A 99,444-nucleotide genomic window follows, 5' to 3' on the forward strand; every position below is an offset into this window, starting at 1 on the left:
AACCGCACTCAGGGAGCCGCATCATGAAAAACTATCTGCCTGAAACGGCCTCACAAACTGCCGGCCCTTACGTGCACATTGGCCTGGCACCGCATGCCGCGGGCTTTGATATCTTTGAACATAATTTCAGCGAGGTGCTCACGCAGCCGGAAACGCGCGGTGAGCGCATTACCGTTGAAGGCTGTGTTTACGATGGTTCTGGCACGCCGGTGCGCGATGTGCTGATTGAAGTGTGGCAGGCCAATGCCGCCGGGCGCTACCAGCATCCCGCTGACCAGCAGCACGACAAGCCGCTGGATCCGGCGTTTCGCGGCTGGGGGCGCACCTGCTCCGATTTTGACAGCGGCATCTGGCGTTTTGAAACCATCAAGCCCGGCAGCGTGACCGGCCGCGACGGACGTCCCATGGCGCCTCACCTCAACTTATGGATTGTGGCACGAGGTATCAATATCGGCCTGAACACCCGCCTCTATTTTGCCGATGAACAGGCGGCAAATGCCCGGGATCCGGTGCTGAATCTGATTGAGTGGGAGAAGCGGCGCAACACCCTGCTGGCACACCGTGAACAACGCGGCAGCGAAACGGTTTACCGTTTCGATATCGTTCTGCAGGGCGAAAACGAAACCGTATTTTTTGATGTCTGACGCTTAACAAAGTCGCTACATTGTCCTTGCCGCTGCGGCGGCAAATTCTTACCATGAGCCATGGATAGTGTTTCCCGGTTCAGTCAGCGCGTGCGCGTGCGTCATCTTCACGCTTTTGTTGCCACCGCGCAGCAAGGGACGCTGGGCCGTGCCGCCCGCCAACTGGGTATTACTCAGCCCGCCTTATCGAAAACCCTCAGCGAACTGGAATACCTGACCGGTGAACAACTGCTGGTGCGCAGCCGCCAGGGAACAGCGCTGACCGCCAGCGGGACGCGCTTTCTGCATGACGCCATTCGCATCCTGGATGCACTTACGCTGGTCGATCAGGTCATGCGTCCGGACAGCGCGCCACATCTCGCGCCTCTGCATATCGGTGCCTTGCCGACCGCCATCGGCAGCGTGGTTGCGCCGGTGCTGGCCAGCCTGCAGCAGCACTATCCGGGCTGGCGTATACAGGTCACTACGCTTTCGAACGACGCGCTGCTGATGGCGATAAAGTCGGGGCAAATGACGCTGGGAATCGGACGGATGGCGGAACCGGTTCTGATGGACGGTCTGAACTTTGAACTGTTGTATCTGGAAACACTGCGCCTGGTCGTGGCCCCGCACCATCCCTTGCTGCATGCGGGCGTGACCCTGGCAGAAGCGCTCAGTTGGCCGTTGATCCTTTCGCCACGCGGTACCGTACCGCGTCAGAATGCGGAATCGCTGATGACCAGCCATGGGCTGACCCTGCCTGAAGGCGCGGTAGAAACCCTGTCAACGACGCTGGCGCGGCGGCTGACGCAAAACCACGGTTACGTCTGGCTGGTGCCTTACGGCGCGGTGCGCGACGACTTAACGAGTAATCAGCTTCGGGCTCTGCCGCTGCCGAACCAGGGCATGGCCGAAGCGGTGGGCATCCTGACCCGTCAGCAGCATACACCGCCCCCTGAACAACAACATCTGGTGGCGGCATTGCGTCAGCGGGTGCTGGATGTCCCGGTCTGACGCCGCGATTTAACGGGCACTATCCCGCTCGTCGAAAATGCTTTGTGCCAGGTGGAACGCCGCGTTCGCCGCAGGCAGGCCACAATACAGCGCGGCATGCATCAGTACCTCTTTGATCTCATCCCGACTGACCCCGTTGTTGAATGCGGCCCGCAGATGCATTTTCAGTTCGGCTTCACGGTTAAGCGCAATCAGCATACCGATGGTGATCAGGCTGCGCGTGTGGCGCGACAATCCGGGCCGGGTCCAGATCTCTCCCCAGGCGTAACGACTGATGAAGTGTTGAAATTCGTCGTTCAGAGGGGACAGATTCTCCAAAGTGCGGTCCACATGCGCGTCACCGAGTACCGCGCGGCGCACCGTCATTCCCTGCTGATAACGCTGCTGCTGCGTCAGTTGCGCGTCAATAAACGGCTGCAGGGCACGATTAAACGCCAGCCACACCTCCACACTGGAGAGATGCGACGCAGGCAACACCACCAGCTGCGCGCCGTGGATGTGCGCCACCATGGCTTCTGCGTCGGCCACCGTCGTCACGGCATCGTCCCGCCCCGCAATGACCAGCACAGGAAGATGAATGGCCGCCAGTTCGTGACGTAAATCTGCGGCAGCCAGCGCATCGCAGCAGTCCGCATAACTTTCTGCATCACAGGCACGCAGTTGCGTGAGCAACGCCTGCACGGTGGCGGGGGCCCGTTCGCAGAACGCCGGCGTAAACCAGCGTGCGGCGGCCCCGTCAGCAATCGCCGCCATACCGTACTGACGCACCTGCGCTGCGCGCTGCTGCCAGGCCGCAGACTCACCGATCTTCGCGGCGCTGTTGGCGACCGTGAGCGTGATCAGGCGATGAGGATGGAAACGGGCCAGCCAGAGTCCGGTCAGCCCGCCCATCGAAATGCCGCAAAAATGCACCCTGTCGATAGCCAGCTTATCCAGCAGCGACAGCACCGCCCTCCCCAGCTGTTCCAGCGAACGGGTTTGTCCGTTCGGTGCCGAGGCACCGTGCCCCGGGACATCGTAACGCAGAATGCGATAATGACCGATCAGCGCATCGCGCTGGGGCTGCCACATGTCTGCCGCCGTTCCTAAGGAGTTGCTGAATAACACCACCGGAGCATCGTCTGGCCCCTCAAGGATGTAATGAAGTGTCATGATTCCCTCGCCGCCGCTAAAACCTGTTGAATAAAGCGCGCCGCACTGCCCGTGGCATTGGCCGGGTCGAGCAGCGCCTCCAGCGTTGAATGACTCAGGCGCGTTCTGACCGTTTCATCCGCGCTCAGTACGGACAACAAACTCTGCTGTGTGTCCAGCGCCCGGCGGCAGCACTGCTCAATATGATGGTGCGCCTGCTGGCGTCCCATCTCGTTCGCCAGCGCCAGCGTGACCGCTTCCGCCATAATTAATCCCTGCGTCAGGCCAAGGTTACGTTGCATGGCATCTTCATGCACCTCCAGCCCGTCGATCAGTTCCGTGCTGTGGGCCAGCGCCGCGCCGCTCAGTACGATCAGCTGCGGCAGGCTCTGCCACTCGGCCTGCCAGCCACCCAGCGCACGCTCGTGTTCCTGCACCATCCCGGCATACAGACCGGACATCAGCGCCGGTACCCGATTGGCCGCGCTGAGAATGGCGGCGCACAGTACCGGATTACGTTTATGCGGCATGGTTGAGGAGCCGCCGCGCCCTGCCGCCTGAGGTTCGCTGATCTCCCCTACCTCGCTCTGCATCAGCAGCGACATATCCCGCGCCAGCTTGCCCAGCGTCCCGGTCAGGCCGGCATACCAGCCTGCCAGCTCGGTAAGCCTGTCGCGCTGCGCATGCCAGGGCGTGGCGCTACGCGGCAAATTCAGCGCCTCGGACAGTGCCTGCTCGACCTGCTCGCCTTTATCGCCCAGCGAGGCCAGCGTGCCTGCCGCCCCGCCAAACTGCAGCGCCAGTACCCGCGGCTGCATCGCCCTGAGGCGTTGTCGATCGCGTACCAGGGCGTCCAGCGTGCCTGCCAGCTTCAGCCCAAGGGTAACGGGCAAGGCATGTTGCAACCACGTGCGTCCGACCATCAGCGTTTTGCTGTGCCGTTCGCACTGCGCGCTCAGCACGGCAATCAGCCGATCCAGCAGCGTAGCCGTACCGCTGAGCGCCGCGCGCAGTTGCAGCATCAGTCCGCTGTCGATTGCGTCCTGGCTGGTTGCGCCCCAGTGGACATAGCGCGCCGCCTCGGGCGATCGGGCAGCCACCAAAGCGGTCAATTGTTTGACGAGGGGAATCGCCAGGTTGCCGGCCAGCCCTGCGGCCTGGGTCAGCGCAGCGGCATCGATCGCGTCGGCACGGCAGCAGTCCTGAATGATCTGCGCAGATTCGCGGTCCATCAGCCCCGCACTGGCAAGCGCCTGTGCCAGGCCAGCTTCAAAATCCAGCATCCCCTGCAGCAGCGCCGTATCGCTGAAGCCCTCACTGAGAGGAGAAGCCATAAACATGGCGCGGTAAAGAGACATTGATTATACCCGTTCCAGAATAAGTGCGATTCCCTGCCCGACACCAACGCACATGGTGCAGAGTGCGTAACGTCCTCCGGTGCGCCGCAGGTGATAGGCCGCGGTCATGGCCAGCCTGCCACCGGATGCGCCGAGCGGATGGCCCAGCGCTATTGCGCCGCCGTTAGGGTTCACCTGCGCGGCATCGTCGGCCAGCCCTAGCGCCCGCGTCACAGCCAGAGCCTGGGCAGCAAACGCTTCATTTAATTCGATTACCTCCATTTGTGCCAGCGTCAGGCCACTCTGGGCCAGCACTTTGCGTACCGCAGGTACGGGACCATAACCCATGATACGCGGTTCAACGCCGCAGGCAGCCATCGCGACCACACGCACCAGCGGCGTGAGGCCGTGGGCGGCAACCGCGTTTTCACTGGCGAGTAATAAGGCGCAGGCCCCGTCATTGATGCCCGAGGCGTTGCCTGCCGTCACGCTGCCGTCCGGCGTCACGACGCCTTTTAATCCCGCCAGCGCCGCCAGGGAGGTACTGCGCGGATGCTCATCGCAGGCAACAGTGATGGCTTCCCCTTTGCGCTGTGGGAGAGTGACGGTCATCAGCTCGTCACTGAACAGGCCCATCTCCTGCGCACGCGCGGTACGAAGCTGGCTGCGTAGCGCAAAGGCATCCTGATCGGCGCGGCTGATGGCAAAATCGCGTGCCACGTTTTCCGCCGTTTCCGGCATGGTTTCAACGCCAAAGCGGGCGCGCATCTGCGGGTTGATGAAACGCCATCCCATGGTGGTGTCTTCCATTTTCAGGCTGCGACTAAACGCGCTTTCTGCTTTTCCGGTCACGAAGGGCGCGCGCGACATACTCTCTACGCCGCCTGCGATCATGACCTCGGCTTCGCCGCATTTTATTGCCCTGGCCGCCATGCCGATGGCATCCAGCCCCGAACCGCAAAGACGATTGATCGTCGTGCCAGGCACGCTGGACGGCAGCCCGGCCAGTAACAGGGCCATACGCGCCACGTTACGATTGTCTTCGCCTGCCTGATTGGCGCAGCCATAGATCACATCATCGATCGCCTGCGCGACAGAAGCAGGCTGACGGGCAAGCAGCGCCGCCAGCGGTAAGGCCGCCAAATCGTCTGCCCGAATTCCCGCGAGCGCGCCGCCATAACGGCCAAATGGCGTGCGGAGCGCATCACAAATAAAAGCCTGTTGCATTCGCGGTTCCTCAGGCGGTGGTCGCCAGTTCAGGTTGCAGTAAACGCACCGGCGTGACCGCCTGGAGCGCCTCGAAACTCAGCCCGGGGCAGCACTCGACCACCAGCGGACCGTCCGGCGTAATATCAATCACGGCCATATCCGTATAGATCCGGCTGACGCACCCCAGCCCGGTGAGCGGATAGCTGCACTGCTTCACCAGCTTGCATTCCCCTTTTTTCGTCAGGTAGTCCATCATCACGTAAACCTTGCGCGCGCCAATGGCGAGATCCATGGCGCCGCCGACAGCAGGAATTGCATCCTGCGCACCGGTACTCCAGTTCGCCAGATCGCCGCTGACGGATACCTGGTACGCGCCCATGACGCAGATATCCAGATGCCCGCCACGCATCATGGCAAAGGAGTCGCCATGATGGAAAAAGCAGCCGCCCGGCAGCAGGGTTACCAGCTCTTTTCCGGCATTGATCAGCTCCGGATCGGCGTCTTCCGGCGCAGGCGCTGGCCCCATGCCGAGCAGTCCGTTTTCGCTGTGCAAAAAGATTTCTTTGTCCGCAGGCAGATAGTTCGCAATGCGGGTCGGCAGGCCAATCCCCAGGTTAACGTAAGCCCCTTCCGGAATATCGCGCGCCACGCGCTGTGCCAGTTGGTCACGGGTGAGTTTTTGCATTGCCGACTCCTCAGGCTGAAACGGTCAGGGTAACGGGATGGGGAACGCACACCAGGCGCTGGACAAAAATGCCCGGCGTGACGACGTTTTCAGGATCGAGCTGGCCCAGCGGCACCAGCTCTGCTACCTGGGCAATGGTCGTGGTGGCGGCCATTGCCATCACGGGGCCAAAATTCCGCGCCGCTTTGCGGTACACCAGGTTGCCCCAGCGGTCGCCCTGATGGGCTTTGATAAGCGCGAAATCGGCTTTGAGCGGTTTTTCGAACACGTAATGGCGGCCATCGATTTCCCGCGTTTCCTTGCCTTCCGCCAGCGGCGTGCCAAAGGCGGTGGGGGTGAAAATGCCGCCTAAACCGCTGCCTGCGGCCTGCATCCTGGCGGCAAGGTTGCCCTGCGGCACCAGCTCCAGTTCAATCTCTCCACGACGATAGCGCTCATCGAACACCCAGGAGTCAACCTGGCGCGGAAATGAACAAATCATTTTGTCAACGCGGCCTGCCTTAAGCAGCGCGGCCAGGCCGCTGTCACCGTTGCCAGCGTTATTGCTGATCACCGTCAGCCCGCGAGCGCCGCTTTCAATCAACGCATCGATCAGTTCCAGCGGCTGACCGGCAGGTCCAAATCCGCCAATCATGATGCTGGCCCCGTCCGGGATGACCGCCACGGCCTCTGCCAGTGTTGCCACACTTTTATTGATCATTAGCTGTTCCTTTAGCCCGGCATCAGCCGGTTAGTAGTGAATAGCCAAAAAGTAGATCGCTCTGTGAGTGCAAACAATACCGATTATCGAAATAGTGTGCGATTATCGGTCACTGGCAAAACCAAATGGCACAATGTGATCGTTCGCACAGTTGCAGGACGATCCTGTTAATTTCGGGAGAAAAGCATGACGGATGACGATCAGATGCTGCGCGGCAGCAGCGATCCCTGGAAAGGGGATCCGAACTTTATGGCTTCACTGGCGCGTGGGCTGGAGGTCTTGCAGGCATTCACCCCACAGAGACGTGTGATGTCCGTGTCGCAAATCAGTCAGCGCACCGGTATTCCGCGCGCAGCCGTGCGGCGCTGTCTGTACACCCTGAGTAAGCTGGGTTTTGTCTATGCCGAAGATGGTAAAAACTTTGAACTGCGTCCGCGCGTGCTCACTCTGGGTCATAACTGGCTGGGCGCCACGCCGCTCGCCAGCGCCTCACAGCCGGTTTTACGCCAGCTGAGCCAGACGCTGAACGAGTCCTGCTCAATGGCGGTACTGGACGGGGATGACATTCTCTATATCGCCCGCGCGTCCGCGTCGCGCATCATGACGATCGACCTGCATATCGGCAGTCGTCTGCCCGCCAGTACCACCTCCATGGGCAGAGTGCTGCTGAGTGGGCTTGCCGCTGAGCCATTGAACGACTATCTGGCGCGGCTGACCCAGTTGCGTTATACCAGCCACACGCTGGTCAGCAGCAGCGCACTGCGTGAAGAACTGGCCCGCGTCCGGCAGCAGGGTTACGCCATTAACGATCAGGAACTGGAAATCGGTCTGCGTTCGCTTGCCGTGCCGCTTTGTGGCGCGGACGGACGCATCGTGGCCGCTCTGAACGTCGGCGTCCATGCCGGACAGGTTTCTGCGGATACGCTGCGTCAACACCATTTGCCGCTACTGCAGGAGGCCGCACGGGAAATCTCCCTGTTGCTGCGCGAATAATCTGTGTTGCCCCTCAACGTCATCGCCGAATTCGTGCTAACGTGAAGGCTCAGGTGCAAGCGGCAAGGCAGGGAGTTCATGACCACAAAAAAAATTGATACCACACTCGTCAGCGCAGGACGCGATAAACGTTATACCCAGGGTTCGGTGAATGCGGTCATTCAGCGAGCCTCGTCGCTGGTTTTCGATACCGTTGCGGAGAAAAAACGCGCGACCGCAGGGCGGGCAAAGGGCGAACTGTTTTATGGTCGTCGTGGCACGCTGACCCACTTTGCCTTGCAGGACGCCATGACAGAGCTGGAAGGCGGCGCGGGCTGTGTGCTGTATCCTTGCGGCGCCGCAGCGGTCTCTAACGCTATTCTGGCGTTTGTTGAAGCAGGCGATCATGTGCTGATGAGCGGCGCGGTGTATGAACCAACCCAGGATTTCTGCACCAAAATCCTTGCTAAACTTCAGGTCTCCACCACCTGGTTTGATCACGGCATCGGCGATGCGATCGCCACCCTGATTCAGCCCAACACGCGCGTGGTGTTCCTGGAGTCGCCCGCCTCCATCACGATGGAAGTGCAGGACGTCCCCGCCATTGTGGCGGCGGTGCGCGCAAAAGCACCAGACGCGATTATTATGATCGACAACACCTGGGCGGCGGGCGTGCTGTTTCGTCCTCTAGCGCTGGGCGTGGATATTTCGATTCAGGCTGGCACCAAATATCTGATTGGTCACAGCGATGCCATGATTGGGACCGCCGTCGCTAATGCCCGCTGCTGGGATCAACTGCGCGAGAACAGCTACCTGATGGGGCAGATGGTGGATGCCGATACCGCCTACATGGCCAGCCGGGGGTTACGTACGCTGGGCGTACGTCTGCGGCAGCATGAAGAAAGTGCACTTCAGGTCGCGGAATGGCTGGCCGCCCGCCCGGAGGTCGCCAGAGTGAATCATCCGGCGCTGCCCTCATGCCCCGGTCACGCCTTCTGGCAACGCGACTTCAGCGGCAGCAGCGGATTATTTTCGTTTGTGCTGAAGGAAAAACTGAGCCGCGAGCAGTTAGCGATGTATCTTGATCATTTTCAGCACTTTAGCATGGCGTACTCATGGGGCGGTTATGAGTCGCTGATTTTAGCCAGTCAACCCGAAGAGCTGGCGGCTATTCGCCCGGCGGGCGGCATTGATTTCAGCGGTACGCTGGTACGGCTGCACATCGGTCTGGAACATGTGGATGATTTACTGGTTGATCTTGACGCGGGTTTTGCACGCCTGACGCGCTAAAAGAGTAAACCTGATATAAACCAGATACAGACCCGTGTGATATATCGACAGGCCACAGCCAGATAGATGTTAAAATTCTCTTAATATAAAAGTGTTCAGCGAGCAGAAGAACCCCCGCAGGTTAAGGTTGTCGCCCACTCTGGGGCAGGCGACAACCAAGAGGTCAGGCCGATCTGAACACTATAATTCAGCATGATTGTGACGTAATGGGATAGCTAATGGGTGTTTTACATGAGATTGTGCACGCGCTTTGGCATCAAGACTTCGCCGCGCTGGCCAATCCGGAAGTGGTATGGATCGTCTACAGCGTGATGTTTATGACGCTATTCCTGGAAAATGGTTTACTGCCCGCCTCTTTTCTGCCCGGCGACAGTCTGCTGCTGCTGGCTGGCGCGATGGTAGCCAAAGGCGTGATGGATTTTTTCCCCACGCTTTTGATCCTGACCACCGCCGCCAGTCTGGGCTGCTGGCTCAGTTACCTGCAAGGCCGCTGGCTGGGTAATACCCGACTGGTTAAGAGCTGGCTGATGCAGCTTCCGGCACAATATCACCAACGCGCATGGAATATGTTTAATCGTCATGGCCTGATGGCGCTGCTGGTGGGACGTTTTCTGGCCTTTATTCGTACCATTTTGCCAACAATGGCGGGCATTTCCGGCCTGAAGAACAGCCGTTTTCAGCTGTTTAACTGGCTGAGCGGTCTGCTGTGGGTGGGCATTGTGGTGACGCTGGGTTACGGCATCAGCCAGGTGCCGTTTATCAAACGGCACGAAGATCAGGTGATGGCTGTCCTGATGGTATTACCGATGGTGCTGCTGGTCGTCGGGCTGGTTGGTAGCATCGTGGTTATCTGGAAAAAACGTCGTCAAAGAGCCTGATCACGCGTGCGTCAGGCGGGCGGTTCGGCCACCGTCTGACGCACCCGATTCACTTCCTCACCCGGCGTCACGCCAAAGTAGCGCTTAAACTCCCGCGAAAACTGCGACGGACTCTCATAACCGACGCGCACCGCCGCGACGCTGGCTTTCAGGCCATCCTGCAGCATCAGTAAACGCGCCTGATGCAGGCGATAACGCTTGAGATACTGCAGCGGCGACGTCTGCGTCACCGCTTTGAAATTATGATGAAACGCTGAGACACTCATGTTCACCTCTGCCGCCAGCGTGTCCACGCTGAGGTTGTCGGCATAGTGATTCTCTATACGGCGCAGTGCCCGGGCAATCTGGCTGAACTGCGTCTGACGACTCACCAGTGACAGCAGTGCCCCCCCAATCGGGCCGGTCAGCACATAGTAAAGAATTTCCCGCACAATCTGTGGCCCCAGCACCCTTGCATCACGAGGCTGGGTCATCACATCCAGCAGGCGTTCTGCCGCACACAGCATCGGCTCCGTGAGAAAGGCAGAGTGAATGCCCGAGGTCAACGGCTGAGGCTGAAACCCTTCGTCATCACCGATGTCCATCAGCAAATCCTGCAGGCTGGCCGTATCCACGCGCAGGCACATCCCGGCCAGAGGCTGCTCGGGTGACGCCCAGGTTTCACATTCGACCGGGAGCGGCACGGTGAGCATCAGGTATTTTGTGGCGTCGTACTGAAAAACCGTACTGCCCAGATAACCGGTTTTGCTGCCCTGAAACAAAATGACAATGCCGGGCTGATACATGATGGGCTCACGCGGTCGGTGCTGCCCCGCATAAATCAGTGAGACATTTTCCACCGGACACAGCTGTTCGCGTCCGTTCGTCATCAGCGTGACCACCTGTTGAGCCAGCCGCTGACACAGTAAGTCGTGGGGCATCATCACTCCTGAAAATAAAAAGCGCAGTTTGCCGCGCGCCTGGTTAAATCGCCAGCAAAATGGAGAATCAGGCAAGAAGTTTACAGGATCAGGCAGGGTTATCCTCGCCTGTTCGCAGGCAGCCTGAAAATTGTTAGCTAGACTTAAGCACAGCGAAGATTCCCTGGTTTACTGCAAATGTAAGGAGCAGGATATGGCAGACCAACCTATTATCAAACTGCACGACGGTAACATGATGCCACAGCTCGGACTTGGCGTGTGGCAAGCCAGCATGGAAGATGCGCGCAACGCCGTGCTGAAAGCGCTGGACGTTGGCTATCGTTCAATTGATACCGCCGCCGCGTACAAAAATGAAGAAGCGATTGGTCAGGCGTTACAGGAAACCGATGTCGCGCGTGAGGATATTTTTATCACCACTAAACTGTGGAATGCTGACCAGCAAAATGTCCAGCAGGCACTGGAAACCAGTCTGCAAAAACTCAAGCTGGAGCAGGTAGATCTGTATCTGATGCACTGGCCGTGCCCGGAGAAAGATCAGTATGTTGACGCCTGGAAGAACATGATTGCGATGCAGCAACAGGGCCTGGTCAAAAGCATCGGCGTCTGTAACTTCAACCAGCCGCACCTGAAACGTCTGCTGGAAGAAATCGGTGTAACCCCGGTGATCAACCAGATCGAGCTGCATCCGATGCTGCAACAGCGCACGCTGCATGCCTGGAACGCCATGCACCAGATTCAGACCGAGTCCTGGAGTCCCCTGGCTCAGGGCGGCGAAGGCGTATTCGATCAGGAAATCATCAAGTCTCTGGCCAAAAAATACGGTAAGACGCCGGCGCAAATCGTTATCCGCTGGCATCTGGACAGCGGGCTGGTGGTTATCCCGAAATCCGTCACGCCGGCACGCATCGAAGAAAACTTCAATGTGTTCGATTTCCGCCTGGATAAGGCAGAAATGAGTGAGATTGCCCAGCTTGATACCGGTAAGCGTTTAGGTCCTGACCCGGATACGTTTAACGGCTAATACGGGCGCATCGGACCCGATGCACGCCTCTCCTCAGGGAGGGGCTTTTTTACGGTTAGCGCCCACGCAAAATGTTAAACGTCCTTAAAATGTATGACAAAACGCATAATAATTACGCAACGCCTTTCTGGGCTGTGCGCGGCACTGGGCAAAAAAACCCTTCCCTGACCGAAATCCCCCTGTCTTTCCGCTCTGTTAAATCAAATTTTTTGCGCTGAACGCTGACACCTTAATCCGGCCTTGTATTTTGTCTTTTAAATCAAAAATTTAAAATACGAATCGCCTCACCTTACCTTGTTATAACAGGTAAAATTTTGCAACACACCGAAGCCGCTCCGCTTTTGTGAAAACGTCGTTGTGCAGGTAATACTGTTTTCTGTCACACCTGTCGCGTGATCCCGGCTACCACCATTGAACGTCATTTCACGGTTTTCAGAACGTTAAGCGACTTAACCAGGGAGCGTATCATGTCGGTTATCAATACCAATATCGTGTCGTTGATCGTTCAAAACGATCTGTATAACTCTCAAAATGCTTTATCGACCGCCATTGAGCGCCTGTCTTCAGGTTTGCGCATTAACAGTGCGAAAGATGATGCGGCGGGAATGGCGATTGCTAATCGTTTGACCTCAAACATCGACGGCATGACGGTAGCGGGCAGGAATGCCAATGATGCGATTTCGCTATCACAAACCGCTGAAGGGGCGCTCTCCACGATTAACGACAACCTGCAACGCATACGTGACCTGACGGTGCAGGCGCAAAATGGCAGCAACTCCGCTGCGGATATCGACTCTATTCAGACAGAAGTGAATCAGCGAATGGAGGAGATTAACCGTATTACCGCACAAACGAATTTTAACGGCATTAGTATGCTGAATACCGGATCGGGCTCGGCTGCGTATCGCTTTCAGGTCGGTGCGGAAGACGGCGAAACGATCACGATCGATCTGGATGCCAGCGACAGCTATAACCTTCTGAAAGCGGGTACCACCGGCTCAACACTTAATATCCGGCAAATGACCTCAGGAGATACCGTAAATGGCGTGGCCCGTACGGTTGCGGCAGAAGGCTTTGACGTTTTAAAAGGGGATGTTACCGGCGGAGCAAGTGGAACCGCGACAGACGGTACGCCTTTGGCCGATCTCGATCGGGCGATTAAATCCGTTGATAGTCAGCGTAGTATGCTGGGTGCCTATGAGAACCGCTTTCAGTCGGTTATCGCCAACCTGAACAATATGGTCACAAACCTTACCTCTGCCCGTAGCAGGATAGAGGACGTAGACTACGCTGCGGAGGTATCGGCGATGTCACAGGCGCAGATTTTACAGCAGGCCGGTACCGCCATGCTGGCCCAGGCAAATCAGATGCCCCAACTGATGTTGCAGCTTCTGCGCTAGCCAAACGCAAAAGCTGAAAGCCCTGCCCGGCACAGTCTGCTCCGTTATGCCGTGGCAGGCTGCACCAGCAGCTGACCTGCCGTTCCCCGATCCGCCAGCTCCAGCGTCTGACTGTAATAGACAAACGGGAAATGGTCTGAAGAGCTTTGGGTAAAGTTGACCAGCAGTTCGACCTCGCCGTCCACCCAGACGGTGTCTTTCCAGCCCCGGTCTTCCCCCATCGACTGCGCACCGTTCACGCTCTTAATCAGGAACATTACACCCTGAATATGCAACGATTGCGGACGATCGGCACGGATAATCCAGCGCTCAAATGTGCCCTGCTGCGCGGTGGTATCAATGCGGTTCATATCCCACACGGCACCGTTGATGCCGGGCATACTGTCGCCAATACGAAACTCCCGGGTACGCACCGAAGCGCCGTCCAGAATCTGATCGGCCAGTAAACGCATTGGCAGGTTATCCGTCACCAGCGGCAGCAGGCCAGTGGGGCGAAGCGTGAGCACCAGCGTTGAGGTCAAAATCGTCGAAGGCTCGAAGAAACCGCGCAGGCGATCCATGATGCCAGCCGCAGTGCCCGCTGTAATGGAGACCTCATCCCCTTGCGACATATCCACCAGAACTTCGCGCCGCTCACCGGGAGCCAGCGTTAGCCGCTGTACCGCTACCGGCGACGGTAAAAAACCCTGATCGCTGGCGATGACCGTAAACGGCCGGTTATCACTGATGCTGAGTTCGTAACGTCGGGCATTGGAGGCATTGAGCAACCGCAGGCGCACCCAGCCTCGTGATACCTCAATGAACGGATTGCGTACGCCATTAACCAGCAGCGTATCGCCCAGGAAACCGCCGTCAGCGGGTGGGTCATAAACCGGTGTCGCAAAGTTATCCAGCCGCTTGTCCTGAATGATCAGCGGAAAGTCATCCACGCCATAGTGTTTTGGCAACGGAAGCTGCTTACTGAGGTCGTCCTCGATCAGCCACATGCCCGCCAGGCCGTTATAGACGTGCGGTGCCATGCGGTTTGGCGTGTTGGCGTGATACCAGCAGGTGGCGGCGTTCTGACGAATCGGTAACACCGGTGCCCAGTCGACGCCCGCTGACATCATCCGCGGCGCGCCGCCCATCAGTGCCCCTGGCACCTGCAGGCCGCTGACGGTCATCGAAACCGGTTCATTGAGGCGGTTGCTGTAGATCAGTTTGACATCATCGCCGCTGTAAACACGGACAGTTGGCCCAAGGTACATGCCATTGATGCCCCAGACCGGCACCTTGTTATTGTCACCGTTAAACGACCAGTGGCTGCGCTGTAAGGTCAGAAACAGCGGCTGACCCCGGCGGGATTCGATCAACGGCGGAACGGGAAGCGGCGTGTCACCACGCAAGGAAGCGGCACGTGCCGCATGCGGCATTACCGTGGCACTGAGCGCCACACCGGCAGAAAGCTGGATAAACTGACGTCTGCTGAAAGACATGAAATTTCAGACCTTTTACGCGTGGCGCTGAAACGCCAACCCTGTTTTTATTGCTGTCATTGCTGTGCTGCTTTCACGGCGAGCGACGCAGGACGTCACTCGCCGTGGGGCATCCATGCAGAATAGTCCGACAACGGATTTGTCGGTTAGATTTTACCGTTTTTTTCGCGTTCTTCGACTTCGGCGTTAAGCTCTTCCAGCTTCGCCGCCATCAGTTCACGACAGTGGGTAGCCAGTTTGCGCACAGACGACGACTCAAATTGTTTGACGTCTACCGGCGGCAGCATTTCCACAATCACTAGGCCGTTTTTCAGGCGGTTGAGGTTAATTTTATTGTGCGTATTGGACACCACAATCGGGATGATCGGGACGCCGGCAGCCACCGCAGCGTGAAACGCACCGGTTTTAAACGGTAATAATCCCCGCCCGCGACTGCGCGTACCTTCAGGAAACATCCAGAACGAAATCCGTTTTTTATTGAACTGCTCGACCAGCTCGCCAATGGTGCCGTGAGCTTTGGCCCGGTTGTCACGGTCAATCAGCAGATTACCGGTCAGCCAGTAAAGCTGGCCAAAGAACGGTATCCACAGCAGGCTTTTTTTCCCCACGGTCACGGTGGTGGGCTGCACAATTTTAGCGGCCGTCACCATATCGTAGTTGTTCTGGTGATTAGCGATATAAATCGCATTACCGTAATTATCCGCGCCCTCTGGGCGACGAAGTTCAACCTTCAGACCGAACAGCGTCGATAATTTGCCAAACAGATGACCAAAGGTGGCGACGTGACGCGGATTGCGCGGCGAGAACAGACACCAGATGCAGCCAAATACACAGACCAGAATCGAATAAATTACCACAATAATCGTGCGTAATATCAGTAACATAGCTTCCTCAATGTAACACGGCTGGCGATGAACCAGCCGGATGAATTACGCGTCGCTGTCAGCGCTGTCAGGACGTGCCGGGGCATCCAGTTCGACCCGATCAATTTTTTGCAGACCGCGCGGTAACAGCGTGCCACGGCGACCCCGATCGGCACGGAATTTCTGCAACTCTTCACTGCGCAGCAACAGCTTGCGTTTACCGACGTGCAGCGTAATCGCGCTGCCTGGTGGCAGAATCATGAGCCAGGCCAGTTTATCCGTGCCCGCCACGGCATCTGCCGACGGAATCGAGATAATCTTGTTGCCCTTGCCTTTCGACATTTGCGGCAACTCGCCGACCGGGAACATCAACATCCTGCCCGCCTGGGTGATCGCTAACAGCATGTCGTCTTCATGATGCACAGCCATCGGCGTCATGACGCGCGCATTCTCCGGCAGGGTCAGCAGCGCTTTGCCCGCACGGTTGCGCGAAATCAGATCGTTGAAGGTGCAGATAAAGCCATATCCGGCATCCGAAGCCATTAGCAGGCGCTGCTCTTCCGGCTCCATCAATACCTGTTCAACAACCGCACCCGGTGGTGGCGTCAGTTTACCGGTCAGTGGCTCGCCCTGCCCGCGTGCCGACGGCAGCGAGGTGGGGTCCAGCGTATAGCTGCGACCCGTGGAATCGATAAAGGCCACAGGCTGATTACTCTTGCCGCGTGCCGCCGCCAGGAAGCTGTCACCGGCTTTATAGCTCAGGCCCGCCGGGTCGATATCATGTCCTTTGGCGCTGCGCACCCAGCCCATCTGCGACAGAACAATCGTAACCGGCTCAGACGGAACCAGCTCGGTTTCGCTGAGCGCTTTGGCTTCTTCACGTTCAAGCAGAGGCGAACGGCGATCATCACCAAAACTGTTGCTGTCTGCCTGCAGCTCTTTTTTCAGCAGCGTATTCATTTTGCGTTCAGAGGCCAGCGTCGCCTGCAGCTGATCGCGCTCTTTTTCCAGTTCGCTTTGCTCACCGCGAATCTTCATCTCTTCCAGCTTCGCCAAATGGCGCAGCTTGAGTTCAAGAATCGCTTCGGCCTGGGTTTCACTGATCTCAAAGCGCGACATCAGCACTGGCTTTGGTTCGTCCTCGGTACGGATGATGTGAATGACTTCATCAATATTAAGGAAGGCCACCAGCAAACCGTCCAGGATATGCAGACGGCGCAGCACGCGTTCTAAACGATGATTCAGACGGCGACGAACAGTATCGCGACGGAACACCAGCCATTCAGACAGGATTTCCAGCAGGTTTTTCACGGCCGGACGGTTATCCAGTCCGATCATATTCAGGTTGATACGGTAGCTTTTTTCCAGATCGGTCGTGGCGAACAGGTGGTTCATAACCTGATCCAGATCGACACGGTTTGACCGGGGCACAATCACCAGGCGAGTCGGGTTTTCGTGATCGGACTCATCACGTAAATCCTCGACCATTGGCAGCTTTTTATTGCGCATCTGGCTGGCAATCTGCTCCAGTACCCGGGCACCGGACACCTGGTGCGGCAGCGCGGTGATCACCACCTCGCCGTCCTCTTTTTTCCACACCGCACGCTGGCGAATCGAGCCGCGCCCGTTCTGATAGATTTTACGAATCTCGTCGCGTGGCGTAATGATTTCGGCTTCGGTCGGGAAATCCGGCCCTTGCACAATCTCCAGCAGCGCATCCAGGCTGGTTTTCGGATCGTCAATCAGGGCGATAGCGGCCTGCGCCACTTCGCGCAGGTTATGCGGCGGAATATCGGTTGCCATGCCCACCGCGATCCCGGTGGTGCCGTTCAGCAGAATGTTTGGCAGGCGCGCCGGCAACATCTTCGGCTCCTGCATCGTGCCGTCAAAGTTTGGCACCCAGTCTGCCGTGCCCTGCCCCAGCTCACCCAGCAGCACTTCGGCATACTTCGACAGGCGAGACTCGGTATAACGCATGGCGGCGAAAGATTTAGGATCGTCAGGTGCTCCCCAGTTTCCCTGGCCATCGACCAGCGGATAACGGTAGGAGAACGGCTGTGCCATCAACACCATGGCTTCGTAACAGGCGCTGTCACCATGAGGATGGTATTTACCCAGCACGTCACCCACGGTACGGGCCGATTTTTTAAATTTGGCGGTGGCGTTAAGCCCCAGCTCCGACATGGCATATACAATGCGGCGCTGGACGGGTTTCAGGCCGTCGCCAATGTAAGGCAACGCACGGTCCATGATGACGTACATGGAGTAGTTTAAGTACGCATTCTCAGTAAACGTATGCAGGGCAAGACGCTCTGCACCATCCTGCGTCAATTCGCTCATTAAGTCCTCATCCTCACATCGTGACCCGCAACGGCGGATCACCCGGCGGTTGTTTGGCGAGGATAGTACCTTATTCGTGGGTATTAGTCACAGTCCTGGAGCGGGCTGGTCACTCTTTTTTCCCTGTTTTCCGGTCGCCGAAAAAACCGCACCGGTAAAAATCCCCGTGCGCTTATTTTTAATAGTTTGTGACCTTCCTCGCAATTAATTATCAGCTTATTTATAGCGTATTAATCCTGTCCCGTTCCCGGGACAACATTTAGTATTGTTGCTTTTTCTTTCACCACCTAAATTCAATTTCAGCGACATATACCGGTTTTATTTTATGCCCTGGTTGGATTTAACGAATTGCCACTTAAGCACCGCTAACGAAATAATAGACAGGTGACTGAATGCAAAATCTGACTTCACGACAACACCGATTACTGAAATTACTGTTACAGGCGGGCACGCCGCTGGCGTTAGCGCAATTAGCCCAACAGTTAACCGTTTCTGAAAAAAGTATTTATCGCGATTTACAAAGTCTGGAACCCTGGCTGCATGGCTGGCAGGCGCAACTGGTGAAGCTGCCTGGCCGCTGTGTGGCGCTGGAAACACACGATCATGAACAGCGGCTGCGCTTGCAGCAGCATGTTGCCAGCGACGATAACTGGTCTGCGGGCTTAAGCAACAATGCGCGGCGGGTAAAAATCCTGTCCCAGTTGCTACGAGACGCGCCACGTGAAACCTCGATCAGTAAGTTATCTGAACGTTATTTCATCAGTCACGCTTCGATTGTTAATGACCTCAAGGTGATTGAAGAGTGGTTGCAGCCGCTGGAGCTGGAGCTGGTCCGTAGCCAGAGCGGCACGCATGTGGCAGGCAGCGAACAGGCACTGCGCCAGGCCATGGTTTTGCTGATTAACGACGTTATGCAGCATAACACGGGCTGCAATATGGCTCTGCCGCGGCTCGACCCCGGCAGTTATCAGGCGCTGATCCACTATTTTGGCGAAGAGGACGTGGCCTTTGTGCAGCGCTTACTGCAGCAAATGGAGCAGCAGCTTGGCTACCCTTTGAGCGATGCGTATTACCTCAATCTGTCCACCCATATTCTGATCATGATTCACCGTATGGCGCAGGGCAAAGCCTTGTCCCTGCCGCTGGCTCTGAGCGCGTCAGAAATGGACAACCGCATTCTGAAGATTGCCCGCCAGATGGTAGTACAGATTGAACAGCGGCTGGGGCAATCCGCGCCCGCGGATGAAGTGGGATTTATTTATCAATATATTATTTCATCGGGCATTGTAGTCGAAGAACGCGGCAGCCACATGCTATCGCACTCTCCTTTTTCAAATGCAGCATCGCGCAATATTACGCTCGAATTAATTCATTGCTTTTCCGCATTCATCCAAAAGGATCTGTCGACCGATTCTTTATTATTTGAAGGTTTGCTATTCCATATTAAGCCGCTACTTAACCGGCTTAAATATCATATTACGATTCGCAATCCCTTACTCGATGACATAAAAGCGGAATTACAGGATATTTTCACGCTGACCCAACGCGCCATGCAGGTAACGGCCGAGCGGTTTCATTATGGGCCAATCGCTGACGATGAGATCGGTTATCTGTGCGTGCATTTTCAGGCCGCGCTTGAACGGCAAATCGCCCATAAACGTATTTTGCTGGTGTGTTCCAGCGGCGTCGGCACGTCGCATTTGCTGAAAAGTCGCATCCTGCGCGCCTTTCCGGACTGGATTATCGTGGGCGTTATTTCGGCCAGCACGCTGGACGACTTTTGTCAGCAGGAGCCGGTGGATCTGGTCATCTCCACCATTCATCTCGATATCAGCACCTTGCCCACCGTGTATGTTACTGCGTTTTTTAACGACGACGATATTCGCCAGGTGACGGACGCCATGATTGGTCGCCAACTGCCACAGGCCGCAACGCGCGCACTGGCAGAACATTAACTGAATGAGGTCTGATTAATGGATATTTCTCGCATTCTCACGCCACGCCGCGTCAATCTCAATCTGCAGGCCAGCAGCAAAGAAGCGGCCATTATCGAACTGACGGAGTTGCTGTTCAGTGACGGTGCCATTAGCGATAAAGAGGCCTTTATCCGTGATGTCTGGCTACGCGAGGCGGAGGGATCGACCGGATTTGAGAATCATATCGCCATTCCTCACGGTAAGTCCTCCGCCGTTAAGCAAACCACGCTGGCCATCGGGCGCAGCCAGCAGGATATCCCCTGGGAGACGCTGGATGGCAGCAAGGTGCGCTGCATCATCCTGTTTGCCGTGCGGCTGGAAGATCAAAACACGACCCATATTCGCCTGCTGTCACAGGTGGCCAGTGCGCTGGCCGATGATGAGGTGATTGCGCAACTGCTGGTGGAAAACGATCCCAGCGAAATCATTCGGCTGTTTAGTCAGTACGCCGAAACCGACCTCTGTTAACCCTGGAATCCGAGGTAATCATGAACATTGTCTGTGTTGCCGCCTGTACGGCGGGCATCGCGCATACCTACATTGCGCGTGAAAAAATGATCAAAGGCGCTCACGCCCTTGGCCACACCATCCATGTGGAAACGCAGGGCACCATCGGGACAGAAAACGCCCTGGATGCCGAAACGATAGCGGCAGCCGACGTGGTGATCCTGGCGGTGGACGTGAAGATCACCGGCGAGGAACGTTTTCGTGGCAAACCGATCGTGCGGGTGAAAACCGAAGTGGTGATCAAGTCGCCCATCAAGTTTCTGGAAAAAGTGGCGGATTCACTGGCGCGTGCCTGAGGAGATCCACAATGAACGCTAACAAAAGCCAGTACGGGCAAGCGATCAAAGGCCATCTGTTAACCGGGATCTCCTGGATGATCCCGCTGATTGTCGCCGCCGGGATCTGCATTGCGCTGGGTCAGGTGATTGGCGGGCCCGATGTGGGTAAACATCCCGGTACGATCGCCTGGATGCTGAACCAGATCGGTGGCTGGGGCATGGGCTTAATCGTCCCGTTGATCAGTGCGGCTATTGCTTACTCGATTGCCGACAGGCCGGGCTTCGCGCCGGGTTTGATCGTCGGGTTTATCTGCGGACAGATTGGCACCGGCTTTATCGGCGGCATCCTGGGTGGCTTCCTGGTGGGTTACACGGTGATTCTGCTGCGGCGCAGTATCCGGTTGCCACAGTCGATGCAGGGGCTGATGCCGATCATGGTCTTGCCCGTACTGAGCACCATCATTGCCGGGCTGCTCATGATGACATTTATCGGTCAGCCCATTGTCTGGCTGCAAAAGGCGCTGATCGCCCTGCTGGAATCAATGCAGGGTGGCTCTAAGTTCATCATGGGGGCGATTCTGGGGGCGATGGCGACCTTTGACTTCGGCGGGCCGGTCAATAAAACCATGTCGCTGTTTGCGGATGGCATGCTGGTGGACGGCATTTACGGGCCGGAAGCGGTCAAATTTGCCGGTTCGATGATCCCGCCCTTTGGCATCACGCTCTCCTGGCTGCTCACGCGCCATAAGTACACCCGCGCGGAAAAAGAAGCCCTGAAAGCGGCCTTCCCGATGGGGATCTGCATGATCACCGAAGGTGTGATCCCCATTGCCGCACGCGATCTGTTCCGGGTCGTCGGGAGTTGTGTGGTTGCCTCAGCCGTTGCTGGTGGCCTGATCATGGTCTGGGGCGTGGAAGCGCCGGTGCCTCACGGCGGCATGTTTGTCGTACCGCTGTTCACCAAACCCGGGTTGTTCTGCCTGGCGCTCGGTATCGGCACCACGATCTGTGGCGTCATGCTTTCGCTGCTGAAAAAGCCCGTCACTGAAGCCGACGAAGAGTTTGACGACGTGGAAGATCACACCGTTCGCGACGACGACATTAAATTCACACTGGAATAAGGAGTGAGTATGTACGCGGCAATGAACGACCTGATAAGCCAGGCTGCGCAGAAAAAATATGCCGTTCTGGCCATCAACTGCTTCAACCTGGAAAGTGCCCGGGCGGCGGTTAAGGCGGCGGAGCAGCAGCGTGCGCCCCTGATACTGAATGTGTATCAAGGCCATAGCCGTCATTTTCCGCCAGCCATCGCGGTGCCGCTGGTGCAGGCGCTGGCGGCGGAGGCCAGCGTACCAATCGCGCTGGCGCTCGATCATGGCAAGGCCTTTCCGCTGATTGGCCAGGCCTTTCGCGCAGGCTTTACCGGGCTGATGATCGATGCTTCGGCGGAGCCGCTGGCCGAAAACATTCGTCAGACGGCCCGCGTGGTCGACATGGCCCACACCGCCGGGGTTTGCGTCGAAGGCGAACTGGGCCATATCGCCGATGCGCCCACCTACGCGCTGGCCGACGCGGCGGTCAAAATGACCCAGGTGGCGGATGTCCTGCCGTTTCTTGAGCAGACCCATGTCGATCTGCTCGCGGTTTCGGTTGGCACCGCGCATGGGCTTTATCCCGCTGGGGTGCAGCCGACAATCGATTTCCAGCGTCTGGCAGACCTGCACGCGGCCTCATCGCGCCCGCTGGCGCTTCACGGCGGCAGTGGCACGCCAGCGGACGATATTCGGCGCGTCAGTCAGCACGGCGTCGCCAAGATTAACGTTGGCGCGGCGGTATTTGAAGCCGGTAAACAGGCGCTGCACCAGGCGCTTAAACACCCTCCCACCACCGAACTGCCGGACTTACTCGCCCTGATGGAGTCCGCCTGTTGTGAAGTCGTCAGTGACTATCTGAGCTGGTCTGGCTCCGCCCGTCAGGCCTGATGGCTTTCTGCTGTAACCCGGTGCGCGTCTCTGGACGTCAGCGCAGGGCAACCCTTTGTCATAAAACAAGCTGAGGAAGATTTAACATGTTGATTTCTATGAAAGAGATGTTAAGACCCACCCGTCAACATCGCTTTGCGATTGGCGCCTTTAATGTCGCTGACAGCTGTTTTATCCGCGCGGTCGTGGAAGAAGCCGAAGCCACTCAAACCCCGGCCATTATCTCGATTCATCCCAGTGAACTGGAATTCGTCACCGATGCATTTTTTGGCTATGTGCGGGAGCGCACACTGAAAAGCAGCGTGCCGTTTACGCTGCACCTGGATCACGGTGCATCGGTGGCCCATGTGCTGCGCGCTATTCAGTGCGGTTTCACGTCGGTGATGATTGACGGTTCCCTGCTGCCTTATGAAGAAAACGTGGCGCTGACGAAAGAGGTGGTGAAGCTGGCCCATGCGGTGGGCGTGTCGGTTGAGGGCGAACTGGGGACGATTGGCGATACCGGGACGACCGTGGAAGGCGGCGTGAGCAAAGTGATCTACACCGACCCGGCTCAGGCCGAAGACTTTGTGCAGCGAACCGGCGTGGATACCTTAGCGGTCGCCATCGGCACCGCGCATGGTATCTATCCCAAAGATATGAAACCGGAATTACAAATGCATATCCTGCGCGACATTTCACAGCGCGTTTCCATTCCACTGGTGCTGCATGGCGGCTCGGCGAATCCCGATGCCGAAGTGGCCGAGGCGGTGACGCTGGGCGTGGGTAAAATCAACATCTCCAGCGACATGAAATATGCCTATTTCCAGAAAGTGCGTGAAGTGTTAACCCGTGAAACCTGGTGGGATCCGAACGTAATTTATCCCGAAGCGATTGAGGCGGCAAAAGCGGTCATTCGCTACAAGATGAATTTGTTTGGTGGGCTGGGTAAAGCGTCGTTGTATTGAGCATCTTCGCTTTTTTGATTCAGATAACCGCACCGTGGCATTTCAAAGCCATCTGACAGAAAGTCGGAGCAGGCAATCCGCAGCGCTGAACAGAACGATAAAGCCAGGATTTGCCCGCAGGACGCGGGCAAAAGACGGAGCCGGTACAGGCTGTATCGTCTCCGTCGGTCCATCAGGCTGAAGCGCGACGTGAAGGCAACCGCGACAGCGGCGTGAGGACGCCCGCTCAGAAACCCTGTCGAATGGCGTGTGCACCGCTGCAAAAAATTGAGCGCACAAAACATGATTACTTCATCACGCCCATCCACTGCTGCGCAATCTTCGCATATTCTCCCGTAGCCGTGCTCAGGTGTAGCCACTGATCGACATACTGTTTCCAGCTCATATCATCACGCGGAAGCATATAGGCCTTCTCGCCATACTGAAGCGGTTTATCCGGATTGAGTGCGCACAGGGAAGGGAAGCGTTTTTGCTGATACAGCGCCTCTGAGGCATCGGTAATCATCACATCGGCTTTGTTATCCACCAACTGCTGGAAAATGGTGACGTTATCGTGAAACAGCGTTAACGCCGCCTGAGGAAGATAACTGTGCACAAAGGCTTCGTTCGTCCCGCCCGCGGGTTCGATTAACCGGACGCCGGGTTTATTTAACTGGTCAACCGTCTGATACTTCGTTTTATCCGCGCAGCGCACCAGCGGAATTTTGCCGTCCACGCCAGGCGGCTGAGCAAACCAGGCGGTTTGCTGGCGCTTCAGCGTAACCGATACGCCACCCAGTGCGATATCACACTGTTTCGCTAAAAAGTCCTGCATCAGGGTTTTCCAGGTGGTAGGTACCCATTGCACTTTCGCTCCCAGTGACGCCGCCAGCGACTCCGCCATGCTGATATCCAGCCCTTCATAATGGCCATCGGGTTTCAGAAAGCTGTAGGGATTGTAGTCCCCGGTCGTACAGACTTTCAGGGTTTTGGTGTTGAGCACGCTGTCCAGACGCGACTGGGCCTGAGCACCGCCAGCCACCAGCAGTAAAGTCATTATGAGTGTTTTCTTCATCATTCTTTTTTTCGGAGGTGAGTTTGCGCCGTTATGGTGACATAACCTTACGGGTTATTGCGCTAATCGCAAAAGTGTTGTGATCATTCTCGCATTTTTCTCCCGCGCGTCGCGGCCTAAGCTACTCCCCATAAACGCATACGGGAGACACGCTTAATGAGCAACATTTTAATTATCGATGGTGGTAAAACCTTCGCCCATTCTAAAGGTGAACTGAATCATACGCTGACCGACGTGGCCGCCAGCCAGTTGCGCGATCTGGGCCATGAGGTGACCGTTACCGTCGCCGACAGTGACTATGTTGTGGCAGATGAGATCCAAAAATATCTCGACAGCGATGTCGTGATTTATCAGATGCCAGGCTGGTGGATGGGCGAACCCTGGACCGTGAAACGTTATATTGACGAAGTCTTTACGGAAGGACACGGCAAGCTGTATGCCAGCGATGGTCGCACACGTTCAGACAGCGAGAAAAAATACGGTTCTGGCGGCCTGCTTCAGGGCAAAAAATATATGCTTTCCCTGACCTGGAACGCTCCGCTGGAAGCCTTTACCGATCCTGAGCAATTCTTCGAAGGCGTCGGCGTGGATGGCCTGTACCTGCATTTTCACAAGGCTAATCAGTTCCTTGGAATGGAAGCCTTACCGACGTTCATCTGTAACGACGTGATCAAGCAGCCTGATGTGCCGCGGGATATTGCTCGTTATCGGGCGCATCTCAGCGAAATTTTTGCTTAAATAGACTTTCCCCCCGAAAGAGGAAACGTGAATGTTAACCGTCGTTGCTGAAATTTGTGTGAAGCCAGGCTACCGTCAGAAAGTACTGGAGGCGTTTCATCAGGTGATCCCGACCGTGCTGGAAGAAGAAGGCTGCCATCAGTACAGCGCGCTGGTCGATCATCAGGCGCAGGTGCCGTGGAAACACAACTCACCCGATTCGATTTTCATGCTGGAGCAGTGGGAAACCCTGCGTCATCTCGACCAGCATCAGCAAATGCCGCATATGGAAGCCCATCGCGCTGCCATTAAAGAATACGTGACAGACGTAAAAATTCTGGTGCTGGAACCCGGCCAGTAATTTCTGCAACGCTGACACGAAAAAGCCCCGGTACAGGCCGGGGCTTTTTGCAGCGGGTAACCGACTCAGACTTCGATATCGGCCTTGTCGCCTTTTTCCTGTAACCAGTTGCGGCGATCTTCAGAACGCTTCTTCGCCAGCAGCATGTCCATCGTCCGCAGCGTCTGCTCAATATCGTCGTCACTGACGGTAAGCTGAACCAGACGGCGGGTATTCGGATCGAGCGTGGTTTCACGTAACTGAAGCGGGTTCATTTCACCCAGCCCTTTAAAGCGCTGAACGTTCGGTTTGCCCTTCTTACGCTTTAACTGCTCCAGTACGCCCTCTTTCTCGTCTTCATCCAGCGCGTAATAGACTTCTTTGCCCAGATCGATACGATAAAGCGGCGGCATCGCTACATAAACGTGGCCGTTTTTCACCAGCGTACGGAAGTGCTTCACGAACAGCGCGCAGAGCAGCGTGGCAATGTGCAGCCCATCTGAGTCGGCATCGGCGAGAATACAGATCTTACCGTAGCGCAGTTGCGTCAGATCTTCGCTGTCGGGATCGATACCGATCGCCACAGAGATATCGTGCACCTCCTGTGAAGCCAGCACTTCATCCGACGAGACTTCCCAGGTGTTCAGGATCTTGCCTTTAAGCGGCATGATCGCCTGGTATTCGCGATCACGTGCCTGCTTGGCTGAACCGCCCGCCGAATCCCCTTCCACCAGGAACAGTTCGGTTTTATTCAGATCCTGTGCTGTACAGTCTGCCAGTTTTCCGGGCAACGCCGGGCCGCTGGTCAGCTTTTTACGCACGACCTTCTTCGCCGCGCGCATCCGGCGCTGGGCGCTGGAAATCGCCAGCTCTGCCAGCTGTTCTGCCGCCTGCACGTTCTGATTCAGCCACAGGCTGAAGGCATCTTTGACCACGGCTGACACGAAGGCGGCGCACTGGCGTGAAGATAAGCGCTCTTTGGTTTGACCGGCAAACTGCGGATCCTGCATTTTGACCGACAGCACATAGGCACAGCGATCCCAGATATCCTCGGCGGACAGCTTCACGCCACGCGGCAGGATATTGCGGTATTCGCAAAACTCGCGCATGGCGTCCAGCAGGCCCTGGCGCAGACCATTAACGTGTGTCCCACCCTGCATGGTCGGGATCAGGTTCACATAGCTTTCGGTCAACAGCTCACCGCCTTCCGGCAGCCACAGTAACGCCCAGTCCACCGCTTCGATATCGCCTGCAAAGGCACCCACAAACGGTTTTTCCGGCAGCGTCGGCAGGCCGTTTACGGCTTCACACAGATAATCTGTCAGGCCATCTTCGTAACACCAGCGCTGCTCGGTATTGTTGAGCTTGTCTTTAAAGACGATTTCGACACCCGGACACAACACGGCTTTCGCTTTCAGCAGGTGAGATAAGCGGGAAACCGAGAAACGCGGGCTGTCAAAGAAGTGTTCGTCCGGCCAGAAATGGACGCTGGTGCCGGTGTTGCGTTTGGCAACCGTGCCGGTGACGGTCAGATCCTGCACCTTTTCACCATTTTCAAAGGCGATAGTGTAGATCTCGCCGTTACGGCGCACATTCACTTCAACGCGTTTGGACAGGGCATTAACCACCGAAATCCCGACGCCGTGCAGGCCACCGGAAAACTGGTAGTTTTTATTGGAAAATTTACCGCCCGCGTGCAGCCGGCACAAAATGAGTTCAACAGCCGGAACGCCTTCTTCCGGGTGGATGTCCACCGGCATGCCGCGCCCGTCGTCGATGACTTCCAGCGACTGATCGGCATGCAAAATCACCTCTACCCGTTTGGCATGGCCCGCCAGTGCCTCATCGACGCTGTTATCAATGACTTCCTGACCCAGGTGGTTAGGGCGCGTCGTATCGGTATACATTCCCGGGCGACGGCGAACCGGCTCAAGGCCAGTCAGGACCTCAATGTCACCCGCATTATAGCTTGATTGACTCATGGTAACTGTCTGATTAGATGAAGAAAATGGTTGCTATTTCCACGTTACTCAAGCGTGATTCAGGCCCAGAAAGTCCAGAATTTGCGGGAAATGGCGCTCGAATCCAGTAAATGCATGATTTCCGCCCTCTTCAACCGTATGACGGCACGCGCTGTAATAGTCGAGTGCCTGGCGGTAGTCGAGCACTTCATCGCCGGTTTGTTGCAGCAACCACAATAAATCAGGCGCTTCCAGCGGATCAACTTGCATCACTTTCAGATCGTAAATGTGGCGAGACTCTAACACATATTGCTGACCGGTGTAGGGATTCTGATTTTCACCCAAAAAATCCACCAGCAACTCAAACGGGCGAACGGCGGGATTGACCACCACCGCCGGCAGCATAAAACATTGTGACAGCCAGGTGGCGTAGTAGCCGCCCAGCGAAGAACCGACGAGGCCCAGCTGTCGTCCGCTGTGGCTGAGCACAATATCTTCCAGCATAGCTGCCGCATCCGCAGGAAACGTGGGCAACTGCGGCACAATCATCTCGATATCGGGATGATGCTGGCTCAGCCACTGTTTAAACAACGTCGCTTTTGCTGAACGCGGTGAGCTGTTAAAGCCGTGCAGATAAAGCAGCGCCTTCATCCGTTAATATCCTTCAGCATCCAGATCGGGGCGAAAAGCCTGTGTGGTGAGTCGGTTGACTTCGGTCTCAAGCTGACCGTCATTGTGCAGCGTAAACCAGCGCCAGCCGGGCGCAACGGTATCGATGGTAAAGCTGGTACAGTGCGGTTTGAACTGCACGCAGGTCGACGGCGTTGCCAGCACACGGCGGCCCTGCCACGGTACATCCATTTCCTGATGAATATGGCCGCAGACCAGCGTTTTTGCCAGCGGATAGTGCTGCAACACGGCGTCTAACTGATGCGGATTGCGCAGGCTGTGTTGATCAAGCCAGGTGCAGCCCGACGCTAAAGGATGATGGTGCAACAGCACCAGCGTATGGCGCTGCGGATAACGGGCAAGCGTGGTATTCAGCCACTCAAGCTGGTAGTCACTTAACATGCCATGGGGCACGCCGAAGACCTGGCTGTCCAGCAGAACAACCTGCCAGTGATCGCCTAACAGCACATGCTTATGCGCGTTAATGCCGGCCTCTGCCAGCGTATCGACCATCGCAGGTTGAAAATCATGATTCCCCGGCAGCCAGACGCAAGGTTTAGGCAGGCGCGAAATGCCCTCAACAAAATGCTGATAGGCTTCGACTGAGTGATCCTGAGAGAGATCGCCGGTGGCAACGATAAGATCATAATCACGCTGCTGCGCGATGATCGCATCCAGTACCGCGTCATAACTGGCCCAGGTATTCACCCCCAGCAGGGATTCGTGTTTTCCTGCGAACAAATGCGTGTCCGTTACTTGCAGAATCCGAACCTCAGATTCTGTTGTCGCAGGAAGAGTTAGCAGGCTATCCAAAGCGTTTCCTTCGTCTCTACGCCATTCAGTGCATTATACGCATCAGCAAACCGGTACTGCCATCGCGCCGTGCGTCAGGCAATAACGTAACCAGTCAGCAAGAAACTGATTGATTTGATGCTTCTCATCACGCTGATTCATTTTTTTATTCGGATAATCATAACGTGCTTTGAACCGATAGATCTGCTGTGTCGAACACACTTCAGCCACCATCGCGTCATGATACAGCCTGACAGACATTGACGGCAGGCTCCAGTAACTTACGGCTGGGGCCGTCTGACGGATATCGACCAGGGTAGTATAACGCGTTGATTCTTCAACGGTTACCTGGTAGCGGGCGCCACTCACCTGATAGATCACCGATGCGCCTGCTGCGTCATCACGTGGTAGCAGACGACGTAACTGAGCGAAATTGGTTTCGCACAGCCTCATCATCTCGGGGAAATCAGGGATATAGCGCTGTTTCATTTTTGCGTCCACTCTTCTCGAAGTTTTTTATGGTGCAGTGCCAGCCATTGCAAGGCGATGACAGATGCCGCGTTATCAATAATCCCCTGTTCCACCCAGTGGTAAGCCTGTTCACGACTGACCACATGGACAAGAATATCCTCATTCTCTTCCTCCAGACCATGGCATCCTTTTGCCTGGCTGGCATCCACTTCTCCGACCATTACCGATAACCGTTCGCTGGTGCCGCCGGGGCTGGCCAGGTAGTTCAGCACCGGTTTGACCCGGCCAACCGTCAGATCCGCTTCTTCGACGGCTTCACGGCGCACCACCTGCTCCGGGGTTTCACCCGGTTCAATAATGCCTGCCACCATTTCCAGCAGCCAGGGCGTGGGACTGCAATCGAAAGCCGGGATGCGGATCTGTTCAATCAGCACCACTTCATCACGGACGGGATCATAAGGTAGCAGCACAGCGGCATGACCGCGCTCAAAAACTTCACGCGTCACTTCCCGGCTCATTTGGCCATTAAACAACCGATGACGAAAGCGATAACGCACAATGGAAAAAAAACCCTCGTACGCGGTTTCTCGTGCAATAATTTCTACATCATTTTTTGTGAAAGTCACAGGTGATGTTTTATTGTCCTTCATCATTAAGTTCCTTATGCAGATTGGGATAACACAGATAAAACACAAGCCCAGATGCCATCCAAAGGGTCATTACTGAGTTATTTACCTGAAACACACAAATATGGCACGTTCAGCCACCTTATCTCACAGTTGCCCTCTGCTAGAATCTGCGATAATTTTTGGCTTACAGGCGGCACAGTCACTGCGATTTGCTGCAACAAAAGGAATGCAAATGAAAAAACTGCTCCCATTTTTTATTGGGCTGAGCCTGGGCGGTTTCAGCTTCGCCAGCCAGGCGGAAAACCTGCTTCAGGTTTACCAGCAAGCGCGTTTAAGCAACCCTGATCTGCGTAGCTCTGCGGCGACGCGTGATTCGGCGTTCGAGAAAATTAACGAAGCGCGCAGTCCTTTATTACCCCAACTGGGTTTGGGTGCAGACTATACCTACGCAAACGGCTACCGTGATAGTAGCGGTATTCACTCCAATACCACCAGTGGCTCGCTGCAATTGACGCAAACCATTTTCGATATGTCAAAATGGCGTGCGCTGACGCTGCAGGAAAAAGCAGCCGGTATTCAGGATGTGACCTACCAGGTCGCCCAGCAGGATCTGATTCTGAACACCGCGACGGCCTACTTTAATGTGCTGAAAGCCATTGATACGCTTTCTTACGTCGAAGCGCAGAAGATGTCGATTTATCGCGAACTGGATCAAACGACCCAGCGCTTCAACGTGGGCCTGGTCGCCATTACCGACGTGCAGAACGCCCGCGCGCAGTACGACAGTGTCCTGGCGAATGAAGTGACCGCGCGTAATGACCTGGACAACGCCGTGGAGTCTCTGCGTCAGATTACCGGTATGGATTACCTGGCGCTGGCGTCGCTGGATATTGATCGCTTCAAAACCACTAAACCTGAAGCGGTTAACTCGCTGCTTAAGCAGGCTGAAAGCCGCAACCTGAACCTGCTTTCTGCCCGTCTGAACCAGGACTTAGCCCGTGAGCAAATCCGTTCAGCGGAGGCGGGCCATTTACCGACGCTGGATCTGACCGCCTCGACGGGCCTGTCCAACAGCAAATACGGTGGAAGCCGTGCTGAGCAAAATGCCAGCTCGACAGATTCCATCACCGGCAACAACAAAGTGGGCCTCAGCTTTACCCTGCCGCTTTACAGCGGTGGCAGCGTGACCTCGCAGGTGAAACAGGCGCAATACAACTTTGTCAGCGCCAGTGAACAGCTGGAAGCCGCGCACCGTTCAGCCGTGCAGACCGTGCGCTCGTCTTACAACAACGTCAATGCGTCAGCAAGTAGCATTGCCGCTTACAAACAAGCCGTGGTGTCCGCGCAAAGTTCATTAGACGCGATGGAAGCCGGTTACCAGGTGGGAACCCGTACCATCGTTGACGTGCTGAATGCGACATCAACGCTTTATAACGCTAAGCAGCAGTTGTCGGATGCGCGTTACAGCTATCTGATTAACCAGCTGAATATCAGCTATGCCCTGGGCACGCTGAACGAGCAGAGTTTGGGTGTGCTTAACAGTCAGTTAGGTAAAGAAATCTCAACCTCGCCGGAAACGGTTCAGCCACAAAATGTACAGCAGGTGCTGGGTGAAGATCACATCTCCACTTCCGAAACGGCACCAGCATCGGCCCCAGTACATAAGGCCGCACACAAGAGCAGCCGTAATCCGTTCAGTCACTAAGCCTGTTGCGGGCTGCTTTGCGGCCCGCCTCTCTGCAAAACGTATAACTACGTAAAGATCCCCGTCCTGCCTGGCCGTTAGCTTCATTTCTCACCACTCATCCCCTATTCTATGCACTACCTTTGGGCACAGGATATTTATAATGAAACGGACTAAAACGATCCGCTATGCCGCCTTTCGTAAGAGCTGGCAAGCAAGACACTTAACGCCTGTTGCTATCGCTGTTTCAGCGGTATTTATGCTGGCAGGTTGTGAGCAAAACGACGAAACCGTCACCCTTTATCAAAACGCGGACGACTGTTCAAAAGCCAATCCGGGACAAAGTGCGCAGTGCACCACCGCGTTTAACAACGCTAAAAAGGAAGCTGAACGCACCGCGCCAAAATACGCGACACGTGAAGATTGTGTCGCCGAATTTGGTGAAAACCAGTGTCAGCAGGCACCGGCACAGGCGGGCACAGGCAGTACGAATGCCGAAGCGCAGCAAAGTGGCAGCTTCTGGATGCCGTTAATGGCAGGCTACATGATGGGGCGCATGATGGGCGGTGGCGCGGGCTTTGCCCAGCAACCGTTGTTCTCACCGAAAACCCCCAACAGCCCGGCAAACGGTCAGTTCGTGGATGCCTCTGGCCGTAACTACGGTAATGCCACCCCAGGTAAGACCATGAACGTGCCCAAAACTGCCCTGGCGCCGAAACCGACCACCACCTCCACCATCACACGTGGTGGTTTTGGCGAAACGGTCGCGAAACAAAACGCGATGCAGCGCAGCAGTGCTTCCGGCACCTCCAGCCGTTCGCTGGGAGGCTAATACCGTTTATGCAACGTATCGCGATTTCTGAGCGTCCGGGCTGGCGGGAAAAAGCCACAGAGTTTGGTTTTCGTTTTCACACCATGCACGGTGAGCCCTACTGGTGCGAAGATGCTTACTATCAGTTTACCCTGGCGCAAATCGACTATCTGGAGGAGGTGACCGCCGAACTTCATCAGATGTGTCTGCAGGTGGTGGAAAAAGTGGTAAACAGTGAAGCTCTGCTTACCCGCTTCCGTATTCCAAAGCACACCTGGGACTTCGTGCGCGACTCGTGGAATCAGCGTCAGCCTTCACTCTATTCCCGTCTCGATCTGGCGTGGGATGGCCGAGGCGATGCCAAACTGCTGGAAAACAACGCCGATACACCGACCTCGCTGTATGAAGCGGCGTTTTTCCAGTGGCTGTGGCTGGAAGATCAGCTAAATGCGGGCCAGTTGCCGCCTGGCAGCGACCAGTTTAACAGCCTGCAGGAAAAGCTTATCGATCGCTTCACGGTGCTGCATCAGCAGCACGGCTTTAACTGGCTGCACTTTGCCTGCTGCCGGGATACCGAGGAAGATCGCGGCACGGTGCAATACCTGCAGGACTGCGCCACGGAAGCCGGCTTACCCAGCGAATTTCTCTATATTGATGAGATAGGGCTGGGTGAGAAAGGCCAGTTTACTGACCCGCACGATCAGGTGATCAGTAATCTGTTTAAGCTTTACCCGTGGGAATTTATGCTGCGCGAAATGTTTTCGACCAAGCTGGCGGATGCGGGCGTGCGGTGGCTTGAACCCGCCTGGAAAAGCATTCTGTCAAACAAAGCGTTATTGCCAATGCTGTGGCAGATGTTTCCCAATCATCCCAACCTGCTGCCTGCCTGGTTTGCTGAAGACGACGTGCCGCCTATGGACAAGTATGTGGTCAAACCGCTGTTCTCCCGCGAAGGCGCTAACATTCGTATCGTGGAAAACGGCAAAGAGATCGCCCGGGTGGATGGTCCATACGGCGAAGAAGGCATGATTGTGCAGCAGTTCAATCCGCTGCCAAAATTTGGTGACAGTTATACGCTGATTGGCAGTTGGCTCATCGACGATCAACCGGCCGGGATTGGCCTGCGGGAAGATCGGGAGTTGATCACGCAGGATCTGTCGCGTTTCTATCCGCACGCCTTTATTGAATAGCCTTTTATCTCCAGGCCAGTTCGCTGGCCTGTCTTGCGCGTTAACCGACCTGTACCGACAACATACTGATTGCGCCCATCTCCATACCTTCCACCGGAACGGTCACTGGCTCATCTGCGTGACGGGAACCCAGCACATACAGCAATGGCAGGAAGTGTTCCGGCGTCGGGTTGGATAAGGCCGCATCCGGATGCTGCATAAAACTCACCAACGGATGTGCATCCGCCTCGGCCTGCACCGCCAGATTGTCCCGCACGAAGTTATTGAACCCCGTCGCCCAACTGTAAGCTTCGCCACCGCCCCAGAGAACTTTACGCAGGTTGTGCACCACGTTACCGCTGGCGACGATCATCACGCCGCGATCGCGCAGCGCAGACAGCTTTCTTCCCATCCCGAAATGCCAGGCGGCGGGCTTGCCGCTGTCAATACTGAGCTGGACGACCGGGATATCTGCGTCGGGATACATCTTAATCAGCACGCCCCACGAGCCATGATCCAATCCCCATGCGTGATCCAGATGAACCGGCACCGGGGATAACCGTTCTGCAATCTCTTCCGCCAGTGCGGGTGAGCCCGGCGCGGAATAACGGGTATCAAAAAGCGCCTGAGGAAAGCCGCCAAAATCGTGAATAGTGCGTGGATTGTCCATCGCCGTTACGGCAGTTCCCTGTGTGTACCAGTGAGCCGAAACCGCCAGAATCGCACGTGGCCGTGGCAGGGTTTCACCGGCTTTACGCCAGGCAGCGGTATAGCGGTTTTCTTCTAAGGCATTCATTGGGCTGCCGTGTCCCAAAAACAGCGCCGGCATGCGAACCTGACTCATAGTGATCCTTGATGTGTTCATTCTGTGAACACCACGATACGCTTTTTACCGGCGTGATCACGCGGATAAGCATGATGTTCTCTGTCAGAAATTTTGAATAAAAATGGCAGGGACTGAGGAAGCGCACAGACAGGACAAGGCGAGACGATCAGGCCAGAGAACTGGCCTGATTAAGACGAAAACTAGCTGGCCTGACGCGTTTCGTGTTCGCGACGGTAGGCTACCAAATCTTCGATGGTGACGACGGGCATGGCGTGTTGTTTCGCGAACGCGATCACTTCCGGCGCATGCGCCATGGAACCGTCGTCGTTGGTCAGTTCACACAGAACGCCTGCGGGCTTGAAGCCTGCCAGCGTCACCAGATCGATAGTGGCTTCGGTGTGGCCACCGCGCGTCAGAACGCCGCCATCATGGGCACGCAGCGGGAAGACGTGACCCGGACGGTTTAAATCTTCAGGTTTTGCATCATCGGCAATCGCGGCACGGATAGTGGTAATACGATCCTGAGCAGATACGCCGGTGGTTACGCCTTTTGCCGCTTCAATCGTCACGGTGAAACCGGTGCCGTAGGCGCTGGTGTTATTTTCCACCATCATCGGCAGCGCCAGCTGCTGGCGACGCTCTTCAGTCAGGCACAGACAAACGATACCGCTGCCGTGACGAATGGTTAACGCCATCTGCTCCACGGTCATGGTTTCCGCAGCGAAAATCATGTCACCTTCGTTTTCGCGATTCTCATCGTCGAGAACCATAACACCACGGCCTTCGCGTAAGGCTGCAATAGCACGTTCTACACGCTGTTTCGGCGTGCCAAATTCAGAAAGTAGAGTCTGATTCATGGTAATAAAACCTTATAAATGTGTTGGGTTACCAGAATCAGGGCAAGCTTAGGAGTGACGTCGTAAAGACGTAGCAATGACGCAAAACAGACATAATGCCTGACAGATGTCGTTACCCTCTCCCATCCGGACTTTAACCGTCGGCCCCGGAATTACACCGGATCTGCTGACCTTCACCATTACGGCGAAGCGCTCGCGGGCTTTCAGCCTGGGCTGATTTACCGCCGGTGGGGAATTTCGCCCCGCCCTGAGAATAAGCGTTTTAACTATAACGTTTCCCCGTCAGGGCAGCAATCCACAAAGCCATTATTGCTTTAGCTTTTTTTGCGCTATGGATTTCAGGTTTAACCTTTTCAATTCAGGCATTACACTTAAGTGACTCTAGCGTTGGTAAAATGCTGCCACAGCAACCCGTAACCAGGAAATCATCATGATCGACACGAAAAAAATTGAACAAATTGCCCGTCAGGTTCATGACGCGCTGCCGAAGGGAGTTCGTGAATTTGGCGATGATGTTGAAAAGAAAATACGGCAGACTCTGCAGGCCCAGCTGACCCGCATGGATCTGGTCAACCGTGAAGAGTTTGATGTACAGACTCAGGTTTTACTGCGTACGCGGGAAAAACTGGCGGCGCTGGAACAACGTCTGGCCCAGCTGGAAAGCAAAGGAACCGGGACCGCATCGTCTGCACCAGCGGTGCCCACCACGCCAGGCCCGGCACCGGCGATTGTCCCGGCGGCGAACCCTGCGGATAAATCCGGCGAGTGATGCTGGCTGGCGGGAGCGCAGGCTCCCGCCATCACGACTCAGTTGCCGCGAATGGTTTTAATGATATTGGTGGTTGAAATGCCATCTTCAAAGTTCAGCACCCGCACGTCACCGCCATTCGCCCAGACTTCCTTACTGCCTGCAATGTCTTCCGGCTTGTAATCCCCGCCTTTCACCAGTAAATCCGGTAATATGCTGGCGATCAAACGCTGCGGCGTATCTTCTTCAAACAGCACGACCCAGTCTACGGCTTCCAGTGCACCCAGCACGATCATCCGGTTTTCCTGCGGATTCACCGGACGGCTGTCGCCTTTAAGACGTTTCGTCGACGCATCGCTGTTTACCGCCACAATCAGGCGATCGCCCAGTTTACGGGCGTTTGCGAGGTAGGAAACATGACCGGCATGCAGGATGTCGAAGACGCCATTGGTCATGACCACTTTTTCGCCGCGCTGACGGGCCATAGCGACGGCCTCTTTCAGTTCCGCTTCGGTCATGATGCCAAAACCGCGCTCCGGACGGGCATGAATGGCGTTTTCCAGTTCCACTATGCTGACGGTTGAGGTTCCCAGTTTACCCACCACCACACCGGCTGCCGCGTTGGCCAGGAAACAGGCTTCTTCCAGCGAATCCCCCGCCGCCAGAGCAGCAGCAAGCACACCAATCACCGTATCCCCGGCGCCGGTAACGTCAAACACTTCCTGTGCCTGCGTGGGCAAGTGCAGCGGCGCTTTCCCCGGCTGTAGCAGCGACATGCCATTCTCAGAACGCGTGACCAGCAGCGCGGAAAGGTCGCAATCGGCAATCAGTTTCATGCCGCGTTCAACAATTTCCTGCTCCGTCCTGCATTTACCGACAACAGCTTCAAATTCCGACAGGTTGGGCGTCAGCAGCGTCGCGCCGCGATAGCGGGCAAAATCGGTGCCTTTCGGATCGATCAGGACGGGCACACTGGCTTCACGCGCCAGAGTGATCATCTGCTGAACGCTGTCGAGCGCCCCTTTGCCGTAATCCGACAACACCACCGCGCCACTGCTGGCCAGCGACTGGCGCATTTTTTCGTGCATCGGTGCGGCATCAACCTGCTCAAAACCTTCTTCAAAATCCAGGCGGATAAGCTGCTGGTTGCGGGACAGCACACGCAGTTTGGTGATCGTCGGATGGCTTTTTAACGTGACAAAATCGCAGTCAACACGAACGTCCTTCAGCGTTTTACTCAGGACCTGAGCCGCATCGTCCTCACCGGTCAGCCCGATCAACCGTGAACCGGCACCCAGCGCAGCAATATTCATCGCCACGTTAGCGGCGCCGCCAGGGCGTTCTTCAACGGTCTCCACTTTCACCACCGGCACCGGGGCTTCAGGGGAAATACGGCTGGTAGGGCCATACCAGTAACGATCCAACATGACATCGCCAACGACCAGTACCGAAGCCTGGCCGAACGCGGGCAGAGTAACTTTCATTCCAGACACTCCAGACTGCATTCAAAATAGTGCGCGGATGATAGCACAGTTGCTATCAGCATCACGCCGTGAGAGATTCTGCTGACTGCAACCACCGCTGCCAGCTGGCGTTGACCGACGCTCTTTCCTGCGCAAAGGCATCCGGTTCGACGTGTCCCGGCAGCGCCTGCAGCGCCAGATGGTGCAAGGCATCGCGCAGCGTGACATAGGCATGGGTTAACGCCGCCGCTTCGTCGTCTGCCATTTTTTGATGGTTTGCCATCAGTTCAAAGATCCGCACATTGTCCGACCAGCGCGTTAAGGCAGGCTCTGCTGCGGCATAGCGCAGTACGAGATATTGGGCAATAAACTCGATATCGGTAATGCCGCCTTCGTCGGTTTTGATCTCCCAGCGCCCTTTATGCTTATTGCTCAGATGCGCGCGCATTTTATCACGCATCTCCCTGACCTCGGTTTGCAACGCTACCGGTTCACGGGGCAGGCAGAGAATCGCCCGGCGAATGGCGTTGAAACGTTCGCTCAGGGCGGGCTCACCGAAGACAACCCGGGCACGCACCAGCGCCTGATGTTCCCATGTCCAGGCTTCGTTACGTTGATAGTCATCAAAAGCGTCAAACGTGCTGACCAGCATGCCCGCCGCACCGGAAGGACGCAGGCGCGCATCCACTTCGTACAAAATCCCGGACGAGGTGCGGGTGCTAAACAGGTGCATGATGCGCTGGGCCAGCCGCAGATAAAACTGTCGGCCGTCAATGCTGCGTTCGCCCTGGGTCACCGCGTCCAGCGGGCAGTCGTGCAGAAAAACCAGATCAAGATCGGAGCTGTAACCCAGCTCCCATCCACCCAGCTTGCCATAGCCCAGCACGGTAAAGCCCCGCTCGTGCTCCTGCACCAGATGCGAAGGCCGACCGTAACGCTGCACCATCATATTCCAGGCCTGTTGCACCACCGATTCAATGATGGCTTCGGCCAGCCAGGTTAAGTGATCGCTCACTTTCATCACCGGCAACGTCCCTGCAATGTCGGCTGCCGCGATGCGTAACATCTGCGCCTGTTTAAACTGGCGTAACGCTTCAAGCTGTTGCTCTTCATCATCGGCGGGAATGCGCATCAGGTACTGGCGCAGTTCATCACGATAGGCATCCGTCGCGGTGGGCTGATACAGCGTGGCGGGATCGAGAAGCTCATCCAGCAGCAGCGGATAATGCGCCAGCTGGCTTGCCACCATCGGCGAGGCTGCACACAGACGGATCAGGTGCCGCAGGGCTCCGTGATATTCCGTCAGCAGCTCCAGATAGGTACTGCGCGTCAGCACGCTGAGCAGCAGCGGTGCCAGCCGGCTAAAGGTGACGGCCGCATCGCTGCGCAGACAGACTTCGCTCAGCAGGCGCGGCATCAGCTGATCCAGTGCCTGACGGCCGCGCGGACCAATGGAACGGCGGCTGATATCCTGACGAAACGCTTCCAGTGACTGATTGAGCGCCTGACAGTGTTCCGCGTCCAGTTGAGGAACCAGCGGGGCCAGCTCGCTGTCTTCCAGACTGTCCTGCCAGAGCATATTAAAATCGGCCAGCTCCGGTTGATCGCCAACATCCGGCGAATCTTCACCAATCAGCTCGTCAAAGATTGCCCGCACGGCGGCCATGTGCGTATCCAGTTTTGCGCTAAGTTCTGACCAGTCCTGACACTGCATCGCCCAGGCCAGTCGGGCGCGGTGCAGGGCATCTTCCGGCAGCGTTTGCGTTTGTTCATCGGCCAGGCTTTGCAGCAGGTTTTCCAGCCGCCGCAAAAACAGGTAGGCCTCGCGCAGTGCAGCAACCTGCTCCGGTGGCAGTAAGCCCAGGGATTCAATGGCGGAAAGCGTGGGCAGCAAGGCTCTGAGCTGAAGCGAGCGCTCACGTCCACCGCGAATCAGTTGAAAGACCTGGACGATAAACTCCGTTTCGCGGATGCCGCCCGCCCCCAGCTTAATGTTATTTTTCAGGCCACGGCGGCGCACTTCACGTGAGATCATCGCCTTCATGTTACGTAACGACTGAATCACGCTGAAATCAATATAGCGGCGATAGACAAACGGCCGCAGCATCTGCTGCAACTCCTGGCTCCAGCGATCCTGATCATCGCCCATCAGTCGGGCTTTCACCATGGCATAGCGTTCCCAGTCGCGCCCCTGCTCCTGGTAATAATCTTCCAGCGCGGCAAAGCTCATCACCAGCGGCCCACTGTCGCCAAAGGGCCGTAAACGCATATCCACCCGGTAAACAAACCCGTCCGCGGTGGGCTGATTGAGCACCTTGATCAGGCGCTGCCCCATACGGGTAAAAAATTGCGCATTGTCGAGTTCACGTCGACCGCCACGGGTACTGCCGTTCTCGGGCCAGACAAAAATTAAATCGATATCAGAGGAGAAATTCAGCTCGCCGCCGCCCAGTTTTCCCATGCCCAGGATCAGCAGCGGCTGAGGCTCACCCGCGGCATTACACGGCGTGCCAAACTCACGACAGCAGTCCTGATAAACCCAGTCACGCGCCGCACTGATCAGGACCTCCGCCAGTACACTCAGCTGTTGCAACGTCTGTTCTGTGCTGGCGTGATGCAGGCACTGCATCCAGGCAATGCGCACCAGCATCCGACGCCGAAACAGGCGCAGCACGCGCATCAGACTGGCTTCGCTGTCTGCCGCCGCCATGTCACCACTCAGCCACTGCGCGTAGTGCCGCCACTCTTCAGGCTGAGGCGAGCGGTCAGCGATCGCCTGCCACCAGTCCGGGTTCTGCTGCAGGTTGTCGAGCACGAAATCGCTGAAGGCCAGACCGGCAAGCTGCTCTTCCGTAAGAGCAGAACCGGTAAGACCTGACTGTTCGACCGCCCGCTCGGCCTGAGTACGCAATACGGTAGGTAAGGCTGGCAACATGTTCTCTCCCTGATAGCGTGCTGTTAGATTCAGCGCGGCGAGCCGCTGGTTAACCAGAACGGCGGTTGTTTCATTGCCTGCGCGGTTAAGCCGTCTAAGCTGACGTGCTGCTTTTCGTGTATGGCGCGCTGTAGCTGCTGCCACGGGGCCAGCCAGCGCTCTACCGCGTCCGGCGAGTAAGCGCCTGCCAGCAAATGAACGGCCAGTAATTGTCGATCGAGACGCGTGGCTTTGTCCTGATATTCATTCGCCTGATGAATGGTGGCAAAGGTTTCTTTCAGATCGGCATTAATGCGGCCCAGCATGATATCGCCGAAGCGCTTGAAGGAACCTTGCAGCTTGGCTTGCCCCTTCTGATCAATCCACGGCGTCCATTGTGCCTCAGCCAGCCAGTGAGTAAGTGCTAACTGAGTTTCTACGGAGCGTGTAGAGAAGCAGAAGCTGTCTGCATCCACGTCTTCATTCAGCAGCGTTTCTTCCAGCGTCGTCAGCTTCTGACGCAGATCGCTACTGGCCTTACGCGGCACTAACGCACCAAAGAGCGCAAAGGCCTGGCGCAGCACGTCCAGCGCTTCACGTACTGATTCCCGTGCGCGCTTACTGCCCCGTAACCACACTTCTTCATGATATTGCCAGTGCTCCAGGCCAGCGGCCATTGCCGCCACCATGCCAGCTTCCACCGTCGCCTTCGGTCCGGCTTTCAAAAGCGGAAAAGCACGTAATTCACGTGGAAGGTTACCTTTCGCCAGCTGATAGCCGCGTGCCGCTTTGCTCAGGCTGCCCATACGCAGGTCGCCCACGGCAATCAGCTGCTGCGCAAACGCCAGCATATCGCTGCGCTCACCGCTTTTTAACTCCAGTTCGACTTCTGACAGCGCTTCCTGATGCTCACCGGCCGCGACCTCGCCTTTATCGAACGCGATTTCCACTTCGCTCTTACCTGCCGTCACCAGCCAGATTTCACGGTCAAAATGCGTGCTGAACAGCGGGTTCAGGCGCTGCTGTAAGGCCGCGATATCCGTTCCCTCTGGCCAGATGTCGGCGGGCAGACGGCTGATATCCAGCGTAGGTTCCGTCAGGTCAACGTTGTATTCGCCGCGCTGATGTAAACCGCCCAGCGTACTGCCGGCCGTTTTCAGCGTCATTTCGTAACGCTGGTCCACGCCGCGAATACGTAAGCCCATGTTCCACCGTCGTAACTGGTTATCGTCGGTTTCAAAATAGATATTGGTCAGCTGGCGCGCTGCCTGATGCTGATGCGGAAAAGCCGCCAGCCTCTCTGCCAGTTTCCCGGCAGCGTTGGATTTTGCAATGAACTTAAGCTCAATCTCGATGGTCATATTTTTTTATTCACTACGTCGCTGGCACTTGAGGATATATTCCCTGCCCGTTTAAGGTTATCTTCTGCTGCATCCACTGAGCCGAAGATGCGGGTTTTCAGGCGAAGAGTAATGCACAGAAGCCTTGCTGTCTCTGGTTTCTTTCTGCTTTCGCTCGCCTTTTCGCACTGTTATGAGACCAGGATAGTTCTCATTCAGATTTATGCGAAGCCTCTACAGACTGTGCCGGTAAATTATCTTTATTTTTAAACAAAACGAAATCGAATGAAAAAAATCACACTTGCTGGAATCACTTTGCTGGCCCTCAGCGCCCTTACACCTGCTCATGCCGATCAAAAACGCTATGTTTCTGACGAATTATCCACCTGGGTTCGCAGCGGCCCCGGCGACCAGTTTCGCCTGCTCGGTAAGCTGAACGCGGGTGAACAGGTCGAACTGCTACAAACCAATGACGCCACCAAATATGGCCAGGTGCGCGATGCGGAAGGCCGCACCGTCTGGATTCCCCTGTCGCAGTTGAGTGAAAATCCCAGCCTGCGCACCCGGGTGCCTCAGTTAGAACAACAGGTTAAAGACCTGACGGCTAAGTTAGCGAACATTGACAACAGCTGGAACCAGCGCACGGCCGAGATGCAGAATAAAGTGGCCAGCAGCGACAGCGTCATCAATGGGCTGAAAGAGCAAAATCAGAAGCTGAAGAACGAACTGATCGTGGCCCAGAAGAAGGTCAGTGCCGCTAACGTTCAACTGGATGACAAACAGCGCACGATTATCATGCAGTGGTTTATGTACGGTGGCGGCGTGCTCGGCGTGGGCCTGCTGCTGGGTCTGTTGCTGCCGCATATGGTGCCGCGTCGCAAGAAAAACGATCGCTGGATGAACTAACCTTTTCCACCGTTCGCTGCAAAAGGGGATCGTAAGATGCCCTTTTTGGCCTGTCTGCAATATGTCGAATTTGTGTAACAATAAGGGTTGTGCCCGTCTGAATTCAGGTGCAGGACGCACGCAGACGCGCAGGTCGCTTATTTATCTCTGGAGTGGTGCGTGAAGACGTTTCTTGTTGGCGGTGCGGTACGTGATGCGTTGTTGAAATTGCCGGTTAAAGACAAAGACTGGGTGGTCGTGGGCGCAACGCCAGAAAGCATGCTGGAACAGGGCTATCATCAGGTGGGCCGCGATTTTCCGGTGTTTCTGCATCCTGACAGCCGCGAAGAATATGCACTGGCGCGCACCGAACGCAAAAACGGCAAAGGCTATACCGGTTTTACCACCTGGTCGGCCCCGGACGTCACGCTGGAGCAGGATTTACAACGCCGCGATCTGACGATCAACGCCATCGCCCGCGATGAAAACGGCACGCTCTATGATCCCTACCAAGGGCAACAGGATATTGCTGACCGACTGCTGCGCCACGTTTCAGAAGCCTTTAGTGAAGATCCGCTGCGCGTGCTGCGCGTGGCGCGGTTTGCTGCGCGCTTTGCCCACCTTAACTTTCGCATTGCCGATGAAACCCAGGCGCTGATGCGGCAAATAGTAGAGAGCGGCGAGCTGGCCGATCTTACCGCTGAGCGCGTGTGGAAAGAGACCGAAAAAGCGCTGTCCTCGCATAATCCTCAGGTCTATTTTCAGGTGCTGCGTGACTGCGGTGCCCTGAAGGTGCTGTTCCCGGAAATCGATAACCTTTATGGTATCCCCGCCCCCGCCAGATGGCATCCTGAAATTGACACGGGCGTGCATACGCTGATGGCATTGACGCTGTCCGCTGCCTTAAGTGAGGCCATTGATGTACGTTTTGCCACGCTGTTTCACGATGTAGGCAAAGCGTTAACCCCCGTTGAAAAGTGGCCCAGCCATCGCGGTCATGGCCCCGCCGGCGTGCCGCTGGTTGCCGCACTCTGTGAGCGTTTGCGCGTGCCGAATGCCATTCGCGATTTAGCCCTGCTGGTAACCGAATTCCACGACACGATGCACACCATTGAGCAGTTGCCTTCTGAGGCGATTGTGGCGTTATTTGACCGTCTCGACGCCTGGCGTAAGCCTGAACGCGTGCATCAACTGGCGCTGTGTAGCGAAGCCGATGCCCGTGGGCGCGGTGGGCTCGCCAGCATGCCGTATCCACAGGGTGACTATCTGCGACGCGCATTTGCGCGGGCGCAGGCCGTGTCATCGAAAGCGGTGGTTGAGGCGGGCTTTAAAGGGAGTGCGGTGCGGGAAGAGCTGACGCGGCGCCGCATCGACGCCGTTGCCGAAGGCAGAGGTTAACGCGGCCAGTGACCTGGCCGCGTTGGGTTTACGTGAACAGCATGTAAACCGCAGCCGCTACGATAAAGCGGTAGACCGCAAACGATACGAAAGAGATACGTTTGATCAGCTCCAGGAACACTTTGATCGCAATCATCGCGACGACAAAGGCAGTGATAAAACCCACTGCAAACATCGGGAAGTCGGCCATGCTCAGGAAGCCCAGGCTCTTGTACAGATCCAGTCCGGTCGCCCCCATCATCATCGGTACGGCGAGGATAAAGGAGAACTCGGACGCCGCATAGCGACTCACGCCCATCAGCATCCCGCCTGAAATCGTGGCACCTGAACGCGAGAAGCCCGGCCACAGCGCCAGACACTGGAAGCAGCCGATCATAAACGCCTGACGATAGGTAATGTCATCCACGCCAACGGATTTTGGCTGTTTTGGCTTCAGGAATTCCGCCGCTAACAGCAGCAAACCGCCGACCACCAGCGCATACATAACATTTATCGGATTAAACAGCGTTTTAATTTGATCGTGTAAGACCAGCCCTATCACGACAGCAGGAATCATGCCCAGCAGGATATGAATCAGCGTTAAGCGACCGGTTCCTGTCCCTTCGTGTTTGACTTCGCCAAAGTGGATGCCGATCAGGCCAAACAAACGCCGCCAAAACATCACGACTACCGCCAGAATGGAGCCTAGCTGAATCACGACTTCAAAGGTTTCGGCTTTGTCACCCTCAAAGCCAAGCAAATGCCCCACTATAATCATGTGCCCGGTGGAAGAGACCGGTAAAAACTCGGTCAGCCCTTCTACCACGCCCAGGATTGCAGCTACCCACAGCTGATGAATATCTGCCATCAATGTATTTCCTCTGTCCGTTTTAAAACCATGAAAAAGGCGCTAGCAGTCGCGCTATCGCCTTGAATCTTATCTGTCCAGCCTGAATATAACATTAAGCTCGCTTGCCATTGAGTTTGTTATAACGAAACGGCACCTGCTGAGACAGACCATAATTTGGTTTGGTTTCATTGTGATGGCAATCACATCATCATTATTTAGGAATAGTCCCGCGCTCAATTCGCACGCCAACCTGCGCGGCCTGCGCTACAGCGCCCGGTTTTGCTACCTTTATACGCACACCGGGCGAATTGAAACGGTTCATCAACAGATCCGCAATTTCTTCGGCAACGCGTTCGACCAGTGCAAAACGTCCGCCCGTCAGATGTGTCAGAATCGCCTCAGAGACGTCAGCGTAGCTCAGACAATCCTTAACATCGTCACTGGCGGCCGCCTGGCGGTTATCCCAGGCCATTTCGATATCGATCACCAGCTTCTGCTGAATCCCCTGCTCCCAGTCGTAAACGCCAATTGTAGTGAAGACGGTGAGTTGTTCTATAAAGACGATATCCATGACGGTGCTCTCTGTTTTTGGCCAGGCCGGATACCACTTCCGGCAGATTGTGCGTATTATCCATAGTTGACGTGATCAAAACGACCCCAAAGGAAACGGGACGGTGTTATGAGTGCTTTCGCGCTTGGTATGATTATTTTCGCGTATCTGTGTGGGTCCATCTCCAGTGCGATTCTGGTATGCAAACTCGCCGGGCTACCCGATCCCCGCACCCACGGTTCAGGCAACCCGGGTGCCACCAATGTGCTGCGCCTTGGCGGCAAAGCGGCGGCAGCAACGGTGCTGGTATTCGATATTCTGAAAGGTATGGTGCCTGTCTGGCTGGCGTACCTGCTTCATGTGCCCCCGCTCTACCTGGGCTTAACCGCTATTGCCGCCTGTCTGGGCCATATTTATCCGGTGTTTTTCCGCTTCAGGGGTGGGAAAGGCGTGGCGACCGCGTTTGGTGCTATCGCGCCTATCGGCTGGGATTTGACCGGACTAATGACCGGCACCTGGCTGTTGACCGTGCTGCTCAGCGGCTACTCATCGCTTGGGGCGATTGTCAGCGCCCTGATTGCGCCGTTCTATGTCTGGTGGTTTAAACCGCAGTTTACGTTCCCGGTTTCCATGCTCTCCTGCCTGATTTTGCTGCGGCATCATGACAACATCCAACGTCTGTGGCGTCGTCAGGAAAGTAAAATCTGGAAGCGCAAAAAGAAACAGTAAGCGTAAAAAAAGCCGGTTGACCGGCTTTTTTCTGTCAGATGGCAGGCAGTTCGGCCAGCGGCCAGCGCGGCCTGACGCTTACGCCCAGCTCTCCCCGCGTACCGCCTTTCAGACGCACCATGCCCGCGTAGGCAATCATGGCACCGTTATCGGTGCAAAATTCAGGACGGGCATAAAACACCTCACCACCGCGCTTCTGCATCATGACCGCCATTTGCTCGCGCAGCGTACGGTTGGCACTCACGCCGCCCGCAATCACCAGCCGCTTAAAGCCGGTTTCATCCAGGGCGCGTTTGCATTTGATGGCCAGCGTATCCACCACCGCATCTTCAAACGCACGGGCGATGTCGGCACGGGTTTGCGCGTCATCGTCATGGCCACGAATGGTATTCGCCGCAAAGGTCTTCAGGCCCGAGAAACTGAAATCCAGCCCCGGACGATCGGTCATCGGACGCGGGAACGTGAAGCGTCCAGCCGTGCCCTGCTGCGCCATTTTCGACAGCATGGGACCGCCGGGATAATCCAGCCCCAGCAATTTGGCGGTTTTATCGAAGGCTTCGCCTGCGGCATCGTCAATTGACTCGCCCAGCAGTACATATTCACCAATGCCGGTAACGCTGATCAGCTGCGTGTGGCCGCCAGAAACCAGCAAGGCCACAAACGGGAAGGCGGGTGGATTGTCTTCCAGCATCGGCGCCAGCAAATGGCCTTCCATATGATGCACGGGCACCGCAGGCACCTTCCACGCAAAGGCCAGCGCGCGCCCAATCGTCGCGCCCACCAGCAACGCGCCGACCAGGCCCGGCCCCGCCGTATAGGCCACCGCATCAATCTGCTGCGGCGCTAAATCCGCCTGTTTCAGCGCCGCCTGAATCAGGGGCACCGTTTTACGTACGTGATCGCGCGAAGCCAGTTCCGGTACCACGCCGCCGTAATCGGCATGCAGTTTTACCTGGCTGTAGAGCTGGTTCGCGACTAAGCCAGCCTCGTCATCATAGATTGCGATGCCGGTTTCATCGCACGATGTTTCAATACCCAGAATTCGCATTGCTTCACCTCATTCTTGCGGCGCGCAGTTTAGCATAGCCACTGTGCAAAAAGAGGACTCAATCCACGCAAAAAGTCATTTTCTGCTGCCTAAAGAGTGCGCTATACTCCCGCCCCTGGAAAAAACCGGCAGCCGCACAGGCACACGCTCCTGTTGGTTCTTAATTATCCATGGTGCTTTACAAGCCGACGCGAGTTGGAGTAAAATGCTGCACCATTTTGAAATGTGCTGGCGCCGCAGTCAGCAGAAAAACCGAATTTTATTGAGGTGAGAGTTACATGCCGGTAATTAAAGTACGTGAAAACGAGCCGTTCGACGTAGCACTGCGTCGCTTTAAGCGTTCTTGCGAGAAAGCAGGCGTTCTGGCTGAAGTTCGTCGTCGTGAGTTTTATGAAAAACCAACGACCGAGCGTAAGCGCGCTAAAGCATCTGCAGTTAAGCGTCATGCCAAAAAACTGGCTCGCGAAAACGCACGCCGCACTCGTCTGTACTAATATCCCGGAGGTTCGCCTCCAAAGCGTGATAAACGCAGACCGAGTCAAGTAAAAGGCCGTGCTTTCCGAAAGGAAGCGCGGCTTGTTGTCGTTTATGAGCTGAAAAAACGGGGCTTATGGCAGGACGAATTCCACGCGTATTTATCAATGACTTACTTGCCCGCACGGACATCGTGGAGTTGATCGATGCTCGCGTAAAGCTGAAAAAGCAGGGAAAGAATTATCATGCGTGCTGTCCTTTTCATAATGAGAAAACCCCCTCTTTTACCGTAAATGGCGAAAAACAGTTTTATCACTGTTTTGGTTGTGGTGCGCACGGTAATGCCATCGACTTTCTGATGAACTACGATCGTCTGGAGTTTGTTGAAAGTATCGAAGAGTTAGCCACTTCTCACGGGTTAGATGTCCCTTACGAAGCGGGTAACGGGCCCAGCCCGATGGAACGCCATCAGCGCCAGAGCCTGTACCAACTGATGGACAACCTTAACGGTTTTTATCAGCAGAGTTTGCAGCAATCCAGTGCCCAGTCAGCGCGCGATTATCTTCAACATCGCGGCCTGAGCGCCGATATCATTAATCATTTCGCGATAGGTTATGCCCCCGCCGGTTGGGACAATGTTCTCAAACGCTTTGGTAAGCAGCCGGAAGATCGCGAGTCATTAATGGAAGCGGGCATGCTGGTCAGTAATGACAAAGGCCGGGTTTACGATCGCTTTCGCGAGCGCGTGATGTTTCCCATCCGCGATAAGCGAGGCCGCGTTATCGGCTTTGGCGGCCGCGTGCTGGGTAATGATACGCCGAAGTATCTTAACTCGCCCGAAACGCCTGTTTTTCATAAAGGTCGTCAGCTGTATGGCCTGTATGAAGCCTTAAAAAATCATCCTGAACCGAAACGCCTGTTAGTGGTGGAAGGCTATATGGATGTCGTTGCCCTGGCGCAATACGGCGTGGACTACGCGGTTGCCTCACTGGGTACATCGACCACGGCTGAACATATTCAGTTGCTGTTTCGCAGTACGGATAACGTGATTTGCTGTTACGACGGCGATCGCGCCGGACGTGAAGCCGCCTGGCGAGCGCTTGAAACCGCATTGCCTTACATGAATGACGGTCGTCAACTACGCTTTATGTTTTTACCTGACGGCGAAGACCCGGACACGTTGGTTCGCAAAGAAGGTAAAGTCGCATTCGAAGCGAGGATGGAGCAGGCTATGCCGCTCTCTTCGTTTTTGTTCGACAGCCTGTTGCCGCAGGTCGATTTAAGCTCTCGTGACGGCAAAGCGCGTTTAAGTACACTGGCATTGCCACTGATCACGCAGATTCCCGGTGAAACGTTACGCATTTATCTGCGTCAGGAACTGGGCAACAAACTCGGTATTCTGGATGATGCGCAGCTTGAAAAGCTGATGCCTAAACAGGCACAGGGCGCAAGCGCACCGGTTGCTCCGCCGCTGAAACGCACCACAATGCGCGTACTGGTGGCGTTGCTGATTCAGAATCCACAACTGGCAAGTCTGGTCCCTGCACTGGATGGGCTGGCCGAGTCAAAAATAGCCGGTTTACCGCTATTTATTGAATTAGTGAAGCGCTGTAACGAGAATCCTGGATTGACCACCGGTCAGCTACTAGAGTTATATCGCGGAACAAATTTTAGCCAAACGCTTGAAACACTGGCCGTGTGGAACCACATGATAGTGGATGAAGAGAGCGAAGCGGTGTTCCAGGATTCCCTGGCCAGTATTTATGACGCGGCTCTGGAAGAACGACTGGAGTTCCTGATTGCGCGAGAACGCACCCATGGACTCAGCACCGATGAACGCCGCGAGCTCTGGACACTGAGCCAGGCCTTCGCGAAAAAGTAACAGGTTACCCTACCTGCTGCTGTCCGTAACCGGAGCGGCAGGTTTAGTTATTCAGGGCGAAGCAGGTTTTGTCGCGGTAAGCGAACCGTTACCTCCGCTATGTGAGGATGGCGAGTACCGCCAGTGGCAAAAATGTTGTGAAAGCCAGCTTCCGTCCTCGGGCTATTGGCGTTGAAGCAGGTTTTGCCGCTGAAAGCGCGCAGTCACCGGAGCGTACTGATGTACGTGAGGATGACGAGCACTGTCAGAGGCAAAAATGGCGAGTAAGCCAGCTTCCGCCCTCGGGCCGTCGGCGTCGAAGCAAATTTTGTCGCTGAAAGCGCGCAGTCACCGGAGCGTACTGATGTACATGAGGATGACGAGCACTGTCAGAGGCAAAAATGGCGAGTAAGCCAGCTTCCGCCCTCGGGCCGTCGGCGTCGAAGCAAGTTTTGTCGCTGAAAGCGCGCAGTCACCGGAGCGTACTGATGTACGTGAGGATGACGAGCACTGTCAGAGGCAAAAATGGCGAGTAAGCCAGGCCCGACATAAAATTTGCGGCTTAAGTGCCGATTACTAATGGGCAAAGCCCAGGCCGCGACGAAGGCAGCGGCGAGAACGAAATGCCTTCAATGTTATTGTTGGCTCGCTGCCGACCGACACCAATCTAATTAACAGAAGTGTGGATACCGTCTTATGGAGCAAAACCCGCAGTCACAGCTCAAGCTTCTTGTCACCCGTGGTAAGGAGCAAGGCTATCTGACCTATGCTGAGGTCAATGACCATCTGCCGGAAGATATCGTCGACTCCGATCAGATTGAAGACATCATCCAGATGATTAACGACATGGGCATCCAGGTGGTTGAAGAAGCCCCGGACGCCGACGATCTGATGCTGAATGAAAACAGCTCCGATACTGACGAAGATGCCGCGGAAGCTGCCGCTCAGGTATTATCCAGCGTTGAATCTGAAATTGGCCGCACCACCGACCCGGTTCGCATGTACATGCGTGAAATGGGTACCGTTGAACTGCTGACCCGCGAAGGCGAAATCGACATCGCGAAGCGTATTGAAGACGGTATCAACCAGGTTCAGTGCTCCGTTGCTGAATATCCGGAAGCCATTACCTACCTGCTGGATCAGTACGATCGTGTTGAAGCCGGTGAGTCGCGTCTGTCAGACCTTATTACTGGCTTTGTCGATCCTAACGCAGAAGAAGACCTGGCACCGACCGCCACCCACGTCGGTTCTGAGTTGTCCGAAGAAGATCGTAATGACGACGACGATGACGACGAAGAGAGCGACGACGACAGCTCTGACGACGATAACTCTATCGACCCGGAACTGGCGCGCGAGAAGTTCTCTGACCTGCGTACGCAATACGAAACGACGCGCGATGTGATCAAGAGCAAAGGACGCAGCCATGCGGCCTCTGTCGCTGAGATCCAGAACCTGTCTGACGTCTTCAAACAGTTCCGCCTGGTACCGAAGCAGTTCGACTACCTGGTGAACAACATGCGCGAAATGATGGAACGTGTCCGTACCCAGGAGCGTTTGATCATGAAGCTGTGTATTGAAGTGTGCAAAATGCCGAAGAAAAACTTCATTACGCTGTTCACCGGTAACGAGACCAACGAGAGCTGGTTCAAAGCCGCACTGGCGATGAACAAGCCATGGTCTGAAAAACTGCTGGACGTGCAGGATGACGTGATGCGTTCGCTGCAGAAGCTGGCACAGATTGAAGAAGAAACCGGCCTGACCATCGAGCAGGTGAAAGACATTAACCGTCGTATGTCGATCGGTGAAGCGAAAGCCCGCCGCGCGAAGAAAGAGATGGTTGAAGCTAACCTGCGTCTGGTGATTTCCATCGCCAAGAAATACACCAACCGTGGTCTGCAGTTCCTGGATCTGATTCAGGAAGGGAACATCGGTCTGATGAAAGCGGTTGATAAGTTTGAATACCGTCGCGGCTACAAGTTCTCGACCTACGCCACATGGTGGATTCGTCAGGCGATTACCCGTTCTATCGCTGACCAGGCGCGTACCATCCGTATTCCGGTGCATATGATTGAGACCATCAACAAACTCAACCGTATTTCGCGCCAGATGCTGCAGGAGATGGGCCGTGAGCCGACGCCAGAAGAACTGGCTGAGCGCATGCTGATGCCAGAAGATAAGATTCGCAAGGTGCTGAAGATTGCCAAAGAGCCTATCTCTATGGAGACGCCGATTGGTGATGATGAAGATTCACATCTGGGTGATTTTATCGAAGACACCACGCTGGAGCTGCCGCTGGACTCTGCGACCTCTGAGAGCCTGCGTTCTGCGACCCACGACGTGCTGGCTGGCCTGACCGCGCGTGAAGCCAAAGTGCTGCGCATGCGTTTCGGTATCGATATGAACACCGACCACACGTTAGAAGAAGTGGGCAAACAGTTTGACGTTACCCGTGAGCGTATTCGTCAGATTGAAGCGAAAGCCCTGCGTAAACTGCGCCACCCGAGCCGCTCGGAAGTGCTGCGTAGCTTCCTCGACGACTAAGTCCGTTAAAACCCCGGTTCGCCGGGGTTTTTTATGTCTGCTGCCCTGCCCTTTTCCCGCAAACCGCCACCATTAACGCCGCAGCTGTAACGCCTCGTACATCTGGCGATATAGCGCCACCATCTCTTCCAGTGAGGCCCGGTTTAATCCGCTGGGATTCGGCAACACCCACACCTGGGTTTTCCCCATGTAGATCGGCTGCTCGCCCCATTCCACTTTGCTCTGACGAAACGCGCGTTTAAAGGCATCTTTGCCCAGGATAGCCAGCGCGGCAGGCTGATAGCATAGAACCTTGTCCATCAGCCGCTGACCGCCATCACGTAGCTCATCACTGGCCAGTTCATTTGCCTGGATGGTCGGGCGCTCGACCAGCATTGTAATACCACAGCCGGTCTCCAGTAAGCGCTGCTCCTCTTCCGGCTTCAGTTGCTGCACCGTAAACCCTGCCAGGTGAATCACCTTCCAGAAGCGATTGCCGGGATGGGCAAAATGATAGCCGGTGTGCGCGGTCGACTGACCGGGATTAATGCCGCAGAAGAGGACGTTCAGGTCCGGTGCAATGATATCGGTGATGTTGTGTTCGCTCATGAGGCCTCCTGGCTTTGCGCTGCGTCCTGGGCCGCTCACGCAAAGAATCCGTATTCGTCATAATCTTGCCAGTGGTTAACGCTTATTTGCGGAGCAATGTCGTGATCGCGGCTGTCTTTCCTACTGTTAAGCCCAATAAGACAATCGCGCTTCATCGCGCATGTGATGACGCTGCGTATCAGCGTAGCGTTTTTGGCGGTTTTATCATAGTTATCAGCAAGTAAAACATTGCTGCTTATTTCAGCAACCAGCTGAACAACGCTGGATTGCCCCGAACAGATACTTTATAATCCCCGCTCCATTGGCCCCTTAGCTCAGTGGTTAGAGCAGGCGACTCATAATCGCTTGGTCGCTGGTTCAAACCCAGCAGGGGCCACCAGATTTAGTCATGAAAATCATGCAGTTAAGCCACCTGTCAAGGGTGGCTTTTTTGTTGGCTGTAGTCTCGATGGCAGCAAAATGGCAGCAGACTTTTTTTGCATATTTCAATGTCCATCAACTTTTCTCTTGCGAGGGGCAAAAAAAACCCGCTAAGCGGGCATTTTTTACATCCATAAGACTTGCTGAGAACCTCGATCAGGGTGGGGCGGGACGCTAGCCACTTTTCCTGGTGTCATGATTATGTCAGTCACAGTTTCATGTGATTTAAAGGTACAACTGCAGTTAATGTTCTGGCACTGGTTATACCGCTCTTTAGTATTCTTAGATACCTGAAAGCTACTTCTCGTGTGTGCGGCATTACCACACATAGGACAATTCATCATCGCTTAAGCCCCATCGCATTTTTAATCAATTATACACAAACATTTGTTTTGAGATACATCTCACTCCATTTGCAATGAATCAATTTTCACTTCCAGCTCTATGCTGGTCGTGTAGCCGCTGTCGGCGCTCAGGCTGTGCGTCAGCGTGGTAATGATCCATTCGCCGTCATCAATCTGCTTTTTAAACCCCGTCACCTTTACCGGCATTTCGGTGTAAAGCTCAGCACGCCCGCGTGCCAGCTGGATCGAGAAGGTTGCTACGCCACGCTGCAGCCGTTCCCACTGCATTTTTGCTGCCCGCTCTGCGTTTGAACGGTTGGCATAGGTGCGGCTCAGCACCAGTACGTTTTCGTCGGTGCCGACGAGATAATCACCCTGTTTCGCTTCCGGCTCTTTTTTCTTCGCCGTGGTTTTGCGGCGTCGCTTTACCTTTGTTTCCGGCTTTTTCGCGGGCTCACGCGTGTGCAGCCAGCTGGCTATCACGCCGGTGTAAGCGTCACGGTCAGCCAGGGTAAAGCGGTGATTGTCGCCATCGCGGCGCTGAATGGTGATGACCGGCAGCGCCTTGCCGCTGGCATTTTTGCCTTGTCCCTGCCGGATAAACAGCAGCTTGCCATCTTTGACGCAGGCCAGCGCACCGCACTGGCGGGCCACGCGCATCAGAAAACTGGCGTCGGATTCGTTGGTCTGGTCGATATGGTCGATTGCCATTTTCTCAACGTCTGCGCCCAGCGCTAAATCCAGCTTGTGCTTTTCCGCAATCGCTTTGGTAATTTCGCCAACCGTGGTTTTGTGCCACGACTTTTCGCGTTTGGTATTCAGCGTCTGGCGGAAATCGGCGCTGCGGGCGCGAAGCGTCAGCCGGTCGGGCGTTCCGCTGTGCTCAATCTCATCAACCGTATAACTGCCCTTGATGATAAGCGGCTCCCCCTCCCAGCCCAGAGCCAGCTTTAACACGACGCCCCGGCGCGGCAGCTGCAGCAGGCCGTCCGCGTCGTCCAGCTCAATATCAAGCTGGTCAGCCTCAAAGCCCCGGTTATCGGTCAGCGTCAGGCTGATGAGCCGCTTTTGTATGGTCTGCGTGACGTCCTCCCCCTCCATCGTCAGCCGAAACGCCGGGGCGCTGGCCGCCCCTTTTACCCAGCTTTCTGCCTGCATCATCAGAAAAGCCCTCCCGCTGCTGCAGTAACTTTACCGGCCACGCCTGCCGCCGCGCTTTTCATGGCGTCAAGCTGGCCGCTCAGGCTGCCGAACATTTCGCCCAGCGATTCATCAGCACGCTTAAGCGTGAGCGTGAACTCAATACGCCTGCACGCGCCGTTACTGAAAAACTCGGCTTTGGTCTGGCTCAGGCTCTCAATCACAAACATGCCGTAAATAGTGCCGCTGCCCTCAATCAGCGGCCACGCGCGCCCCAGCTCCGCGATTTGCTCCAGGGCATAAAGCGATAATCTGCCGCCGGTCAGCTCCGGCAGCAGCACGCCGGAAAGCGTCAGCGTGTCGGTGTCCGGCCCGGCAAACTGCAGCGCCGGGCGAAAGCCCATGCGGCTGTTGGACGGAAACCGCCAGCTGCGCTGCAGCTGCAACTCCTGATAAGGCACCGTTTCCAGCATGAAAACGAACAGCCCCAGCGTCATCATCATTCGTCAAATCCCCCCTGATCACGGTAAGAACTCCGCGCGTGGGCTTTTGCCCGGCGCTCTCTTGCATCCAGCTGCCGCATCACCTCTGCCACCACGTCCTGCGCGCTCTGGCCCGGTTGCTGATGAATGGTAATGGGCGCGTGAATGGTGACAGGCGCGGCAGTTATGGCGCTTTGCTTTGTGACCTTTTCCTGCACATAGCTGCCAGCGGGCAGGCTCATGGGATGAAGCGGGCGCGCAGCGGCAGGTGCAGCAGCCATACCCATCGCCAGCGCCGCCGAGGCGGCCAGTGCGGCAGTACGGCGGCGGCTGGTAATGCGCGCCGGGCCGTTGACCAGCTCCGGCCCGTTCTCGCCCGCGATGCCGTACTGACCGGCGGGAATGTAGCCGCCGTTATCAAACAGCCCGGCAAAGCCGGTCGCCGTTTTGGCACGCCCGGCGACAGCGGCGGGCCGGTCTGACGCTCCGGCGTCTGGCCTCATGAAATCAGGCAGAAGGCTGAAAACACGCGGCGGACGCGGCGGGACCACAGGGTCGTCGGGATGTATACCGCCACTGGTCGCGGCAGGGATCACGGGCTTGTCGGCGGACGGCTTCATGAAGTCCGGCAGCAGGTCTGTCATGGATGACAGCCTAGCCTTGAGCGCCTCCCATTTGGCCGTGATGCCGTCGAGCATGGCGCTGATCATGTTGCTGCCCGCTTCTTTGAACCGCTCCGGCAGCGTGCTGGCCGAGTTAACCAGTTCATCCCACTTCTGCGACACGACTACCTTGATGCTTTGCCATGCCCCGGCGATGCCGTCGCGTATCGCATCCCAGCCTTTGCCGATGATTACCTGCAGCGCGCCATCCGCGAACAGGGATTTAACCCACTCCCACGCACCGGCTATTTTGCCTTTGATGGCCTCCCATGCTGCCGACGTGTTATCTGTCACCTGCTGCCACAGTGCCGCAAACTTCGGCCCGAGGGTGTCCCAGTTACGCCAGATATAAATTGCTGCCATTGCGATAAGGCCCAATACAGCCAGAATCGGGTTGGCAAACATCAGGCGGCCCAGCCAGATAACACCGCTGCCGACGACACGCAATGCCTTACCGATCATCCCGAATGCGCCCACGCCCTTAAAGCGCAGCTGAGCCATGCTCAGCCTGATAACCGCCATCGGCCCGACAATGGCCGCAAAGCCGATGGCTAACGTTCCCAGCCCGATGACGATGGCAGACACCGCCGCGCCGACTTTCACCAGCGTGCCAGCCAGCGCTTTGTTTTTCTCGATCCACTGCGCCGCCATGCCGGTGACCTTTTTAATCGCCCCCATGATGTCCATCAGCGGCTGGCGCAGCGTGTCGCCGAGGCCGCTCATGGTGTTGGCTACGCCGGTTCTGGTCAGCATCCACTGTGTGGAAAGGGAATCTTTATTGATGTCAGACTCTTTCTGCATCGAGCCTCTGGCCGCATCGCCCTGCGTCAGCGCCAGCTGTCGGCGCAGCTCCGGCAGGTTGTTGGCAAGCTTCGCCGCATCCTTGCCGAACTCCTTGCCGAATATCATCGTCAGCGCAGACAGGCGTTTGTTTTCGGGCAGCTTTTTGACCTTCTCCAGCACGCTGATGATGGTTCCCATCGCGTCCGTGGTCATCTGCTTTTCAATCTTTTTCGGGTCCAGCTTGAGCAGCGTCATCCCTTCCTGAAAGCGCTTACCCTGCATGGTGGCAATCGACAGCTCGCGCACCATCGCGTTGGCCGAACTCGCCGCAATCTCAGAGGTGGCACCGAGTGAAAGGAAGGTTGAACCCAGCGCCGCCGCCTTGCGAAAGTCCAGCCGGTCGGCGTTGCCGCCCATGCGCTGCAGCACGTCGATAATGTCCGCGCCTTTCGACATGGCGTTATCGTCTAAATAATTGAGCGCATCGCCCAGTTGCTCAATGTTGCGGGTCGGTATCTTGTACAGCTGGCTGATTTTACCCAGCCCCTCGGCCAGCTGGTCGGCGGGCAGCTCAAACGCCGTGGACGCTTTGGCCGCCATGGTGGCAAAGGCCAGTAAATCGCGCTTCTGGTCGGCGTAAGAATCATTCTGGTTGGTGACGCCCATGCGTGCGCCGCCCTCAACCAGCGCGGCATAGTCAACCGCGCCGTGCTCCATCGGCAGTTGCTCACTGGCGGCCTTTATGGCGGCCTGCATGTCGTAAAACTGCGCGGTGCGGTTGCCCTTGTCATCGCGCAGGCCGTTGACCTGCTTTGCCACGCCCTTCATGGCGTCTTCCATATCCGCCGAGGCTTTGATTGCTGCAGCAAACGGCACGCCCATTGCCATGCCCGCCGCCGTGGCTGTCGCCCCTGCCCCGGCCACCTTATCGCGGGCCTCCAGCGTTTTGCCGTAGCGCTCACGCACGGCGCGCAATTTAGCCTGGCGCTCGCCCAGCTTTTTAAGCTCGCGCTGCTGCTGCTCAATCGCCTCCGTTGCGGCGCTGGCGTCGGTTTTCAGGCGGCGCTGTGCCGCGCTCAGCTGCTTTGTATCAATACCGGCGGCGGTCAGCGCGCCGCGCTGCTGCTGTACCGAGCGCAGCAGGCCGTTGTAGCTCTGCTGCAGGTCATTAACACGGTTTTTTGCCTGCTCAAGCAAGCGGGACTGCTGCGCCGTGGGGCGGTTGGTGGCGGCAAACTGCGTCGCCAGTGCGGCGGCCTCCTGCCGGGCTGAGGCAAGGTTTTTTTCAGTAACGGCAAGCTGCTGGCGCGTTTTGCGAAAGCCGTCAATGCGCCCGGCCTGATCGTTCAGGCTTTTCAGGCTGTCTTTGCTGGCTTTGAGGGCGGCTGACAGCTCCCTGGAGCCGTCGCGCGCATTACGGAAAGGGCGGGTAATTTTATCTACCGCGCTTAATACCACCTGCAGGCGCAGGTTTCTGTCACTCATCGTCACCGGCTCCGTTACGCAGGATCGCTTTGTGCCGCCACATCAGCACGTCCGCCAGCGACTCCGCGAACATGACCGGCGGCGGCCAGTGAAACACGGTGGCAATGTCTGCCACCAGATCGTCAACGGTCAGCTCTGCGGGAAAGCCGACAGCGCCGACTTCGGCAACAAAAAAGTGACCACCTCCACCGACAGCGCCAGTAAATCGGCGGGGTCCATTTCGTTGACCTCCTGCACGGTCAGCGCAGGCGTTGACACGCGCGGCAGCACGGCCATTACCGCGTTGACGTCCATTTCCATCAGCGCCTGCAGGCGCACGCCGCGCAGTGCGCCGGACTGCGGCTTGCGCAGGACAATCTCTTTAATCTCGGTTTTGCCGCGCATGATTGGGGTGTCCAGGGTGACGGTCTTTTCGTTGATGTTTTCGCTCATGTTCTTAATCCACTGAATGAAATTGATAAAAGCAGCAGGCCAGCGCCTGCCGCCGTGATTACAGGCCCAGCGCGCTGCGGTGCGCTTCCAGCAGGTCTTTGCCGTCAACGATGTGAACCATGTTGACCAGATCCACCTCGTAGAGCACTTCGCCGTTAATGGTCAGCTTGGCGTAGCTGTTGGTTGCCAACACTTTGGTGGTGTTGGAGTCCGCCGTTTTCCACTCGCCGGAATCCAGCTCCTTGTAGCGGCCACGGGTGACCAGCTCCACCGCCTGCACCTCGCCGGTGTCGTCGCGCTGAATGGAGCCGGTAAAGCGCAGCTGAATGCCGTCAATCGTCGGCGTACCCATCTGTTTAAACAGCTTCGCCTCGGTGCCGCCAATGGTGAATTCCGTATCCAGCGCGCCATCGTCCAGGCCCATGTCAATATCTACCGCGCCCGGCATCCCGCCGCCCCGGTATTTTTCAAACTTCGTGGTGAGTTTCGGCAGGGTCAGCGATTCGATCACGCCCTGCCAGTTGTCGCCTGCGTTAAACAGGTTCAGGTGTTTTAGCTTACGGGGTAAGGCCATGTGTTCAGCTCCTTATGCTTTAACGCTGGCGGCAAAGTTGACCAGATACTGGTCCGTGATGCGCTGGCGCAGCATCAGGTTTTCCAGCGGCGGCACCGGCGTATAGTCGTAATCGATAATGAGTTGCCCGGCCTTTAGCGTGTCTTTGGTGTTTACGGTGTCATCCAGCCAGCAGTCTGCGCCGATGAGATAGCCCTGATTCACCATGCTGCGCAGTTTGGCGCGGATACTTTCGATGATGTCGCGGGCAAGCGAGGGATTAAGCGCGCCGTCAACGGACCACATCTGCGCCTCGGCCATCGTGTCGGCCAGCACCTGCGCCGTGCGGGTGTAGCACTCAAAGGCAAACAGCGGGTCATCGCTCAGGCAGCGTGAACCCCAGAAGCGGAAACCGTCCTTGCGGATAAGCGTGGTGATGTCGTTCTGGTTCAGCAGGCCCGCATCGGTTGCCGGGTCCTGTAAATCCCAGAACACGTCTTTTGAAATGCCGGTGACGCCGTTCACGCCGACGTTAGACAGGGACTTGTGCCAGCCGGTCGCCTCGTCAATTTTGGCGCGCAGTCCGAGCGCGCGGGCGGTGGCATACGCCGTCGCGTCAGCGTTCAGCACGGTGTCAAAGCTGATGAAATCAGGCCAGATAAGCATCCCTTCGCGCTGGCTGAAATTGGCGCGGTAGGCAATGACCTCTGACACGGTTTTGCAGCCGTACGCCGAGATATACGCGAAGGCGCGCAGGGTCTGCGCGACGCTCAGCAGCTCGGTTGCCACCGCCTTTGTGTCATGCCCCGGCACGCCGAGAATGCGCGGTTTGACGCCGCAGACGTTCTGCGCGGCCAGCAGAGCTTTCATGCCGGTGCGCATCCCGTCTGCGGTCACGCCGCCGATGATGTTGGATGTGGTTTCCGCCTCGGTTTCGCCCTGCGCGACGCGCACAACGACGACAAGCGGTTTTGCCTGGTCGGCGATGGCGTCCAGTGAGGCGGCCAGCGTACCGGTTTTACCGGCCTTGCCGATGGCGGTAGTGACGTCGGTCAGTAAAACCGGACGGTTGAGCGGAAACGCTGCCGCGTCGGCGTCGTCGGCGGTGCAGACCATGCCGATGATGGCCGTGCTGACGGTGGTAATGGTTCGGGTGCCTTCGTTGACTTCAATAACGCGCACGCCGTGATGATAATCCTGTGCCATAGAGCAGATCCTCTGTTAAGGGGTTCCGCTATGGTGAAAGGGATGGCGCGCGGGCGCACCCTGCGGCCATTGTCTGGCAGATGACACAAAGGAAAAAGGCCCGAAACGGGCCTTTGATTACTGCGCGGGCCGGTCAGGCCAGCTGACAGCGGGTGCGGTGGTGGGGTCTGTCGCCTGCACGGCCTGCAGGTAGGTCATCCATGCCGTGAGTTTTACCTTATCGTCGGGGGAAATAATGCCGAGCATCAGCTGCGTCTGCCATGCCTGTGTCACGCCCGCCGCCTCGGTGATACGGGCGTTTTTCTCCGCCTGGGCCGCTTCAACGGCGGCGCGCTGTTTTGCCGCTTTGTCAGTTACCCACGCTGCGCCGCCCCACCGGTCAAAGGCCGTTTCTGGCTTAACCGGCGTTGTCCCGGCCGGATAATCACCGGGCTGCGTCACTGTAACCGCCTCACCGGTTGCCGTGCTGTAAACCGTTTCGCCGCGATGGTCCGGCACCTGCTGCCAGCTGCCGTCTTTATAAACGCACACCTGCCCGGCAACGTCATCAGGGGGCGCGACTGCCGTAGAGTGCGCGGGCAGACCGACACCTTTTGGCAGAAACTCCAGGCTGCTGCCGGTGTAAATCCCGCTCGCCTGATCAAAGTTAAACACGTTTACGGTAACGGGCGCGACAGCCAGGCCGTCCGCGCTCAGTGCTTCACTGTTCTGCTGTGACATTATGCTGCCCTCACGATGTAATTAAATGCGACGTTACGCGGGCGGGTAGAGGCGAATGCATACCAGTTGTACGAATCCATCGCACTGCTTGCCTTGTTTATCCAGGTCTTGCCCTGAATCATCGCCAGCTGGCCGCCGGTTAACGGGTCACTGAATGCGTAATTCGGTGAACTGATGGCGCTGAAATCGCCGGATTCGTTATCGTCATAACCGCCCACTACCGTCGCCTCCTGTGCGGACAACAACGCGCGGGACGGGTCAACCCCGCGTCCGTCATCCCAGCCCCTGATAAACTCGCCGCGCAGGTCAGGCAGCCGCAGCGACGGATAGGCTTTCGCCAGCTGCGGGTAGTCTGACGCGCTGAACGTGGCACCGTTACACCTCAGCCAGCCTGATGGCGCTGTTGCAACAGGCCACGGCACCGGCACGCCGACAGGCAGCGCCGAACCGTCGCCCAGGCCGAGATTTTTAAGAAACGCGGACACGTTCGCTATGTCGCTGCCGTTTTTCGCGATGTCCATTTTACCGGCCAGCCTGTTAAGCACCGTCGTGGAAAAATTCGCATCGCCGCCCAGCGCGTCGGCCAGCTCCTTGAGGGTGTCCAGCGCGGCAGGTGCGCCGCCCGCAAGGGCGGTCAGCGCGGCCTGAACAAACGCCGTGGTTGCCAGCTGCGTACTGCTGTTTCCCGCTGCCGCCGTGGGGGCTTTCGGGATGCCGGTCAGGGTCGGGCTTTCCTTCGGTGCATACTGCGTATGCGGGTCAGCGGCTTTCAGGTGCGCCGTCATCAGGCTGTCAGCGTACTGGCGCACCTCTAATACTTTTTCGTCCACATACTGGCGCGTCGCCAGCACCACAGACGGATCGACTTTCAGGGTCACGGCCTCGGTACTGCTCACGATGATGAGCATACGCAGGCGCTGCGTGCGCCCGCTGCCCTCCTGCAGTTGCGGCTTATAGGTTTCTGCCGTGTTGCAGACCGCAATCAGCGAGCCGTCAGCGTCAAACAGGCCCATTTCCCTGATCCAGAAACCGCCCTCGGTTTCGGGGATAACCTGCTCGGCAATAATCTGGCTGCTGTTGGCCGCATCCACGGTCAGCGAATTAAGCGCCGCACGGCGCACCTCGTTAACCAGCTTTGTCTGCGCCGCGTTGGGCGTTGGCAGCGTGCCGCCGCCGTCGCCAACGGCCATGTGGGTGATATTCAGTTTTGTGCCGAGCGACACGGCGTTAGCAATCTTCGCCGCGCCCAGGTTGGTCACTATGGCGTAAAATTTCTGTGTCATGGTCCCACTTCCATCATGTCGATAACGTGAACCGCCGCGCCCGCATATGCCGGGCCACTGACGGAGATAAGATCGGGCGTGTAGGGATAAACGGCAAGGTCGTCGCCGTCGTAGCTGGCCGCACCGGTAAAGCACGGGCCGCCGCTCTGCAGGTTGATGCTCATTCCCAGCATGTGACGACTGCAGGGTTTGGCATCGCTGATAAGCCGCTCAAGCTCCTGATAGGTTTCCTCGGTAATCCCCTGATCCTGCACGCCAATATCCAGGCGAAACGTGCCGGGCGTCTCGCCGGTTTTCCACCACTCCAGCACGCGGATCAGAAAGCCGAACGGCTCCACCACGCGGCGCACGGCGCTGATGGTGCCTTTATGCTGATGGATGTAAAACGCATCCATCACCACGCGGCGTTTAACGGTTTCTGTCCAGGCCTCGTCCCAGCGGTCCACCGAAAATGACCAGGCAAGGTAAGGCAGAAACCACACCGGACAGGCGGCAGGGTTCCACAGGTCGCGCAGCGGGACGTCCAGCCCGCTGATGCCGCTGCACGCCTCTGCAAGCCTGCGCTCAAGCGACGAGGATGCGGGCGGTAACAGGCTCTGGCTCATCCTTTGCCCCCGTTATCGCTGGCAACGGTAACGGCTACCGCAGTGCAGTTGCCCGCCTGCGTGCGGTTCAGAATGATGTCCTGCGCCGGTTCGGTGATTTCCACCCAGTCCACGCCCGCCACGCGCAGCACCGCCCCGTAAGACTCGCGGCGCACGCTGCGGCCCAGCTTTTTCTGGTCAGTCAGGTAGGCATCCATTGCGGCCTGCGCCGCCTCCAGGCACGGGCCTGCGGCCACGCCGTCAAACAGGTGCAGCGTGGCTTTTACCTGATAATCAAATATCGCGGCCGCCTGCACCGTTACGCGGTCTGCCACAGGGCGCACTTCCTCGGCATTTAACGCGACATTCACTGCGTTCAGTAAATCCGCCGTTGCCGCCCCGCTGTTGTCCCGGCTCAGTACCGTGATCAGCACCTCCGCCGGTGCCGGACTCGTTGCCGACACGTCAGACACGCGCCCGTCGGCACTCTTGGCGTAAAACTCATACGCCGCCGTCGGCCCGGCCACGCTCAGCCCCTCAAAGGCACCCGGCACGCGCAGGCGTAAATCGTCGTCGGACTCCATCACCGCCGCCACGGGCGGCATGGCGTCGGGGTTAGCCGGGCTGATGGTCAGGCGTTTAACGTTGTTGTTAGCCGCCAGCTGATCCAGATCGGTGCCGAGCGCATAGGCCACCATGACCGCCTGCGCCGCCTCGTTGATGCGCTGGCGCAGCAGGATTTCGCGGTAGACGTTTTCCTGCAGGCACTTGACCAGCGGATCGGATTCCAGCGCCAGCACGCTGCGCATGGCGGCCTGTTCGTCAGCCGGATACAGCGCAATCAGGTTTTCTTTACGTTCGGCCAGCAGCGTTTCAAAGTCCGGCACCTCAATGACTTCCGGCGCGGGAAGCTGCGATAAATCAATCACTGCCACGGTTCACCCCCGTTGGTATGGTCATTGCCAGCGGCGAACCGTCGGCACGCTGTGCGTTTATCTCAACGACCATCGAACCGTCATAAGCCGTTGTGTAATTCACTGAAATCAGCCGGATGCGCGGCTCCCAGCGGCTCAGTGCGGTGTAGGTTGCCGCCATGACCTGTATACGGGTGACGCCGTTCTGCGGCTGATCGATGAGCGCTGAAAGCATGGAGCCGTATTCACGGCGCGCCAGGCGGCTGCCCTCCGGGGTCATCAGAATGTCGCTGACGCTCTGACGAATATGATCGAGATCGGTCAGTGCTTTGCCGGTGTCGCGGTTCATGCCGAGATACATCACGCCGGGCCTCCTGATGTGTCAGTGCCGGACTTAACGCCGCCGTGTTTATGGGTATGCACCTCGACGCCGTTAGAACTCATCGCGCCGCCGCCCTGCGTCACTGCGCCGTTAATGGCCGTTTCACTGTTGAGGGTTGTTTTACTGGCCTCAACGCCGAATGCCTCAGTCAGCAGCTGAATGCCGTCCGCCGCTTCGATGCGCACGCTTTTGATGTTCTTTATCAGCAACTGGCCGGTTGCCGGTTCGTACTGAAAAAATCCGCCGTCGCTGTACTGCGTGGCGCTGCCGTTCTCTGAATTCGCAGGCGGCGGGAATGCATCGGAATAAATGGCGGGCAGCGCAAAGGCGGTTTCAAGATTGCCGCCCATGCTCAGTAAAATGACCTGTTCGCCAACGGTGGGCTGCCACCATGTGCGCGTATTACCGGCGCGCAGGGTGAGCCAGTTAATCCAGTTGGTTTCGAGGTCGCCCGTTTTCACCCGGCACAGCCAGTTAACCGGATCGACTTGGGACACGGTGCCGGTTCGGATCAGGTTGGTGATGAGGCGCATGATTTCGGTAAGTTTTTCGTTCATTGAAAGAGGATGCCATCTATCCAATGAAACTAAGAGCATGTAAGGTTGTGCTAATGTTGGCACAATCAAATTTCATCGGATAAGACCCATGTTACAGATAAGCAATGGCAATTTTTTTACTGGCAACAGTTTTAATGAAACAACTCATAGATCCCCTCTTTATACCAACATGCAATTCTTTACAGATTCATTCAGCCTTATTATTGGGAAAATATATAAATCAAATAAATTCCACGACAGCAACATTATCATTGCAGAAGTTTTTGAGAAGCAAGAAACCCATGATGAACATGGTAATTTGAATGCACTAATATCAACTTCTGGTCATGAAATGATTGATGACTTCTCTTTATTAATATCATTCTACCTGAACACGCTTTGCACAACCTCTTTTAATAACGCCACGGAATTACTAAGAGCAAGCCCCACATCCCGCAGAAAAACCGACCCAAGAAAATACATCCATAGATTCTTTGATGAATCAGTTTTTATTCAAGATGAAGAAATGAAAGAGTTAAACGAATTCACATACAAGTTACTCAACACTAGTCGAAGTAGCTATGAAACTTCTATGAAAGCAATGCGCCGATATGTCACAGCAATGGCAAGAATTGCTGATGATTTCGATGCGGCTTATGCCTTACTAGTAGCGTCAATTGAATCGCTGGCTCAATATCACACTGATTATAAGACAAACTGGCAAGACTATGCAGATAATAAAAGAAAGCCTCTTGACAAAATCCTTAATAAAGTCGAGGAGGATGTAGCCAACCAAATTAGAGAAACAATAATATCTCAAGAGCACATTGGGATTAGCAGGAAATTTTTTTCTTTTGTAATGGATGGTTTAGAACAGGATTTTTACAATCCCATTGGCAGCAATAATTTCTCAGTAATAGGAAGAAGAGACTTAGAGATTGCCATAAAAAGTGCTTATGGGATGCGTTCGAAATACATTCATGCACTTTCATCACTGCCAAAAGAAATAACAGATCACCCAACTCATAATTACATGACTTATGTTAATGAAAAACCGTTCCTAACTTTTAACGGCCTTGCTGCAATTTCTAGAAATTTGATTAAAAATTTTGTATTGAAACAAGATGAATGTAAAAGCGAAAGAATAAATATCATATCACTCTTGCCAAATGTAGTTACTGGAAAATGGGCAGCAGAGTATTGGATGGGCAACAAGGATGAGTATGCGAAAGGAAATTACGACATGTTTTTGAACGCTTTACTTGATAAAATAGAACTAATACTTAAAGGGCATAAAGGGATAGCAATTCCTGATATGACGCCTGTTCTCAATAAGATTGAAGTTGAGATTAAAAAAACCAAGAACAATATTGAGAAGTGCAGCATGCTAACTTTTTATTGGTTATGCATCTTGTATATAATTCCAAGAGATAGAATATCTGAATCAACAATCATCAATGATAACATTCATCACCTCCAGGAAACTAACATTTACTCACTACTAATGGCTGCAATATTAAATCAAAAGGATATCGAAAATGCAGAATCAGAATGGGAATTTTTTAAAAATTACGCTCGAACCAAATACAACAAAAACACCCTAACAATTTCAGAATACTTCGAATCGCTGATCTCCATGTATTTTGTAGCAGCGTTTTCTTCTCTAGGTAACAAGGAAAAAATTGATGAAGTCAAAAATCATATTGCTATAAACCTGCCTAATGCAAAAGAAGCAAATGATTTTATGAAAAATTATGCATTTCCATCCATTGTAGAAGTAAATGACATCTATCAAAAAAAGGAGACTAAAGAACAACCTTCAAAATAATCTTCTTCCATTGATATTGCCATATCAATTAGATAGCAAACTAAGAAGACTATCTCTTACACTTTTCTCTGTTTCATTATCAATACCTAGCAACGGACGTTCGGTATATTTAACACTCAGGCCACGACGACTTACCCTGTCACGCAGGCCGTAATGGTGTACACGGGCAAGCCGTTGCACGGCAGGCACAAAAGCCACCTCTGCACTGTCGCCTGTTGCCTTTGTCTTGAGGTACTTTGCTGTTTTCAGCTTCACAAACATCTTGCGCTTGATGCGTCCCGGCTTTGTCCTGGCCGATACACGGCGCGGTTCCCATGCGCTGCCGTCGGGCGCACGCTGTGCCGTCATGTTGGCCTGCTGAATCCGCCGCACGTCGCGCGCCACCTCGCGCAGCATCTTTTTGCGCTCTGCCGGTTCCAGCTTTGCCAGCAGCGCATCCAGCCAGGCGTCAACCTCGTGCAGATTATCCACGGCTCACCGTCCAGATTTCCTCCGGTTCAAAAGGGTTGCCCGGCTCAGGCACGGCTCTGACCTTTGTTACGCCGTTGACTTCCTCGGCAATAACCCGCTCTGTCAGTTTCAGATTAATGCTGATGTCACACGCACCATTGCCGAGAATGTCCACCTCAAACGTGCATAACTGTTCGCGCTCATTGGGGTTCTGCAGCGCATCGGGCTGGTTGGTGCGCAGCCAGTACATCACCGCCGCCATCAGCAGGTTTTGATCGCCGGTGAAGTCCGTAATCACCACATTCAGCGTGTAGCGGTATTCCCATGACAGCGAGGCGGCAGAAGTGCCTACCGACGCCCCTTTGTCCACAAACAGGTGCAGCCTGTCGGGGTTCTCCTGCAGGTAGGCAACAGCGCTGTTAAGGGCTTCGCGCAAGGACTGCGGCTTGTTCATCGTCTTTATCCTGGCAGGTTACTATGGTGTCCACCTTGTCGGCGCAGGCCGCCCAGGCGGTTTCTGTCTCATCCAGCAGGACCAGCAAATCGCCGTTAGTGCGCGCCGCCGACGGCCCCAGCTGGCAGCGGGTTATTTTGGGACAGCCACTGACGGTAAGATTCGCCTCCGGTGATGGCCGGTCGCTGGCGCAGCCGGACAGCAGCATCAGGCAGAGGGGCATCAGACCAGCGGCGAAGGGCGTCATTTTCACGTTTCAGATCCTCAATCTGGCGCTGCCGCTGGCGCAGCAGTGCGTTATTTTTCTCAGCCGCCGCATACAGCTGCGTCTGTGCAAGGTTGCTGCTCTGTGCCAGGATGTTGACCGCCATCAGCTGGCTGTTTTTCTGGCTCAGCTTTTTATCCTTTGCGGCCAGCTCTGCCGCCTGCGTCCCGATAGTCCTGTTTGCGCTGTGCAGCTGCCACGACAGCTGCCCGGCCGTCACCAGCAGCAGCACAAAGCAGGTCACCACAACGGCGCGCATCATGCTGCCGCCCCTTTCAGGCACCATGACAGCTCGCGCCCGCGCCGGTTATCCAGCCCCTGATTAAACATGCCTTTCACGTACACCCAGCGCGGCAGCTGATAACAGGCATCGCGCCACCGGCTGGCCTTAATGAGTTTTACCATCGTTGAGCCGCACACGTTGCCGGTGCCGACGTTAAACGCCAGCGACACCAGCGCGTCATAAACCTGCTGCGGCATGGAAACCGCCACGCAGCGCGCCAGTGCCGCCTCAACGCGTAACACATTGGTGATAAACGTCCCGGCGGCCTGCCGCTCGGTAATGGTTTTGCCGGGCACAACCCCCTCTGTGTTGCCGATCCCGTCGGTCCACACCCCCGCATCGCACAGGTATGGCTTAAGGCGGCAGCCTTCGTAATCCGCAATAAGTTTCAGCCCCTCAACCGAGGTGTGCAGCTGCTGAAAGCCCGGCAGTGTGGCGGCGATGGCCAGCACCGCGCCGACGGCGCAGCGTTTAACGGTTTGCAGATTCATAATCCTCCCGCGTGATGCGCCCGCCTGCCAGCAGCTGGTAGGTTTTGTGCTTGTAGTACCAGCTGATTAGCGCCATGCCGATGCCGATGATCAGCCCGGCCCATGTTGAAACGTCTTTAACCGACAGGTCGCCCAGCCACGCCATAAAAACGGCCATCGACCAGGTAATAAACGTACTGATTCTTTCCCACATGATTCAGTCCCATAGCTGCACGGTCTGCGCCGTGGCTGCGGGCGCAACGTCCGGCAGCTCGACCTCTAAACCGTGGGGTAAGGTGGGGCCGTATTCCGCCAGCCCCGGATTAGCCTTTAACACCAGCTCGGACAGCCCCTGCGTGCGCCCGTAGTGACGCCAGCAAAGTGCGTCTACCGTGTCATACTGCTGCGCACGCACTTTCATCAGATAAGCTCGACGGTAATATGCGGCAGATCCTGCACGCGGCTGATGGCCCATCGCGCATCGCGCCATAAATCGCCGCTGGCATCGTCCAGCGTCTCGCCGCGCTTCGCACCGGATGCGGTGGCGTCAAAGTCGCTGTAACGCTCGTTGAGTACCGCACGCGTCCAGCACCACACGGCGTTTTCATAGTGGTGCAGGCGCACGCTCTTTCCGGCCAGCTGCTCAGCCGGTACGTCACCCAGCCCGTTGTAACCGGCCATTTCCTGACGTTCCCGCCACGGGTACAGCTCGGCGTTCACCTCTGACATGGCGGTCAGTACCACCTGCTTGAGCCGCTCCGGCGTCACGGTGCCGTCAACGCGCATCGCGCTGCGAAACTTAGCCAAATCCAGATCCGGCCAGAATGAATTGTTCGGGATAATGACCGGCGCAACCGGCGACTGCTCTGGCGCTGTAAACTGCATCCTTACTACTCCTGAATAGGTGGGCGGTGGACGGGGTTTTGATGCGGCGCTGCCTGTCGCCACCCCGTGCCGCCCCGCGCGTGGGCACGTTCGGTTATCAGCTGTCTTTGCGGAGTTTCCGCTCCAGCTGCTCTATGTCTTTTTTCACCCCGCACTTTTCGTCCAGCTGCAGGGCGTGCTTAAAGTGATTCAGCGCGGATACCGGGTTGCTTTCGGTCTGCACCCAGCCGATGGATTTATGCAGTCGCGCGCGCGACTGATCCGGCATGTCTTCCCCGTCCACCGCGTCCAGCGTCTGCAGCAGCAGGTCAGCGTCAAACGTGGTTCCGGCCAGAATGGCGGCCTTTGCGGCGTCGGCCATTTCCTCGGTCAGCACGGTGGCGGTGTTGCGCTTGCCGACCGGCATCACCCAGCCGTGTTTAAGCGCATGGCGGCCAATGGTCAGCGCACCGGCATAATCACCGGCATCGATACGCCACAGCATGACGTACATGATCACGTCGTCCTGTTGCCCCCCGTCGGCGCTCAGCACGCCCTCTGCCCAAGCGGCATATTTCGGCAGCACCTCAACCTTAATCCGCGCCTTGGTGACAGTGGACTGAATGCCCTTGAGGCGGCGGCGGTCTTCGTTAAGCTGCAGCAGCATCAGGTCATAGCCTTTCGCATGGCGGCCATTGCCGCCCGTGCGGGCGGCCTCCTGTCCCTGAATGAAGCGCGTATGCGCGCGGAAAGGATTGGTCACGGGTTACGCTCCTGCGCTGCCGGTGCCGGTGTCAGCGCCAGTACCGGTGCCAGATTCAGCCTGCGCCGTCCCCGATTCGCTCATGGACTTAATAATGCTGACTGCCATGCCAACGATTTCGGCCAGTTCTTCCTTACTTTTGCTTGTCGCCTCTTTTTCCGGCTCTGGCTCCTGCTCCAGCATTTCGATGTTTTCAATCAGGCAGGTGCAGTCGTAGTCCTCGACCACATACGCCTCGTTGACCGATTCAAGGTTTTCAACGCGATCCCGTTTCGGGTTGTCGATGATGGAGCGGCGGCGCGTGTCGTCCTGGACATAAATCGACAGGTTATCAAGGCGCGTAATCAGCAACGCGTCTGCCGGGAAGAACGGCGCACGCACCGCAGGCAGGCCGCCGATGCGCTTCTGGCTGATAATCAAATCAGCGGCCAGCGCTTCGGTGTTGGGCTGGTCTTTATTGACGATCGGGAAATACTTGTCGGCCAGCAGCTGGCGACCACAGATCACAACCAGCTCGGTGTCATCCTGATACTGCACGGCGATTTTTTCCGTTACGGCACCCATGACCACGGCATCCAGATTGCGGAAAAGCCCCGTTTTACCAATGGTAATTTTATCGGCGATAACTTTTCCGTTGCTGTCGATATGCTGGCCGACCACCTGCGACGGTTTCTCCTGGCGGATTTTTTCCAGCCAGCCGATGTTCACGTCCTGCAGCAGCGGGTTCTGTGTGCGGTTAGAGGTTTTCTCACGCTTGAGGCCGTTAAAACCGATCATGATGCGGTCAAGCGCCTGGCGTTTCACAATCATGTCGCGGATGCGTACCTGAAAGTCGGCAAACTTCGCCCACATGTCCAGCTTCGCGTAGGGCAGCGCCGTGTCAAAGTTGGTCTGCGTGCACTTATAACCTTCACCGTCAATGTAGGTCGGATCGGTTGGCTCGCGCTCTTTCTGCGTCGTGTCGGTTGTACCGGCAATCGTGCCGCCGATACCAAGCCCCAGACGTTCGCCGCTCTGCTCTGGCACCGGCACAATGTTGATGCGCGTCAGAAAGTCTGATGACTCCTGAATTTTGGTTTCCAGCGTCTGCGCGACGGATGGCTCAACGGTAAATTTGCTGTTGAGGGCCGACAGGTTGATGTTGTTGATTTCCGCCAGTACCGACATGTAGGCGTTTAACTTAAAGCGGGTGTTGTTTTTCATCTTTTCGTGTTCTCTGTTCGTTAAGAGGGTTGGCCGCGCCTGCATCAGCAGTCGGTGCGCACGTCCTGGCTGTTACTGTTGGCATTACCGGGAGTACGCGGACGGGAGTCCTGCCGCCCGTCTTCACGGCTCAGCTGCGCCTGCAACTGGCTGAAATCCGCCTGCAACTGTTCACGGGCTGCAGCTTCTGCGCTCAGCTGCACCTGCAGGCTGCTGGCCTGCTCGCTCAGGGCGGTTTCGATGCGCTGGCTGAATGCCTGCTGCTCGGTGGCGACCAGCTCGACGGCCCTGTGAACATCGCTGAAACGCGCGTCATCAGACTTCTGTTTGTTGCTGAAAAGCGCGGATACGCGGCTGAACAGGGACGGTTTTTCGTCGGCCACGTCCTCAAACTCGATCACGGTTTCGGTGGCGGCGGTAAACAGGTTGTCAGGATGCTGCTTGCGGTTTGCCAGCGGGTTTGCGCCTGCGCTGGCGCTGAACTGCAGCATTTCGGTGCCGAGGCTGGCCGGATCGTCGGTCACAGCGAGGCCAATCAGATACGCCTCGCCGGTGTCGGCGAACTCCGGGCGAATCTCCATTGAGGTGAAAAGCTTCTGCATGTTGCCGGTCATCGTGACCAGCTCATCCGTCGGGTTAATCACCGCGTACAGGCCCAGCTTGCCTTTCAGAAGGCCGTCGCTGATTTCTTCGGTGTCCAGCGCATCGACCACACCGAAACGGCGAAACGCGCTGTCAGGCGTGTAACCCTTGATGTGCTCCATGTTGATCACGGCGGTGTAGACAGCCGGATCGTAATTGACCGCCATCTGCTCCAGCCAGCTGCGTTCGATGGTGCGCCCGTCCGTGGTGGCACCTTCCACCCCGATGCGGAAACGCTTTGCTTTCTTTGCCATTGTCCATGCTCCGGTTAGATAAAAACTCTGTGAGTCCCTATGTTTGCGGCGACGGGGGTCCTGAAACAACGCGGCGACGTTGTACCGTAATTCACACAATCACGGGCGGCAGAAAAGGAAACGGGCGGGCCGTATTTTGGGGCCATGACAACGACAATCGCCCCCGCAGACCTCGATCCCCGCAGACAGGCTTTGCTGCTGTACTTTCAGGGATACCGCATCGCCCGCATTGCTGAAATGCTGGGAGAGAAACCCGCAACCGTTCACAGCTGGAAAAAGCGCGACAAGTGGGGCGACTACGGCCCGCTTGACCAGATGCAGCTCACCACCGCCGCGCGCTACTGTCAGCTGGTCATGAAAGAGGTGAAGGAAGGAAAGGACTACAAAGAAATTGACCTGCTGGCCCGGCAGTCAGAGCGCCATGCACGCATCGGGAAATTTAACAATGGCGGCAATGAGGCGGATTTAAACCCCAATGTCGAAAACCGCAACAGAGGCCCGCGCAAACCGCCTGAAAAAAACGTATTCAGCGATGCGCAGATCGAAAAGCTGCAGGACGTCTTTCACAGCACGATGTTCGGCTACCAGCGCCAGTGGTGGGAAGCGGGCAATAAATACGCCGTCCGCAACCTGCTGAAATCGCGCCAGATTGGTGCGACGTTCTTTTTTGCCCGCGAGGCGCTGCTTGATGCGCTCACCACCGGACGAAACCAGATTTTTCTCTCGGCCAGCAAGGCGCAGGCGCACGTATTCAAGCAGTACATCGTGGAGTTTGCCCGCGAGGCCGACGTAGACCTTAAAGGCGACCCGATGACGCTGGCCAACGGCGCGTGCCTGTACTTCCTCGGCACCAACGCCCGCACCGCACAGAGTTACCACGGCAACCTGTACCTGGACGAATATTTCTGGATACCGAAATTTCAGGAACTGCAGAAAGTCGCCTCGGGCATGGCGCTGCACAAGAAGTGGCGTGAAACCTACTTTTCCACGCCGTCCAGCCTCACGCACAGCGCCTATCCGTTCTGGTCTGGCGCACAGTTCAATAAGGGCCGCGCCAAAGCTGACCGCGTTGATATTGACTTAAGTCACGCATCACTTGCCGCTGGCCGCCTGTGTGCCGACGGTCAGTTTCGGCAGATTGTGACCGTTGAGGATGCTGTGCGCGGCGGCTGTGACCTGTTCGACCTGGAGCAACTGCGCACACGCTACAGCCCCGAGGACTATCAAAACCTGCTGATGTGCGTGTTTATGGATGACCTTGCTTCTGTATTCCAGCTTGCCATGCTGCAGAAATGCATGGTGGACAGCTGGGAAGTGTGGGACGACTTCGAAGCGCTGGCGCTGCGCCCCTTCGGCTGGAAAGAGGTCTGGATTGGTTACGACCCGGCGAAGGGTACGCAGAACGGCGACAGCGCGGGCTGCGTGGTGATTGCCCCGCCAGCCGTGCCGGGCGTCAAGTTCCGCATCCTTGAGCGTCACCAGTGGCGCGGCATGGATTTCCGCGCGCAGGCCGACGCCATTAAAACCCTTACGCAGCAGTACAACGTGACCTATATCGGCATCGACTCGACCGGCGTCGGCCTCGGCGTCTATGAGAACGTCAAAGCTTTTTTCCCGCAGGTGAAAGAGTTTGTTTACAACCCGACGGTGAAAAATGCTCTGGTCTTAAAAGCCTACGACACGATTGCCACCGGGCGGCTGGAATTTGACGCCAGCCACCTCGATATCGCGCAGTCGTTTATGTCCATCCGTAAGGCCACGACGGCCAGCGGCAACCGTCCGACCTATGAAACCAGCCGCAGCGAGGAAGTCAGTCACGGCGATTTAGCCTGGGCGACCATGCACGCGCTGGCAAATGAGCCGCTGCAGGGACTGGCGGCACACACGCAGAATATTGTGGAGATGTATTAATGAGCAGACGCAGGAACCGCACGCGCACGCAGCCCGTGCAGCAGCCGGAACAGATGACCAACACAGCCGCCTCGGAGGCATTTACCTTTGGCGACCCGATCCCGGTACTTGACCGGCGCGAACTGCTGGACTATGTAGAATGCGTCATCAACGATCGCTGGTATGAGCCGCCGGTAAGCGTTGACGGGCTGGCGCGCACCTTCCGCGCCGCTGTCCATCACAGCTCGCCCATCAGTGTTAAGTGCAACATTCTGGCGAGCACCTTTATCCCGCACCCACTTTTAAGTCAGCAGGCTTTTACCCGCTTCGCGATGGATTACCTGGTGTTTGCAAATGCGTACCTGGAGAAACGTACCAGCCGCCTCGGCACCACGCTGAAACTGGAGCCATCGCTTGCCAAATACACGCGGCGCGGGCTTGACCTGGACACCTACTGGTATGCGAATTACGGCCTTAACTCGGAGCCGTATGAATTTACAAAGGGTAGCGTGTTTCACCTGATGGAGCCGGACATTAATCAGGAAATCTACGGCGTGCCGGGCTACCTGTCGGCTGTCCCTTCCGCGCTGCTGAATGAATCGGCCACGCTGTTTCGCCGCAAGTATTACATCAACGGCAGCCACGCGGGCTTTATCATGTACATGACCGACCCGGCGCAGAGCCAGCAGGATGTTGATAACATCCGCAGCGCAATGAAAAGCGCAAAGGGCCCTGGCAACTTCCGCAACCTGTTTATGTACAGTCCGAACGGGAAAAAAGACGGCATTCAGATCATCCCGCTGTCAGAAGTGGCGGCCAAAGATGAGTTTCTGAATATCAAAAACGTGTCACGGGATGACATGCTGGCCGTGCATCGCGTGCCGCCTCAGTTAATGGGTATTATCCCCAACAACACCGGCGGGTTTGGTGACATTGAAAAGGCCAGCCGCGTGTTTGTGCGTAATGAACTCATGCCCCTACAAAAGCGCTTTGAAGAACTTAACGTATGGCTCGGAGAAGAGGTAGTAAAATTTAGCTTTTATGAATTAGAGTCTGAATAATATTAAGACAGGAGCATATCTTATATGCTCCTATAAATTTACCAACTAAACAATGGTTATGCGCGAATTGCAGGAACATCTGCAGCATTTCTTTTAACTGCAGGTTCCATGGCTTTTCTTTTATCAAAAGCCTGATCTATGTAAAATTCTGGATTCTTTATAAACTTAGAATATTTTACTAGTGAGCAAAAAACATCTGTATCATTGTAATGCGGGACAGTTTTTTGGTAAACATGATTTTCTTTTATTAAATAAGGTAAATAATTATTATAACCCCACCCGACTTTTCTAAGGTTAAGCCCACAACCACAATTTCCATCTAAACATGTTGCTGGAGTAAAAACAGAATCATAAATTTCGTCTCTGATGACACCAATCAATCCATTATAGTTTTCACCCCAAAGCGAAGCTTGTATTTCAGAATTAACAAAAGGCCTGTTTTTCGTTTCACTCCCGATTAAGACTATAGTGACCGTCGTATCATCTAGATAGTCTTCGCGAATCTTCCTCATGATTGACTCTTCGCTAATTGTTGTACTTATATCCCCATCACTGACAGACTTATCTATAAAATTAGCACCCCCAAAATTTTTTATTATTTCATCTTTTAAATCTTGTTCATTAGCATGATGATAGCTCAAAAAGGTCTTATGCATTACTAGCTCCATTTCTTTATATCAATATTAAACTTATTAGCAAAATCAGCACTGAAAAATTTATTCACATCAGAAAACCCATCTAGTATTTTGTTAAAATGATAATAATAGCTTTGTACTTTTCCTATGGGAGTTAAGTGGTAGGACAATGAAATAAAGTCCCCATCACTATTCTTATCTTGAGTAAGAACACTATCCTTCTCTGATACATATTTATGCCAGCGCCTGTAATTATTCTGATGTTCAGTTAAAAAAACATTCAGCACCTTCAATGCTTCACTTGCAACATTGTATAGCTCTCTATCTCTCTGCCTTTTTAAGTTTAAGATTCTTATTTCAGTCCTAATGAAGTTATAACATTCAAAATATGAGTTAAGAACTTCATCAAATGCATCATGATGAGCATCTAACTTAAATAAACTTCTTTTAGTATCAAGATAATTCTTAATTGTTTTTTTGAAAAGAATGTCAGAATTATCAAAAAGAATATTTACACCTCCAAAATTTAACTGCTCAATTTTGAATGAGTAACGTTTATAAGCAGCACCAATTATTAACAGGTAAGCAACTAAACATAAAATCAGAACTGCTAAAAATGCCTTTATGATGCCGACATTGGACATAAAGTTAGCAGTAAACCACCATTTTTCAAATGGTGAAAAGGGTATAGACCCCATGAAAATCATGAGTAATGCAAACAAACTACCCCAGACAAGCCAGTACTTTAACATAGGATTAATCCGTAAAATTTTCTTATCAATTTACAACAAAATTTTGTTTTTTAAAAGCTCTTGCGCGCGCTCGTAGCCCCGCCACGCCTGCCCGCTTTATATAGTGGTTTTCATGCACCTGCATGATCTATGAAAAAGCCCACCAGTATTGGCGGGCCAGAGGGTAAACGATCCTTTTGGGATCATGCGGATTCATGCAGCATAGACATGCACTCTCGCATCAGCGCTCAGAAAAGGGGGAAAGTATCACCGGATTCGATCACATTAGGCTTCGGCGGCGGCCTGCGTGCGTACCTGATCAGGTATTCCCAACCGTCCCAAAACTTTGTTGGGTGCGGCAGCGTGAATACAAAAACGCCATCAAACGTCTGCCCCAGCCAGTACCCGCCACCTTGTTCTTTGGCGCGCTGAAAGAAAATGAACTCACCTTGTTTGTAATGCTCAAGAACCTGGCCGTGATAGACAATCCGGTAAAAGCTGTCTTTTCCGCCCATATCCAGCCCTGCCCTTCTATTCAGATACTTCCATCAAACGGGCATATTCATGGCTTCTGACCTTTTTCATAAGCTCATCAGTCAGCTCAGACACCCATTGGATCGCGAGATTCTTTTCATCTTCACTACAATCACTCGATGCGACTAATTTTAAAAACAAATCAATGCGTTGTAATTTCACAGACTCAAAAAAACAGTCATACATAGCAAACTCCTTCTCAAAAAACTGTACATACATACAGTATATTAGAGGAGTCTGAAAGTGAAATGTTTTTTACCCAAAGGCTCATTTTTGTTGTAAAAATCTCCAAGCTAAGGAAAAAACCTCGTCATTTCATTCATTAACTACCTTCAGAATGCATAACATTTCTACTTAAGCTAATTCCCATCTTTTTATGAATTCAAATGATGCGAACGTCGTAAGTAACTCAGGTGCATCAACACTGAATTTCAGCCTGAAATATTTCGATGCTTGATAATTTCCCACAAAAGCGAAATCAGTTCTTCCTGACTAACAGTGACCATGATTCCCTCATCATAATCAGAAATCATTTGTGCTATACGCTCATCAGTAAACGGCTGCGGTTTGTGATTTTCAGAAAGCTTGCGCGGTAGAGGAGTTAAAGGATGATTTTCGTGCCATTCATTTTCAGCTTTTTCATTCATCGCCTGCCACTCAGGGTAAAGCGCAAACAGTTTTTCAGCCATCGGTGATCGAGTATCAACAGAGTTATAATGGCCACTGGCACGTAAAGATTTGCTTTCGGCCTCTGGTTTAAGGAGTCCTTTGCAAGCGAAGCAGATGGGTTCAGAAGTATAGAATTTCTCTCTATAGTTCAGTTCACAACCACATTTATCGCATCGTTTTATTTTATTATCGATGAATCTTTTAACCTCTAATTCTCGCTGTTCTTTATCAGACATACACGCCTCTCACTAATGTTTGGGCTAAACATCCATTTCCATGCAGCCGCATCTGCTTCTTTCAACATTTTTTTGTAGTTGCCGATTGGGTCGTGCCTTATTTTATTGCTGTCGACATTATGATGGTCCTTCATATGTTTCCAGAAATCAGACGTTCTTCGAGTTGAACTCTTATCTTTGTGCTGTCTCAACTCTCCGGTACCCGCTGCCGAGAATATGTACCCATCCATTCTTAAGCTACTACCTTGAAGAAGGTGGCTTAATTGGCCTATCGTAAAACTCAAACCTGCTGATTCAGCAAAATCTGCGATTCTTTTCAAAGCAAGATCTCCACCCTCGACTGCTTTTTCGCACAAACTGGACGGCATAACAACGCTTTCATTCTCTTTGCATTTGAGTCGTGCCAGCAATTGTCTTCGTTCTTTGCGACTCATCCTTTCAAAGTCGATTTTTTCGTAACTTTCCGGCGGGGTTGAATCCTCAGATCTCAAACGCCCCGTACAGTTATTGACAGAACTCCGAGAGGGCGCGGGCGCGCCCTGAAGGTCAAAACCAAAATCAACGGCACGTTTCGGGACAATCTTCCACTGTGCCAGACGGGTTAAAATCGGAGTATCTGCGCCAACATCAGTTGCGTAGACGCCCTTGATACGCACGGTTTCTTCACCGTATTCATTCAGTTCATCGCCCGACTGATACCATGTGCGCACGGCCAGCTCATCACGACGCACGAACGGGCCGCCCTGCGCGTTAACGTATGCCGCCCAGTCACCCACGTCGGCCGCGTCATGCGCAGCGGCAAACTCAACGCTGAGGCCGTGGGCGGTTTCGGTGTCATCCATGCGGCGCAACTCTCGGTAAACCGTGACCGGCGCACCACCGACAAACTGAAACTGGCGGATGTGCCAGCGGGCCGCCCAGGCAGACACAGCGGGGGCGGTTTCTTTCAGCTCTTTGCCGCTTTCGTCGTCCAGCTCGCCATCCAGCGCGTAACCATCAATATTTTTAGAGATATATTTAGCCACGTACCCCGTAGCGCTGCCTTTTTCCGGATCGATGGCCTCGGCATGAAAGCGCGCTTTACGGGCTTTATCCGTGGTCAGCTCGTTGCTGTCCTGCTGAAAGGCATAGTCACGGATTGTCTGGCGCACCTGATCCGCATCTTCGAGACGCATAAACATCAGCATATGCCAGTGTGGCGTTGCGTCGTGGTGAGGTTCGACAACGCGAATGCCAAAGATTCGAATGTCATCACGGTGCAGCTTTGCCCGGATACGCTGCCAGACGCTGCAGAGGTAACGCTGCGTGTCTGCCGGGCTGGCACCATTCCATTTACGGTTACGATGGCCGGTTTTGATTGTGGCGTGATAGCGTGAAGGCGCGGTCAGCGTGTAAAACTCCCCAACATAGCCAAGCTCATTACAGATATTTTCAAAGCCGCGAATGCGGGTCATCAGCTCGCAACGACGGATAGCCGGATTAGCCACGCTGCCGTCGTATTTCTCAATCAGGCTGATGCGGTTGCCTTCCTCGTCTTCCAGTTCCATGCCCTTCAAAAACTCACGGGTGCGGCGTTTTTGTTCCCGCCATTCTGAAACCGTCATTCTGCTGGCGTACGGCGTGTGCTTTTTGCTGACGTTAGCCAGGGCAATCTGCAGGTGCTCCCGCCATGACGCAGCCACGCGGCGCAGTCTCCCCGTCCACCATTTTTCAGTCTGCATACGCAGCACGGCGGGCGTGACTTCTTCGGGATCAAAGAAACGGGACGTCACCTTATCCCATAGTGGCGGCGTCTGATTAAATTCACGGGTGATGGCCGCCGCCGTCATGTAGACGCGGTGCGTGTATTTATAATCTGACTCATCAGCTGCCTGCGCGTGTGCCTGTACCAGCTCGGCCAGAATGAAACTGGCAATATCACCGGCCAGCAAATCCACATCGGCGCGCGACATATCAGCCAGGCGGTTAAAACGCTTCATCAGCTCCCACAGCTGGCCCCCGGCACGCGCTGCGCCAGTCTCTTTCGCGGCGTTCTGTGTCAGCAGGTTAAAAGTGCTGGCATCCATAGTCTTAACCCGGTACTGCTCGTTAACGCATTCAACACGCGGCAATGTGCGCTCAACGAAAGTTTTCGTTAAGTACGCATTGGCGCGGGCAATGCCCTGTGATTTTTCCAGCTCATTCATGCGACGTTTGAAGTCGATTTGAATTAGCGTTGGCTGCTGTTCAAGCAGCTCCTGCGCACGCACTAAAGCCGCAATCATCTGACTGCGGCTGTGCATTTCCTCATAAGTGGGATAAGGGCTGGCGATGGCTTCCCGTGGTGTATTCCACGGGTATGCGTACTGCTCCATCATGCAGCGGCCTCACCTGCTGCCCTGGCAGATGCAGGACGACGAACGGCGATGATTTCTGCCGCGCTTTTGCCGTCACCTGCAGCCACACCAACCGCGCGGGCAGCCCTGACGCTGGTCAGTTCGTAGGCATTAAAAAGCTTGCGTGTAAAGTCGGTATCGCTGTTTGAAGCGATGACCGGGCAGCGATCTGACACGCTGGTTAACATGCTCGCTAAGTCCTGCTGCGCAGCCTTATCAAATCCGCCTGCGTGGTAGTCGCTAAACGTGCCGTCATAGGGCGGATCGCAATAAACGATGTCGCCGGTCTGTATCATGCTCAGCGTCTCGCGGAAATCAGCACAGACAAAAGTTGCACGGTGGGCTTTGGCTGCGAACGTTTCTATTTCTTCCAAGGGGAAATAGGGTTCAGAATAGTTTCCGTAAGGGATATTAAATTCACTCTTACGGTTGTAACGGCAAAGTCCACGATAGCCGTGGCGGTTCAGATAAAGGAAATGTGCGGCGCGCTCAAGCAGAGGTAAAGCCGGGTCATGATTAAATGCTTCGCGAATGCGGTAATAATCCTCTGCCCTTTTGTTTTGGGTAAAAAGGCTCATCGTCACTACGATAAACGGGCGCGTATGTTCTTTTATCTGGCGGTAAAAATTAATCAGGTCGGGATTAACGTCAGCCACTAAATAAGCCGGGTAATCCGTTGCCATCATCACCGCGCAGGAACCTGCGAAGGGCTCAACGAGACGCTGCCCATGCGGCAGATGATTAAGCAGCTCAGGCATGAGGCGGGTTTTGTTGCCCGCCCATTTGAGGATCGTACTCATACAGCACCGCCTTTGTAATGGGCGCTTTTTAGCTCGATGATTTCCTGACAGGCTACGCAGTGAGTAACGCCCTGCACGGCGCGGCGACGGGCAGCCGGTATCGCCTCATCGCAGGCCAGACAAAAGAACTCACCAGCCCCGGCGGGCTGGCGACGTGCATTAGCGAGATTGCGCTGCAGTTCTTCCTCAACGCGCGCCTGGACTAAATCCATTGAATCGGCCATTAGTGCAGCTCCCGCGCCTGATGCTCAAAACGTTCTGCCTCTTTATCCAGCAGCTCAATAATTTCCGGTGCGCTCATTTCGTGCTTGCGGGCATGGATGACCAACGCCGCAATGCGGATTGACACGGCCAGCGCATCATCGCTGCGCTGTTCTGTTTTGGCCTTGCTCAGCAGTGCATTAAGTGTGTCTGCGTCGGCTTCAAAATTACGGGTTTGGGAATTTCTCATTGTTCAATTCTCCAGATTCAGTGCAAAGGAATGCCCGGCGGGTTTACGCCATTAATTTTTGAGTCTTATTTACTCAGGTAAAAAACAGTCTGCGGTAGAAAACTGTCGGGGCAGAATCTTTCCCCAGCGCGCCATTTTATTCATCGCCATGATGATTAACTCGCGGCGGTATTCGTCGAAGTATTCAAACGGTTTTCCGATTTCCTCCTGTGAAAATGTTTTAGGATTTTCGCGGTTAGCCAGGGTTAACACGCAAAATTTAAACTCGTCATTCTGACGGTTGAAATAACGCAGCGACGGGTTAGCGTTATTGTCACGCTGCTGCCGCCAGCTTTTCCGAAACTCATCAAACGACATTTTGTTAACAGCATCAGCACGATTGCCCGTTGAATGAGTTTTGGCAAAAGATGCCGGGCCTTGCTGTGCGGTTGTGTTGCCTGTGACTCGCTGCATGTTACCCCCTGAATAAACGCGCCATGAAACCGGCGGGTTTGCGCTTGCTGGTCAGCCCCTGTAGCAGTTGCTTTTGGCTGTTGCACGGATGCCAGGGCTTGCCGTTCTCACCCATGATCCAGCCGTTGCTATAGGCTACGGACGGGCTTTGACGCTTAAGGCGTGACGCCAGTGAAATCATTATCAGTCCCTCAGCTCAGACCAATGGATGCGCCGAGGCCACTGATAGCGTCTACGGTTGATGCCATAGTGGGATTGGAATGAATGCGGGTCTGCACAGCGATTGCCGCAAGCGTCAGACAGCGAATGCCGGTGTTGACGCTCTGCAAAAGACTGCGACGGCATGACGTGCTCAACGCATCGTGACGCATCGCACCTGCCGCCAGTTGCCCTACTTCTGCTGTTGCCTTCAACACATAGGCTGACAGTTTTTCTTCGGCGTGTTCGTTCATCGGTACACAAGGCAAACAATTTAGCTGCGCCAGCGCGCCATCCATTAAAGATGCATCTTCGGTCAGGTCAGTGAGCAAAAGCATTTCCGCAACGGTCAACTGGTGCGGCTGTTCAGGGTTCAGCTTGTTGCGCAGGGTCTGCACGTTCATGCCTGCAGCCTGTGCCAGCTCTTTCATGTTGTGAGACAGAGCGAACCGGCGGCAGGCTTCGTCAAAGTAGTTATGTGTGGACACACGAAAATCAAACATGATTAATCCCTTTTAATATCCCAATATGGATACATCAGCCCTGCATTGTGATTTCGCAGCCAGAAGCGGCTTCAATAGTGAGAGCAACCATGTTGATTTCGATAAGCCCGTTTAAGCCCTCCTTCTTCCTGATGGGCAAACGGTTCTCGCGGTACATCTGGCGGACGGTGCCTTCCTTGTAACCAGTGCGACGGCAGAACTCTTCGACAGTAATGTACGGTTCTGAAATCACGAGATTGATTGAAGGGCGCATTGAAAGTTTACGGGTCATGATGCACTATCCTCTGTTGAGTTCTAGCCAACTCTATTTATCTCTATTAAACATACCTCGTTACGACGAGTGAATATTAGGATCTCAAATTGGAAAGGTCAACGAAAGATTTTACGAGTCGTAAAGTCCCAATTCTGCCAGAAGGGGGGAAAGAACCCATTGAACGCATAGTTAAAGCGTATGGGCTTTCGTCAAGGCAAGCGTTATGCCGTCACCTAAACGTATCTCAGAGCACTATGGCTAACCGTATAATGCGCGGGAACTTTCCTGCTGATTGGGTGCTAATTTGCTCAATGGAAACGGGTGCATCTTTGGAATGGCTAACTTATGGTACAGGCAATCCAAACATCACAAACCAAGTTGATACCTCTACAAAAATCGAACTAAAAAAAATCACAAATGGGATTTTTTCATCATCTGATTGGGTTGAATATGATGCTCAGCTCTTACCAAGTGATGTAAAAGCCCCTTTATTAATAAATTTCGAGAAGCAGAATTACTTGGTTGATATGACCGCCTCAGAGATCACCGACGGGCTATGGCTCATCGAGATTGATAAGATCATTAGCGTTAAAGAGTTGTATCGTTTTCCAGGCGGACGAATTCGCGTAGAGAATGGCAAAGCATCATTCGAATGCAAAGCAGATGATATTAAAGTTCTTGGAAAGGTTGTTGCCAAGACTGAATTTTTTTAAAGGAAAACGACATGGAAAATAATATTGAAATAAATAAAGATCTATCTACTCCAACGTTGGTTGAAAAAACGAATTCAGAATGTCAAAAAAAATGTTTCATAATAATGCCAATTGCGGACATGAATGGATACGAAACACGCCACTTTGATCGAGTTTATAGTCATATTATTAAACCCGCGTGTGATAAGGCTGGATTCTCACCAGTCAGAGCTGATGAAATCAGCAGTTCAAACTTAATCGTTCTTGATATTCTGAGACGAATTGTTGAGTGTGACATTGCCATCTGTGATTTAAGCGGAAGAAACCCTAACGTTATGTATGAACTTGGGCTAAGGCAGGCATTTAATAAAAAGACTGTTTTAATCAAAGATGACAAAACATTAAGCCCTTTTGATGTACAAGCTTTTAGATATTGTGAATATGACACAAGTCTAAGAATCGACAATGCATTTAATAACATATCATCAATCGAAAAGGCATTAAAATCCACTTATGCGGCTGATGAAAGTGATGTTAACTCAATTGTGCAACTACTAAAAATACAACCAGCGCAAGTTGGTGAAAAAACAATATTAAGTTCAACTGACACTCTAATCTTAGATGCAATTAACGATTTAAATAGTAGATTTAACAGCATGTCAGATAAAATTTCACCTGCTAAAAAATTAATAAACTTGAAAGATGGTCCCACAAAAACAGGGGAAACCTTCTTATATCAAATAAGCACTTACAAGCGAGATGCATACTATAAAAACTCATACTTTAAAGGTGGGAATTACTTGGGTGATTATGTAGGGATTGATAAAGATCCGTTAGGGAGACTGTGCCACGTTTTTAAAAATAAAAAAGAAATCACTTTTATCGATAAAGATTCTCCTGATTTAGAATTTATAACTGAAGATCTTGATTTGTAGGAAATATTATGGCGATAAGCAAATTACCCAACGGGAAATGGCAGGCACAGGTTTTCCCAAACGGCCGTGACGGCAAAAGGATTCGCCGCCAGTTTGCGACGAAGGGCGAAGCACAATCCTATGAGAAGTTCGTAAAAGAACAGGCTCAAGTTAAGCCCTGGCTAGGAGAGAAAGCGGATAAGCGGCGGGTAATTGAGCTGGTGGATTTGTGGTTCAACACGCATGGCATTACGTTGGCGGATGGTGAGAAGCGGCGAACCACAATGGCGTTCGCCTGCGAGGCTATGGGAAACCCATTAGCAACCGAGTTTAACGCGAAAATTTTTGCGTCTTATCGCGAGCAGCGGTTAAGCGGGAAGATTACCCGCTCTAGCCGGGTGAAGACGGTAACGCCACGCACGGTAAATTTAGAGCTGGCATACTTCCGGGCTATGTTTAATGAGCTGCGTCGGCTAGATGAGTGGTCCGCACCAAATCCGCTAGAGAATGTGCGCGAGTTTAAAATCAGTGAGTCGGAAATGTCATATCTTACTATTGAGGAGATTCGTACCTTACTCGCCGAATGTGATAAAAGTCGTTCTAAAGATCTGACTGCTATTGTGAAAATCTGCTTGGCAACTGGCGCACGTTGGAGTGAAGCGGAAGGTTTGAAAGGGAATCAGATTCGCGCTGGGCAAATCATCTACGTTAAAACCAAAGGCAAGAGAAACCGAGCTGTGCCCATAAATGAAAAGTTGCTGGCCGAGTTGCCATCAAGTAGGAGAGCACAGTTGCTATTTAAACCATGCTATTCAGCTTTTAGAAAAGCAATGCAGCGTGCAGGTATCGAGACACCAGCCGGACAATTAACACATGTGTTGCGGCATACTTTCGCCTCACATTTTATGATGAACGGTGGAAATATCATTGTACTTCAAAGAATACTGGGCCATACAGATATTAAGGTGACTATGAGATATGCACATTTCGCACCTGATCACTTGACGGAAGCCTTGCTTTACAACCCGCTTACTATTCATGAGAAAGTAAGCAGTAAGCCTTGAACAAGATTTTTTATTAGTTATGGCAGCCACTGAGCAACTTAAATGCTCAGTGACTTTACATACTTCTACTGATCAATGTACGTTTGTTTAAATGTTTCGGGAGATTCACAACTTGGTAAAAGCCTATCAATTATCTCTCGGCACATGGTTTCGTTATCTAATATAGCATTAATTGCTTTTTCCCTAACTTTAGGGATGTTAACAAAACCGCCATCGCGCATTGTTTGGGAATTGAAAGCACCCCAATTTGCTGCACTTGTCACTCTAACTATCAATTCAAAACACTGTTCGCCATTTAATAAAGAAGCAAGATGTTCATCAACTGAATAACATGATTTAGCAAAATTATTGGCATCATCGTAGATCGTGGATCCAGCTTGATAAAAGATTGATTCAATTACCTTTGACTTAACCCATTCATATTTCTTTGAGAACAAAATTATAAGTGGACTTAGTTTGTACTTATCAATAATTCTTTTTATTTCTACGCTAAAGTGTTTTTCAGCCGATTCCTCTCCTAATCTAACTATACTATGAAATATCTTAACCGGATGATTTAAAAAATTATGCTGATCAGAAGATTTTGTATCATTTATAGTCTTATCGATGATACTTTTAAGTCTTAAATAAACAATATCATCCAGACCATGTAGAAGATTATGATTGGCAGATAAGCATTCAACTATTAATTGTGAAAGATTTTGGTCCGAGCTTTTAGCGATAACAACTTGTTTTTTTATTTGATCTCTTACCGCTTCATTGAGAGGCGTGCTACTCAGTCCTAAGATATACTTCTTGGTATTATTCTTGACTTGCTCATTTGAATTATCTAAATGGCCTACTAACTTATTGATTAAATATGAGTAGCCATCATGATGCAGCGTAGACACATCGGCATTTACTACTGCACTATAATCTTCTAGCCTTGACGTTGGAAAAAGATAGGCATCTCCAAGCTTAGAAATTATCTGGTCTGCAATCTGTGTTGTTGAAAGAATTGGCTTGGATAAAAACCTATTTATTGTTTCTGAAAAAACATATCTAGCTTCTTCTGCTGAAGGTTTATGTCCAGACGGATGTGCAGCTTTATTTCTTAGGACTCTAAGAACGTTCAGGAAATCAGCATCAATCTCGCTAATAATTTTATTAGACTTCAACCTGTTAATTAAATCATTCTCGTAAACCTTTTGCTCATCTCTTTGTTTACTTATATCTTGGAAAATATCCCTGGCAGTTCTATTAGTAGATGAAAGTCCTTCCAGTTTCTTATATATATCTTCAAAGATCGCAATAAATGACATAACAACTGAAGCTCTGTAAGCACTAGTCATATAGCACGTTAAAGCTTCCCTCATATATTCCTTCATATTTACATCAACTATATCACCTATTAATTCTTCCATATCAAGCAATTTTGGCATAAAGTATCTCCCTATTTTTTCAGATTTCATAATCAAGAATTTATTTTCACATCCAAATACATCAACACTACTAAAAAACAGGTAAGTGTTGTTAACATATTTATACATCTTTTGGCAGCAAAATGGCAGCAGAGCTCAACGCTATGTGCCACTTTTCATCACTATTAGGCCTAAAGAAAATATAAAGATCAGTAAGTTACTGATTTTATTCATCTCGAATTGGGACTCATAATCGCTTGGTCGCTGGTTCAAGCCCAGCAGGGGCCACCAGATTTCACCTGTTGAATCAGGATATTAAGCCACTTTTAGCCGAGTGGCTTTTTTTCTATAGGCCAGCGTCACAAAAGCATCACATGACTTTATTCGTTCTTTTTGAACGCAGATACAAAAAGCATACTTTCGCGAGCTTTCAGTGAAGTAATCATTACTTTCTGTCGTTATGCGTAAAAATCGGCACCTTATTAGTCTGGCCCGGCGAGACGATCATCCCCGCTATGCTTTCGTACGTTTTGAAGGTGCACCTGCTACGCGATCCTGGCGAGCGCGATCGCCATTTCCAGCGAGTTAAGGCCCGGCACGCCGAGCTGATTCTGCGCTTAACCGGACTTTCATTACAGTGTACTGGTCGTTTTCGTAAGTGGTACCGATGATGCTTGAGATGGTTTCCGCTTCGGTCGCACCCACGGCAACGCGCACCAAGACATTAACCGATTTGGCCTGGTCGACAATCGCCTGCTAACGTGCATTTTGCCCCGGCTTTGGCGATACCACCCTACACGTTAGCAAACAATACCGGCGTATTCAGCGGTAGTGTCGGCGTCCCAGGCGGTACAGACCAGCCCAATAATCGCGGTAGAGATGATGGAAATGGTGCGAGTGCCATCCATGATTTCGACGATGCAGATACCATGACAGTAATCAGACATCTGATGCCCCCGTAAAATGGATGTGCTCAGAGTGTCAGGTCAGGCGATGCCGTTTATACAATTAGGGTTTGTTGAAGAATGATCGGGCATTTACTCGGGAATGATCGCTTTGCCTTCCTGTGGCACTATGAGCAGCCATCATCAAAAAGAGGGAACGAGAATGATCTCAGGAAGAGCAGAAAGACAGGAACCTGGACGGTATTACACTTTTGAGTCAAGATTGCCCCCCGGAGAATTTTTTGAGCTTCGGCCACAACATCTACCACGCAATGCTCAGCCGGTGCTTGATGAAACAAGCGGTATGTGTATCGGCTACACCGTGGCTCAGGCTCCCGGCCTCTGGCAAATTTATGATGCACAGGGCCATTTTGTCCGGCTTGAAGAGGCTCCGCTTGAAACGCCGTTGTTCGATCCCACTGATATTGCACTGATTGCTTTTGGTGTTTTCCGCATTCTCCGCACTGGCCGTGCTTTATTTGAAGCGGGTACGCGAACAGCCATTACAGCAAAGCTTGGCCAGGGAACGATTTCATTTTTGCGCGCCCGGTTTAAACTCGGCTTATCTGTACGCAACCTGAAAATGACCGAAACGGCTGCTAAGCACATGTATGAAACGGATCGGTATGTTCCTTTACATATTCAGGAAAAAGCTATTCGTTTTGGTAAGCGAACGGCCGATCCCCGGAAAGTTAAAGGCCTGTACAGATACGAAATTGAGATGTACAAGCTTTATCGTAAGAAGGCCACTACTGAGTATAAAAAATACACACTCGAAGTTGTGGTAAGAGAGTCCGACTGGACAATCACCCACTTTATGTATTTTTAAAAACCGACAGGAACGCATCAATGTTTGATATTAAAGACGAGAAATTTACGTTTACGGTTTCTCCTTTTGAAAGAGTGGTCGATAACGACATTGACCCTGAACATCATCGCTGGGACTGGATAAAATCTTTTGTTGAATTTTCTGTTCCTGGCCTGAAAGCACAGTTTCAAACTGAATTTACGGTAGGTGAGCTACTGGAACTACGTGAGCAATTTGCAGCGCACCATAACGCTTTAATTGCTCAACGTGAGATAAAGCCTTTCGAGTTTCAAAGCCAGTGCCATCAACTGAATATGATAATCAGGAAAGTAACCGGCGAAGAGGGTGTAATTATTGAATATAACCTTCGTCCTGAAGCGCATGCTGACAGCGCTCAGGTGAAAGGTGATTTCGGCATCAATGAGAGCTACTTCCCAGATATTTTAAAACGGCTGGATGAGATGATTGAATGGCAAAATTAAGCCTTCCCGCCTCTAAAATTTTCCTGATAGTCCCCGCTGTAACGGGGATGTTTCTGTTTAGGCTTTCCCGGCCAACTAATATCCGGTGCCGTTAAGGTCTCCACGCGGTAGGTTCTCCATTGCTCCAGTAGCGCTTTCTCGCTCTCCATGGCGATGCCCAACTCGTCCGCATCCTGCAAGGGCGGAATAACGTATTACACCTCACATTACGCTAAGAATGGCACACTTTGACCTACTCACATTTCCCCCATGAGTTTGCGCGGACCAGCCACTGTAAAACAGGTCCGCAGATCCTATACGCTTTCCTGGATTGCTTTCGCTCAACGTTTTCAGCTTTGGCAAAATTTTGCTCTCAGTGCGTTGGTAACGCATACAGAGCGTACAGCAGGTATGCTATTTTTTTAACCTGACAAAATATCGGTAGATTTTTTTTGCCAGACAGATAGCGACAATGCCCAGCAAAATCGATGTTATACCGAGAAAAAACATTAACGAAAGGAGATGGCTAAAAATCCCGCCCAGGCTTGTGAAATCGCTGAGTCTGACGAGTTGTTCTGGGGTTAGTGTACGAACCATTATTTCCGGAAGAATCAGAAAACATATAATGACTGCTAAAATATAAATCGTCTTATTTTTTCCCTTTTTCATTATTTTCCTGTCTGAGTTTGAGGGTAAGGTATTTTCTGTTTTTGATTTTTCTTCATCCGTCCAGTGACCTGCTCGGGCCGAGTCAATCAGTAATTGAATGGTCAACGCCTTTTCTGCTTTGCCATTATCTTCAGGAAAATAGCGAGTGAAATTGATTTCATCTAAATTAATCGAAAATTTCTCTGTGAATTCCTCTATTAAATCATAGGCATCTAACGGGTCCATTCGAAAATCTTCATTAAGATCGGTATTATGTTTGAGCGGATACCGCTTAAAGGTAAATATGCTTCGACCATTGTAAGTCTCAACAAGATCGAGTACTGCTTTTTCTGTCTCGTCCATTATCGTAGTCTGCTCTTCTTTCTGGCAATATTATTTTATTTGAATGTTATCTCATAGCTAATCTTGTAAGCGTACAACTTAGATTGCTCATTCATTTATAAGGACCTTACATCCTGATTATTTACTTTGAGCAAGTCAATATGGGTAAGTCCCGATTCACTGAACATCATATTACAGATAAATATTGAAACTTCATGGTGTTTTGAAAATCGCCATGAAAAAGATTATACGGTTGAGGTTAAACCCACTTACTGTATCTTACATAAAGATAAGCAACGATACCGACCCAGACAACCACAAACCCCATTGGGTAAAATGGAACGAATCGCACAATAAAATAAGCACCAACAACACTGACTATAATCGGTACAAGATAGAAAAAAGATTGCAGTAACCATACAATAAAAAGCTTCATTTACTCACAACTCCATCAAAGCCTCAGCTATTTTATCAAACTTGTAATGGCCAAATTAAAAACTTCACAATAGCGAAATTTAGCTTTTTTTCATTTACCACACATATAATTAACTCAATATTTCACGCACAAATTACCCCTCCGGCTCAATTCCCCTTGCCTTTAATGCCTCTCTCGCCAGGTTCTTCAGCCAGCTTGCCAGACTAATTCCTTCTTCAGTTGCAACCGCATCGAGCTGTTTTTTCAAGGCCGGATCAATGCGCATTTTAAATTGTGGAGACTTGCCTCCACCTTTTGGTTTTTTTTCACGCATTATTATTGACATGTGGCCACCTACTCCCTCAGTTTAACCTCATAAAAGACCACACTAACATGAGGCCTTTTGTAAGAGCAACGCCCCGGCAGTGCAGCAACACATACCGGAGCGTCTGACCACAACGTTCACTCTAAAGGAACAACGCTATGGCTAACACCGATAGTAACACAACCGCCCATCATCAAATCTTGGACATTCAGCCAGTTATCGAATCTGCGATCTCAAACCTCTTGAAAACGCCGCTTGGCACCACGCACGATCTGTTTCAGGTGCTGTATACGTGCGTGCGCTATGTGGATGCCCTGATTGAATGTCACGATATCACCGCTCGTATGGCACTATGCGGCCGTCTGCTCGCTGCACTGGAAGTCTTGAAAGTTCTGTTAGACAAGCCACTGCCAGAACACCTGATTAAACGCCTCACGCTGGAGAAAGGTAATGACAAAGCCTGTCGCCGCGGTTGTTCGATAGATTCGGAAGAGATGCGGCAATATTGCAGCGCATTGACGTTAGTGTTTCTGAATCAGCCGGCTTCTACAGACTTGCAGAAACACATCACCGGCTTGTTATTCCAGATGATTAACATCATGACTGATGACTTAACCGCGCCGCGTTTTGTGCAAACAGCGTCGGGGCTGGTGATGATCGATAGCAAACTTACAGATAGCGTTCATTAATTCCGGCCCTTTCCCTTCTTCCCTTTGGAAGAAGGGAATTCGCATACCGAATTCAAATCCCAGCGCGGACTTACTCTTAGTACCAAAATACTTTATCACCCCTGCGTTTTCTTCTGGCGAAAATCGCCACGCTTTTTCTCTCTTCACCGGAAGCCTGTTTTGCCTGACTCATATCAGTAAAATCTTTTTATTCCGTACAGTAATTGCCAGTGTCCCCAAGGGCCCCGGCCCTCACCACCGTACAGTTATTAACAGAACTCCCAGAGGCCGCTGTCGCGCCCTTAAACGTCAACGGCTCGCTGGCCTTCAGCCTGATCTCCCAGCGATCCCATCCGGGCCGCAGCCATAAAAAAACCCGCTTTCGCGGGTTGGGCTTACAGCAACTGCGGTGACGGGTTATTGCTGCCTTTCGCCATCACCGGCACGGTATTAATCTGCGCCGGTTCGACGATAATCCCGGATACGCTCTCCAGGGTTTTAAAGGTACAACTGCAGTTAATGTTCTGGCACTGGTGATAACGTTCTTTCGTCTCTTTCGAAACGTAACGGCTGCTTTTCGTATGGGCGGCGGTCTGACATTTTGGGCAATGCATCATAGTTGTTCTCCTCTCTGGCATAGTGCAACATTAGCCAAAGACTAAACAAAAAGCAACAATAATTAGACTTAATCTAACCCGCTTGATTTTCTACTAAGATGTAGTCCACGTTTTCAGTCATCAGCTCCAGGTTCAACTGGGTGGTAAAGCCACTTTTATCGAGGGTATGCACGATATTGGTAATCAGCCATTTTTGATTATCGATGACCGATTTAAAACCTTGAGCTTTGACCGGCGTTTCAGGAATCAACTCCGCAGCACCCAGCGCCAGTAGGATCTTCAGCGTAGCCCGATTGCGTTGCAGTTCCTGCCACTTTGCCTTAGCCGCCTCCTCTGCTTCCTCCTGGCTACTGAAGTGCGTATTCAGTACATACAGCTTCTTATTGCTGCCAAAAACATAGGTTTTTCCCGGGTCTTGTTGCCCGATTGTGGGGATGTTTTTGGCCGCGGGATGGACAGGGTTCACCGCCGGTGTTGCTGGCGGTATCGTGTTGACGGTTACCCCTTTCTGCTGCGCCTTTTTCTGATCGTACCATTTTGCTTCTACGCCACTGTAATCGTCGCGCTTAAACAATTTGTACTCATACTTATCGCCATCCTGTCGGTTCAGATTCAGGAGTGAAATCGGCTTTCCGCTCACGGTCACGCCCTGCCCGGGGGCAAAGAACTGCAGCATTTCTTTTTTAATTGTCGCCACCGCGCCAACCAGCATAGCCAGACGAGTAATAAATGTGCCGTCCGTTTCCTGTGTTTGATCGAGGTGCTTAATCTTTTTCTTAGCTATCTCCTGCGAAACTTTCCACTTGAGGTTATTACGTTTCGCGATTTTTTCCACGGCCTCGCCAACCGTCATGTCTGGATATGAATCAGTGATTTTAACATCGAGCGAACCGCTAAAATCGGCGCTTCGGGCGACCACCGTTATCGTGTCCGGCGCGCCCCGGTAGGTGACCTCATCAATGAGGTAGATGCCTTTATTTGCAAGCGGCTGTCCTTTCCAGCCAATCTCCAGGGCGACTTTTGCGCCAAAAGGCGGCATGACCAACTGGCCGTCGCTGTCGTCCAGCGTCAGCTCCAGTTGATCGGCCTGTAAGCCACGGTTATCCGTTAACTTCAGAGAAATCAGCCGTGGGCGAATATCTTCCGTTTTATCCTTCGTCTCAATTTTGATATTGAAGTCCGGCGTCGGCGCAACGCGCAGAGGCACCGGAATCGGGGCGATATCGCTCATCTCAGCGCCCTCCGCTCAGCGCAGAGGTAACGCTGTTGATGACAGAACCCACCCGTTGCGCTGCGTCACTGGCCCGGTTTTGCAGTTCTTCCGCCTGCCTTTTTAAGTCGCCGAACATGCTGGTCAATGAATCGTCTACCCGCAACAGGTTGAGGGTAAAGCCTATCTTGCGCGCGCTGCCGTCGCTGTAGAATTCGGTATGCGTGGCCGAGAAATCTGTTACGACAAACATGCCGTAAATAATGCCATTGCCGCCAATCAGCGGCCACGCCAGGCCTTCATCGGCCATCGCCTTCAGTGCCAGCAACGTGACATTGCCGCCGGTGATTTCAGGCCGGAGCTCGCCAGACAGGGTGATTTTATCGTCACCGGCACCCAAAAACTGGGTCGACTCACGTCGCCCTACGCGACTGTTTTTTGCCCAGCGATAGCCCACGTCATGCTTCAGATTGTCGAAGGGAAGGGTTTGCCGTACAAACGGCATCATGCCTAATATCATCATCATGGTGAATTAATCCCGGCTAAACATGGAGTTATAGCTGCTATCAGCCGTGGACCACGGCGATGCCGTGGAATACTGTGCAACGGCCTGTCCAATCGCCTGGGGGTCTCCTGTCGCATAGATGTTGTTGGTTACGGTGTGCTGACGGTTATCCACGTTTGAATTGTTAACCGAAGGCAAAGGCTGATTGAGCGTGCTGTTAAGGCTGGCGCGCGATGCGGCCGGACGGGCATCCGCGTTATCCTCATCCTCGTCATCCTGCTCGCGCATTTTGGGCGGTGGCAGCTTGTCTTTCACCTTGTCAGATTTCTCATCGATGATGCCAAGTTTGCCCAGTACCCAGTCAATGCCGCCCCGCAGTTGGTTAAGGGCTTCACCAGGCAATTTCAGTGCTGTCGCCAGCATGTTGCCAAAGCGCTGTCCCATCTCACCTGCTGAAGCCAGTTCCTGCTGAGAAAACTTCACGGGTTCCAGCAGCTTCGAGAACCAGGCGCCCAGCTCGGACACTTTGTTACTGAACCAGTCAAATACCGGCTTCAGCGGCGCGAACGCGTCGCTGATCGGTCCCATCGCCGCGCTGAAACCTTCAGCAACGCCGCTGATAAAAGCGCTAATCGGTTCCCAGTACTGGTAAACCAACATGGCGCCCGCCGCGATAGCCGCGCCAAGCAAGACCACCGGTAGCGTAATCGCCCCCAGCGTGGCCGTAATCGCGCCACCGATGATGGCAAACGCGCTGCCCAGCAGCTCCACACCCGCCATGATGGTGCTCAGCCCGCTAATGACGGGCCAGGCAATGTTCCCCACGCTGGCCAGTGAATCCACCAACGTCAGCCCACCGGCCGCCAGCGTCAGCAGGCTGTCCGAGAGCTGGGGATTGATATTCATGACGCCGGTCAGGACGGACTGTACGGACAAGCCATCCTGAGTGATAGCCTGCAGGCTGGTATCAACCGACGCGTCTGCGGCTGGCGGCTGGGCAGCGGGCGCCTGAGACAGCTGATCCAGTCGGCCACTGGCTGCGCCCTTCATCAGCACTGCGGCAGGGGCGGCACCCTGTTCACCAAAAATGGCCTGCAGATAAGCGGCTTGTTGAGCTGCGTCGAGTTTATTTTTCTCAAACGCCGCCTGTACCTGACCGAGCACCGCGAAAATGGGCTGGTTGTTGCCCTGTTCGTCAGCGGTTTGCACATTCAACGCTTTCAGAGCGCTGTCTGCGCTGGCGTCCGGTGCCTGAACATGCGTCAACATGGCGCTGACGCCAGCACCGGCCTGGCTGCCCGTCATGCCGTTTTCTGCCAGAACGCCCATCATGGCCGCGGTCTGACCGACGCTAAGCCCCGCCTGTTTTGCCACCGGGCCTATACTCGCCATCGCCTTGTTGAGTTCAGTGATATCGCCTGCGCCCTGCCCACCCGATTTTTCCTTGCCGTTATTCGCGTCGCCAGGGGATAAGTCATCAATGACTTTTCGGCCCTTCTCAACAAAGTCTTTGGCCTTCGAACTGGCACTTTGCACGTTATCTGCCAGCGCCATGCCGGCACGGTAGCGATCGCGTATGCGGTTGAGCTTGTCCTGACGTTGATTCAGCCGATCCATGGACTGACCCTGCGCATTGAGGGTGGATGTCGTCTGCTCGGCTTGTTGGTTCAGCTTCCGGCGCTCACTGCTCAACCGGCGCGTGGAAATCCCGGCGTCATTCAGCGCCTGGCGTTGCTCCTGTACCGACTGACGCAGCTGGATGTTTTTTTGCTGCAGCGCGTTAGCCGACTGACGCAGCTTATCCAGCGCCTGCGTTTGTTCCGCGGTGGGGTTTTGGGTGTTTTTTAGTTGAATGGCGAGTGCTGCCGCTTCTGCCCGGGTATTTTTAAGATTTTGCTGGGTCAGCGTCAGTTCTTTGCGCGTCGCACGGAACCCTTCAATCTGCGCGGATTTAGCGTTGAGCGCATCCAGGTGGTCCTGCGTTTCCTGGATATCCGCAGACAGTTTTTCTGTTTCTTTACGCACGGCACTGAACGGGCGCGTCGCCCGATCAACCGCTTCCAGCAGCACTTGCAGCTTGAGCGTGTTACTCATCTGAGGTTACTCCACTGCGGATCATCACTCTATGCCGCCAGTCGAGTAACTCTTCCAGCGACATGGGATACATTTCTGAGGGGGGCCAGTGAAAAACGCTGGCAATATCGGCCATCAGATCATTGACCGTCATATCGCGGGGCCAGCTTACGTGGCCGATTTCGCTGACAAAAAACCAATCACCTTGCCGCCCAGGGCAATCAGGTCAACCGGGTCCAGCGCATTGCATTCCGCTTTGGTCAGCGAAGGCATCGTGATGCGAGGCAGCACCATCAACAGCGCATCCACATCGGACGAGGCCAGCTCGGCCAGTCGTACACCGCGCAGTGCGCCGGCGTTCGGTTTGACCAGCTCGATCTGGGCGATCACTACATCACCGCGTGAAATCGGGCTTTCCAGCACCACCAGGTTGTCTTTCTGTTCCGGCTTATCCAGCTGTTCCATTTTTTCTCCATCTCAATCAAGAGGGACCAGCGCAGAACGCGCTGGCCTTTGTTATTACACCAGGCCGAGATTTTTACGGCGCTGTTCCAGACGATCGACGCCGTTGACCTTCTCCACCATGTTGACGGTGTCGATTTCAATCAGCTCTTTGCCATTCCAGGTCAGTTTGAAATAGGTATTTTTGCTGGTGACTTTGGTTTCGGCGTTTTCACCCTGCTTGGCTTCACCGAAGTCAAACGCCTGGTGCTTACCGCGCACTTCAATTTCAACGGCAATCTCTTCGCCGGTGTCATCGCGCTGATAAGAACCGGTAAAACGTAACGGAACGTTGGCCGTTGCGCCCCACTGGCTGAGTACCAGCTCATCCATACCGCCCAGCGTCCACTCCATATCGAGCGCCGCATCGTCCAGGCCGTTATCGATAAACGCGGCGCCGTTCATGCCGCCTGCTCGATAGGTATCCAGCTTGCGTGACAGCTTCGGCAACGTAACGGCGGTTACAATGCCCTGATAGCTGTTTGAATCATTAAAGAGGTTTAACCCCTTGAGTTTACGTGGCAGTGCCATTTATCCGGCTCCTTAGCTGTTTACGGATGCGGCGAAGTTCGCCAGATAGGTATCAGTGATGCGCTGACGCAGCGTCAGATCTTCCAGCGGGGGCACCGGTGTGTAGTCGTAATCGATAAACAGTTTGCCCGCCTTCAGGCTCTCTTTATCGTTCGCGCTTTCGTCGTACCAGCAGTTCGCACCCAGCAGATAACCAGCGCTGACCAGTTCACGGAACTTCGCGTTGATGCCGGCGATGATTTCGCGTACCAGCACTGGCGTCAGCGGTTTATCGTTGGCCCACATGTGCGCTTCCGCCATGGTATCGGCCAGCACCTGCGCTGAACGGGTGTAGTTCTCAAACGCGAAAAGCGGATCGTCGCTACAGGTACGGTTGCCCCAGAAACGGAAGCCGTCTTTGCGGATTAGCGTGGTGACGCACTTCTCATTCAGCAGATCGGCATCGGTGCCAGTCTGTTGCAGATCCCAGAAAACGTCTGCAGAGATGCCGGTTACGCCATTGACGCCCACGTTGGACAAGGTTTTATGCCAGCCCATATCGTTGTCAATTTTGGCGCGCAGGCCCAGCGCACGTGCGGTGGCATAAGCCATTTCAGATTTGCTGGTCGCGGTGTTCCAGGCAATAAAGTCTGGCCAGATGACCATCAGCTCACGCTGGCTGAAGTTTTCGCGGTACTTCATGGCATCAGAGATGGTTTTGCTGTTCCAGGCGGACACGTAAGCAAAGCCACGCAGCTGCTGCGCAATGCTGGCCAGCGCGGTCGCCACTTCCAGCGAATCCAGCCCTGGCACGCCCAGAATACGTGGCTTAACACCCAGCTGAGTTTGCGCGCTGAGCAGCGCCTTCATGCCGGTGTATTTACCGTTCGCGTCTGTCGAGCCAATCAGGTTAGAGGTGGTTTCCGCCTGACTCGCGCCTTCTGCTACGCGAACCACGACAGTTACCGGCTTCGCCTGGTCAGCAATCGCCTGCAGCGCGGCCGCCAGGGTGCCCTGGGTACCGGCTTTGCCGATGGCCGCCTGCACGTTGGTCAGCAGAACAGGTGTGTTAAGAGGGAACGCCGTTGCATCAGCATCTTCTGCGGTGCAGATCATGCCAACAATGGCGGTTGAAACAGTCGAGATGGTGCGTGTGCCGTCATTAATTTCGACGACGCGGACACCGTGATGAAAATCAGACATCTGTAGCACTCCGTGTTGAGGGTGTGCTCAGAGTGTCAGGTCAGCAGAAAGGATGCATGCGATTGCGGTTTGCTGGCGCGTGGCTAAACAACGGCGATAATTTACAAGGTAACAGGGCTGTCAAAAGCCTTGCTCCAGAGCCGGATATCCACGTTTTGACGCAGCCCCTCTTGCCATAACGGGTCCTGCTTCAGGAGGGTTTCAACGGCTTCTTTGGATGCGGCTTCCACAATCCATAACGCATCATCGGGATGGGCCGTGGCATGCTCTCTGAGGGAGCCCGCAATCAGTACGCCTGACCTGACGCTTTCCAGCCACTGTAGATGAGCGTCCATATAGATTTTACGGATATCAGCCCGGTCGGCACGATCGTAAAAGCGCACGGCAAATAACATCGCTTATTCCTGTTAGTTACTACTGTGATCGGTGGGTTTAGCGGCGTTGACTGGAAGATAGCGATACAGGGTTTTGACAGAAATATCCAGCACCAGCGCCACCTGGTAACGTGTGGCGCCGTTCGTCAGCATTCTTTTTGCCCGCTCCACGACGTCCGGCGTCATAATGCGCCGCCGCCCACCAATGCGTCCTTTCTCTCGCGCAGCGGAGAGGCCCGCTCGCGTGCGTTCAACGATCAATTCACGCTCCATCTCCGCCAGGGCGCCCATCACATGAAAGAAAAAACGCCCCATCGGCGTGCTGGTGTCGATGCTGTCCGTCAGGCTACGGAAATTGACTCCACGTTCACGCAGCTCCTCAGTGAGCATGACCAGATGACGCATGCTGCGGCCAAGCCGATCCAGCTTCCACACCACCAGAGTATCGCCTTCTTTTAACGTCCTGAGCGCCCGCTTTAGGCCTGGTCGTTCGCTGGTCTTACCGCTGATTTTATCCTCAAAAATCTGTTCACAATTTGCACTCTGCAAGGCATTCCGTTGTAAATCGGTGTTTTGGTCATTTGTTGACACCCTGACATAGCCAATCAGCATCATTTTTCCTCTGGTAAAAGGTGGGGAGTTTGCCATTGCGTAGGTTACAGGGGCCAGGGGTTTGTTTCGCG

110 protein-coding genes, 1 tRNA gene, 3 pseudogenes and 1 riboswitch (1 of these 115 cut by a window edge) are annotated in these 99,444 nt (G+C 54.2%); of the genes and pseudogenes, 36 read left to right on the forward strand and 78 right to left on the reverse strand.

What is annotated here, in order from left to right:
* The 3 genes in view from pcaH to RAC65_RS17875 are tightly spaced (at most 60 nt apart) and all read left to right on the forward strand, a layout consistent with a single transcriptional unit that may run on beyond the window.
* Positions 1–27: the final stretch of a protocatechuate 3,4-dioxygenase subunit beta gene (pcaH, locus tag RAC65_RS17865; protein WP_033739780.1), read on the forward strand. 714 nt of this gene lie to the left of the window's left edge; only the last 27 of its 741 coding nucleotides appear in the window; the start codon falls outside the window, past its left edge; it ends in the stop codon at positions 25–27.
* Positions 24–644, forward strand: coding sequence for a protocatechuate 3,4-dioxygenase subunit alpha (gene pcaG / locus RAC65_RS17870; RefSeq protein ID WP_033739781.1), 621 nt, complete (start codon positions 24–26; stop codon positions 642–644). Before pcaH ends, pcaG begins: the two co-directional genes overlap by 4 nt.
* Positions 645–704: 60 nt before the next feature.
* Positions 705–1,637 carry a LysR substrate-binding domain-containing protein gene (locus tag RAC65_RS17875; protein WP_058708798.1) on the forward strand — a complete coding sequence of 311 codons (933 nt, stop codon included), beginning with the start codon at positions 705–707 and terminating at the stop codon, positions 1,635–1,637.
* A gap of 9 nt (positions 1,638–1,646) precedes the next feature.
* On the opposite strand, the gene pcaC is transcribed toward RAC65_RS17875, so the two are convergent.
* From pcaC to RAC65_RS17905, 6 genes and pseudogenes are all read right to left on the reverse strand, one after another.
* Positions 1,647–2,033 (reverse strand): 4-carboxymuconolactone decarboxylase, encoded by a 387-nt coding sequence (pcaC, locus tag RAC65_RS17880; RefSeq protein WP_206536933.1) that lies wholly within the window; start codon positions 2,031–2,033, stop codon positions 1,647–1,649.
* Positions 2,034–2,789: pseudogene (pcaD, locus tag RAC65_RS17885) on the reverse strand (3-oxoadipate enol-lactonase); the annotation flags it as partial.
* On the reverse strand, positions 2,786–4,126 hold the full coding sequence (locus RAC65_RS17890) for a 3-carboxy-cis,cis-muconate cycloisomerase (protein ID WP_162285892.1): 1,341 nt from the start codon (positions 4,124–4,126) through the stop codon (positions 2,786–2,788). The pseudogene pcaD and the gene RAC65_RS17890, both read right to left, overlap by 4 nt.
* 3 nt (positions 4,127–4,129) lie before the next feature.
* A complete protein-coding gene (gene pcaF / locus RAC65_RS17895; protein ID WP_375096965.1) occupies positions 4,130–5,332 on the reverse strand; it encodes a 3-oxoadipyl-CoA thiolase in 1,203 nt (400 codons plus the stop codon).
* Positions 5,333–5,342: 10 nt separating this feature from the next.
* The gene (locus RAC65_RS17900) at positions 5,343–5,999 is read right to left on the reverse strand and encodes a 3-oxoacid CoA-transferase subunit B (RefSeq protein ID WP_033739788.1); all 657 of its coding nucleotides are present in this window, start codon (positions 5,997–5,999) and stop codon (positions 5,343–5,345) included.
* 10 nt (positions 6,000–6,009) lie between these two features.
* On the reverse strand, positions 6,010–6,699 hold the full coding sequence (locus RAC65_RS17905) for a 3-oxoacid CoA-transferase subunit A (protein WP_054633141.1): 690 nt from the start codon (positions 6,697–6,699) through the stop codon (positions 6,010–6,012).
* 186 nt (positions 6,700–6,885) lie between these two features.
* Between RAC65_RS17905 and RAC65_RS17910 the strand changes: the two genes are divergently transcribed.
* From RAC65_RS17910 to RAC65_RS17920, 3 genes are all read left to right on the forward strand, one after another.
* Positions 6,886–7,692 (forward strand): IclR family transcriptional regulator C-terminal domain-containing protein, encoded by an 807-nt coding sequence (locus RAC65_RS17910; protein ID WP_375096966.1) that lies wholly within the window; start codon positions 6,886–6,888, stop codon positions 7,690–7,692.
* 78 nt (positions 7,693–7,770) lie between these two features.
* The gene (metC, locus tag RAC65_RS17915; protein WP_133745626.1) at positions 7,771–8,961 is read left to right on the forward strand and encodes a cystathionine beta-lyase; all 1,191 of its coding nucleotides are present in this window, start codon (positions 7,771–7,773) and stop codon (positions 8,959–8,961) included.
* Between the two features lie 218 nt (positions 8,962–9,179).
* Entirely contained in the window at positions 9,180–9,839 is a 660-nt protein-coding gene (locus RAC65_RS17920) for a DedA family protein (RefSeq protein WP_006118175.1), read from the forward strand.
* An 11-nt stretch (positions 9,840–9,850) separates the two neighbouring features.
* On the opposite strand, the gene RAC65_RS17925 is transcribed toward RAC65_RS17920, so the two are convergent.
* Entirely contained in the window at positions 9,851–10,759 is a 909-nt protein-coding gene (locus tag RAC65_RS17925; RefSeq protein WP_033739797.1) for an AraC family transcriptional regulator, read from the reverse strand.
* A gap of 193 nt (positions 10,760–10,952) precedes the next feature.
* Here RAC65_RS17925 and dkgA point away from each other — a divergent pair, with 193 nt between their 5' ends.
* Both dkgA and RAC65_RS17935 read left to right on the forward strand, forming a co-directional pair.
* Entirely contained in the window at positions 10,953–11,780 is an 828-nt protein-coding gene (dkgA, locus tag RAC65_RS17930) for a 2,5-didehydrogluconate reductase DkgA (RefSeq protein ID WP_375096967.1), read from the forward strand.
* Positions 11,781–12,247: 467 nt separating this feature from the next.
* Positions 12,248–13,180: a flagellin gene (locus RAC65_RS17935; RefSeq protein WP_033739799.1), complete on the forward strand. Its 933-nt coding sequence runs from the start codon at positions 12,248–12,250 to the stop codon at positions 13,178–13,180.
* A gap of 44 nt (positions 13,181–13,224) precedes the next feature.
* On the opposite strand, the gene ftsP is transcribed toward RAC65_RS17935, so the two are convergent.
* From ftsP to parC, 3 genes are all read right to left on the reverse strand, one after another.
* Positions 13,225–14,655, reverse strand: coding sequence for a cell division protein FtsP (gene ftsP / locus RAC65_RS17940; protein ID WP_039342152.1), 1,431 nt, complete (start codon positions 14,653–14,655; stop codon positions 13,225–13,227).
* A 146-nt stretch (positions 14,656–14,801) separates the two neighbouring features.
* Positions 14,802–15,539, reverse strand: a complete 738-nt coding sequence (locus RAC65_RS17945; RefSeq protein WP_039342149.1) for a 1-acylglycerol-3-phosphate O-acyltransferase — start codon at positions 15,537–15,539, stop codon at positions 14,802–14,804.
* 45 nt (positions 15,540–15,584) lie between these two features.
* On the reverse strand, positions 15,585–17,858 hold the full coding sequence (gene parC / locus RAC65_RS17950; protein ID WP_375096968.1) for a DNA topoisomerase IV subunit A: 2,274 nt from the start codon (positions 17,856–17,858) through the stop codon (positions 15,585–15,587).
* A gap of 392 nt (positions 17,859–18,250) precedes the next feature.
* Here parC and RAC65_RS17955 point away from each other — a divergent pair, with 392 nt between their 5' ends.
* From RAC65_RS17955 to RAC65_RS17980, 6 genes are all read left to right on the forward strand, one after another.
* Positions 18,251–19,813 carry a BglG family transcription antiterminator gene (locus RAC65_RS17955; RefSeq protein ID WP_375096969.1) on the forward strand — a complete coding sequence of 521 codons (1,563 nt, stop codon included), beginning with the start codon at positions 18,251–18,253 and terminating at the stop codon, positions 19,811–19,813.
* An 18-nt stretch (positions 19,814–19,831) separates the two neighbouring features.
* On the forward strand, positions 19,832–20,302 hold the full coding sequence (locus tag RAC65_RS17960; protein ID WP_033739808.1) for a PTS sugar transporter subunit IIA: 471 nt from the start codon (positions 19,832–19,834) through the stop codon (positions 20,300–20,302).
* A 20-nt stretch (positions 20,303–20,322) separates the two neighbouring features.
* Positions 20,323–20,637, forward strand: coding sequence for a PTS fructose transporter subunit IIB (locus RAC65_RS17965; RefSeq protein WP_006118182.1), 315 nt, complete (start codon positions 20,323–20,325; stop codon positions 20,635–20,637).
* A gap of 11 nt (positions 20,638–20,648) precedes the next feature.
* Positions 20,649–21,740: a PTS fructose transporter subunit IIC gene (locus tag RAC65_RS17970; protein ID WP_054633136.1), complete on the forward strand. Its 1,092-nt coding sequence runs from the start codon at positions 20,649–20,651 to the stop codon at positions 21,738–21,740.
* Between the two features lie 9 nt (positions 21,741–21,749).
* Positions 21,750–22,601 carry a class II fructose-bisphosphate aldolase gene (locus tag RAC65_RS17975; RefSeq protein WP_205950767.1) on the forward strand — a complete coding sequence of 284 codons (852 nt, stop codon included), beginning with the start codon at positions 21,750–21,752 and terminating at the stop codon, positions 22,599–22,601.
* Between the two features lie 86 nt (positions 22,602–22,687).
* On the forward strand, positions 22,688–23,548 hold the full coding sequence (locus tag RAC65_RS17980) for a ketose-bisphosphate aldolase (RefSeq protein ID WP_006118185.1): 861 nt from the start codon (positions 22,688–22,690) through the stop codon (positions 23,546–23,548).
* A gap of 286 nt (positions 23,549–23,834) precedes the next feature.
* Here the strand turns inward: RAC65_RS17980 and RAC65_RS17985 are convergent, their stop codons facing one another.
* Positions 23,835–24,584 carry a transporter substrate-binding domain-containing protein gene (locus RAC65_RS17985; protein WP_375096970.1) on the reverse strand — a complete coding sequence of 250 codons (750 nt, stop codon included), beginning with the start codon at positions 24,582–24,584 and terminating at the stop codon, positions 23,835–23,837.
* Positions 24,585–24,758: 174 nt separating this feature from the next.
* Between RAC65_RS17985 and RAC65_RS17990 the strand changes: the two genes are divergently transcribed.
* Together RAC65_RS17990 and RAC65_RS17995 are read left to right on the forward strand one after the other, a co-directional pair.
* Positions 24,759–25,340: an NAD(P)H-dependent oxidoreductase gene (locus RAC65_RS17990; RefSeq protein WP_033739814.1), complete on the forward strand. Its 582-nt coding sequence runs from the start codon at positions 24,759–24,761 to the stop codon at positions 25,338–25,340.
* Positions 25,341–25,371: 31 nt separating this feature from the next.
* Positions 25,372–25,680 (forward strand): putative quinol monooxygenase, encoded by a 309-nt coding sequence (locus RAC65_RS17995; RefSeq protein WP_033739815.1) that lies wholly within the window; start codon positions 25,372–25,374, stop codon positions 25,678–25,680.
* Between the two features lie 65 nt (positions 25,681–25,745).
* Here RAC65_RS17995 and parE read toward each other — a convergent pair whose 3' ends face one another.
* From parE to nudF, 5 genes are read right to left on the reverse strand one after another with little or no spacing between them, the layout of a single operon-like run.
* Complete coding sequence (gene parE / locus RAC65_RS18000; protein WP_006118187.1) at positions 25,746–27,641, reverse strand: DNA topoisomerase IV subunit B; 1,896 nt, start codon at positions 27,639–27,641, stop codon at positions 25,746–25,748.
* 48 nt (positions 27,642–27,689) lie between these two features.
* Entirely contained in the window at positions 27,690–28,271 is a 582-nt protein-coding gene (yqiA, locus tag RAC65_RS18005) for an esterase YqiA (protein WP_033739817.1), read from the reverse strand.
* A 3-nt stretch (positions 28,272–28,274) separates the two neighbouring features.
* A complete protein-coding gene (gene cpdA, locus RAC65_RS18010) occupies positions 28,275–29,102 on the reverse strand; it encodes a 3',5'-cyclic-AMP phosphodiesterase (RefSeq protein ID WP_033739819.1) in 828 nt (275 codons plus the stop codon).
* Positions 29,103–29,144: 42 nt separating this feature from the next.
* Positions 29,145–29,570, reverse strand: coding sequence for a DUF1249 family protein (locus RAC65_RS18015; RefSeq protein ID WP_006118191.1), 426 nt, complete (start codon positions 29,568–29,570; stop codon positions 29,145–29,147).
* The gene (gene nudF / locus RAC65_RS18020; RefSeq protein WP_033739821.1) at positions 29,567–30,202 is read right to left on the reverse strand and encodes an ADP-ribose diphosphatase; all 636 of its coding nucleotides are present in this window, start codon (positions 30,200–30,202) and stop codon (positions 29,567–29,569) included. The genes RAC65_RS18015 and nudF overlap by 4 nt, the downstream gene beginning before the upstream one ends.
* Positions 30,203–30,413: 211 nt before the next feature.
* Here nudF and tolC point away from each other — a divergent pair, with 211 nt between their 5' ends.
* The 3 genes from tolC (at position 30,414) to RAC65_RS18035 (ending at position 33,866) form a co-directional block, all read left to right on the forward strand.
* Positions 30,414–31,886, forward strand: a complete 1,473-nt coding sequence (tolC, locus tag RAC65_RS18025; protein ID WP_375096971.1) for an outer membrane channel protein TolC — start codon at positions 30,414–30,416, stop codon at positions 31,884–31,886.
* 142 nt (positions 31,887–32,028) lie between these two features.
* Positions 32,029–32,697, forward strand: a complete 669-nt coding sequence (locus tag RAC65_RS18030; RefSeq protein ID WP_033739822.1) for a DUF1190 family protein — start codon at positions 32,029–32,031, stop codon at positions 32,695–32,697.
* Positions 32,698–32,705: 8 nt separating this feature from the next.
* The gene (locus tag RAC65_RS18035; protein ID WP_375096972.1) at positions 32,706–33,866 is read left to right on the forward strand and encodes a glutathionylspermidine synthase family protein; all 1,161 of its coding nucleotides are present in this window, start codon (positions 32,706–32,708) and stop codon (positions 33,864–33,866) included.
* 40 nt (positions 33,867–33,906) lie between these two features.
* Here the strand turns inward: RAC65_RS18035 and ygiD are convergent, their stop codons facing one another.
* Both ygiD and ribB read right to left on the reverse strand, forming a co-directional pair.
* Positions 33,907–34,689 carry a 4,5-DOPA dioxygenase extradiol gene (gene ygiD, locus RAC65_RS18040; protein WP_054687032.1) on the reverse strand — a complete coding sequence of 261 codons (783 nt, stop codon included), beginning with the start codon at positions 34,687–34,689 and terminating at the stop codon, positions 33,907–33,909.
* A gap of 182 nt (positions 34,690–34,871) precedes the next feature.
* Positions 34,872–35,528: a 3,4-dihydroxy-2-butanone-4-phosphate synthase gene (gene ribB, locus RAC65_RS18045; RefSeq protein ID WP_006118197.1), complete on the reverse strand. Its 657-nt coding sequence runs from the start codon at positions 35,526–35,528 to the stop codon at positions 34,872–34,874.
* A 110-nt stretch (positions 35,529–35,638) separates the two neighbouring features.
* Positions 35,639–35,787: riboswitch (FMN riboswitch) on the reverse strand.
* Between the two features lie 171 nt (positions 35,788–35,958).
* On the opposite strand from ribB, the gene RAC65_RS18050 reads away from it, so the two are divergent.
* Positions 35,959–36,297 carry an accessory factor UbiK family protein gene (locus RAC65_RS18050; protein WP_006118198.1) on the forward strand — a complete coding sequence of 113 codons (339 nt, stop codon included), beginning with the start codon at positions 35,959–35,961 and terminating at the stop codon, positions 36,295–36,297.
* 38 nt (positions 36,298–36,335) lie between these two features.
* Here RAC65_RS18050 and hldE read toward each other — a convergent pair whose 3' ends face one another.
* The 3 genes from hldE to RAC65_RS18065 form a co-directional block, all read right to left on the reverse strand.
* Entirely contained in the window at positions 36,336–37,760 is a 1,425-nt protein-coding gene (gene hldE / locus RAC65_RS18055; RefSeq protein ID WP_033739825.1) for a bifunctional D-glycero-beta-D-manno-heptose-7-phosphate kinase/D-glycero-beta-D-manno-heptose 1-phosphate adenylyltransferase HldE, read from the reverse strand.
* Positions 37,761–37,821: 61 nt separating this feature from the next.
* Positions 37,822–40,674, reverse strand: a complete 2,853-nt coding sequence (gene glnE / locus RAC65_RS18060; protein WP_375096973.1) for a bifunctional [glutamate--ammonia ligase]-adenylyl-L-tyrosine phosphorylase/[glutamate--ammonia-ligase] adenylyltransferase — start codon at positions 40,672–40,674, stop codon at positions 37,822–37,824.
* 29 nt (positions 40,675–40,703) lie between these two features.
* Positions 40,704–42,014 (reverse strand): inorganic triphosphatase, encoded by a 1,311-nt coding sequence (locus tag RAC65_RS18065; RefSeq protein ID WP_375096974.1) that lies wholly within the window; start codon positions 42,012–42,014, stop codon positions 40,704–40,706.
* A 264-nt stretch (positions 42,015–42,278) separates the two neighbouring features.
* Here RAC65_RS18065 and RAC65_RS18070 point away from each other — a divergent pair, with 264 nt between their 5' ends.
* Both RAC65_RS18070 and RAC65_RS18075 read left to right on the forward strand, forming a co-directional pair.
* Positions 42,279–42,899: a TIGR04211 family SH3 domain-containing protein gene (locus tag RAC65_RS18070; RefSeq protein WP_205955682.1), complete on the forward strand. Its 621-nt coding sequence runs from the start codon at positions 42,279–42,281 to the stop codon at positions 42,897–42,899.
* 159 nt (positions 42,900–43,058) lie between these two features.
* Positions 43,059–44,276, forward strand: a complete 1,218-nt coding sequence (locus tag RAC65_RS18075) for a multifunctional CCA addition/repair protein (protein WP_375096975.1) — start codon at positions 43,059–43,061, stop codon at positions 44,274–44,276.
* Between the two features lie 28 nt (positions 44,277–44,304).
* Here the strand turns inward: RAC65_RS18075 and bacA are convergent, their stop codons facing one another.
* Together bacA and folB are read right to left on the reverse strand one after the other, a co-directional pair.
* Positions 44,305–45,123 carry an undecaprenyl-diphosphate phosphatase gene (gene bacA / locus RAC65_RS18080; protein ID WP_054633121.1) on the reverse strand — a complete coding sequence of 273 codons (819 nt, stop codon included), beginning with the start codon at positions 45,121–45,123 and terminating at the stop codon, positions 44,305–44,307.
* A gap of 193 nt (positions 45,124–45,316) precedes the next feature.
* Complete coding sequence (gene folB / locus RAC65_RS18085; protein WP_006118205.1) at positions 45,317–45,676, reverse strand: bifunctional dihydroneopterin aldolase/7,8-dihydroneopterin epimerase; 360 nt, start codon at positions 45,674–45,676, stop codon at positions 45,317–45,319.
* A 108-nt stretch (positions 45,677–45,784) separates the two neighbouring features.
* Between folB and plsY the strand changes: the two genes are divergently transcribed.
* Complete coding sequence (plsY, locus tag RAC65_RS18090; RefSeq protein ID WP_006118206.1) at positions 45,785–46,384, forward strand: glycerol-3-phosphate 1-O-acyltransferase PlsY; 600 nt, start codon at positions 45,785–45,787, stop codon at positions 46,382–46,384.
* A 34-nt stretch (positions 46,385–46,418) separates the two neighbouring features.
* Here plsY and tsaD read toward each other — a convergent pair whose 3' ends face one another.
* Positions 46,419–47,432, reverse strand: coding sequence for a tRNA (adenosine(37)-N6)-threonylcarbamoyltransferase complex transferase subunit TsaD (gene tsaD / locus RAC65_RS18095; RefSeq protein ID WP_006118207.1), 1,014 nt, complete (start codon positions 47,430–47,432; stop codon positions 46,419–46,421).
* Positions 47,433–47,710: 278 nt separating this feature from the next.
* On the opposite strand from tsaD, the gene rpsU reads away from it, so the two are divergent.
* The 3 genes from rpsU to rpoD all read left to right on the forward strand — a co-directional run bounded on the left by rpsU (position 47,711) and on the right by rpoD (position 52,308).
* Entirely contained in the window at positions 47,711–47,926 is a 216-nt protein-coding gene (rpsU, locus tag RAC65_RS18100) for a 30S ribosomal protein S21 (RefSeq protein ID WP_001144069.1), read from the forward strand.
* Between the two features lie 116 nt (positions 47,927–48,042).
* Entirely contained in the window at positions 48,043–49,788 is a 1,746-nt protein-coding gene (gene dnaG / locus RAC65_RS18105) for a DNA primase (RefSeq protein WP_164482586.1), read from the forward strand.
* Between the two features lie 675 nt (positions 49,789–50,463).
* Positions 50,464–52,308, forward strand: a complete 1,845-nt coding sequence (rpoD, locus tag RAC65_RS18110) for an RNA polymerase sigma factor RpoD (protein ID WP_028723590.1) — start codon at positions 50,464–50,466, stop codon at positions 52,306–52,308.
* Positions 52,309–52,380: 72 nt separating this feature from the next.
* On the opposite strand, the gene mug is transcribed toward rpoD, so the two are convergent.
* The gene (gene mug, locus RAC65_RS18115) at positions 52,381–52,896 is read right to left on the reverse strand and encodes a G/U mismatch-specific DNA glycosylase (RefSeq protein ID WP_006118211.1); all 516 of its coding nucleotides are present in this window, start codon (positions 52,894–52,896) and stop codon (positions 52,381–52,383) included.
* Positions 52,897–53,199: 303 nt separating this feature from the next.
* On the opposite strand from mug, the gene RAC65_RS18120 reads away from it, so the two are divergent.
* Positions 53,200–53,275 (forward strand) — tRNA-Ile (locus RAC65_RS18120).
* A gap of 166 nt (positions 53,276–53,441) precedes the next feature.
* On the opposite strand, the gene RAC65_RS18125 is transcribed toward RAC65_RS18120, so the two are convergent.
* From RAC65_RS18125 to RAC65_RS18190, 14 genes are all read right to left on the reverse strand, one after another.
* A complete protein-coding gene (locus RAC65_RS18125) occupies positions 53,442–53,660 on the reverse strand; it encodes an ogr/Delta-like zinc finger family protein (protein ID WP_014605020.1) in 219 nt (72 codons plus the stop codon).
* 60 nt (positions 53,661–53,720) lie between these two features.
* The gene (locus RAC65_RS18130; RefSeq protein ID WP_375096976.1) at positions 53,721–54,821 is read right to left on the reverse strand and encodes a phage late control D family protein; all 1,101 of its coding nucleotides are present in this window, start codon (positions 54,819–54,821) and stop codon (positions 53,721–53,723) included.
* Entirely contained in the window at positions 54,821–55,303 is a 483-nt protein-coding gene (locus tag RAC65_RS18135; protein WP_375096977.1) for a phage tail protein, read from the reverse strand. Before RAC65_RS18135 ends, RAC65_RS18130 begins: the two co-directional genes overlap by 1 nt.
* Positions 55,300–58,212, reverse strand: coding sequence for a phage tail tape measure protein (locus tag RAC65_RS18140; RefSeq protein ID WP_375096978.1), 2,913 nt, complete (start codon positions 58,210–58,212; stop codon positions 55,300–55,302). The genes RAC65_RS18135 and RAC65_RS18140 overlap by 4 nt, the downstream gene beginning before the upstream one ends.
* Positions 58,205–58,327, reverse strand: a complete 123-nt coding sequence (locus tag RAC65_RS18145; RefSeq protein WP_013027006.1) for a GpE family phage tail protein — start codon at positions 58,325–58,327, stop codon at positions 58,205–58,207. The genes RAC65_RS18140 and RAC65_RS18145 overlap by 8 nt, the downstream gene beginning before the upstream one ends.
* A gap of 14 nt (positions 58,328–58,341) precedes the next feature.
* Positions 58,342–58,644: a phage tail assembly protein gene (locus RAC65_RS18150; protein WP_110957525.1), complete on the reverse strand. Its 303-nt coding sequence runs from the start codon at positions 58,642–58,644 to the stop codon at positions 58,342–58,344.
* 58 nt (positions 58,645–58,702) lie between these two features.
* On the reverse strand, positions 58,703–59,218 hold the full coding sequence (locus tag RAC65_RS18155) for a phage major tail tube protein (RefSeq protein ID WP_375096979.1): 516 nt from the start codon (positions 59,216–59,218) through the stop codon (positions 58,703–58,705).
* 12 nt (positions 59,219–59,230) lie between these two features.
* Positions 59,231–60,403 (reverse strand): phage tail sheath protein, encoded by a 1,173-nt coding sequence (locus RAC65_RS18160; RefSeq protein ID WP_375096980.1) that lies wholly within the window; start codon positions 60,401–60,403, stop codon positions 59,231–59,233.
* A 117-nt stretch (positions 60,404–60,520) separates the two neighbouring features.
* On the reverse strand, positions 60,521–61,123 hold the full coding sequence (locus RAC65_RS18165; protein WP_375096981.1) for a tail fiber assembly protein: 603 nt from the start codon (positions 61,121–61,123) through the stop codon (positions 60,521–60,523).
* Entirely contained in the window at positions 61,123–62,406 is a 1,284-nt protein-coding gene (locus RAC65_RS18170; protein ID WP_375096982.1) for a phage tail protein, read from the reverse strand. Before RAC65_RS18170 ends, RAC65_RS18165 begins: the two co-directional genes overlap by 1 nt.
* Positions 62,403–63,011, reverse strand: a complete 609-nt coding sequence (locus RAC65_RS18175; RefSeq protein ID WP_375096983.1) for a phage tail protein I — start codon at positions 63,009–63,011, stop codon at positions 62,403–62,405. Before RAC65_RS18175 ends, RAC65_RS18170 begins: the two co-directional genes overlap by 4 nt.
* A complete protein-coding gene (locus tag RAC65_RS18180) occupies positions 63,008–63,925 on the reverse strand; it encodes a baseplate J/gp47 family protein (protein WP_375096984.1) in 918 nt (305 codons plus the stop codon). Before RAC65_RS18180 ends, RAC65_RS18175 begins: the two co-directional genes overlap by 4 nt.
* Positions 63,912–64,265 (reverse strand): GPW/gp25 family protein, encoded by a 354-nt coding sequence (locus RAC65_RS18185; RefSeq protein WP_375097017.1) that lies wholly within the window; start codon positions 64,263–64,265, stop codon positions 63,912–63,914. The genes RAC65_RS18180 and RAC65_RS18185 overlap by 14 nt, the downstream gene beginning before the upstream one ends.
* Complete coding sequence (locus RAC65_RS18190) at positions 64,265–64,843, reverse strand: phage baseplate assembly protein V (protein ID WP_375096985.1); 579 nt, start codon at positions 64,841–64,843, stop codon at positions 64,265–64,267. The genes RAC65_RS18185 and RAC65_RS18190 overlap by 1 nt, the downstream gene beginning before the upstream one ends.
* An 88-nt stretch (positions 64,844–64,931) precedes the next feature.
* Here RAC65_RS18190 and RAC65_RS18195 point away from each other — a divergent pair, with 88 nt between their 5' ends.
* Positions 64,932–66,650 carry a hypothetical protein gene (locus tag RAC65_RS18195; RefSeq protein WP_375096986.1) on the forward strand — a complete coding sequence of 573 codons (1,719 nt, stop codon included), beginning with the start codon at positions 64,932–64,934 and terminating at the stop codon, positions 66,648–66,650.
* A gap of 24 nt (positions 66,651–66,674) precedes the next feature.
* Here RAC65_RS18195 and RAC65_RS18200 read toward each other — a convergent pair whose 3' ends face one another.
* The 11 genes from RAC65_RS18200 to RAC65_RS18250 all read right to left on the reverse strand — a co-directional run bounded on the left by RAC65_RS18200 (position 66,675) and on the right by RAC65_RS18250 (position 72,298).
* Positions 66,675–67,121 (reverse strand): phage virion morphogenesis protein, encoded by a 447-nt coding sequence (locus tag RAC65_RS18200; protein ID WP_210530745.1) that lies wholly within the window; start codon positions 67,119–67,121, stop codon positions 66,675–66,677.
* A complete protein-coding gene (locus tag RAC65_RS18205; RefSeq protein WP_375096987.1) occupies positions 67,114–67,554 on the reverse strand; it encodes a phage tail protein in 441 nt (146 codons plus the stop codon). Before RAC65_RS18205 ends, RAC65_RS18200 begins: the two co-directional genes overlap by 8 nt.
* Positions 67,520–67,762, reverse strand: a complete 243-nt coding sequence (gene lysC, locus RAC65_RS18210) for an Rz1-like lysis system protein LysC (protein WP_375096988.1) — start codon at positions 67,760–67,762, stop codon at positions 67,520–67,522. Before lysC ends, RAC65_RS18205 begins: the two co-directional genes overlap by 35 nt.
* Entirely contained in the window at positions 67,650–68,081 is a 432-nt protein-coding gene (lysB, locus tag RAC65_RS18215; RefSeq protein ID WP_375096989.1) for an Rz-like lysis system protein LysB, read from the reverse strand. Before lysB ends, lysC begins: the two co-directional genes overlap by 113 nt.
* Positions 68,078–68,593 (reverse strand): lysozyme, encoded by a 516-nt coding sequence (locus RAC65_RS18220; protein ID WP_375096990.1) that lies wholly within the window; start codon positions 68,591–68,593, stop codon positions 68,078–68,080. Before RAC65_RS18220 ends, lysB begins: the two co-directional genes overlap by 4 nt.
* The gene (locus RAC65_RS18225; protein WP_210532293.1) at positions 68,574–68,786 is read right to left on the reverse strand and encodes an HP1 family phage holin; all 213 of its coding nucleotides are present in this window, start codon (positions 68,784–68,786) and stop codon (positions 68,574–68,576) included. The genes RAC65_RS18220 and RAC65_RS18225 overlap by 20 nt, the downstream gene beginning before the upstream one ends.
* A gap of 3 nt (positions 68,787–68,789) precedes the next feature.
* Entirely contained in the window at positions 68,790–68,993 is a 204-nt protein-coding gene (locus RAC65_RS18230; protein WP_110021645.1) for a tail protein X, read from the reverse strand.
* Positions 68,993–69,457, reverse strand: coding sequence for a head completion/stabilization protein (locus RAC65_RS18235; protein ID WP_375096991.1), 465 nt, complete (start codon positions 69,455–69,457; stop codon positions 68,993–68,995). The genes RAC65_RS18230 and RAC65_RS18235 overlap by 1 nt, the downstream gene beginning before the upstream one ends.
* Before the next feature lie 97 nt (positions 69,458–69,554).
* The gene (gpM, locus tag RAC65_RS18240) at positions 69,555–70,199 is read right to left on the reverse strand and encodes a phage terminase small subunit (RefSeq protein WP_375096992.1); all 645 of its coding nucleotides are present in this window, start codon (positions 70,197–70,199) and stop codon (positions 69,555–69,557) included.
* Positions 70,200–70,202: 3 nt separating this feature from the next.
* Positions 70,203–71,402, reverse strand: coding sequence for a phage major capsid protein, P2 family (locus RAC65_RS18245; RefSeq protein ID WP_375096993.1), 1,200 nt, complete (start codon positions 71,400–71,402; stop codon positions 70,203–70,205).
* Between the two features lie 44 nt (positions 71,403–71,446).
* On the reverse strand, positions 71,447–72,298 hold the full coding sequence (locus RAC65_RS18250; protein WP_375096994.1) for a GPO family capsid scaffolding protein: 852 nt from the start codon (positions 72,296–72,298) through the stop codon (positions 71,447–71,449).
* A gap of 144 nt (positions 72,299–72,442) precedes the next feature.
* Between RAC65_RS18250 and RAC65_RS18255 the strand changes: the two genes are divergently transcribed.
* Both RAC65_RS18255 and RAC65_RS18260 read left to right on the forward strand, forming a co-directional pair.
* Positions 72,443–74,209, forward strand: coding sequence for a terminase ATPase subunit family protein (locus tag RAC65_RS18255; RefSeq protein ID WP_375096995.1), 1,767 nt, complete (start codon positions 72,443–72,445; stop codon positions 74,207–74,209).
* A complete protein-coding gene (locus RAC65_RS18260) occupies positions 74,209–75,249 on the forward strand; it encodes a phage portal protein (protein ID WP_375096996.1) in 1,041 nt (346 codons plus the stop codon). The genes RAC65_RS18255 and RAC65_RS18260 overlap by 1 nt, the downstream gene beginning before the upstream one ends.
* 56 nt (positions 75,250–75,305) lie before the next feature.
* On the opposite strand, the gene RAC65_RS18265 is transcribed toward RAC65_RS18260, so the two are convergent.
* The 13 genes from RAC65_RS18265 to RAC65_RS18325 form a co-directional block, all read right to left on the reverse strand.
* Positions 75,306–75,905: a TIR domain-containing protein gene (locus RAC65_RS18265; protein ID WP_375096997.1), complete on the reverse strand. Its 600-nt coding sequence runs from the start codon at positions 75,903–75,905 to the stop codon at positions 75,306–75,308.
* 2 nt (positions 75,906–75,907) lie between these two features.
* Positions 75,908–76,636 (reverse strand): hypothetical protein, encoded by a 729-nt coding sequence (locus RAC65_RS18270; protein WP_375096998.1) that lies wholly within the window; start codon positions 76,634–76,636, stop codon positions 75,908–75,910.
* A 227-nt stretch (positions 76,637–76,863) separates the two neighbouring features.
* Positions 76,864–77,130, reverse strand: a complete 267-nt coding sequence (locus RAC65_RS18275) for a hypothetical protein (protein ID WP_375096999.1) — start codon at positions 77,128–77,130, stop codon at positions 76,864–76,866.
* A 16-nt stretch (positions 77,131–77,146) separates the two neighbouring features.
* The gene (locus tag RAC65_RS18280; protein ID WP_210531709.1) at positions 77,147–77,335 is read right to left on the reverse strand and encodes a hypothetical protein; all 189 of its coding nucleotides are present in this window, start codon (positions 77,333–77,335) and stop codon (positions 77,147–77,149) included.
* A gap of 245 nt (positions 77,336–77,580) precedes the next feature.
* Positions 77,581–78,054 carry a hypothetical protein gene (locus RAC65_RS18285; protein ID WP_375097000.1) on the reverse strand — a complete coding sequence of 158 codons (474 nt, stop codon included), beginning with the start codon at positions 78,052–78,054 and terminating at the stop codon, positions 77,581–77,583.
* Positions 78,027–80,411 (reverse strand): replication endonuclease, encoded by a 2,385-nt coding sequence (locus tag RAC65_RS18290; protein WP_375097001.1) that lies wholly within the window; start codon positions 80,409–80,411, stop codon positions 78,027–78,029. Before RAC65_RS18290 ends, RAC65_RS18285 begins: the two co-directional genes overlap by 28 nt.
* Positions 80,408–81,229, reverse strand: a complete 822-nt coding sequence (locus tag RAC65_RS18295; RefSeq protein WP_375097002.1) for a DNA adenine methylase — start codon at positions 81,227–81,229, stop codon at positions 80,408–80,410. Before RAC65_RS18295 ends, RAC65_RS18290 begins: the two co-directional genes overlap by 4 nt.
* Positions 81,226–81,453 (reverse strand): TraR/DksA family transcriptional regulator, encoded by a 228-nt coding sequence (locus RAC65_RS18300; protein WP_375097003.1) that lies wholly within the window; start codon positions 81,451–81,453, stop codon positions 81,226–81,228. Before RAC65_RS18300 ends, RAC65_RS18295 begins: the two co-directional genes overlap by 4 nt.
* Positions 81,453–81,680, reverse strand: a complete 228-nt coding sequence (locus tag RAC65_RS18305) for a DUF2732 family protein (protein WP_375097004.1) — start codon at positions 81,678–81,680, stop codon at positions 81,453–81,455. The genes RAC65_RS18300 and RAC65_RS18305 overlap by 1 nt, the downstream gene beginning before the upstream one ends.
* A gap of 69 nt (positions 81,681–81,749) precedes the next feature.
* Positions 81,750–82,133, reverse strand: coding sequence for a hypothetical protein (locus tag RAC65_RS18310; RefSeq protein WP_024471084.1), 384 nt, complete (start codon positions 82,131–82,133; stop codon positions 81,750–81,752).
* Position 82,134: 1 nt separating this feature from the next.
* Entirely contained in the window at positions 82,135–82,314 is a 180-nt protein-coding gene (locus RAC65_RS18315; RefSeq protein WP_375097005.1) for a phage filamentation protein Fil family protein, read from the reverse strand.
* Between the two features lie 10 nt (positions 82,315–82,324).
* The gene (locus RAC65_RS18320; protein ID WP_375097006.1) at positions 82,325–82,834 is read right to left on the reverse strand and encodes a phage regulatory CII family protein; all 510 of its coding nucleotides are present in this window, start codon (positions 82,832–82,834) and stop codon (positions 82,325–82,327) included.
* Positions 82,835–82,868: 34 nt separating this feature from the next.
* Complete coding sequence (locus tag RAC65_RS18325; RefSeq protein WP_014604979.1) at positions 82,869–83,105, reverse strand: hypothetical protein; 237 nt, start codon at positions 83,103–83,105, stop codon at positions 82,869–82,871.
* A gap of 89 nt (positions 83,106–83,194) precedes the next feature.
* Between RAC65_RS18325 and RAC65_RS18330 the strand changes: the two genes are divergently transcribed.
* The 3 genes from RAC65_RS18330 to RAC65_RS18340 are packed head-to-tail and all read left to right on the forward strand — an operon-like array spanning position 83,195 to position 85,757.
* On the forward strand, positions 83,195–83,800 hold the full coding sequence (locus tag RAC65_RS18330; RefSeq protein ID WP_375097007.1) for a phage repressor protein CI: 606 nt from the start codon (positions 83,195–83,197) through the stop codon (positions 83,798–83,800).
* 11 nt (positions 83,801–83,811) lie between these two features.
* A complete protein-coding gene (locus RAC65_RS18335) occupies positions 83,812–84,714 on the forward strand; it encodes a hypothetical protein (protein WP_375097008.1) in 903 nt (300 codons plus the stop codon).
* An 8-nt stretch (positions 84,715–84,722) separates the two neighbouring features.
* Positions 84,723–85,757, forward strand: a complete 1,035-nt coding sequence (locus tag RAC65_RS18340; RefSeq protein WP_375097009.1) for a tyrosine-type recombinase/integrase — start codon at positions 84,723–84,725, stop codon at positions 85,755–85,757.
* A 65-nt stretch (positions 85,758–85,822) separates the two neighbouring features.
* Here RAC65_RS18340 and RAC65_RS18345 read toward each other — a convergent pair whose 3' ends face one another.
* Complete coding sequence (locus RAC65_RS18345; RefSeq protein WP_375097010.1) at positions 85,823–87,178, reverse strand: hypothetical protein; 1,356 nt, start codon at positions 87,176–87,178, stop codon at positions 85,823–85,825.
* Between the two features lie 530 nt (positions 87,179–87,708).
* Positions 87,709–88,104 (reverse strand): annotated as a pseudogene (locus tag RAC65_RS18350) (phage tail protein); the annotation flags it as partial.
* Positions 88,105–88,231: 127 nt separating this feature from the next.
* On the opposite strand from RAC65_RS18350, the gene RAC65_RS18355 reads away from it, so the two are divergent.
* Complete coding sequence (locus tag RAC65_RS18355; RefSeq protein ID WP_367143631.1) at positions 88,232–88,930, forward strand: hypothetical protein; 699 nt, start codon at positions 88,232–88,234, stop codon at positions 88,928–88,930.
* A 20-nt stretch (positions 88,931–88,950) separates the two neighbouring features.
* Positions 88,951–89,391 carry a hypothetical protein gene (locus RAC65_RS18360; RefSeq protein WP_367143630.1) on the forward strand — a complete coding sequence of 147 codons (441 nt, stop codon included), beginning with the start codon at positions 88,951–88,953 and terminating at the stop codon, positions 89,389–89,391.
* Here RAC65_RS18360 and RAC65_RS18365 read toward each other — a convergent pair.
* The 3 genes and pseudogenes from RAC65_RS18365 to RAC65_RS18375 all read right to left on the reverse strand — a co-directional run bounded on the left by RAC65_RS18365 (position 89,388) and on the right by RAC65_RS18375 (position 91,121).
* Positions 89,388–89,570 (reverse strand): tail fiber assembly protein, encoded by a 183-nt coding sequence (locus RAC65_RS18365; RefSeq protein WP_226374748.1) that lies wholly within the window; start codon positions 89,568–89,570, stop codon positions 89,388–89,390. The two genes, RAC65_RS18360 and RAC65_RS18365, sit on opposite strands and share 4 nt — an antisense overlap.
* 523 nt (positions 89,571–90,093) lie before the next feature.
* Positions 90,094–90,381: pseudogene (locus RAC65_RS18370) on the reverse strand (DUF1493 family protein); the annotation flags it as partial.
* 548 nt (positions 90,382–90,929) lie between these two features.
* Positions 90,930–91,121, reverse strand: a complete 192-nt coding sequence (locus RAC65_RS18375) for a toxin-antitoxin system HicB family antitoxin (RefSeq protein ID WP_054633078.1) — start codon at positions 91,119–91,121, stop codon at positions 90,930–90,932.
* Positions 91,122–91,258: 137 nt separating this feature from the next.
* Here RAC65_RS18375 and RAC65_RS18380 point away from each other — a divergent pair, with 137 nt between their 5' ends.
* The gene (locus tag RAC65_RS18380; RefSeq protein WP_375097011.1) at positions 91,259–91,789 is read left to right on the forward strand and encodes a hypothetical protein; all 531 of its coding nucleotides are present in this window, start codon (positions 91,259–91,261) and stop codon (positions 91,787–91,789) included.
* Positions 91,790–92,163: 374 nt separating this feature from the next.
* Here the strand turns inward: RAC65_RS18380 and RAC65_RS18385 are convergent, their stop codons facing one another.
* The 10 genes from RAC65_RS18385 to RAC65_RS18430 all read right to left on the reverse strand — a co-directional run bounded on the left by RAC65_RS18385 (position 92,164) and on the right by RAC65_RS18430 (position 99,373).
* Entirely contained in the window at positions 92,164–92,385 is a 222-nt protein-coding gene (locus tag RAC65_RS18385) for an ogr/Delta-like zinc finger family protein (protein WP_033739904.1), read from the reverse strand.
* A 73-nt stretch (positions 92,386–92,458) separates the two neighbouring features.
* Positions 92,459–93,616 carry a contractile injection system protein, VgrG/Pvc8 family gene (locus RAC65_RS18390; RefSeq protein WP_375097012.1) on the reverse strand — a complete coding sequence of 386 codons (1,158 nt, stop codon included), beginning with the start codon at positions 93,614–93,616 and terminating at the stop codon, positions 92,459–92,461.
* Position 93,617: 1 nt separating this feature from the next.
* Complete coding sequence (locus RAC65_RS18395) at positions 93,618–94,121, reverse strand: phage tail protein (protein WP_033739905.1); 504 nt, start codon at positions 94,119–94,121, stop codon at positions 93,618–93,620.
* Positions 94,122–94,127: 6 nt separating this feature from the next.
* Entirely contained in the window at positions 94,128–96,194 is a 2,067-nt protein-coding gene (locus RAC65_RS18400) for a phage tail tape measure protein (protein WP_375097013.1), read from the reverse strand.
* Positions 96,187–96,309, reverse strand: a complete 123-nt coding sequence (locus RAC65_RS18405) for a GpE family phage tail protein (RefSeq protein WP_013027268.1) — start codon at positions 96,307–96,309, stop codon at positions 96,187–96,189. Before RAC65_RS18405 ends, RAC65_RS18400 begins: the two co-directional genes overlap by 8 nt.
* Positions 96,310–96,341: 32 nt before the next feature.
* Positions 96,342–96,638: a phage tail assembly protein gene (locus RAC65_RS18410; RefSeq protein ID WP_375097014.1), complete on the reverse strand. Its 297-nt coding sequence runs from the start codon at positions 96,636–96,638 to the stop codon at positions 96,342–96,344.
* 54 nt (positions 96,639–96,692) lie between these two features.
* Positions 96,693–97,205, reverse strand: coding sequence for a phage major tail tube protein (locus RAC65_RS18415; RefSeq protein WP_033739911.1), 513 nt, complete (start codon positions 97,203–97,205; stop codon positions 96,693–96,695).
* Positions 97,206–97,217: 12 nt separating this feature from the next.
* Positions 97,218–98,387 carry a phage tail sheath protein gene (locus RAC65_RS18420; RefSeq protein WP_375097015.1) on the reverse strand — a complete coding sequence of 390 codons (1,170 nt, stop codon included), beginning with the start codon at positions 98,385–98,387 and terminating at the stop codon, positions 97,218–97,220.
* A 101-nt stretch (positions 98,388–98,488) separates the two neighbouring features.
* Complete coding sequence (locus RAC65_RS18425; protein ID WP_375097016.1) at positions 98,489–98,782, reverse strand: YciI family protein; 294 nt, start codon at positions 98,780–98,782, stop codon at positions 98,489–98,491.
* A 12-nt stretch (positions 98,783–98,794) separates the two neighbouring features.
* Positions 98,795–99,373: a recombinase family protein gene (locus tag RAC65_RS18430; RefSeq protein WP_033739914.1), complete on the reverse strand. Its 579-nt coding sequence runs from the start codon at positions 99,371–99,373 to the stop codon at positions 98,795–98,797.
* Positions 99,374–99,444: the final 71 nt, after the last annotated feature.

Source organism: Pantoea sp. BS_8 (genome assembly GCF_041954965.1).
In the GTDB taxonomy this organism is placed as follows: domain Bacteria; phylum Pseudomonadota; class Gammaproteobacteria; order Enterobacterales; family Enterobacteriaceae; genus Pantoea; species Pantoea stewartii.

What these genes read in the sequence shown, in the direction of transcription:
- parC (WP_375096968.1), bottom strand. Translation starts at nt 17,858, where the DNA reads ATGAGCGAATTGACGCAGGATGGTGCAGAGCGTCTTGCCCTGCATACG.
- RAC65_RS18245 (WP_375096993.1), bottom strand. Translation starts at nt 71,402, where the DNA reads ATGAAAAACAACACCCGCTTTAAGTTAAACGCCTACATGTCGGTACTG.
- RAC65_RS18380 (WP_375097011.1), top strand. Translation starts at nt 91,259, where the DNA reads ATGGCTAACACCGATAGTAACACAACCGCCCATCATCAAATCTTGGAC.
- yqiA (WP_033739817.1), bottom strand. Translation starts at nt 28,271, where the DNA reads ATGAAGGCGCTGCTTTATCTGCACGGCTTTAACAGCTCACCGCGTTCA.
- parE (WP_006118187.1), bottom strand. Translation starts at nt 27,641, where the DNA reads ATGAGTCAATCAAGCTATAATGCGGGTGACATTGAGGTCCTGACTGGC.
- RAC65_RS18250 (WP_375096994.1), bottom strand. Translation starts at nt 72,298, where the DNA reads ATGGCAAAGAAAGCAAAGCGTTTCCGCATCGGGGTGGAAGGTGCCACC.
- RAC65_RS18385 (WP_033739904.1), bottom strand. Translation starts at nt 92,385, where the DNA reads ATGATGCATTGCCCAAAATGTCAGACCGCCGCCCATACGAAAAGCAGC.
- RAC65_RS18430 (WP_033739914.1), bottom strand. Translation starts at nt 99,373, where the DNA reads ATGCTGATTGGCTATGTCAGGGTGTCAACAAATGACCAAAACACCGAT.
- RAC65_RS17920 (WP_006118175.1), top strand. Translation starts at nt 9,180, where the DNA reads ATGGGTGTTTTACATGAGATTGTGCACGCGCTTTGGCATCAAGACTTC.
- bacA (WP_054633121.1), bottom strand. Translation starts at nt 45,123, where the DNA reads ATGGCAGATATTCATCAGCTGTGGGTAGCTGCAATCCTGGGCGTGGTA.
- RAC65_RS18420 (WP_375097015.1), bottom strand. Translation starts at nt 98,387, where the DNA reads ATGTCTGATTTTCATCACGGTGTCCGCGTCGTCGAAATTAATGACGGC.
- tsaD (WP_006118207.1), bottom strand. Translation starts at nt 47,432, where the DNA reads ATGCGAATTCTGGGTATTGAAACATCGTGCGATGAAACCGGCATCGCA.
- RAC65_RS18235 (WP_375096991.1), bottom strand. Translation starts at nt 69,457, where the DNA reads ATGCAGTTTACAGCGCCAGAGCAGTCGCCGGTTGCGCCGGTCATTATC.
- RAC65_RS18315 (WP_375097005.1), bottom strand. Translation starts at nt 82,314, where the DNA reads ATGATTTCACTGGCGTCACGCCTTAAGCGTCAAAGCCCGTCCGTAGCC.
- RAC65_RS17965 (WP_006118182.1), top strand. Translation starts at nt 20,323, where the DNA reads ATGAACATTGTCTGTGTTGCCGCCTGTACGGCGGGCATCGCGCATACC.
- RAC65_RS18135 (WP_375096977.1), bottom strand. Translation starts at nt 55,303, where the DNA reads ATGATGATGACGCTGGGGCTGTTCGTTTTCATGCTGGAAACGGTGCCT.
- RAC65_RS18280 (WP_210531709.1), bottom strand. Translation starts at nt 77,335, where the DNA reads ATGTATGACTGTTTTTTTGAGTCTGTGAAATTACAACGCATTGATTTG.
- RAC65_RS18030 (WP_033739822.1), top strand. Translation starts at nt 32,029, where the DNA reads ATGAAACGGACTAAAACGATCCGCTATGCCGCCTTTCGTAAGAGCTGG.
- lysC (WP_375096988.1), bottom strand. Translation starts at nt 67,762, where the DNA reads ATGCTGCTGTCCGGCTGCGCCAGCGACCGGCCATCACCGGAGGCGAAT.
- RAC65_RS18415 (WP_033739911.1), bottom strand. Translation starts at nt 97,205, where the DNA reads ATGGCACTGCCACGTAAACTCAAGGGGTTAAACCTCTTTAATGATTCA.
- RAC65_RS18070 (WP_205955682.1), top strand. Translation starts at nt 42,279, where the DNA reads ATGAAAAAAATCACACTTGCTGGAATCACTTTGCTGGCCCTCAGCGCC.
- ftsP (WP_039342152.1), bottom strand. Translation starts at nt 14,655, where the DNA reads ATGTCTTTCAGCAGACGTCAGTTTATCCAGCTTTCTGCCGGTGTGGCG.
- pcaG (WP_033739781.1), top strand. Translation starts at nt 24, where the DNA reads ATGAAAAACTATCTGCCTGAAACGGCCTCACAAACTGCCGGCCCTTAC.
- nudF (WP_033739821.1), bottom strand. Translation starts at nt 30,202, where the DNA reads ATGAAGGACAATAAAACATCACCTGTGACTTTCACAAAAAATGATGTA.
- RAC65_RS18400 (WP_375097013.1), bottom strand. Translation starts at nt 96,194, where the DNA reads ATGAGTAACACGCTCAAGCTGCAAGTGCTGCTGGAAGCGGTTGATCGG.
- RAC65_RS18310 (WP_024471084.1), bottom strand. Translation starts at nt 82,133, where the DNA reads ATGCAGCGAGTCACAGGCAACACAACCGCACAGCAAGGCCCGGCATCT.
- tolC (WP_375096971.1), top strand. Translation starts at nt 30,414, where the DNA reads ATGAAAAAACTGCTCCCATTTTTTATTGGGCTGAGCCTGGGCGGTTTC.
- RAC65_RS18395 (WP_033739905.1), bottom strand. Translation starts at nt 94,121, where the DNA reads ATGATGATGATATTAGGCATGATGCCGTTTGTACGGCAAACCCTTCCC.
- RAC65_RS18190 (WP_375096985.1), bottom strand. Translation starts at nt 64,843, where the DNA reads ATGAACGAAAAACTTACCGAAATCATGCGCCTCATCACCAACCTGATC.
- RAC65_RS18275 (WP_375096999.1), bottom strand. Translation starts at nt 77,130, where the DNA reads ATGGGCGGAAAAGACAGCTTTTACCGGATTGTCTATCACGGCCAGGTT.
- RAC65_RS18165 (WP_375096981.1), bottom strand. Translation starts at nt 61,123, where the DNA reads ATGTCACAGCAGAACAGTGAAGCACTGAGCGCGGACGGCCTGGCTGTC.
- dkgA (WP_375096967.1), top strand. Translation starts at nt 10,953, where the DNA reads ATGGCAGACCAACCTATTATCAAACTGCACGACGGTAACATGATGCCA.
- RAC65_RS18065 (WP_375096974.1), bottom strand. Translation starts at nt 42,014, where the DNA reads ATGACCATCGAGATTGAGCTTAAGTTCATTGCAAAATCCAACGCTGCC.
- RAC65_RS18170 (WP_375096982.1), bottom strand. Translation starts at nt 62,406, where the DNA reads ATGACACAGAAATTTTACGCCATAGTGACCAACCTGGGCGCGGCGAAG.
- RAC65_RS18185 (WP_375097017.1), bottom strand. Translation starts at nt 64,265, where the DNA reads ATGTATCTCGGCATGAACCGCGACACCGGCAAAGCACTGACCGATCTC.
- RAC65_RS18140 (WP_375096978.1), bottom strand. Translation starts at nt 58,212, where the DNA reads ATGAGTGACAGAAACCTGCGCCTGCAGGTGGTATTAAGCGCGGTAGAT.
- RAC65_RS17935 (WP_033739799.1), top strand. Translation starts at nt 12,248, where the DNA reads ATGTCGGTTATCAATACCAATATCGTGTCGTTGATCGTTCAAAACGAT.
- RAC65_RS18265 (WP_375096997.1), bottom strand. Translation starts at nt 75,905, where the DNA reads ATGCATAAGACCTTTTTGAGCTATCATCATGCTAATGAACAAGATTTA.
- RAC65_RS17900 (WP_033739788.1), bottom strand. Translation starts at nt 5,999, where the DNA reads ATGCAAAAACTCACCCGTGACCAACTGGCACAGCGCGTGGCGCGCGAT.
- ygiD (WP_054687032.1), bottom strand. Translation starts at nt 34,689, where the DNA reads ATGAGTCAGGTTCGCATGCCGGCGCTGTTTTTGGGACACGGCAGCCCA.
- RAC65_RS17890 (WP_162285892.1), bottom strand. Translation starts at nt 4,126, where the DNA reads ATGTCTCTTTACCGCGCCATGTTTATGGCTTCTCCTCTCAGTGAGGGC.
- RAC65_RS18320 (WP_375097006.1), bottom strand. Translation starts at nt 82,834, where the DNA reads ATGTTTGATTTTCGTGTGTCCACACATAACTACTTTGACGAAGCCTGC.
- RAC65_RS17975 (WP_205950767.1), top strand. Translation starts at nt 21,750, where the DNA reads ATGTACGCGGCAATGAACGACCTGATAAGCCAGGCTGCGCAGAAAAAA.
- RAC65_RS18425 (WP_375097016.1), bottom strand. Translation starts at nt 98,782, where the DNA reads ATGTTATTTGCCGTGCGCTTTTACGATCGTGCCGACCGGGCTGATATC.
- RAC65_RS18290 (WP_375097001.1), bottom strand. Translation starts at nt 80,411, where the DNA reads ATGATGGAGCAGTACGCATACCCGTGGAATACACCACGGGAAGCCATC.
- rpoD (WP_028723590.1), top strand. Translation starts at nt 50,464, where the DNA reads ATGGAGCAAAACCCGCAGTCACAGCTCAAGCTTCTTGTCACCCGTGGT.
- RAC65_RS18260 (WP_375096996.1), top strand. Translation starts at nt 74,209, where the DNA reads ATGAGCAGACGCAGGAACCGCACGCGCACGCAGCCCGTGCAGCAGCCG.
- RAC65_RS18390 (WP_375097012.1), bottom strand. Translation starts at nt 93,616, where the DNA reads ATGAGCGATATCGCCCCGATTCCGGTGCCTCTGCGCGTTGCGCCGACG.
- RAC65_RS18300 (WP_375097003.1), bottom strand. Translation starts at nt 81,453, where the DNA reads ATGGCCGATTCAATGGATTTAGTCCAGGCGCGCGTTGAGGAAGAACTG.
- RAC65_RS18205 (WP_375096987.1), bottom strand. Translation starts at nt 67,554, where the DNA reads ATGAACAAGCCGCAGTCCTTGCGCGAAGCCCTTAACAGCGCTGTTGCC.
- mug (WP_006118211.1), bottom strand. Translation starts at nt 52,896, where the DNA reads ATGAGCGAACACAACATCACCGATATCATTGCACCGGACCTGAACGTC.
- RAC65_RS18355 (WP_367143631.1), top strand. Translation starts at nt 88,232, where the DNA reads ATGAGCAGCCATCATCAAAAAGAGGGAACGAGAATGATCTCAGGAAGA.
- RAC65_RS18160 (WP_375096980.1), bottom strand. Translation starts at nt 60,403, where the DNA reads ATGGCACAGGATTATCATCACGGCGTGCGCGTTATTGAAGTCAACGAA.
- hldE (WP_033739825.1), bottom strand. Translation starts at nt 37,760, where the DNA reads ATGAAAGTTACTCTGCCCGCGTTCGGCCAGGCTTCGGTACTGGTCGTT.
- RAC65_RS18225 (WP_210532293.1), bottom strand. Translation starts at nt 68,786, where the DNA reads ATGTGGGAAAGAATCAGTACGTTTATTACCTGGTCGATGGCCGTTTTT.
- RAC65_RS17985 (WP_375096970.1), bottom strand. Translation starts at nt 24,584, where the DNA reads ATGACTTTACTGCTGGTGGCTGGCGGTGCTCAGGCCCAGTCGCGTCTG.
- lysB (WP_375096989.1), bottom strand. Translation starts at nt 68,081, where the DNA reads ATGATGCGCGCCGTTGTGGTGACCTGCTTTGTGCTGCTGCTGGTGACG.
- RAC65_RS18035 (WP_375096972.1), top strand. Translation starts at nt 32,706, where the DNA reads ATGCAACGTATCGCGATTTCTGAGCGTCCGGGCTGGCGGGAAAAAGCC.
- RAC65_RS17970 (WP_054633136.1), top strand. Translation starts at nt 20,649, where the DNA reads ATGAACGCTAACAAAAGCCAGTACGGGCAAGCGATCAAAGGCCATCTG.
- RAC65_RS18335 (WP_375097008.1), top strand. Translation starts at nt 83,812, where the DNA reads ATGGAAAATAATATTGAAATAAATAAAGATCTATCTACTCCAACGTTG.
- RAC65_RS18015 (WP_006118191.1), bottom strand. Translation starts at nt 29,570, where the DNA reads ATGAAACAGCGCTATATCCCTGATTTCCCCGAGATGATGAGGCTGTGC.
- RAC65_RS18345 (WP_375097010.1), bottom strand. Translation starts at nt 87,178, where the DNA reads ATGCCAAAATTGCTTGATATGGAAGAATTAATAGGTGATATAGTTGAT.
- plsY (WP_006118206.1), top strand. Translation starts at nt 45,785, where the DNA reads ATGAGTGCTTTCGCGCTTGGTATGATTATTTTCGCGTATCTGTGTGGG.
- glnE (WP_375096973.1), bottom strand. Translation starts at nt 40,674, where the DNA reads ATGTTGCCAGCCTTACCTACCGTATTGCGTACTCAGGCCGAGCGGGCG.
- RAC65_RS17990 (WP_033739814.1), top strand. Translation starts at nt 24,759, where the DNA reads ATGAGCAACATTTTAATTATCGATGGTGGTAAAACCTTCGCCCATTCT.
- RAC65_RS18155 (WP_375096979.1), bottom strand. Translation starts at nt 59,218, where the DNA reads ATGGCCTTACCCCGTAAGCTAAAACACCTGAACCTGTTTAACGCAGGC.
- RAC65_RS18050 (WP_006118198.1), top strand. Translation starts at nt 35,959, where the DNA reads ATGATCGACACGAAAAAAATTGAACAAATTGCCCGTCAGGTTCATGAC.
- RAC65_RS18305 (WP_375097004.1), bottom strand. Translation starts at nt 81,680, where the DNA reads ATGAGAAATTCCCAAACCCGTAATTTTGAAGCCGACGCAGACACACTT.
- RAC65_RS18410 (WP_375097014.1), bottom strand. Translation starts at nt 96,638, where the DNA reads ATGGAACAGCTGGATAAGCCGGAACAGAAAGACAACCTGGTGGTGCTG.
- RAC65_RS18230 (WP_110021645.1), bottom strand. Translation starts at nt 68,993, where the DNA reads ATGAAAGTGCGTGCGCAGCAGTATGACACGGTAGACGCACTTTGCTGG.
- RAC65_RS18285 (WP_375097000.1), bottom strand. Translation starts at nt 78,054, where the DNA reads ATGTCTGATAAAGAACAGCGAGAATTAGAGGTTAAAAGATTCATCGAT.
- rpsU (WP_001144069.1), top strand. Translation starts at nt 47,711, where the DNA reads ATGCCGGTAATTAAAGTACGTGAAAACGAGCCGTTCGACGTAGCACTG.
- RAC65_RS17960 (WP_033739808.1), top strand. Translation starts at nt 19,832, where the DNA reads ATGGATATTTCTCGCATTCTCACGCCACGCCGCGTCAATCTCAATCTG.
- RAC65_RS18360 (WP_367143630.1), top strand. Translation starts at nt 88,951, where the DNA reads ATGTTTGATATTAAAGACGAGAAATTTACGTTTACGGTTTCTCCTTTT.
- RAC65_RS17995 (WP_033739815.1), top strand. Translation starts at nt 25,372, where the DNA reads ATGTTAACCGTCGTTGCTGAAATTTGTGTGAAGCCAGGCTACCGTCAG.
- RAC65_RS18150 (WP_110957525.1), bottom strand. Translation starts at nt 58,644, where the DNA reads ATGAGCGAAAACATCAACGAAAAGACCGTCACCCTGGACACCCCAATC.
- RAC65_RS18130 (WP_375096976.1), bottom strand. Translation starts at nt 54,821, where the DNA reads ATGATGCAGGCAGAAAGCTGGGTAAAAGGGGCGGCCAGCGCCCCGGCG.
- RAC65_RS17925 (WP_033739797.1), bottom strand. Translation starts at nt 10,759, where the DNA reads ATGCCCCACGACTTACTGTGTCAGCGGCTGGCTCAACAGGTGGTCACG.
- RAC65_RS18255 (WP_375096995.1), top strand. Translation starts at nt 72,443, where the DNA reads ATGACAACGACAATCGCCCCCGCAGACCTCGATCCCCGCAGACAGGCT.
- ribB (WP_006118197.1), bottom strand. Translation starts at nt 35,528, where the DNA reads ATGAATCAGACTCTACTTTCTGAATTTGGCACGCCGAAACAGCGTGTA.
- RAC65_RS18325 (WP_014604979.1), bottom strand. Translation starts at nt 83,105, where the DNA reads ATGACCCGTAAACTTTCAATGCGCCCTTCAATCAATCTCGTGATTTCA.
- RAC65_RS18270 (WP_375096998.1), bottom strand. Translation starts at nt 76,636, where the DNA reads ATGTTAAAGTACTGGCTTGTCTGGGGTAGTTTGTTTGCATTACTCATG.
- RAC65_RS18195 (WP_375096986.1), top strand. Translation starts at nt 64,932, where the DNA reads ATGTTACAGATAAGCAATGGCAATTTTTTTACTGGCAACAGTTTTAAT.
- RAC65_RS17955 (WP_375096969.1), top strand. Translation starts at nt 18,251, where the DNA reads ATGCAAAATCTGACTTCACGACAACACCGATTACTGAAATTACTGTTA.
- pcaF (WP_375096965.1), bottom strand. Translation starts at nt 5,332, where the DNA reads ATGCAACAGGCTTTTATTTGTGATGCGCTCCGCACGCCATTTGGCCGT.
- RAC65_RS18375 (WP_054633078.1), bottom strand. Translation starts at nt 91,121, where the DNA reads ATGTCAATAATAATGCGTGAAAAAAAACCAAAAGGTGGAGGCAAGTCT.
- RAC65_RS17875 (WP_058708798.1), top strand. Translation starts at nt 705, where the DNA reads ATGGATAGTGTTTCCCGGTTCAGTCAGCGCGTGCGCGTGCGTCATCTT.
- RAC65_RS18220 (WP_375096990.1), bottom strand. Translation starts at nt 68,593, where the DNA reads ATGAATCTGCAAACCGTTAAACGCTGCGCCGTCGGCGCGGTGCTGGCC.
- RAC65_RS18175 (WP_375096983.1), bottom strand. Translation starts at nt 63,011, where the DNA reads ATGAGCCAGAGCCTGTTACCGCCCGCATCCTCGTCGCTTGAGCGCAGG.
- dnaG (WP_164482586.1), top strand. Translation starts at nt 48,043, where the DNA reads ATGGCAGGACGAATTCCACGCGTATTTATCAATGACTTACTTGCCCGC.
- RAC65_RS17945 (WP_039342149.1), bottom strand. Translation starts at nt 15,539, where the DNA reads ATGTTACTGATATTACGCACGATTATTGTGGTAATTTATTCGATTCTG.
- RAC65_RS18295 (WP_375097002.1), bottom strand. Translation starts at nt 81,229, where the DNA reads ATGAGTACGATCCTCAAATGGGCGGGCAACAAAACCCGCCTCATGCCT.
- folB (WP_006118205.1), bottom strand. Translation starts at nt 45,676, where the DNA reads ATGGATATCGTCTTTATAGAACAACTCACCGTCTTCACTACAATTGGC.
- RAC65_RS18340 (WP_375097009.1), top strand. Translation starts at nt 84,723, where the DNA reads ATGGCGATAAGCAAATTACCCAACGGGAAATGGCAGGCACAGGTTTTC.
- metC (WP_133745626.1), top strand. Translation starts at nt 7,771, where the DNA reads ATGACCACAAAAAAAATTGATACCACACTCGTCAGCGCAGGACGCGAT.
- RAC65_RS18405 (WP_013027268.1), bottom strand. Translation starts at nt 96,309, where the DNA reads ATGGCCGATATTGCCAGCGTTTTTCACTGGCCCCCCTCAGAAATGTAT.
- RAC65_RS18125 (WP_014605020.1), bottom strand. Translation starts at nt 53,660, where the DNA reads ATGATGAATTGTCCTATGTGTGGTAATGCCGCACACACGAGAAGTAGC.
- RAC65_RS17980 (WP_006118185.1), top strand. Translation starts at nt 22,688, where the DNA reads ATGTTGATTTCTATGAAAGAGATGTTAAGACCCACCCGTCAACATCGC.
- RAC65_RS17910 (WP_375096966.1), top strand. Translation starts at nt 6,886, where the DNA reads ATGACGGATGACGATCAGATGCTGCGCGGCAGCAGCGATCCCTGGAAA.
- RAC65_RS17905 (WP_054633141.1), bottom strand. Translation starts at nt 6,699, where the DNA reads ATGATCAATAAAAGTGTGGCAACACTGGCAGAGGCCGTGGCGGTCATC.